Source organism: Massilia sp. CFBP9012 (assembly GCF_034045115.1).
In the GTDB taxonomy this organism is placed as follows: Bacteria; Pseudomonadota; Gammaproteobacteria; order Burkholderiales; family Burkholderiaceae_D; genus Telluria.
On sequence record NZ_JAXCWM010000010.1, the window covers coordinates 55,561 to 170,266 of the forward strand.

At 66.3% G+C, this 114,706-nt stretch carries 95 protein-coding genes (2 of these 95 running past the window's edge); 56 read left to right on the forward strand and 39 right to left on the reverse strand.

Translation table 11 applies throughout. The features are described from left to right. The 5 genes in view from SOM61_RS17400 to SOM61_RS17420 are tightly spaced (at most 27 nt apart) and all read right to left on the reverse strand, a layout consistent with a single transcriptional unit that may run on beyond the window. Positions 1-286: the beginning of a DUF2264 domain-containing protein gene (locus SOM61_RS17400; protein ID WP_320475245.1), read on the reverse strand. It extends 971 nt beyond the left edge of the window; only the first 286 of its 1,257 coding nucleotides appear in the window; it begins with the start codon at positions 284-286; its stop codon lies beyond the left edge, outside the window. Positions 287-313: 27 nt separating this feature from the next. Continuing rightward, positions 314-2,674: a beta-galactosidase gene (locus SOM61_RS17405; protein ID WP_320475246.1), complete on the reverse strand. Its 2,361-nt coding sequence runs from the start codon at positions 2,672-2,674 to the stop codon at positions 314-316. Continuing rightward, positions 2,671-3,828, reverse strand: a complete 1,158-nt coding sequence (locus tag SOM61_RS17410; protein WP_320475247.1) for a glycoside hydrolase family 88/105 protein — start codon at positions 3,826-3,828, stop codon at positions 2,671-2,673. Before SOM61_RS17410 ends, SOM61_RS17405 begins: the two co-directional genes overlap by 4 nt. 8 nt (positions 3,829-3,836) lie before the next feature. Then, on the reverse strand, positions 3,837-5,180 hold the full coding sequence (locus SOM61_RS17415; protein ID WP_320475248.1) for a BNR repeat-containing protein: 1,344 nt from the start codon (positions 5,178-5,180) through the stop codon (positions 3,837-3,839). Between the two features lie 5 nt (positions 5,181-5,185). Next, positions 5,186-8,098, reverse strand: coding sequence for a TonB-dependent receptor (locus SOM61_RS17420; protein WP_320475249.1), 2,913 nt, complete (start codon positions 8,096-8,098; stop codon positions 5,186-5,188). Between the two features lie 303 nt (positions 8,099-8,401). Here SOM61_RS17420 and SOM61_RS17425 point away from each other — a divergent pair, with 303 nt between their 5' ends. Together SOM61_RS17425 and SOM61_RS17430 are read left to right on the forward strand one after the other, a co-directional pair. Then, the gene (locus tag SOM61_RS17425) at positions 8,402-9,415 is read left to right on the forward strand and encodes a LacI family DNA-binding transcriptional regulator (protein WP_320475250.1); all 1,014 of its coding nucleotides are present in this window, start codon (positions 8,402-8,404) and stop codon (positions 9,413-9,415) included. A 7-nt stretch (positions 9,416-9,422) separates the two neighbouring features. After that, on the forward strand, positions 9,423-10,805 hold the full coding sequence (locus SOM61_RS17430; RefSeq protein WP_320475251.1) for an MFS transporter: 1,383 nt from the start codon (positions 9,423-9,425) through the stop codon (positions 10,803-10,805). On the opposite strand, the gene SOM61_RS17435 is transcribed toward SOM61_RS17430, so the two are convergent. Beyond that, complete coding sequence (locus SOM61_RS17435; RefSeq protein WP_320475252.1) at positions 10,806-14,000, reverse strand: patatin-like phospholipase family protein; 3,195 nt, start codon at positions 13,998-14,000, stop codon at positions 10,806-10,808. A gap of 105 nt (positions 14,001-14,105) precedes the next feature. Further along, on the reverse strand, positions 14,106-14,822 hold the full coding sequence (locus tag SOM61_RS17440) for a PhaM family polyhydroxyalkanoate granule multifunctional regulatory protein (protein ID WP_320475253.1): 717 nt from the start codon (positions 14,820-14,822) through the stop codon (positions 14,106-14,108). A gap of 212 nt (positions 14,823-15,034) precedes the next feature. Between SOM61_RS17440 and SOM61_RS17445 the strand changes: the two genes are divergently transcribed. Continuing rightward, positions 15,035-16,564 carry a GMC family oxidoreductase gene (locus SOM61_RS17445; RefSeq protein ID WP_320475254.1) on the forward strand — a complete coding sequence of 510 codons (1,530 nt, stop codon included), beginning with the start codon at positions 15,035-15,037 and terminating at the stop codon, positions 16,562-16,564. Between the two features lie 13 nt (positions 16,565-16,577). Here SOM61_RS17445 and SOM61_RS17450 read toward each other — a convergent pair whose 3' ends face one another. Continuing rightward, on the reverse strand, positions 16,578-17,237 hold the full coding sequence (locus tag SOM61_RS17450; protein ID WP_320475255.1) for a TetR/AcrR family transcriptional regulator: 660 nt from the start codon (positions 17,235-17,237) through the stop codon (positions 16,578-16,580). 157 nt (positions 17,238-17,394) lie between these two features. Here SOM61_RS17450 and SOM61_RS17455 point away from each other — a divergent pair, with 157 nt between their 5' ends. The 6 genes from SOM61_RS17455 (at position 17,395) to SOM61_RS17480 (ending at position 25,283) form a co-directional block, all read left to right on the forward strand. Next, positions 17,395-18,135, forward strand: coding sequence for an SDR family NAD(P)-dependent oxidoreductase (locus SOM61_RS17455; RefSeq protein WP_320475256.1), 741 nt, complete (start codon positions 17,395-17,397; stop codon positions 18,133-18,135). Positions 18,136-18,198: 63 nt separating this feature from the next. Further along, a complete protein-coding gene (locus SOM61_RS17460) occupies positions 18,199-19,332 on the forward strand; it encodes a DUF3108 domain-containing protein (RefSeq protein ID WP_320475257.1) in 1,134 nt (377 codons plus the stop codon). Position 19,333: 1 nt separating this feature from the next. Continuing rightward, positions 19,334-20,101 (forward strand): DUF3108 domain-containing protein, encoded by a 768-nt coding sequence (locus SOM61_RS17465; RefSeq protein ID WP_320475258.1) that lies wholly within the window; start codon positions 19,334-19,336, stop codon positions 20,099-20,101. Positions 20,102-20,347: 246 nt separating this feature from the next. Next, the gene (locus tag SOM61_RS17470) at positions 20,348-21,724 is read left to right on the forward strand and encodes a hypothetical protein (protein ID WP_320475259.1); all 1,377 of its coding nucleotides are present in this window, start codon (positions 20,348-20,350) and stop codon (positions 21,722-21,724) included. After that, positions 21,721-22,452, forward strand: a complete 732-nt coding sequence (locus SOM61_RS17475; RefSeq protein WP_320475260.1) for a hypothetical protein — start codon at positions 21,721-21,723, stop codon at positions 22,450-22,452. The genes SOM61_RS17470 and SOM61_RS17475 overlap by 4 nt, the downstream gene beginning before the upstream one ends. Positions 22,453-22,460: 8 nt before the next feature. Further along, positions 22,461-25,283 (forward strand): ATP-binding protein, encoded by a 2,823-nt coding sequence (locus tag SOM61_RS17480; RefSeq protein ID WP_320475261.1) that lies wholly within the window; start codon positions 22,461-22,463, stop codon positions 25,281-25,283. Between the two features lie 198 nt (positions 25,284-25,481). On the opposite strand, the gene SOM61_RS17485 is transcribed toward SOM61_RS17480, so the two are convergent. After that, entirely contained in the window at positions 25,482-26,036 is a 555-nt protein-coding gene (locus tag SOM61_RS17485) for a CcdC protein domain-containing protein (RefSeq protein WP_320475262.1), read from the reverse strand. An 83-nt stretch (positions 26,037-26,119) separates the two neighbouring features. Between SOM61_RS17485 and SOM61_RS17490 the strand changes: the two genes are divergently transcribed. Both SOM61_RS17490 and SOM61_RS17495 read left to right on the forward strand, forming a co-directional pair. After that, on the forward strand, positions 26,120-26,314 hold the full coding sequence (locus SOM61_RS17490; RefSeq protein WP_320475263.1) for a hypothetical protein: 195 nt from the start codon (positions 26,120-26,122) through the stop codon (positions 26,312-26,314). A 68-nt stretch (positions 26,315-26,382) separates the two neighbouring features. Beyond that, entirely contained in the window at positions 26,383-27,084 is a 702-nt protein-coding gene (locus tag SOM61_RS17495) for a YjjG family noncanonical pyrimidine nucleotidase (RefSeq protein WP_320475264.1), read from the forward strand. 5 nt (positions 27,085-27,089) lie between these two features. Here the strand turns inward: SOM61_RS17495 and SOM61_RS17500 are convergent, their stop codons facing one another. Continuing rightward, the gene (locus SOM61_RS17500) at positions 27,090-28,307 is read right to left on the reverse strand and encodes an MFS transporter (protein WP_320475265.1); all 1,218 of its coding nucleotides are present in this window, start codon (positions 28,305-28,307) and stop codon (positions 27,090-27,092) included. Positions 28,308-28,446: 139 nt separating this feature from the next. Between SOM61_RS17500 and SOM61_RS17505 the strand changes: the two genes are divergently transcribed. After that, positions 28,447-29,052, forward strand: a complete 606-nt coding sequence (locus tag SOM61_RS17505; RefSeq protein WP_320475266.1) for a TetR/AcrR family transcriptional regulator — start codon at positions 28,447-28,449, stop codon at positions 29,050-29,052. Positions 29,053-29,179: 127 nt separating this feature from the next. On the opposite strand, the gene SOM61_RS17510 is transcribed toward SOM61_RS17505, so the two are convergent. Then, positions 29,180-30,781 (reverse strand): GGDEF domain-containing protein, encoded by a 1,602-nt coding sequence (locus tag SOM61_RS17510; protein WP_320475267.1) that lies wholly within the window; start codon positions 30,779-30,781, stop codon positions 29,180-29,182. A 202-nt stretch (positions 30,782-30,983) separates the two neighbouring features. On the opposite strand from SOM61_RS17510, the gene SOM61_RS17515 reads away from it, so the two are divergent. Genes SOM61_RS17515 through SOM61_RS17525 form a run of 3 tightly spaced genes read left to right on the forward strand, consistent with a single transcriptional unit; the run spans position 30,984 to position 34,830 of the window. Next, positions 30,984-31,619, forward strand: coding sequence for a (2Fe-2S)-binding protein (locus SOM61_RS17515; protein WP_320475268.1), 636 nt, complete (start codon positions 30,984-30,986; stop codon positions 31,617-31,619). 3 nt (positions 31,620-31,622) lie between these two features. Continuing rightward, on the forward strand, positions 31,623-32,615 hold the full coding sequence (locus SOM61_RS17520; RefSeq protein ID WP_320475269.1) for an FAD binding domain-containing protein: 993 nt from the start codon (positions 31,623-31,625) through the stop codon (positions 32,613-32,615). A gap of 1 nt (position 32,616) precedes the next feature. Continuing rightward, on the forward strand, positions 32,617-34,830 hold the full coding sequence (locus tag SOM61_RS17525; RefSeq protein WP_320475270.1) for a xanthine dehydrogenase family protein molybdopterin-binding subunit: 2,214 nt from the start codon (positions 32,617-32,619) through the stop codon (positions 34,828-34,830). Here the strand turns inward: SOM61_RS17525 and SOM61_RS17530 are convergent. Next, positions 34,827-35,780, reverse strand: coding sequence for an AraC family transcriptional regulator (locus SOM61_RS17530; protein ID WP_320475271.1), 954 nt, complete (start codon positions 35,778-35,780; stop codon positions 34,827-34,829). The two genes, SOM61_RS17525 and SOM61_RS17530, sit on opposite strands and share 4 nt — an antisense overlap. A gap of 121 nt (positions 35,781-35,901) precedes the next feature. On the opposite strand from SOM61_RS17530, the gene SOM61_RS17535 reads away from it, so the two are divergent. The 8 genes from SOM61_RS17535 (at position 35,902) to paoC (ending at position 44,119) form a co-directional block, all read left to right on the forward strand. Then, the gene (locus tag SOM61_RS17535; protein WP_320475272.1) at positions 35,902-36,381 is read left to right on the forward strand and encodes a (R)-mandelonitrile lyase; all 480 of its coding nucleotides are present in this window, start codon (positions 35,902-35,904) and stop codon (positions 36,379-36,381) included. A 73-nt stretch (positions 36,382-36,454) separates the two neighbouring features. After that, the gene (locus SOM61_RS17540; RefSeq protein WP_320475273.1) at positions 36,455-37,183 is read left to right on the forward strand and encodes a carboxymuconolactone decarboxylase family protein; all 729 of its coding nucleotides are present in this window, start codon (positions 36,455-36,457) and stop codon (positions 37,181-37,183) included. A 34-nt stretch (positions 37,184-37,217) separates the two neighbouring features. Next, positions 37,218-37,643 carry a (R)-mandelonitrile lyase gene (locus tag SOM61_RS17545; protein WP_320475274.1) on the forward strand — a complete coding sequence of 142 codons (426 nt, stop codon included), beginning with the start codon at positions 37,218-37,220 and terminating at the stop codon, positions 37,641-37,643. A 208-nt stretch (positions 37,644-37,851) separates the two neighbouring features. Beyond that, positions 37,852-38,901 (forward strand): NAD(P)-dependent alcohol dehydrogenase, encoded by a 1,050-nt coding sequence (locus SOM61_RS17550; RefSeq protein WP_320475275.1) that lies wholly within the window; start codon positions 37,852-37,854, stop codon positions 38,899-38,901. 96 nt (positions 38,902-38,997) lie between these two features. Beyond that, entirely contained in the window at positions 38,998-40,197 is a 1,200-nt protein-coding gene (locus tag SOM61_RS17555) for an MFS transporter (protein ID WP_320475276.1), read from the forward strand. 102 nt (positions 40,198-40,299) lie between these two features. Then, positions 40,300-40,953, forward strand: a complete 654-nt coding sequence (paoA, locus tag SOM61_RS17560; protein WP_320475277.1) for an aldehyde dehydrogenase iron-sulfur subunit PaoA — start codon at positions 40,300-40,302, stop codon at positions 40,951-40,953. Then, a complete protein-coding gene (locus SOM61_RS17565) occupies positions 40,950-41,903 on the forward strand; it encodes an FAD binding domain-containing protein (RefSeq protein ID WP_320475278.1) in 954 nt (317 codons plus the stop codon). Before paoA ends, SOM61_RS17565 begins: the two co-directional genes overlap by 4 nt. A 17-nt stretch (positions 41,904-41,920) precedes the next feature. Next, positions 41,921-44,119, forward strand: a complete 2,199-nt coding sequence (gene paoC, locus SOM61_RS17570; protein ID WP_320475279.1) for an aldehyde oxidoreductase molybdenum-binding subunit PaoC — start codon at positions 41,921-41,923, stop codon at positions 44,117-44,119. 195 nt (positions 44,120-44,314) lie between these two features. Here the strand turns inward: paoC and SOM61_RS17575 are convergent, their stop codons facing one another. Next, positions 44,315-45,208, reverse strand: coding sequence for a LysR family transcriptional regulator (locus tag SOM61_RS17575; RefSeq protein ID WP_320475280.1), 894 nt, complete (start codon positions 45,206-45,208; stop codon positions 44,315-44,317). A 50-nt stretch (positions 45,209-45,258) separates the two neighbouring features. Then, a complete protein-coding gene (locus SOM61_RS17580; RefSeq protein ID WP_273028024.1) occupies positions 45,259-45,558 on the reverse strand; it encodes a hypothetical protein in 300 nt (99 codons plus the stop codon). Between the two features lie 144 nt (positions 45,559-45,702). On the opposite strand from SOM61_RS17580, the gene SOM61_RS17585 reads away from it, so the two are divergent. Beyond that, positions 45,703-46,218 carry a DUF6622 family protein gene (locus SOM61_RS17585; protein WP_320475281.1) on the forward strand — a complete coding sequence of 172 codons (516 nt, stop codon included), beginning with the start codon at positions 45,703-45,705 and terminating at the stop codon, positions 46,216-46,218. Here the strand turns inward: SOM61_RS17585 and SOM61_RS17590 are convergent. Genes SOM61_RS17590 through SOM61_RS17600 form a run of 3 tightly spaced genes read right to left on the reverse strand, consistent with a single transcriptional unit; the run spans position 46,193 to position 53,467 of the window. Beyond that, complete coding sequence (locus SOM61_RS17590; protein ID WP_320475282.1) at positions 46,193-47,209, reverse strand: RsiV family protein; 1,017 nt, start codon at positions 47,207-47,209, stop codon at positions 46,193-46,195. The genes SOM61_RS17585 and SOM61_RS17590 overlap by 26 nt on opposite strands. A 1-nt stretch (position 47,210) precedes the next feature. Beyond that, positions 47,211-51,680: a translocation/assembly module TamB domain-containing protein gene (locus SOM61_RS17595; protein WP_320475283.1), complete on the reverse strand. Its 4,470-nt coding sequence runs from the start codon at positions 51,678-51,680 to the stop codon at positions 47,211-47,213. Continuing rightward, entirely contained in the window at positions 51,680-53,467 is a 1,788-nt protein-coding gene (locus SOM61_RS17600) for an autotransporter assembly complex protein TamA (RefSeq protein ID WP_320475284.1), read from the reverse strand. The genes SOM61_RS17595 and SOM61_RS17600 overlap by 1 nt, the downstream gene beginning before the upstream one ends. Before the next feature lie 236 nt (positions 53,468-53,703). Here SOM61_RS17600 and queC point away from each other — a divergent pair, with 236 nt between their 5' ends. After that, on the forward strand, positions 53,704-54,420 hold the full coding sequence (gene queC / locus SOM61_RS17605) for a 7-cyano-7-deazaguanine synthase QueC (protein WP_320475285.1): 717 nt from the start codon (positions 53,704-53,706) through the stop codon (positions 54,418-54,420). A 46-nt stretch (positions 54,421-54,466) separates the two neighbouring features. Here queC and SOM61_RS17610 read toward each other — a convergent pair whose 3' ends face one another. Continuing rightward, the gene (locus SOM61_RS17610) at positions 54,467-54,838 is read right to left on the reverse strand and encodes a hypothetical protein (protein ID WP_320475286.1); all 372 of its coding nucleotides are present in this window, start codon (positions 54,836-54,838) and stop codon (positions 54,467-54,469) included. Between the two features lie 219 nt (positions 54,839-55,057). On the opposite strand from SOM61_RS17610, the gene SOM61_RS17615 reads away from it, so the two are divergent. The 3 genes from SOM61_RS17615 to SOM61_RS17625 all read left to right on the forward strand — a co-directional run bounded on the left by SOM61_RS17615 (position 55,058) and on the right by SOM61_RS17625 (position 57,960). Continuing rightward, positions 55,058-55,288, forward strand: coding sequence for a hypothetical protein (locus SOM61_RS17615; RefSeq protein WP_320475287.1), 231 nt, complete (start codon positions 55,058-55,060; stop codon positions 55,286-55,288). 112 nt (positions 55,289-55,400) lie between these two features. After that, on the forward strand, positions 55,401-55,904 hold the full coding sequence (locus SOM61_RS17620; protein WP_320475288.1) for a hypothetical protein: 504 nt from the start codon (positions 55,401-55,403) through the stop codon (positions 55,902-55,904). Positions 55,905-56,004: 100 nt separating this feature from the next. Continuing rightward, positions 56,005-57,960, forward strand: a complete 1,956-nt coding sequence (locus SOM61_RS17625) for a GAF domain-containing sensor histidine kinase (protein ID WP_320475289.1) — start codon at positions 56,005-56,007, stop codon at positions 57,958-57,960. Between the two features lie 418 nt (positions 57,961-58,378). Here the strand turns inward: SOM61_RS17625 and SOM61_RS17630 are convergent, their stop codons facing one another. Next, a complete protein-coding gene (locus SOM61_RS17630; RefSeq protein ID WP_320475290.1) occupies positions 58,379-59,884 on the reverse strand; it encodes a DUF3369 domain-containing protein in 1,506 nt (501 codons plus the stop codon). Positions 59,885-60,076: 192 nt separating this feature from the next. Continuing rightward, positions 60,077-60,814 (reverse strand): DNA-formamidopyrimidine glycosylase family protein, encoded by a 738-nt coding sequence (locus tag SOM61_RS17635; protein ID WP_320475291.1) that lies wholly within the window; start codon positions 60,812-60,814, stop codon positions 60,077-60,079. Positions 60,815-60,976: 162 nt separating this feature from the next. On the opposite strand from SOM61_RS17635, the gene SOM61_RS17640 reads away from it, so the two are divergent. After that, positions 60,977-61,471 carry a DUF3016 domain-containing protein gene (locus SOM61_RS17640; protein WP_320475292.1) on the forward strand — a complete coding sequence of 165 codons (495 nt, stop codon included), beginning with the start codon at positions 60,977-60,979 and terminating at the stop codon, positions 61,469-61,471. Between the two features lie 205 nt (positions 61,472-61,676). Here the strand turns inward: SOM61_RS17640 and SOM61_RS17645 are convergent, their stop codons facing one another. The 10 genes from SOM61_RS17645 to mepK form a co-directional block, all read right to left on the reverse strand. Further along, positions 61,677-62,804: a hypothetical protein gene (locus SOM61_RS17645; protein ID WP_320475293.1), complete on the reverse strand. Its 1,128-nt coding sequence runs from the start codon at positions 62,802-62,804 to the stop codon at positions 61,677-61,679. A 22-nt stretch (positions 62,805-62,826) separates the two neighbouring features. Further along, positions 62,827-63,318 carry a hypothetical protein gene (locus tag SOM61_RS17650; protein ID WP_320475294.1) on the reverse strand — a complete coding sequence of 164 codons (492 nt, stop codon included), beginning with the start codon at positions 63,316-63,318 and terminating at the stop codon, positions 62,827-62,829. A gap of 34 nt (positions 63,319-63,352) precedes the next feature. Then, complete coding sequence (locus tag SOM61_RS17655; protein ID WP_320475295.1) at positions 63,353-63,958, reverse strand: RNA polymerase sigma factor; 606 nt, start codon at positions 63,956-63,958, stop codon at positions 63,353-63,355. A gap of 117 nt (positions 63,959-64,075) precedes the next feature. Further along, positions 64,076-64,519 carry a thioesterase family protein gene (locus tag SOM61_RS17660; RefSeq protein WP_123068576.1) on the reverse strand — a complete coding sequence of 148 codons (444 nt, stop codon included), beginning with the start codon at positions 64,517-64,519 and terminating at the stop codon, positions 64,076-64,078. A gap of 15 nt (positions 64,520-64,534) precedes the next feature. Further along, on the reverse strand, positions 64,535-66,001 hold the full coding sequence (locus SOM61_RS17665; protein ID WP_320475296.1) for a PQQ-dependent sugar dehydrogenase: 1,467 nt from the start codon (positions 65,999-66,001) through the stop codon (positions 64,535-64,537). A gap of 16 nt (positions 66,002-66,017) precedes the next feature. Further along, positions 66,018-66,464, reverse strand: coding sequence for an SRPBCC family protein (locus SOM61_RS17670; protein WP_320475297.1), 447 nt, complete (start codon positions 66,462-66,464; stop codon positions 66,018-66,020). A gap of 169 nt (positions 66,465-66,633) precedes the next feature. Beyond that, entirely contained in the window at positions 66,634-67,146 is a 513-nt protein-coding gene (locus SOM61_RS17675; protein ID WP_320475298.1) for a ferritin-like domain-containing protein, read from the reverse strand. 119 nt (positions 67,147-67,265) lie between these two features. Then, positions 67,266-67,565 carry a hypothetical protein gene (locus SOM61_RS17680; protein ID WP_320475299.1) on the reverse strand — a complete coding sequence of 100 codons (300 nt, stop codon included), beginning with the start codon at positions 67,563-67,565 and terminating at the stop codon, positions 67,266-67,268. After that, positions 67,562-68,344: a hypothetical protein gene (locus SOM61_RS17685; protein WP_320475300.1), complete on the reverse strand. Its 783-nt coding sequence runs from the start codon at positions 68,342-68,344 to the stop codon at positions 67,562-67,564. The genes SOM61_RS17680 and SOM61_RS17685 overlap by 4 nt, the downstream gene beginning before the upstream one ends. 43 nt (positions 68,345-68,387) lie before the next feature. Next, on the reverse strand, positions 68,388-68,942 hold the full coding sequence (gene mepK / locus SOM61_RS17690; RefSeq protein ID WP_320475301.1) for a peptidoglycan L,D-endopeptidase MepK: 555 nt from the start codon (positions 68,940-68,942) through the stop codon (positions 68,388-68,390). Between the two features lie 159 nt (positions 68,943-69,101). On the opposite strand from mepK, the gene SOM61_RS17695 reads away from it, so the two are divergent. The 5 genes from SOM61_RS17695 (at position 69,102) to SOM61_RS17715 (ending at position 75,664) form a co-directional block, all read left to right on the forward strand. Further along, complete coding sequence (locus SOM61_RS17695; RefSeq protein WP_320475302.1) at positions 69,102-70,253, forward strand: PQQ-dependent sugar dehydrogenase; 1,152 nt, start codon at positions 69,102-69,104, stop codon at positions 70,251-70,253. A gap of 156 nt (positions 70,254-70,409) precedes the next feature. Next, positions 70,410-73,181, forward strand: coding sequence for a M16 family metallopeptidase (locus SOM61_RS17700; protein WP_320475303.1), 2,772 nt, complete (start codon positions 70,410-70,412; stop codon positions 73,179-73,181). Positions 73,182-73,269: 88 nt separating this feature from the next. Further along, entirely contained in the window at positions 73,270-73,704 is a 435-nt protein-coding gene (locus SOM61_RS17705; RefSeq protein ID WP_414675021.1) for an isochorismatase family protein, read from the forward strand. Between the two features lie 152 nt (positions 73,705-73,856). Then, positions 73,857-74,483 carry an IS607 family transposase gene (locus SOM61_RS17710; protein WP_320475390.1) on the forward strand — a complete coding sequence of 209 codons (627 nt, stop codon included), beginning with the start codon at positions 73,857-73,859 and terminating at the stop codon, positions 74,481-74,483. Continuing rightward, positions 74,474-75,664, forward strand: coding sequence for an RNA-guided endonuclease InsQ/TnpB family protein (locus SOM61_RS17715; protein ID WP_320475304.1), 1,191 nt, complete (start codon positions 74,474-74,476; stop codon positions 75,662-75,664). The genes SOM61_RS17710 and SOM61_RS17715 overlap by 10 nt, the downstream gene beginning before the upstream one ends. Positions 75,665-75,769: 105 nt before the next feature. Here SOM61_RS17715 and SOM61_RS17720 read toward each other — a convergent pair whose 3' ends face one another. After that, positions 75,770-76,756, reverse strand: coding sequence for an LLM class flavin-dependent oxidoreductase (locus SOM61_RS17720; RefSeq protein WP_320475305.1), 987 nt, complete (start codon positions 76,754-76,756; stop codon positions 75,770-75,772). Positions 76,757-76,914: 158 nt separating this feature from the next. Here SOM61_RS17720 and SOM61_RS17725 point away from each other — a divergent pair, with 158 nt between their 5' ends. Together SOM61_RS17725 and SOM61_RS17730 are read left to right on the forward strand one after the other, a co-directional pair. After that, positions 76,915-78,051, forward strand: a complete 1,137-nt coding sequence (locus SOM61_RS17725; protein WP_320475306.1) for a serine hydrolase domain-containing protein — start codon at positions 76,915-76,917, stop codon at positions 78,049-78,051. A 184-nt stretch (positions 78,052-78,235) separates the two neighbouring features. Continuing rightward, the gene (locus SOM61_RS17730; RefSeq protein WP_320475307.1) at positions 78,236-78,781 is read left to right on the forward strand and encodes a hypothetical protein; all 546 of its coding nucleotides are present in this window, start codon (positions 78,236-78,238) and stop codon (positions 78,779-78,781) included. Between the two features lie 103 nt (positions 78,782-78,884). Here SOM61_RS17730 and SOM61_RS17735 read toward each other — a convergent pair whose 3' ends face one another. Next, entirely contained in the window at positions 78,885-80,423 is a 1,539-nt protein-coding gene (locus tag SOM61_RS17735; protein ID WP_320475308.1) for an FAD-dependent oxidoreductase, read from the reverse strand. Between the two features lie 170 nt (positions 80,424-80,593). Between SOM61_RS17735 and SOM61_RS17740 the strand changes: the two genes are divergently transcribed. The 4 genes from SOM61_RS17740 (at position 80,594) to SOM61_RS17755 (ending at position 88,624) form a co-directional block, all read left to right on the forward strand. Beyond that, positions 80,594-81,973 carry an HD-GYP domain-containing protein gene (locus SOM61_RS17740; RefSeq protein WP_320475309.1) on the forward strand — a complete coding sequence of 460 codons (1,380 nt, stop codon included), beginning with the start codon at positions 80,594-80,596 and terminating at the stop codon, positions 81,971-81,973. A gap of 251 nt (positions 81,974-82,224) precedes the next feature. Beyond that, entirely contained in the window at positions 82,225-84,870 is a 2,646-nt protein-coding gene (locus tag SOM61_RS17745) for a TonB-dependent receptor (RefSeq protein WP_320475310.1), read from the forward strand. Between the two features lie 50 nt (positions 84,871-84,920). Then, positions 84,921-87,323, forward strand: a complete 2,403-nt coding sequence (locus SOM61_RS17750; RefSeq protein WP_320475311.1) for a family 20 glycosylhydrolase — start codon at positions 84,921-84,923, stop codon at positions 87,321-87,323. Continuing rightward, positions 87,320-88,624, forward strand: a complete 1,305-nt coding sequence (locus tag SOM61_RS17755; RefSeq protein ID WP_320475312.1) for an MFS transporter — start codon at positions 87,320-87,322, stop codon at positions 88,622-88,624. The genes SOM61_RS17750 and SOM61_RS17755 overlap by 4 nt, the downstream gene beginning before the upstream one ends. Here SOM61_RS17755 and SOM61_RS17760 read toward each other — a convergent pair. Next, a complete protein-coding gene (locus tag SOM61_RS17760; protein WP_320475313.1) occupies positions 88,611-89,567 on the reverse strand; it encodes a helix-turn-helix domain-containing protein in 957 nt (318 codons plus the stop codon). The genes SOM61_RS17755 and SOM61_RS17760 overlap by 14 nt on opposite strands. A 239-nt stretch (positions 89,568-89,806) precedes the next feature. On the opposite strand from SOM61_RS17760, the gene SOM61_RS17765 reads away from it, so the two are divergent. Further along, complete coding sequence (locus tag SOM61_RS17765; RefSeq protein WP_320475314.1) at positions 89,807-91,324, forward strand: BCCT family transporter; 1,518 nt, start codon at positions 89,807-89,809, stop codon at positions 91,322-91,324. 39 nt (positions 91,325-91,363) lie between these two features. Here SOM61_RS17765 and SOM61_RS17770 read toward each other — a convergent pair whose 3' ends face one another. Then, positions 91,364-92,608, reverse strand: coding sequence for a DUF819 family protein (locus SOM61_RS17770; RefSeq protein ID WP_320475315.1), 1,245 nt, complete (start codon positions 92,606-92,608; stop codon positions 91,364-91,366). Between the two features lie 215 nt (positions 92,609-92,823). Here SOM61_RS17770 and SOM61_RS17775 point away from each other — a divergent pair, with 215 nt between their 5' ends. From SOM61_RS17775 to SOM61_RS17795, 5 genes are all read left to right on the forward strand, one after another. After that, the gene (locus tag SOM61_RS17775) at positions 92,824-93,033 is read left to right on the forward strand and encodes a hypervirulence associated TUDOR domain-containing protein (RefSeq protein WP_320475316.1); all 210 of its coding nucleotides are present in this window, start codon (positions 92,824-92,826) and stop codon (positions 93,031-93,033) included. Positions 93,034-93,128: 95 nt separating this feature from the next. Continuing rightward, positions 93,129-93,794: a response regulator transcription factor gene (locus tag SOM61_RS17780; RefSeq protein ID WP_320475317.1), complete on the forward strand. Its 666-nt coding sequence runs from the start codon at positions 93,129-93,131 to the stop codon at positions 93,792-93,794. Further along, positions 93,784-95,145, forward strand: coding sequence for an ATP-binding protein (locus SOM61_RS17785; protein ID WP_320475318.1), 1,362 nt, complete (start codon positions 93,784-93,786; stop codon positions 95,143-95,145). Before SOM61_RS17780 ends, SOM61_RS17785 begins: the two co-directional genes overlap by 11 nt. A gap of 99 nt (positions 95,146-95,244) precedes the next feature. Then, positions 95,245-95,658, forward strand: a complete 414-nt coding sequence (locus tag SOM61_RS17790) for a YgiW/YdeI family stress tolerance OB fold protein (RefSeq protein ID WP_320475319.1) — start codon at positions 95,245-95,247, stop codon at positions 95,656-95,658. Between the two features lie 53 nt (positions 95,659-95,711). Further along, complete coding sequence (locus SOM61_RS17795) at positions 95,712-99,011, forward strand: DEAD/DEAH box helicase (RefSeq protein WP_320475320.1); 3,300 nt, start codon at positions 95,712-95,714, stop codon at positions 99,009-99,011. Positions 99,012-99,261: 250 nt separating this feature from the next. On the opposite strand, the gene SOM61_RS17800 is transcribed toward SOM61_RS17795, so the two are convergent. The 4 genes from SOM61_RS17800 to SOM61_RS17815 all read right to left on the reverse strand — a co-directional run bounded on the left by SOM61_RS17800 (position 99,262) and on the right by SOM61_RS17815 (position 101,652). Next, positions 99,262-99,804, reverse strand: coding sequence for a hypothetical protein (locus SOM61_RS17800; protein ID WP_320475321.1), 543 nt, complete (start codon positions 99,802-99,804; stop codon positions 99,262-99,264). Between the two features lie 77 nt (positions 99,805-99,881). Beyond that, complete coding sequence (locus tag SOM61_RS17805; protein WP_320475322.1) at positions 99,882-100,388, reverse strand: host attachment protein; 507 nt, start codon at positions 100,386-100,388, stop codon at positions 99,882-99,884. Between the two features lies 1 nt (position 100,389). After that, positions 100,390-100,752 carry a hypothetical protein gene (locus SOM61_RS17810; protein ID WP_320475323.1) on the reverse strand — a complete coding sequence of 121 codons (363 nt, stop codon included), beginning with the start codon at positions 100,750-100,752 and terminating at the stop codon, positions 100,390-100,392. A gap of 54 nt (positions 100,753-100,806) precedes the next feature. Continuing rightward, complete coding sequence (locus SOM61_RS17815) at positions 100,807-101,652, reverse strand: PEP-CTERM sorting domain-containing protein (protein ID WP_320475324.1); 846 nt, start codon at positions 101,650-101,652, stop codon at positions 100,807-100,809. A 181-nt stretch (positions 101,653-101,833) separates the two neighbouring features. Between SOM61_RS17815 and SOM61_RS17820 the strand changes: the two genes are divergently transcribed. The 10 genes from SOM61_RS17820 (at position 101,834) to SOM61_RS17865 (ending at position 114,235) form a co-directional block, all read left to right on the forward strand. After that, on the forward strand, positions 101,834-102,367 hold the full coding sequence (locus SOM61_RS17820; protein WP_320475325.1) for a hypothetical protein: 534 nt from the start codon (positions 101,834-101,836) through the stop codon (positions 102,365-102,367). A 157-nt stretch (positions 102,368-102,524) separates the two neighbouring features. Continuing rightward, on the forward strand, positions 102,525-104,777 hold the full coding sequence (locus tag SOM61_RS17825) for an alpha,alpha-trehalose-phosphate synthase (UDP-forming) (protein ID WP_320475326.1): 2,253 nt from the start codon (positions 102,525-102,527) through the stop codon (positions 104,775-104,777). Then, on the forward strand, positions 104,774-105,562 hold the full coding sequence (gene otsB, locus SOM61_RS17830; RefSeq protein ID WP_320475327.1) for a trehalose-phosphatase: 789 nt from the start codon (positions 104,774-104,776) through the stop codon (positions 105,560-105,562). Before SOM61_RS17825 ends, otsB begins: the two co-directional genes overlap by 4 nt. Further along, the gene (locus SOM61_RS17835) at positions 105,559-107,385 is read left to right on the forward strand and encodes a glycoside hydrolase family 15 protein (RefSeq protein WP_320475328.1); all 1,827 of its coding nucleotides are present in this window, start codon (positions 105,559-105,561) and stop codon (positions 107,383-107,385) included. The genes otsB and SOM61_RS17835 overlap by 4 nt, the downstream gene beginning before the upstream one ends. A 315-nt stretch (positions 107,386-107,700) precedes the next feature. Next, positions 107,701-108,837 (forward strand): non-hydrolyzing UDP-N-acetylglucosamine 2-epimerase, encoded by a 1,137-nt coding sequence (gene wecB / locus SOM61_RS17840; protein WP_320475329.1) that lies wholly within the window; start codon positions 107,701-107,703, stop codon positions 108,835-108,837. Continuing rightward, positions 108,821-110,101, forward strand: coding sequence for a UDP-N-acetyl-D-mannosamine dehydrogenase (gene wecC, locus SOM61_RS17845; protein ID WP_320475330.1), 1,281 nt, complete (start codon positions 108,821-108,823; stop codon positions 110,099-110,101). Before wecB ends, wecC begins: the two co-directional genes overlap by 17 nt. An 18-nt stretch (positions 110,102-110,119) precedes the next feature. After that, positions 110,120-111,331: a TIGR04063 family PEP-CTERM/XrtA system glycosyltransferase gene (locus tag SOM61_RS17850; RefSeq protein WP_320475331.1), complete on the forward strand. Its 1,212-nt coding sequence runs from the start codon at positions 110,120-110,122 to the stop codon at positions 111,329-111,331. Continuing rightward, complete coding sequence (locus SOM61_RS17855) at positions 111,331-112,503, forward strand: glycosyltransferase family 4 protein (protein WP_320475332.1); 1,173 nt, start codon at positions 111,331-111,333, stop codon at positions 112,501-112,503. The genes SOM61_RS17850 and SOM61_RS17855 overlap by 1 nt, the downstream gene beginning before the upstream one ends. Before the next feature lie 78 nt (positions 112,504-112,581). Beyond that, the gene (locus SOM61_RS17860; RefSeq protein WP_320475333.1) at positions 112,582-113,775 is read left to right on the forward strand and encodes an MGDG synthase family glycosyltransferase; all 1,194 of its coding nucleotides are present in this window, start codon (positions 112,582-112,584) and stop codon (positions 113,773-113,775) included. Beyond that, on the forward strand, positions 113,768-114,235 hold the full coding sequence (locus SOM61_RS17865) for a hypothetical protein (RefSeq protein WP_313165287.1): 468 nt from the start codon (positions 113,768-113,770) through the stop codon (positions 114,233-114,235). Before SOM61_RS17860 ends, SOM61_RS17865 begins: the two co-directional genes overlap by 8 nt. Here the strand turns inward: SOM61_RS17865 and SOM61_RS17870 are convergent. Further along, positions 114,184-114,706, reverse strand: the 3' portion of a protein-coding gene (locus tag SOM61_RS17870) for an HAD family hydrolase (RefSeq protein ID WP_147936826.1). 218 nt of this gene lie beyond the right edge of the window; the window shows 523 of its 741 coding nt (coding positions 219-741); its start codon lies off the right edge, out of view; the stop codon is at positions 114,184-114,186. The two genes, SOM61_RS17865 and SOM61_RS17870, sit on opposite strands and share 52 nt — an antisense overlap.

A 114,706-nucleotide genomic window follows, 5' to 3' on the forward strand; every position in this document is an offset into this window, starting at 1 on the left:
CCAGCCACGGCGCCGCGCCGGCGATCAGCCGGCCGAAGGCTTCCAGGTAGGCGACATTGTTGTCGCGTCCATCCGAACTCGGACTCACCTCGAGCTTGAAGTTCTTTTTCAGTTCGCCGCGCGCCATATTCGACAGCACCGGTTCGGCCATCTTCTGCAGCAGGCCAGCCATGTAGGCGCGGTCGCCGCCGGTCGCAGCGGATGGGGGCGCGGCCAGCGCGGGCGCAGCCAGGCCGCCCAGTGCGGCGCCTGCTGCCAGGCTGCCGATGAAATCTCGTCTCTGCATCGTGTCTCCTTGTCGTTATGTGAATAGTCAGGGCTCGCCGGCCAGCCGTTCACCGGCATAGGCGCGATAGCGGCGGATGCGGCCCGTAACGTCGTCCTTGCCCTGGCGCGGCACGTAGCGCAGGCCAGCCACCTCGACGTCCTTGCCCAGGTCGATCACCAGGCGGTGCGGGTGCGCCGTGCCGGCGCCCGGGCCGGTGTAGGCCGTGTGCCAGTAGTCGCTGTTCTGGCCATTGATCGCATTGAGCGCACCGCCATCTTCCTTGTGCGCTTCTTCGCTGTCGACCCAGGCGATGGTCCAGGCGGATTGCTCGATCGTCTTGCCGTTCTTGTCCAGCAATGCCAGCTCGGCCACCGCGGCGTAGGGCTTGCCGTCGAAGGCGTCGAGCGACTCGAGGCAGAACTGGCGCGCGCGCAGCGGCGCCGCGAAGCGCACGTCCTGGGTCGCGGAGCCGGGGGCGAACGCGCCTTCGTGCGCGGGCTTCACGCCATCGAGCTGCAGCCTGACGGTGCTGGGCGGGCGTTCGAGGTCGCGCTCGCGGTGCAGCTGGTCGAGGATCGGTTTGGAGAGACCCGCGATGCGCGCCTCGCGCGGCCCGGTCAGGTCGAGCACGACCACCTCGTTGCGGCCGCGCCTGATCCACGGCCCCGGCAGGTACATGGTCTGGGTCGGCCCGATGCTCCAGTAGCGGCCCAGGCAGCGGCCGTTGATCCAGACGATGCCCTGGCCCCAGCCCGACATGTCGAGGAAGGTGTCGTGGGTGGCGCTCGTGTCGAAGCTGCCGCGCCAGAAGGCCGCGTCCTTGCTGCGGCCGCGCTTGAACGCCAGCGGCGGCAGCACGCCTTCGGCGTCGAAATCGATGGCGCGGATCTCCCAGTTCTCCAGCGCCTGAGCCTCGCCGCCGTTCGGCGTGAAGGTGACCGGGCCATGCATGCCCTTGCGGTCGTGGATCTCGACCCCGAAGTTCACGCGCGCGATCGTGTACAGCAGGATCTCGACGGTCGCCGGCTTGCTGCGCGCGGGGATCGTCACCTTGAAGCGGCGGTGGCGCGTGTCCATCGTGCCCACCGGCTTGCCGTCGACCCGCACCCAGGCCAGGTCGCGCACCTTGGCGGCGGCCAGCACCCCGGCCGGGCCGGCCGGCAAGGTGACGCGGTAGGCGACAATGCCGCGGCTGATGTCGTATTCCTCGATCGGGCGCGGCGACACATCCCGGATCGTGCGCGCCGGCAGACTGGCGCTCATTGGCGCGGTCTCGTTCAGGGCGAAGGCGGGAATCGTCATCACCGGCATCGGCGCCGGCGGCTGCGGCAAGGTTTCACCTGGAGCCAGGAAGGGCGTCATCGCGGCGCGGTAGGCCTCGAACTTGTCGCCGATCCAGCCGGCCTCGCTGATCGGGGCGTCGTAGTCGTAGCTGGTGGTGTCGGGCCGGAACGGACGGTCGCAGCCGCCCCACAGGCCGAAGGTGGTGCCGCCGTGCGCCATATAGAGGCTGAACGAGCCGTTCGCCGCCAGCATCGTCTTGATGTCGGCCACGGCGTTCTCGACGCCGCCGCGGCGGTGCGGCGCGCCCCAGGTGTCGAACCAGCCGGAATAGTATTCGCCGCACATCAGCGGCCCTTGCTGCACCTCGGCCAGCGCCTTGAAGCCGGCTTCGGGATTGCTGCCGAAGTTCGCCACCGAATACAGCTCGGGGATGTGGGTCTTGGCCACCGCATTGGTCGGGTTGCACTGGAATAGCGGGACGTCGAAGCCGGCGTCCAGCACGGCCTGGCGCAGCGCGCGCATATAGTCCAGGTCTTCGCCGTAGAAACCGTATTCGTTCTCGACCTGCACCATCAGGATCGGGCCGCCCCGCGTCACCTGCTGCCCACCGAGCACGCGGCCGACCTCGCGCAGCCAGCGCCGCGACGGCGTCAGGAAGGCTTCGCTCGTGGAGCGCAGGAAGGCGTCGCCCTGCTGCTTGAGCAGCCACCATGGCAGGCCGCCCATTTCCCATTCGGCGCAGGCATATGGGCCTGGGCGCAGGATCACCCACAGGCCTTCCTGCTGCGCCAGCCGGCAGAATTCGGCGGCATCGCGCTGGCCGGCCCAGTCGAATTTTCCTTCACGCCACTCGTGGTAGTTCCAGAACAGGTAGGCGCAGACGCTGTTCAGGCCCATCGCCTTGATGGTCTTTAGGCGGTGCGTCCAGTACTCGCGCGGCACGCGCGAAAAATGCATCTCGCCGCAGCGGATCTGCAGCGGTTTGCCGTCCAGCAGAAAGTCTTCGCGGCCGATCGCGAAACGGGGCGAGGCAGCAGCCTGGATCTGAGCTGGCAAGAGCGCCAGCGCGGAACTGGCCGCGGCGCCCTGCAGCAGGCGCCGGCGCGGCAGTGTGCGCGTCATCGTGTGCCTCCCGCCTTATCGACCAGATTCGCCATCTCGCTCGCCGCCAGCAGGAAGGCGCCGACGCCGAAGGGCGCGGTCGAGTCCTGATTCACGACCTGGCCGGGGATCGCGCGCTCGCCGATCGGCTGCACGTAGCCGACTCGCCCATCGGCCTGCAGCGCGACCCGGCTGAGGAAATGCCAGCCGCGCAGGGCGGTCGGCGCATACGCAGCGCGGTCGAGGTAGCCGTTGTTGATGCCCCAGGCGTAGGCATAGGTGAAGAAGGCGGTGCCGCTGCTTTCCGGTCCCGGTGCATGGCCCGGGTCGAGCAGGCTGCGGGTCCAGTAGCCATCGTCCTGCTGCAGCGGCTTGAGGGCCGCCGCCATGCGGCGGAAGCGTTCGGTCAGCAGGGGCCGGCTCGGATTGTCCGGCGGCAGGTCGGCCAGCGTCTTGGCCAGGGCGGCGAACACCCAGCCATCGCCGCGCGCCCAGAAGTCCTTGCCGCCATTGGCCGACTTGTGCTTGGGGTAGATGTACTTGGCGTCGCGGTAGTACAGGCCGGCGTCCGGGTCGTACATCAGCTGGTCGGCATACGTGAAGTACTCGTGCAGCTTGTCGAGGTAGCGCTGCTCGCCCGTGGCCTTGTACAGTTTCGTCATCGCGGGCATCACCATATAGATGCCGTCAGCCCACCACCAGTAATCGCGATTGGAAGTGCTCATCTGGTATTCCATGACCTCGCGCGCACGGGCGATGCGGCGCGGGTCCTTGCGGCCATCGAGTTCGTACAGGTCGACATAGGTCTGGAAACAGGTCTGCCAGTCGCCGAACAGCACGTACTCCTGGGTCTCGCCATAGCTGTACTTCCACTCGGCCCGCTTGTCCGAGTCCGCGCCACGCCAGCGATTGTGCTCGGCCCAGGCGGTCGAGTAATCACGGTACGCCTCGTTGCGGGTGAGGGTATAGGCCGCGATATTGCCGGTGTGGTAGGCGGCAACGTCCCAGAACGCCCACTGTTGCGGGGCGTGATTGCGCTGCCAGTAGTCGTTGGCGCGGGTCAGGTCGGCCAGGACGTCGGCCCGTGTAGGCGCTTGACCACTGGTGCTGGCGCAGCCGCCGGCGAGGGTGACCAGCGTGGCCAGGGCAAGCTTGAGGTAGAGTCGTCTCGTCATGTCGTCTTTCATTGAATGTGAGTGTCGCTTGCGGGTCGCCACTGCAAGACCTGCACGGTGGATGGCGGCACGTCGGCCAGTCCTTCGCCATCGACTTGCCGCACCGCCTGCAGGTACAGGTGCAGTTCTCCCTGGCGCCGCCATAACTCGGTGTCGTAGCTGGGTTCCCAGGCGCCGACGGCGCTGTGCGTTAGGTCGTGCACCGACCAGCGCGGCGCATCGAAGCCGGGGATGCGCACCACCGACACGCGCTCGCCGCGTTCGCTGTCGCGAAACACGAGGAAGCCCGACGGCTCGTCCGCATGTCCGTCGATCAGCAATTGCGGGCGCGCGATCGGGATCGCCTTGGTGCCCATGCCGGCGAGCGAAAAGGCGGTCTTGCGAAAGTCCAGGTCGAGCCGGCGCCAGCCTTCGTCGCGCCGGTACAGCACACGGTACTGGGGCACGGCGCTGTCCTTTGTCCTCCAGTAGCTGGCGATATACGGCCGGCCCCGGGCGTCGAAGGCCATCGAGGTCTGGTTGATCAAGTCGCTGTTCTGTGGGATGCGCGCCGCATACTCGGCGCTGGCGGCGCTGATCGGCAGACGATAGGGCTTGCCGTTGCTGTCTTCCCAGCTCGCGCCGCCGTCGCGCGAGCGCGCATAAGCCATGTCGTGGTTGCTGGCGACGTCGGGCGATTCGCGCCAGACCCAGGACAGGTGGATGACGCCGAGGCCATCCACGCCAGCCTGCCAATAGGCGTTGCGCCGAGCTTCTCCGCTGATCAGATTGTCGGCCACGCGGCGCCAGCCGGTGGCCGGATCGTAGCGGTTGGCGACCAGGTTGCCGCGGCCCGAGCCGCCGTCGCGATACAGGAACAGCAGGCCGCCATCGGGCATGCGGAAGAACTCCGGATAGGACAGCGACGTTTCGTCGCGCCCCAGCATCGGCGCCGTCCGCAGTTCGAGGCTGCCGGGGGCGACCCCGCGCGCATAGTTCAGCGGGTTGTTGTGCTGGTCCCAGGCCATGTGCAGCACGCCTTCTCCATCGACCATGATGCTGATCGCATTGTGGGCGTCGCGCACATTGCCGCGCCAGGCGGTCTGGCGCAGTTCCCAGGCATCGCCGCCGAGGCGGCGCTTGCCCAGCACGACCTGGCCGGCGCCATCGTAGTAGGCGATGTACTGGTGCGCGCCGTCGCTGGCCAGGGCGTTCTTGCGAAACACCACGGCGTTGACCGAGTTGCCGGCCCAGCCGGGGCCGACCTGGCTCAAGGTTGGACCAACTGCGGGGCCAGCGGGACCGGCGGCGCAACCATGCAGCAGCGCCGCGCCGATGGCGAGTACGATCGCTCGTGCGAACAAGCCGGTCATCCGCATCACAGCTTGCCGCGGATGCCGATCTTGAACGTGCGCCCGTCGTACTTCGCGTAGTCCATCCGCGTATGCTTGCCGCTGCCGTACTGGCCGTTGGCGTCCTCGAAGTAGTCGTAGTTCAGGGTGTCGGTCAGGTTCAGCGCATCCAGGCGCAACTCCAGATTCTCGGACAGCTTGTAGCTGATGGTGCCGTCCAGGTAGCCGCGCGCGGCGCGCCAGCGTATCAGGTCGTCGCCGTTGTTCCGAGGGTTGTCGCCATGCAGCGAGCGGTCCTTGTAGTTGTAGGACAGGCGCATCGCCAGCGGGCCACGCTCGTAATAGGTGGTGACGCTGTAGGCGTATTTCGGCACCGAGTTGACCTCGATCTCCCTGCCCGCCTTGGTGATCCAGCGCATGCTGTTGAAGGGATCGATGTGGGTATAGCTGGCCAGCGCGCCGAAGCCCTTGAACGGATCGGGCAGGAAGGTGAAGTCCTGCTGGTAGGCCAGCTCGTAACCCTTGAGCGTCTGTTCGCCGGCGTTGCTGTAGGTGCGCAGCACCATCGGCAGGTTCGGGTCGACCCGGCCGCTCGGGTCCTGGAAGATCGCCCCGAGCGCGGTGTCGGGCAGGCCGAGCGCGCCGAAGGTGGTGTTGGTGGTGGTCGACACCGTGGCGTCGCTCAGCTTCTTCTTGAAGTAGGCCGCCGACAGCAGGCTGCCCGGCTTGAAATACCATTCCAGGCTGGTGTCGAAGTTCTTCGACTGCTGGGGCTTGAGGTTCGGGTTGCCGGCGGTCGCGGTATTGTCGAAGGCGTTCGGGATCACGGTCTGGGCCGCGATGATCGACAGCGAGGCGCGGCTGATGGTCTTGCCCCACGAGGTGCGGAAGATCAGCTCGTCGTTCAGGTCCCATGCCGCGCTGACGGCCGGCAGCACATTGGTGTACTTGCCCTGTTCGGAGTTCGGCTGGTAGGTGTTGCCGCTGCCGCTGCGCTTGAAGTTGTCGATGTCGAGCTTCGTCTGCGACCAGCGCACGCCGGCGTTCAGGCGCAGTTCGCGTCCCAGCACGTCGCCCTTGAAGTCGGACTGCACGAAGCCGGTGCTGACCTTCTCGGCGGCGCCGAAGCTCTGCGCCGGCGTGAACGCTTCGCTCGTATTGAAGGCGACCGGATCGTAGGTCGAGAAGGCATAATCGCGGGTGAAGGTGCCGAAGCGGTTCGGCCAGCCGGGGCCCATGTCCAGGTCGGGGATCGGCAAGACAGAGACCATATTGGCGCGCACGCTGGCGTCGCCCAGGCCGACCATCTTCGCCTTCATGGCGGCGCCGGCATTGCGTTTTTCGACGTCCTTGCTGGTGTCGACGTAGACCAGGCCGGTCTTGAGGCGCCCGGTCCAGCCGCCAAACAGGTCGTAGTCGTAGTCCACCACCAGGCGCGCCTGGCGGCCCTTGTCGCGCTCGCGTGTCCAACCGGTGGTGACGTCGAAGCCGCTGAAATTGGCCGGGTCGGTGTAGTCGATCGGCGAGGACATCGACGGGTAGACGTGGTCGGCGCCGTAGTCGATGGTCGTGTCGACGCCGAAGATCTGGCCCGACAGGGTGTCCGAATAGCTGGTGGCCTTGCTGTTGTTGGCGCTCACCTGGCCGGTCACCACCAGCCCCGGGCGCGCCTCCCAGCGGCCGTTGAGCGCCAGGTAGCCGAACTCGGTCTTGTCTTCGCCATAGGTCACGCCGCTGCTGTACGAGGTGTTGCCGAAGGTGCCGGTCAGGAGATTCGAGCCGGGATCGATTTTCACGTCGATCGGCACCAGGCCGTTGTGGCCATTCGTGCCCGGCGCCGCGTTGCGGTTGGTGGTGCGGGTGTTGCGGATCAGGAGGCCGTAGTACAGCTCGTCGCGGCTGTTCTCCAGGCGCGAGTACAGGCCGTCCAGGCTCAGGTTCAGGTTGCCCTGCTTGAACTGCAGGGAGCTCACCAGGCCATCGCGGCTGCGCCGGTTCTGCGAGCCGTAGTAGCGGTAGATGCGCGGCAGCAGGGCGTTGTCGATCTGTTCGCGCGAGTAGCCCGACAGGTTGGCGCGCGGATCGTCATAGTCGAGGGCGAGGGCGAAGTTGCCCAGCACCGGATTGCGGCTGCCGTTGGCCGAACTGTTGTAGCCGCCGGTGGCTTCGAAGCCGGAGCGGTTGTTGACCGCCTTCGAGTGGGCCACGCCGGCCAGGAAGCCCCACGCACCCCAGGTGTTCGAATACAGCGCGAAGCCGGTCGGATCGGCCTCCTTGGCGCTGGTGTTGTAGGCGCCCGAGACCGCGTAGCGGATGGTGCGCTTGGGGCTGTCGAACGGGCGCGGGGTCTGCAGGTCGACGATGCCGCCCATGCCGCCCTCGGTCAGTTCGGCCAATGGCGACTTGTAGAAGTCGACCCGGCCGAACAGTTCGGACGCGAACACGTCGTAGTTGAAGCCGCGCGCGGCGCTGCCGATGGTGCTGGTGGACGTGGTGTTGACCGGCGCGCCATTCAGGGTCGTCACCGAATACTCGGTGGGCAGGCCGCGGATCGAGATGCGCTGGCCCTCGCCCGAACTGTCGTCGCGGTTCAGGATCACGCCGGGCACGCGCTGCAGCGATTCGGCCACGTTCGCCTCGGGGAATTTGCCGATGTCCTCGGCGACGATCGAATCGCGCACGCCGATCGCCTGCTGCTTGAGGTTCAGCGCCTTCTGCAGGCTGGAACGGAAGCCCGTGACCACCACGGTGGTGGGCGCGGCCGTGCTGTCTGGCGGCGCGCTCGCGCTGCCGGCGGCCGGTGTGTCCACGGTATTTTCCGCGGTCGCGGCATCGGGTGGGGAGGGGGGAGCGGTGGGTGTCTGCTGGGCCAGCGCGGGTGTCATGTATGCGGCGGCCAAAGCCAGCGGCAGCGCCGCGGCCAAAATCTTCTTCTGCATAGTGTCTCCTGACCGCGAACTTCGAGGTTCGCTTGTAATGTCGGGCCGTCGTGCTCGGCACGTGCGGCTGAAGATGAAGCACCGGTCGCCGACCATCGCTGCTTATATGACAACCGTATGGTTACGTTACCATGTGCTTCGTCAATACTCAACAAGGATGGGTTAGGTGCCGTCCCTGGAGGATAAGCACCTGATTTTGCTGAAAAAACTCTGGAATCGGCCGAGCTCGACGTGGTATCGTAACCACAGGTTGGTGTTGAGTTACTGCAAACACTCAACAACATGATCGATTGAAGGAGACCCATGGCCAAAGCCAGCAAACTGAGCGAAGTCGCCCGCCTGGCCGGCGTCGCGCCGATCACCGCATCGCGCGCGATCCGCGGCACCGGCTATGTGTCGGACGCGGCGCGCGAGCGCATCATGGCGGCCGCGGCCCAGCTGAACTACACGCCGGACATGCTGGCGCGCCGCATGCGCGGCGACAAGAGCAAGCTGATCGGCGTGTTCATGAACAACTACGGCCCGGTGGTGCTGCACGAGCTGGTGCGCGCCATCGGCGAGCAGGCGAGAAAGCGCGACTACGACCTCCTGCTGTTCAACGCCGACCGCTTCGACAGCCCGGACCGGATGACCACCTGCGCCACGCTCAGCAAGCTGTGCGACGGCCTGCTGCTGCTGATGCCGACCGCCGACGACCGCTTCCTTGACGCGGTCGAGCGCCAGCAACTCAGTTGCGCGCTGGTATTCTTCGATGCGCGCCAGCTGGCGCTGCCCACCATCGTGCTGGAAAACCGCATCGGCGCCCGGCGCGCGGTCGAGCACCTGATCGGCCTGGGCCACCGCCGCATCGCTTTCATCGCCGGCACCAAGCGCACCGGCCAGAGCGCCGAGCGCGAACGCGGTTACGCCGAAGCGCTGGCGGCGGCCGGCATCGCCGTCGATCCGGCCCTGGTGGTGGACGGCGCCTTCAACCAGCCCGGCGGCTTCGCCGCCACCCGCCGCCTGCTCGAACTGGAAGCGCCGCCCACCGCCATCTTCGCCGCCAACGACGAGATGGCGTTCGGCGCCATCGACGCCGTCGCCAGCCGCGGCCTGAAGGTGCCGGCCGACGTCTCGGTGGTCGGCTTCGACGACATCTCGACCGCCAGCCACGTGTTCCCGCGCCTGACCACGATGCACCAGCCCTACGAGGCGCTGGCCGAACGCGCGGTGCAGGAAGTGGTCGAGATGATCGAAGGCCGCCCGCCAGCTGCCGCCCGCATCGCCTTTGCCACCGAGCTGGTGGTGCGCGACTCGACCGGCCCCGCGCCGACGTAGATCCGGGATGCGGCGCGCCGCCCTCGAGAACGCAAGCTGGCAGGCCGGCACGCTGCGCTATGGAACATTGGGCTTGTGCGTGCTGGTCGGCTGGCTGCTGGTCGGCGCCCTCGGGATCGCGGTGCGCGAGCGCTGGGCCGGCCCGATCGGGCTGCTCGTGCTGCGCAACCACGGCGCCTCGGACACTGCCGTCGCCATGCTGCTGTCGACCGTGCCGGCGCTCATCAGCCTGCTGGTGGTGCCGGTTATCGGGCTGAGGTCGGACCGCAGCCGCAGCCGCTGGGGACGGCGCCGTCCCTACCTGATGATCAGCGCGCCGCTGGCCGCCGCCGCCATGCTGTGCGTGGCCCTGACGCCGGCGTTCGCGGCCGGCGCGCATGCGCTGCTGGGCGCCTGGTCGCCGGGCCTGCGCCCGCTCGAACTGGGCTTGTTCTGCCTGTTCTGGACCGTGTTCGACGCCGCCGCCATGACCACCATGGCGCTGTTCGCCGGGCTGGTGGCCGACGTCATTCCGTTCGGGCTGGCCGGCCGCTTCTATGCCGCGGTGCGGGTCGTCGGCCTGGGCGTGGCGATCGGCTTCAACATGACCCTGTTCGCCCTGAGCGAAGCCTGGCTGGCCGAGATCCTGGTGGCCATCGCCCTGATCTTCGGCCTGACGATACCGCTGATGTGCCTGATGGTGCGCGAGGGAGACTACCCGCCGCCGGCGCCTGTCGCGCATGACGACGTTGCCGCTGCAGCGGCGGGCGGACGGCTGGCGCTGGCGCGCACCCAACTGCGCCTGTGCTGCGCCCAGCGCCGCTACCTGTGGATCTTCGGCGCCTTCATGCTGGCCGCCGTCACCTTCGTCCCGTTCAATACCTTTTCGCTGCATTATGCGCTCGACCTGGGCTTGTCGAAGGCGGAACTGGGCGAGCTGACCGCGCTGGCCTATGCGGTGTCGATCGCCAGCGCCTTCGTCATCGGCTGGCTGGTCGACCGGCGCGGCGCGGTGCGTGTGGCCGCCGCCATGATGGCGCTGTACTTCGCGATCGCGCTGGGCGGCTGGCTGCTGGTCGACGGCGCCGCCAGTTTCCGCCCGTTCTACGTCGCCCACGTGATCTGCTCGGGCGCCTATTTCACCGCGGCGGCGGCGATGCCGCTGGCGCTGTTCCCGCGCGAGGAGTTCGTGCGCTACAACGCGAGCAAGGACATCCTGGTCGCCTTCGCCAACATCCTGGTGGCCAGCTGCATCGGGCCCTTGCTCGACCACTCGGGCCACGATTACCGCCTGACCTTGGGCAGCGCGGCGCTGTTCTCGCTGCTGGCGCTGGCCTGCCTGGGGCGGCTGCTGGCGGCGCACACGGCGCCGGCACGCGCACCGCTGCAGGAACCAAAACCGGCCGGCTGACTATTCCGGGGCGCGGCCGCGCGCGCCCGGCCCATGCCGCTGCAGCAACTGCGCGCACAGCGCCCCGATATCCTGTTCGCCGTTCGCGCCCACGGTGGCGCGCGCCGCCTCGCGCAGTGCGCAGTCGACGATGTGGTCGCCCAGCGCGCGGTAGCTCTCGAACTGGGCTTCGTCGAACCACTGGTCGGCGATGCTTTCGTGCGGGTAGTCGGGATGGAGCTTGCGGTAGTTGAGCAGGTCGGCGTTCTCGCTGCCGACGATGGCCGGCTTGACGTACAGGAGCACGCCGTCGGCCGCACCGCGGTCGGCCAGGCTGTAGCGGATGCTGCCGGCCGCGCAGCTGGCGCCGCACAGGCCCTTGTCGCCGTCCGCCGCCAGGCGCGAGACGTCGAGGTCGATGCGCACGTGCAGGTCGGTGCCGCAGCGCCGGATCGCATTGCCCAGGTCTTCGAAGGCGAGATAGCGGTCGCTGCCGACATCGACCGCGATCACCAGCCGGCAGCGGCGCCGCACCAGCTCGTAGATGCCGAGGTTGTCGAAGTGGCCGCCGTCGGTCAGGTGGACGTAGGCGGCGTCGGCATCGAGCTGGCCGAACAGCTCGGACAAGAGGCTGAACAGGCCGATCGGCGGCGAGGCGCTGGTCCAGGCGCGGCGTGCGGGATTGGGGCACCAGCGTCCCAGGCGCACATTGAACATCGTCATCAGGAAGTTCAGCGGCGGCGACGAGTGCGCGCCCATATTCGGGCTGGCCGCGGCGCCGGACAAGGCCACCGCCATCCCGAGCCGCACGCCGGCGTCGTCGTCCAGGCCGACGCCGGAGCGCGAGGCATACCCGTCGGTCGGGCGGTAGCAGCCCGCTGGTGCGCCCGCATCGCCAGGCACCGCGCTGGCTTGCTCATAACCGCACCAGCGCGGCGTGAAGGCGAACGAGGCGGTGCGCCGCGTCTGCCAGGCCAGTTCGGCGCCGCTGACCAGGTTCAGCGCGGTGTTCACGATCGGGTAAGGCCGTCCGTAGCGCAGTTCGGCCAGCAGCATGTCGTCGTTGGGGTCGAAGCCGGTGAACGGATGCGGCTGGCGCGCGCGGTTGCCGGCGCCGAACCAGGCCCGCACCACCCGGTTACGGTACAGCATATAGAGGGAAAATTTGTTGATGTCGACCCGCCAGCCGAGCAGCAGGGCCGCGCCCAGGAAGGCGCCGAAGGCCAGCAGCAGGGTCGCGCCGTTGGTGGCCAGGGTGGCGTCGGCATGGGCGCGCAGCACGCAGGTCAGCTCGGACCTGGGGCAGCCGACCTTCGGCAGCGCCACCGTGGCCTGCACCAGGCTGCTCAAGAGGGCGAAGATCCCAACCGTGAACACATAGGGCGCCAGCCGCGCGACCAGTTCGAGCTTCGGGTCGGGGGCGCCGCGCGCGCCGGTCGACATGCTGCTGCCGGCCTTGAGTCCGAAGGCCGTCATCGCCAGCCAGCCGAGCAGGGTGCCCAGGTTCGACCAGGGCTCGTAGGTCAGCCAGGCCCAGTGCAGCAAGGGAGGAATGTAAAAGCAAGTGGCGTACACGGTCAACCACAGGAGGGCGAAGATCGCGGTCCAGGCGCCTTGCCGGCTCCACCATTCGCGGCTGGCGTCGCTGTACAGGCGGCCGACCAGGCCGATCATCAGGGTCATGGTGGCGGCGAACAGCACCATCATGAGCGGCATGCCGAAGGTGGCGAGGGCGATCGCGTCGTTCAGCACGCGCTGGCCGGCGGGATCGGGCAGCACCGCCATCCCGCCCAGCAGCAGCAGGGTGCCGAGGGTGAGCGCGCCCATCGCACACAGGAAGTGCGACAGGCCTTCTCCCAGTTCGGCGCGGGTGAGATCGCGCAGCGGCGGGTCGGCGTGCAGCCGCGTGTAGATGGCCAGCCAGCCGGCCAGCACCAGCAGCAGGCCGACCGTGGCGCACAGCAGCAGCGACAGCCGGGCGGCGTCGACCCGCAGCAGCGCCAGGATCCCGGGGGCGAAGGCGCGCCCGGCTTCCAGCAGCACCAGCAGCACGCTGGTGCTGCCTGCGGCGCACACGGTATAGCCGGTGCGGCGGTAGGGGCTGGAGCGGTCGTGGGCCAGGTACCAGCCGCAGGCCCAGACGATGAAATACACCAGGCCCGGGGCCAGCAGCCAGTGCCAGCGGCCTTCGAGCTGGGTGGGCAGGATGCTTGATGGCGCCGCGCCGCCGTGGCGCCACAGGCCCAGGCTGCCGAGAAAGCCCGCCAGCAGCAGGGGCAGGTTGATGCAGCACAGGACCGCGCCCTGCGACAGCGGAAAGCGGCGCATCCCGCGCGAGCTTTCGGGCTTGCTCGAGATCGACAGCGCGATGCAGAACACGGCGAACAGGAACAGCAGCACGCCGACGATCCAGGCGATGTCGGCCAGGTGCGTCCATGGCCCGCCCGGTGCGACCACGCGGTGCACGGCCCAGACGGCAAAGCGCGGCAGCAGCAGCAGGGCGCACATCCAGGCCACCAGCATGGCCAGGTTGAGGCCCGTGTTGCGCACATAGGTGCCGACCAGGGTCCAGGTGTCGGCGCTGAACATGCCGCCCTGCGGCGACAGGTAGTTGCTGTACTGGCGCAGGAAGCGCAGTTCCGGGGCTTCGCCGCTGCCGGCCTGCGGCGCCAGTATGGCTTCCACCTTGCCGATGTCGCCGCCGTTGGCATGCAGGCATTTCGACAGCCAGCCGCCGACGAAGCCGCCGCCGGACACGGTGGACAGGTAGTCGATGTGGCGCAGCAGGCCGCAGCGCGCCAACGCCTGCAGGGCGCCCAGGCTGAAGGTGGCGCTGCGCACGCCGCCGCCGGACAGGGCCAGGCCGGCCAGCATGCCGCCGTGGGCGCGTTGCAAGAGGCGCTCGCGGTCGGGCGGCAGGGCGGCGTCGAGCGCCGCGCCACGCTCTTCTGTGGTCTCTGGGCGCAGCATGTCGAGTTCGTCGCGCAGCACCTCGCCGAACAGGTGCCCGGCGGCGGCGTCGAGGCAGCGCAGCAGCTGTGCGTCGATCTTGTCCGACGGCGCCAGGCCGTGGCGCTTGCGCAGCAGGGTGAAGGCGTCCTGTAGTTCGGCCACGGTGCGCGCGCCGGGTGGCGGATCGCAGCCGGCGGCGGCGAGCTTGCGCCGCAGGTCGTCGACCTGCGAGGGCGTCAGGTGGGTCAGGTCGCTCGGCAACATGGCGCTCGCTCCGGCTGGACGGGGAAGCGGCCGGGCCGGGCAGGCCGGGCCGCCGGGTCAGTTCAGCACGGTTTGGATGCGAGCGCCACCGTTTGGATCAAGCGTTCAGGCCTTGTCGGTCTTGCCGCGCGTGCTACGCCGGCCGGGGGGCGGATTGCCGTTGGCGGATTGGCTTGCGGCGGACGGCTTGGCGGAAGCGGCGGCTTCGGCTGCGGGGTTGTCGCCGCCATCCGGCGGCGGGCCGCCGGCCTTGTCGGGATGGGCGCTGTCCGGCGGCATGGCGCTGGCCACGGCCTGGCGGAACTGGTCCTGCAAGAGATTCCACCAGGCGACGGCGGCCGGCATGGCCGCGCCCGATGCCTCGGCGCCTGGTGGTGGAACCGGGGTGTCGGGCGCCGCCGCGGATGGCGCCGGCGGCGGCGGCGCGGCGCTGTCCGCGGGCTTGGCGGCGGCTGGCGCGGCGGCCTGCGCCGCCTGGGTGAAGAATTGCGCGAACGGCGCCATGGCGGCGTCGCTCGCGGCGCCGGTCTGGCTCATGGCCTGGGCCATGCTGTCGCCCATCGCCTTGAGCGTGGCCAGGGTGCCGCGCTGGATTTCCAGCGCCTGGATCGAGCCGCGCAGCATGCCCAGGTTGAGGTTGAGCCAGGACTCGACCGCCTTCAGGTCGGCGATCTTCTTGTCCAGGTCTTCCACCGACAGGCTGGCGCCCGGCATCGGCATGCCGCCCATCCCGGGCATGGCGCCGGGGATGTTCATGCCGCCCCACAGGTTCTTGACGAATTCGAGCGTGTCGGTCATTCCAGGCATCGGCTGATTCAGCATGAGCGGTCTCCGTTGTTTGTGCGGCAAGCGTAGCAGATTACGCCTTTGCAGGCCATGCGGCGAATGGGACCGGGCAGAGTTTGCGCTGGCCCCAAGGCTGGGTCGGCTATCGAGAATATTGTCTATTGAGCAAATATCGTCTTTACGTTACGATGGAAAAGTTGCGCTGCACAAAATTGCATTTTGGTAAATAACCTTCCGTGGTGAATCCGATGCTCATCGATGGCAGGCAGTTAGCACCAGACACGACACTCCAGGCCGACATCTGCATCGTCGGCACCGGCATGGGGGCGATTTCCGCCGCCCATCCCCTGGTGCGCGCCGGCCGCGACGTGCTGTTCATCGAAACCGGGCCGATCACGGCGTCGCGCCGCGATGCGCCTTCGGTGGGCATCGAAAGCGTCGGCCGCCCTTTCGGCATCTCGACCAGCCGCGGGCTCGAAGTGGGCGGCGGCACCGCGTTCTGGCATGGTGTGTGTGCGCCGCTCGACGACGAGGATTTCCTTGAGCGCCCCTGGATTCCCCACAGCGGCTGGGCCATCACGCGCGGCGATCTCGATCCCTGGTATACGGTGGCGCTGGACTTCCTGTGCGGCGGCCAGGACATGCCGCAGGAATCGGCCGGCCACCATGACGGCATGGCGCTGGGCATGGCCAATATGCTCGCTTCCAAGGCGTACCGCTACCGGTCGCCGCCGTTCAGGGGCAAGCCGGTCTTGCGCGAGTGGTGCCGCAACGGCCTGGCGCGCTGCGTGTACAACAGCACCGCGCTGCAGCTGAAGCAAAGGCATGGACGCACCCATGCCCTGTCAGTGGGCAGCGGCGCGCGGCGTTTCGAAGTCAGGGCCAACCGCTTCGTGATCGCGGCGGGCGCGCTCGAGACGCCACGCCTCTTGCTCAATTCGCTCGGCCAGGATGGCATGGCGCAGCAGCCGTCCTGGTGGCTCGGGCGCAATCTGATCGACCATCCCGCCGGCTACCTGTCGCAAGTCACGTTCCGCCAGCCGCTTGCCGGCAAGCCGAAGGGGCGCGCCATGACGGGCAAGGAAGGAATCGAGGTCTTCCCGGGGCTCATGCTCAGCAGGGAATTCCAGCAGACGCACCGCCTGCCCAACCACGCCGTCTTCATCCGCAAGGGCATCAACCGGCGCCCGGTGCCGAACAAGGCGGTGATGTCCTTCCTTGGCGTGCGCGGGCCGCGCGACATCGGCCTGTCGCATGTGGCCTCGCTGGTGCGCCATCCCTACATCCTGTGGCGCATCGCGCACCAGAAGCTGCCGCTGGGACTGCGCTCGCACCACGGCGACCTGTTCTTCATGACCGAGCAACTGCCGAACCCGGACAGCCAGGTGAGCCTCTCCGAGCACGGGCGCGACCGCTACGGCATGCCGATCGCGCGCGTGCACTGGCAGCTCTCCAGGCAGGACATCGAGATGTTCACGCAGTACCACGAGCTGCTGATGGCCGGCTTTCGCGGGCATGGCGACGTGAGCGCTTGCCGGGCCGACCCGATGACGGGCTGGCGCGATACCTGTGCCTCGGCGGCCCACCACCTCGGCACGGCGCGCATGGCGAGGACGGCGCAACACGGTGTCGTCGACCCCGACCTGAAGGTATTCGGTCTCGAGAACGTGTGGGTGAGCGACGGTTCGGTGTTCCCGACCGCCGGCAGCGTCAATCCATCGCTGACCATCTGCGCGCTGGGCCACCGTCTTGGCAGCCATTTGACAGCATTGAGCTGAATCCCCGGCGCCGCTAGCCTGCGACCAGGGCGTCCCAGCTGCGCATGGCCACCTGGACCGCCGCCTCCAGTTCGGCGCGGCTGGCGCCGTCGCGCGCGTGGAGCGACATTCCGTTCTGGACAATGTGCACGAATCGGGCGAGTGCCTCCAGGTCGACCGAGGCCGGAATCTCGCCGTTCGCGGCGCCCTGCTCGAGGCGTTTCCTGACGACCGCCCGCGGCGCGGCGCGCGCAGTGCGCGTCTGCTCGCACAACTCCGGGTGGCCTGCGGCGCCGATCACCGACAGGGTCGACATGCACCCGAGTGGGACGTCTTCGATGCCGCCGGTCAGGAAGGCGGCGGAATCCATCAGCCATGCCTGGACCGCGTCGCGCGCGGTCGGGGCGTCGAGGAAGTTCTTCCAGCCCCAGGCATAGGTGGCGCCGTAATGGTTCAGGGCTTCGACAAACAACGCCTCCTTGGAACCGAAGGCCGCGTACAGGCTCGGCGAGGCAATGCCCATCGCGGCGGTGAGGTCGGTCAGCGATGTGGCTTCGTAACCCTTTTGCCAGAACAGGCGCATGGCCTTTGATAAGGCGGCCTCGCGGTCGAAGGCGCGTGGCCGGCCGCGGGCGCGTGTCGCCGGCGCTGGGGAGGCCGCTTCGTCGCGGAGAGGTTGGTCGGGCGTTTGCATCGCGCACAGTATATGTCCGGCTGCGGGTCGGGACAACGCCGCACGCCGTTTCGTTCGCCGTTTCATTATATATGTGTCGATCACTAAAAAATAAATTGACAGCACGCCGCCGGGCCATCTACTATTTCTGTATCGATCAACACATAAAGGAAATGTCATGAGTAGCTTGCAAGGAAAACGCGCCATCGTCACCGGCGCATCGCGCGGCATCGGCGCCGCGATCGCCCTCGAACTGGCGGAACAGGGCGCCGACGTGGCGATCACCTACGAGCGTTCGGCCGAGCGTGCCCAGGAAGTCGTGCGCACCATCGAAGGCCGTGGCCGCAAGGCGGTCGCGATCCAGGCCGACAGCGCCGACCCGGCCGCGATCAGGCGCGCGGTCGACGAAGCGGCGCGGGCGCTGGGTGGCCTGGACATCCTGGTCAATAACGCCGCTATCGCCCGCTATGCGCCGATCGCCGACATCGCCGTGGACGATATCGACGCCCTGCTGGACGTGAACGTGCGCGGTCCGATCCTGGCGGCGCAGGCGGCCATCCCGCACCTGGGCCAGGGCGGCCGCATCGTCAATATCGGCTCGGCCGGCGCCGACCGCATCGTCGGCGAGGGGGCCACCGTGTATTTCCTGACCAAGGCCGCGCTCAAGACCTTCACCAGCGGCCTGGCGCGCGAACTGGGCGCGCGCGACATCACCGTCAACCTGGTGCAGCCGGGCTCGACCGACACCGAGATGAACCCGGCCAATGGCGACTTCGCCGAGTTCCAGAAATCCCTGATCCCGCTGGGACGCTTCGGCGAGCCGCGCGACGTGGCGGCGGCGGTGGCCTTCCTGGCCAGTCCGGCGGCGCGCCAGATCACCGGCGCCGTCCTCACCGTCGACGGCGGGGCGATCACCTGAGTTTGCTGAAAGAGGATCCAGGCGCCGTGCAGCGCGGGCCTTGCTCGCGCTACACTAGCGGATATGCAATCCGCACCACTCTTACTTCCGCGTCGCCGCCGGCTGCTGCCGGTCGCGCTGGTCGTATTGCTGCACTGGATCGTGCTGAGCGTGCTGCTCGACGTTAACCTGGAGTTGCCGCGCCAGGGCCATGGCGAGGGCGGGGCGGCGACGATCCTGGCGCAAGTCTTGCCGGCCGCCGCGCCGCCGCCACCGCCGCCGCCCGCGCCGCTGCCGGTGCCGGATGCGGCGCCGCTGCCCTTGCCCGTGATTGCGCCGGTCGAATTCGGCATGCCGGCCCAGGCGGGCGGCTTCACCGTCGGGATGGAGCTTGGGGCGGCCGATGGCGTCCCCGGGGGAAGCGGCGTGGAGCCCGCTTCCACCGTACCGGCGCCACCACCCGCTGCGCCGGCGCCAACGCCAGCCCCGGAAGCGCCGGCGCCCGCCGAGCCGGCCGCCCCCGTCGTTCACGAGATGCGCCGCTACAAGGTCGACATGCCGCCCCCGGCCTCGATCACGCTGGACGTCGCCCGTACCGACAAGGACGGCGCCGAATGGTCGGGCGAGGCCTTGTTGGCCTGGCAACTGAACGACGATACCTACAAGATCCAGGTCGAGGCCGGCATCCGGGTGGTATTTACGCGGGTCAACCTGGTGGTCTTGCACAGCGAGGGCGCGGTGGCCGCCGCCGGCTTCGCGCCGATCAAGATGACGGAAAAGCGGCGCGGCCGTTCGCTCACGGCCACCCATTTCAACTGGGGCGAGAACAAAGTGACCTTCTCTGCGTCGCAGGCGGCCTATCCGCTGGTGCCCGGCGCCCAGGACAAGGCCAGCGTCCCGCTGCAGCTGTCTGCGATCGCGCGCGGCGACTCCAAGCAACTAAGCGGCGACATCGACATCTTTGTCGGCGAAGACCGCGACGCCGCCGTTTACCGGTTCAATGTGGTGGGGCAGGAAGAGATCGACACCAGGCTCGGCAAGCTGCAAACCTGGCGCCTGACGCGCCCGCCGCAGCCCGGCTCATACAAGTCGACACTCGACATCTGGCTGGCCCCGCAACACGGCTGGTACCCAGTGCGGATTCGCAATACTGAGGCCAATGGAGCAGTAACCACGCAAACAGTGAATAATATCGTCTTGAACCATTCAGGATTTTGATATGCTTCTAGACAACATTCGAAAAGCCGGCGTCGCATGCACGCTGGCACTCGCCCTGGGCAGCACCGCCGTCCAGGCCGCAAATCCTGCGCATCCATCCGTCAAGCGCGCCTTCGAATTGCCGCCATCGGCCGACCTGCAGTATGACCTGAGCGCGCGCCAGCGCGGCCTGTCGCTCAAGGGCGACGCCACCGTCGCCTGGCGCGCCGGCGACGGCAAATACGACCTGCAGGTCGAGTCGCGCGTGGCCATCCTCGGCACCCTGCTCGACAACCGCAGCCAGGGCGCCATCGACGAATTCGGCCTGGCGCCGGCGGAATTTTCCGAGAAGCGCATGCGCAAGGACCCGACCTCGATCACCTTCGACCGTGGCGAAAAAGTCATGAGTTTCTCGGAAGGCGACAAGACCTACCCGCTCAAGGGCGGGGAGCAGGACCGTGTGTCGATCACCTGGCAGCTGGCGGCCGTGGCGCGCGCCGCCGGGGACAAGTTCAAGCCGGGCTCGGAATGGCCGTTCTTCGTGGCCGGCCGCAGCAGCGCCGAAGCCTGGACCTTCAAGGTGGTCAAGCGCGAGAAGGTGAAGACCGGGCTGGGCCAGGTCGACGCCGTGCTGGTCAGCCGCGAAGCCCTGCCGGGCAGCCGCGACCAGAGCATCGAGGTGTGGCTGGCGCCGGAGCACGAATGGTATCCGGTCAAGATCCGTTTCACGGAAGGCGACAAGGAAACCATCGAGCAGACGCTCAAGAGTATTGCTAAGCCATCAAACTAAGCCTGCCACGTCGTTCCCGCGCAGGCGGGAACCTAATTTACAAGCGTTATCGAAATGCTAAAACTTAGGTTCCCGCCTGCGCGGGAACGACGTTTCGACTGTTGCCTCTGGGTCACCCGATCGGGGATTTCCAAATCTAAACTGTTATACTGACGCCCCCGCGACGCCGGTCGGGCCTGTACACGGTTGTAGAAACAATGACAATCCAGGCCCGTCTCGACCGCGCACGAGAGACTGGTAACAACGATGATCGATCCCCTTGCCGGCGCGGCCCTCGCTGCCGACTCCCCGGCCATAGCGCCGGAACTTGATCCGCTGCAAGCACACTTCCAGGAAGGCGTCGCTCCCGACGAAATCGAGCAGGTCTTCCACCTCAAGCGTGCCCAGCCGATGCTGTCGGCCTTCACGGCCCTGTTCCACGGCACCCAGGATGGGGTGCTGGTGCGCCTGCTCGTCTTGCGCGAACTGGCCGGCGACACCGCCAGCTCGGCGTTTTCGCGCGCCGACATCAACCAGAAGCTGGCCTACCTGATTCCGGAGAGCCTGGAGACGGTGCTCAACCGCCTGCGCGGCCACGGCCTGCTGGCCTGGGACGCCCCGGCCGCGGTGTACCGCATCACGCCTCTCGCACGCAACGTCCTGTCCGCGCTCGAGACCCTGCTGGCGCTGGGCAAGCCGGAAGACGACGACGCCGAGATGGGCTTCCTGCTGTCGCAGGTGGCCGGCGCCCAGGCGGTCGGCGGCGTGACCGTCGACCAGCTGAAGCACCTGCTGGGCCGCCTGATCGAGCTGACCGAGGAATTCCGCGATGCGATCGCCTCGGGCTCCGAGTTTCGCCTGCGCACCTCGCAGGCCAAGTGGCATATGGCGTGTGATTGGGTGGAGAAGGGCTCCGTCATCCTGCGCGCCATCACCTCGGACGAGCGGGCTGATTCCGCTACGCACCGCGCGGCCCAGGCCATCGGCCGGGCCCAGAGCGCGCTGCTCAATATGCAGGGCATGTTCTCGCGCGCGCTGAACCAGATCGAGCGCCAGCGCGTGCACCTTGGCCAGTCCGGCCTGTCGACCACCGACGTCAAGCGCTGGCTGCTGGCCCATGAAGACCTGGCCAGCCTGGCCTCGGGCGCGATCGATCGCCCGGTGACGCCGCTGTTCGGTACCCCGGCCGAGATGATCGACGTGGCCGAGACCGAGCTCCTGGCCGAACGCGTGATCTCGACCGGGCCGAAAGGCCTGCCGAGCGGCCAGGACGCGCCGCTGACGATCAACGACAACCCGGCCATGATGGTCGAGCTGAACGACTGGATCAACAAGCTGGCCGACTTCGCCAACCTGGGCAACTTCCCCGAGTTCTCGGAAGTCGGCCCGCGTCGGGTGCAGCTGCATGAATCGCTGCTGCCGGCCAGCTTCGCGCTGGCGTCCTACCGCGCCTCGCTGCTGCCGCTGCTGGGCGACGCGTCCGAGGCCAGCCTGCAGGGCGCGACCGCCGACCTGGCGCGCCTGCCGCTCTCCTTCGAGGCCCAGGACCAGTTGATCGAACTGGACGACCCCGAAGTGGCGGCCATGTCGATCGCGACCCTCTCCATCAATCCAGATATCCCTTCGGACGGCACGCCCACATGAATGACGATGCACAAATCCTGATCGCGCGCCTGCTGACGCACCAGACCCTGCGCCGCGACGACAAGATGGTCAAGCGCGCGCTGTCGGACGACCAGTTCCGCGCCGAAGTCGACAAGCGCCTGCTCGAATCCGGCCTCAAACTGCTCGACAACGTGTACGCCGACCACGTGACCGTGGCCCTGCACCGCAACGTCGAGCCGAAGATCTTCGGCGCCAAGGACATCTGGCAGAACAATAACTTCGGCCTGACCCGCGACGGCGTGGCCCTGCTGGTGGTGTTGTGGGCCCAGATCATCCTGCCCAAGCGCGAGCGCCAGGAAACCCACACCTCGGTGGACGACGACCAGAACGATATGTTTGAGAAGGACACGCCGATCCCGCGCGCCGAAGACGCCTCGATCGGCATCTCGTACACCGCGCTGCTGTCGGACTTCGGCGATAAGCTCGGCAAGAAGACCCGCATGGACATGAACCTGGGCGTGCTGTCCAAGCTGGGCTTCATCGAACGGCGCGGCGACGTGATCCTGGAAGGCCCGCTGCTGGACCTGATGATGGACACCGACGTGCTCAAGGAGCGCATCATCAACGGCGCGCTGTCCGAAGTCTTCAAGCGCGCGCCGCTGGCCGCCGCTCCGCGCAAGGTGGCCGTCGACGCAGAAGCCGCCAACGATGCGGTCGCGGTCGAGTCTCCCGATGCCGCCGACGATGCAACCGATACCCCGAACTGAGATAGCCGATGTTCCACATTAAATCACTCGAACTGGTCCACTGGGATTACTGGCAGCGGATCAAGAACATCCCGCTGGACGCCAAGATCATCACGATCGCCGGCCAGAACGGCTCGGGCAAGACCACGCTGCTCGACGCGATGCGCACCCTGTTCGGCCTCGATTGCTCGATGGGCCGCACGTATAAACACTATGCGCGCCACTCGGGCCAGCAAAGCGCCTGGCTGCGCGCCGTGGTCGACAACAAGCCGATCGGACGCCAGCTGTCGAACCGGCCGTTCCGCCACTCGGGCTTCTTCGCGGACGACGAGGTGACCCTGTTCTGCCAGGTGCAGAAGAACGGCGGCGACTGGAAGCGCCAGTACCTGATGCGTCCGGGGAATGTCGAGATCGAGGAAGTGACCGAAGCCACCGACTGGCTGGGCGTCGAGAATTACAGGAAACGACTAGCGTCAGCGGGCCTGTCGCCGGCGATGTCGAAGGTGCTGGCGCTGGAGCAGGGCGAGACCGATAAACTGTGCGAATACGCGCCGCGCCAGTTGCTGGACCTGGTGTTCCAGGTCTTCGGCGACAAGGAAGTGCTGGACGCCTACGACGAAGCCAAGCGCCACCAGCGCGACACAGAGGTCGAGCTGAAACGCTTCGAGACCGAACTCGAGACCTCGCGCACCAACCTCGAGGGCTTGCGCCTGCGCGTGGCCAACCACCACCAGTGGTCCGACCTGAACAAGGAAAGACGCGAGCTGCACGAAGAAGTGCTGCCGGCGCTGCAATACCACGAGGCGCGCGAAAAGGCCGCCAACAACAGCCGCATGCTGCGCGAGGCGAAGAAGCCGCTGGTGCAGGCCGACGGCCAGCTGGCCGAGAAACGCAGCCAGCTGGCGGCGCAGCAGCGCGCGCTCACCGACGCGCAGAAACAGGAAACCGAACTCGAAGCCGAGGGCGGCGAACTGGCCAAGCGCCTGTCCGAGGTGAACACGCGCCTGAAGCCCCTGGAAAGCCTGCTCGAGCAGCGCGACCGCCTGCAAAAGCTGTCGGCGGACGCCGGCGCCGACATCGCCGAAGTCGCCAAGCAGCTCGAGGAGAAAGAAGCCGAGCTGGCGCGCCAGAAGAGCGCGCGCGAAGCGGTGTCGAGCAAGATCGCGGGCGAGATGGCGACCATCTCCGCGCTGCAGGGCAAGACCTCGATGCCGGAGCCGGAAGCGCAGCGCCTGATGCGCCGCGCCTTGCGCGACGAGGGCATCGCCCACGCCATGCTGTCGGACATCGTCGAGGTGACCGATCCGAAGTGGCAGGGCGCGGTCGAGGGCGTGCTGGGCGGCTATGCCTCGGTGGTGCTGCTGGAGAATGCGAAAGATGCGCCGGCGGCTTACCGCCTGGCCGAGAAGGAACGCTATCGCCACTTCATCGTGCCGGATTGCGTCAACGCGCCGGTGGTCAAGGACGACAGCCTGCTGTCGGTGGTGCGCTTCTCGGGCAAGGCGCCGGGTTGGCTGATCGACCAGCTGGAACGCATCGAGCGCGTCGACTCGGTCGACGAAGGCTTCAAGAGCCGGTCGGACGAGTGGATCACGCCGGATGCCTACCACCGCGAACGCCGCGGCGGCCGCTCGTTGTTCGTCGAAGCCTCGCGTTACCGCTTCGGTGCGGCGGGCAAGACCCAGCGTCTGGAAGCAATCCAGAAGCTGATGCCGGCGCTGGAAAAGCGGGAAGACGAGCTGACCCTCGCGATCTCGAAGCTGGCCGCCGAAGTGGGCGGCCTGAAGGCGCGCATCGCCGGTGTCGACGCCGCCAAGGAATTGTCGGCGCGCCAGGAAGAATTCGAGGAAGCGCTGCGCACCATCGCGCCGCTCAAGGCCGAGCGCCTGGAGGTCGGCGCGCGCCTGGGCGAGCTGCAGACCCTGAGCAAGAACGCGACAGTGAACCGCACCCGTGCCGACACCGTATGGCAGAACGCGCGCATGGCCTTGTCGGAAGCCGAAGCCGGCATGCGCCTGAACCATCGCCGCCAGATCGAGCAGCGCAGCGAGCACGCCAAGGCTCTGCTGGAGATGCGCCGCGGCTGGCGCGCGGTGCCGGGCGCCTGGAAGAACCCCAACTGGCGCGGCGACCTGGTGGCCAAGCACCAGAATGCGCACCAGGTCAACCTGCGTCTCGGTTCGCTCGAGCATTCGCTGGCGCGCGAGGACTGGGAACTGGATCCGACCGTGATCGACCAGTACGCGCGCCTGCACGAGCAGCTCGAGGCACGCCAGAGCGAGACCGAGGAGCGCCGCTACCAGAACAACCGCGCGATCGAGGCGACCGGCAATGCGCGCGGGGCCTATATCGAGCGCCTGCGCTACACGATCAAGACCTATACCAAGAACATCCGCGAACTGGGTGCGCTGGCCGGCATCGACGTCCAGGCCGACCCGGTGCGGCTGGAGAACGACGACGTGCAGCTGTCCCAGGCGGGCCTCCACGTGCGCTTCAAGTTCGACGGCAAGGACCAGATCGGGATGAACGACGGCGAAGCCTCGGGCGGCCAGCAGGTGATGAAGTCGCTGGTCTTGCTGATCGGCCTGTTGAAATCGGAAGAAGGCTCGGGCGGCTTCGTGTTCATCGACGAACCGTTCGCCCACCTGGACATTCGCAACATCCAGCTGGTCGGCGAGTTCCTGAAGAACACCGACGCCCAGTACCTGATGACGACGCCGCTGACGCACAACACCGACGTCTACGATCCTTCGGAACTGACGCTCATCACGAGCAAGAAGAAGAAGGACATGCAGTGGGCGCAGCCGATCTTCGTGCTGCAGCGAAGGAAGGACGAGGCGAAGGCCGCGTAATGAAAAAGGGATCCTTGATGGATCCCTTTTTGCTTCAATGGTCGCGTTTGTGGTGGGCTACGGACTTGGGTTCCCGCCTTCGCGGGAACGACGTGTTTATGTATGTGTCCGAAATAGCCGCCGTGTCTGGCCCGCTAAGTAAAACAACGTCGTTCCCGCGAAGGCGGGAACCCAAGGTAGCCCGCATACCGCGCACGATCAAACCTGATCGATCGCCTTGCGCACCCGTCGCCGCCAGCGCAGCAGCGCCGCCGAGTAGTAGCCGAAGTAGCCCGCCGTGATCCCCACGCACAGCATGGTCAGCGGACTGTCGGTCAGCTGTTGCGTCGGAATGCCCTTGCCCTGGTTGGCATACACCTCGATGCCGATATACAGCAGGCGCGCCACCAGGATCATGGACATCACCAGCCCCAGGCGCGCGGGCGGCGTGAAGAAGTAGCCTTGCGGGGTTTCCTCGAACCGGGTCAGCTTGAGCCCCCAGACCGCATAGCCGATGCCGCCGCCGGCGCCGACCAGCAGCGCCGCCAGGTTATAAGGCGTGTCGAACAGCTGCGTTAGCGGCACCAGAATCATCGCGCCGAATACCAGCACGCCGGTGTAGTGGCGTGAGCCGATCGAGCGCTGGCGCTGCATCTGCTTCTTGATGCGGCTGTAGATGCGCCAGACCAGCAGTGGAGTCAGGACGAGCAGGGCCAGGGTCGTGATCGAGAATTCCATGTGCGGCGAGAAGGCTGTGTTCAGGAAAAACCGCATTGTAGCCCACTGCCGGCGCGCGCCGCGCCGCCGGGCCGCATGATAAGGTAACCCGAACCGCATTCCTGCAAGGAGACCGCATCATGCACGCCGCCCCTCATGCCGCCCATCGTATTACCCGGATGCCACCGCGCGTTCCGGTCCACGCTCATCGGGCGCCCGATCCGGCCCCGATCGAAGAACCCGTGCCCGAGCCCTTCGACACCCCGCACCCGCACCACCAGCCGGTGCACCTGCCGCACGACGAAGAACCGGTGCCCGATCCCAAGCCAAGTTGAGCCGACCGGAGCACGTCCGGGATGAGCGTGCTACCATGAAGTCATAGTTGTACTCTCATCCCGACGTAATGAAACACCGACTTTTCCTGTTCGACCTCGACGACACCCTGCTCGATTTCCGCGCCTCCGAACAGCGCTCATTCATGCGCACCATGGACCAGCTGGGCGTGCGCGAGCAGGTCGGCGCTTTGTTCCAGCAATACCAGGTGACCAATCTCGCGTTGTGGCGCCATTTTGAGCAAGGCACCGTCACCAAGGACTTCCTCAAGGTCGAGCGCTTCCGCAAGACCTTCGCGGACAACGGCATCGAGATCGATCCGCAGCGCGCCAGCGACCTGTACATCGAATCGCTGGCCGATACCGTGGTGCTGGTCGACGGCGCCGCCCAGCTGTGCGAAACCCTGGCCGGCATCGGCGAAGTGGGCATCATCACCAATGGCGCCCACCAGATCCAGCACCGCCGCATCGCCAGCTCGGGCCTGCAGGGCCACCTGTCCTTCGTCGCCACCTCCGAAGCCTGCGGCTTCGCCAAGCCCGACAGCCGCTTCTTCGAGTTCACCAGCAAGATGGCGCGCACTTTCGCCAAGCACGAGACCGTGATTGTCGGCGACCGCCTGGACGCCGACATCCTCGGCGCCAACCGCTTCGGCATCGAGAGCTGCTGGTTCAATCCCGATCGCCTGGCCAACGACTCGCAGGCGATCCCGAGCTGCGAGGTCGCCAGCCTGCACGATATCGTCGCCTCGTTGCGCGGCCTGGCCGCCACCTGATCGGCTCAGTGCCCGGCGACGGCCGGGCCGCTACGGGCGCCGGGCCGGAAGCCGTGCGTCCTGCTCGACCAGGCGATCGCGAAGCCGAGCGCCGCCAGCAGGGCGGTCGACCATGGGAAGGACGCCGCGCCCCACTGGTCGAGCAGGAAGCCGCCGAGCAGGCCGCCGCCCGCGATCGCGGCATTCCATGCCACCACGTTCATCGACAGCGCCACGTCGGCGCCATCGCCCGCGGCATCGGCCAGGGCCGTCTGCAGCAAGGTGGCCGCGCCGCCGAAGCTCAGGCCCCATGCGGCCACGCCTGCATACACGACCAGCGGCGCCGCCGAGAGCCAGGCGAACAGCAGGGACAGGATGGCGAAGCCGCCCAGGCTGGCCAGGACGGTGGCGCGCAGGTGGCTGTCCACCAGCCGGCCGGCGATCCAGATTCCGCCCAGCGCGGCGATGCCGAACACCAGCAGGACCACGTCCACGCGCCCGGCCAGCCCGGCCTGCGCCACGAACGGCGCGATATAGGTGTACAGGATGTTATGCGCCAGCATCCACGCGATCACGGTCGCCAGCACCGGACGCACGCCCGGCGTGGCAAGCACCTTGCGCAGCGGCAGGCGCTGCCGGTCCGACTGGCCGGGGTAGTCGGGCACCTTGGCCACTACCCACACCACCAGCACCACGCACAGCGCCGACATGAGACCGAACGCCGTGCGCCAGCCGACCGTGCCGCCGAGCCAGGCGCCGAGCGGCACGCCGAGCGATAGCGCGATCGGGGTGCCGACCATGGCGATGGCCATGGCTTGTCCCTGCTGGTGGACGGCGACCATCCGGCGCGCGTAGCCGGCCAGCAGGCTCCAGGCCAGACCGGCAGCCATCCCGGCGCAGAAGCGCGCCGCCAGGGTGAGCGTGAAATCGGACGACAGCGCGGTCAGCGTATTGAAGATCAGAAAACCGACGATGGTCAGCAACAGGACGCTGCGACGGCGCCAGCCGCGGGTGGCGATGGTGAGCGGAATGGCGGCCAGCACCGAGCCGAGGGCATAGGCGGTCACGGTCTGTCCGGCCATCGAACTGGTTACGCCGAGGCCGTCGGCGACCAGCGGCAACAGGCCGGCCGGCAGGGTTTCGGTGGCGATGCAGATGAATCCGGTCATGGCCAGGGCCAGCAGCGCCGCGATCGGCAGGCTGCCGGCGCGGGCGACCGGGCGGGGTGAATGTAGTGCTTCCATCAAGACTCCTGTCGAGAAACGCCGGCCGGAATGGCCGGTTACTTATGTACCAATCGGTATAAATGTAGCTGGATCAAGATTGGCTTGTCAATGATTTTTGTACCGATTAGTATTGAAGTCGAACGTAGAGGAGAGCAACATGGCGACAATGGGCCGTCCCCGGCAATTCGACCGCGATGCGGCGGTCACCACCGCGATGCACCTGTTCTGGGAACACGGATATGAATCGACTTCGCTGAGCCAGTTGAAGGCCGGCCTGGGCATTTCAGCGCCGAGCTTCTATGCCGCCTTCGCGTCGAAAGAGGCGCTGTTCCAGGAGGCGGTGACGTGCTACCTCGCGTCCCATGGACAGGTGACCGAATGCCTGTGGGATGCCCGCCTCGAGCCGCGCGCCGCCATCGAACTGGCGCTGAGGCGCTCGGCGGCGATGCAGTGCGAGGCGGGTCATCCGAAAGGATGCATGGTGTCGCTGGGCGTGATGAGCGCGAGCGGCGCCGGAAACGCCGGCGTGACGGCCGCGCTGGACGCATCGCGCGCACGCACCCGCGCCGGCATCCTGGCCTGCGTCGAGCGCGGCATTGCGAATGGGCAGCTTGCACGCGCGACCGACCCGCAGGCGCTGGCCACGGTGTTCGACAGCTTCCTGACCGGCTTGTCGACGCTGGCGCGCGACGGCGCGACGCATGAAAGCCTGGGCGCGGCCATCACGCAGGTGATGCGCTTGTGGGACGCGGCCTCGCGCTAGGGTCTGACTGAATGCGAAGTCACAGCGTCCATTTTTACTTCAGTCCCGCAGCCTGACCACGTCGTTCCCGCGCAGGCGGGAACCTAAGTCTTATGCTTCACCGCTGCGCTTCCACGGAGTGGCTGCCCTACGAACTTGGATTCCCGCCTGCGCGGGAATGACGTGCTGAGGTCGCAGGACCGGCGTCCACCCGGTTGCGGCCCGCGTGCTTCGCGTTGTAGAGGTGCCGGTCGGCCTGTGCGACGAGCTCCCCCGCATCCGTATCGCCGCCGGAAGCCCGGACCAGGACGGCCACGCCGATGCTGGCCGTGACGACGCCGAACGGCGATTCCTGGTGCGGCAGTTCGCGCGCCCCGATCTCATGGCGCAGCCGCTCCGCCACCGCCATCGCGCCGGCCAGTTCGGTATCCGGCAGGATCACCGCGAATTCCTCGCCGCCGTAGCGTGCCGGCAGGTCGCGGTTGCGGTTGACCTGGGCCGCCAGGATGCGGCCCACTTCCTGCAGGCAGGCGTCGCCGGCCGGATGGCCGTAGCAGTCATTGAATTTCTTGAAGTAGTCCACGTCCAGCAGCAGCAGGGCGGTCGGGGTGCCGGCGAGCCGCGCATGGCGCAGCTCGTGGGCCAGCACGTCGTCGAAGCGGCGCCGGTTGGCCAGCCGCGTCAGCGTATCGGTATGGGCCAGCTCCTGCAGCCCGAGGTTGTCGCGTTGCAGGTCGTGGGAATAGGCGCGCAGCTTCTGGTCGAGCCGGTCGCGGATGGCGAATTGCCGGATCAGCTTGCGGGCAAAGAGCGCGAACAGGGTGGCGATCGCCAGGACCGCCACTCCGATCAGGATGCTGAACCGTTTCCATGGAGCGAGCAGTTCTTCCTTGGTCTGGCCAACAGCGATAACGAAGGCGAAGTCATCGACCCGCCGGTAACTGTACAGGCGCTCGATGTTGTCGATTCTGGCCACCATGAAATCCGTGCCTACGGGGCGCTGTCTGATCGCCTGAAACACGGCGCCGTTCGACAGATTGGTGCCTATCAGCTTGTCGTCGAACGGCCTGCGGTAGACCACCGTGCCGTCTTCCAGGGCGAGCAGGACCGTGCCGGTCTTGCCAACGTCCAGCTCGTCGTAGATACGCTCGAAGAAATTGACTTTAAGGGTCACCAGCGCGACGCCAGCGAAGCTGCCGTCCGGATTGTCGATGCGACGCGAGATCGGCAGCACCCATACACCCGTGGAGCGACTGCGGACAGGGTGTCCCACGTAGATGTCGCGGCCGGGACGGTTGCGGTGGTGCTGGAAGTAGGCGCGGTCCGAATTATTTCCCTGCGGAGTGCCCGTGAGGGAGGTCGCCAGCCAGCGGCCGTCGGCGGCGTATACGAAGATGCCGTGCAGCTCGGGCGTCGTTCTGGTGAGGACGATCAGGTGGGCCTGGAGCCTTTTCAATGCCTCGTCGCCCGTGCCGTCGTGCTCGATCCGTTCGACAACGTTCGCCAACGCCATGGTGGTGGCCTTCATCGCGGTTTCCACCTGCACGCCGACCATGCGCGCCACGTTCGACGTTGCCACCTCGGTCTGCTTGATCTGGGTGTGCCGGACCGACCAGACGAACCAGGTGGTGAAGGCAACCAGCAGCAGGCAGCCCAGTGTTGTGATCCCCACCACCATGCGCACGACCGGGCGCCGCTTGCCGCTCAGGCGCTCGACGTGGTTGTCCAGTTTGTCGGTGGATGAATTCAATGCGCCTCGCCGAAACAGGGTTCCGATTCTTGTCCAAAAATTGTGCCACTAGAAAGGAAAACCTGTCGCCGGACTACGCCGGCGTGTCTGCGCTTGCCTGATCCTGCACAGTTGTTGCCTTTTCCATTCATGCGGCTCGTGTGTGCGAAAAGCCTGGTCTACATTCTCGGCATTACCCCATCCCAGACAGAAGGAGTTCGCCATGACCGGCCCCGATCCATCCAGCCAGCTTCCCCATGTGACACAGGTCAACCGGCGCGAGTTCGTGCTGTCGGTGCTGTCCGTGGCCGCGGCGAGCGGCGCCGTCGGTGCTGGCGAGGCCCAGGCCCAGCCCGTGGACGCCGCGCCCGAAGTCCACACCGGCGGCGTGCCGCTCAGCGTCGTGGTCAACGGCCAGCAGCGCGCGCTGACGGTCGATCCCAGGACGTCGGCGCTCGACCTGCTGCGCGAGCGTCTTGGCTTGAGCGGCGCCAAGAAGGGCTGCGACCATGGCCAGTGCGGCGCCTGCACCATCCACGTCGACGGCCGCCGCGTCGTATCGTGCCTGACGCCGGCGCTGCAGCTCGAGGGTCGCCGGGTCGACACCATCGAAGGCTTGCAGCGGCCCGACGGCAGCCTGCACCCGATGCAGCAGGCCTTCATCGACCACGACGCCCTGCAGTGCGGCTACTGCACGCCGGGCCAGATCATGGCGGCGATCGCCTGCGTGCGCGAGGGTAACGCGGGTTCGCCGGAACGGATCAAGGAGTACATGAGCGGCAATCTATGCCGCTGCGGCGCCTACAACGGCATCGTGGCTGCCATCGGCCAGGCCGCCGGCGACATGGGAAAGGCGTGAACCATGCGTGAATTCACCCTGATCCGTGCCCGTTCGCCCGAGCAGGCCGTGCAAGCCATGGCCACTTATCCGGAAGCGCGCCTGATGGCAGGCGGCACCACCCTGTACGACTTGATGAAGCTCGGCGTCGAGCGTCCATCGGCCATCGTCGACATCAACGCGATCGAACAATTGCGCGCCTTCGACACGTCCGGCGCGCGCGAGCTGGTATTCGGCAGCCTGGCGCGCATGAGCGACGTGGCGACCGACCCGCGCCTGGTCAAGGACTATCCGGCGCTGTCGGAATCGCTGTGGCGCGCGGCCTCTCAGCAGTTGCGTAATATGGCCAGCCTGGGCGGCAACGTGCTGCAGCGCACGCGCTGCGCGTATTTTCGCGGCGGCGAGCCGTTCGCCTGCAACAAGCGGCAGCCGGGCAGCGGCTGCGCGGCCCTGGACGGCATCGACCGCGGCCACGCCCTGCTGGGGACGAGCCCCAGTTGCATCGCCACCTATCCCGGCGACTTCGCGGTCGCCCTGGTCGCCTTCGACGCCGTGCTCGACGTGCTGGGGCCGAACGGGGTGCGCAGCATCCCGGTGGAGGCGCTGCACCGGCTGCCGGGCGACCGGCCCGACCTCGAGACCACGCTGGCGCCGGGCGAGATCATCACCCGCATCCGGGTGCCGGTCACGCCCCTCGGGCGTGCCTCGACCTACCACAAGATCCGCGACCGCGAATCGTATGCCTTTGCCCTCAGCTCGGCCGCCGTGGCCCTGACGATGAACGGCAAGCGGGTCGCGCAGGCGCGCATCGCGCTGGGCGGCGTCGCCACCAAGCCGTGGCGCGCGCGCCTGGCCGAGCAGGGGCTGGCTGGCCGCGAACTGACCATCGAGACCGCGCTGGCGGCCGGCTTCGCCGCCTTTGCGGATGCCAGGGCCGGACACCACAACGCCTTCCGTATCGAGCTCGGCGCCCGCACGGTGGCCGACGCCCTGATGATTGCCGCACAGAGGATTTGAGATGAGCATGAATGTGAATGAGTCAGCTTTCCCCAAACAGCCGCGCATCGACGCGCGCGACAAGGTCCGCGGCGCCGCGCTGTACGCGGCCGACCAGGCGCTGCCCGGCATGCTGCATGCGGCGCTGGCGGTGTCCACCATCAACCGCGGCGAGGTGCGGTCCATCGATACCCGGGCCGCGCGCGCGGTAGGGGGCGTGCGGCTGGTGCTGACCCACGCCGACATGGGCGAGTACAAGCCGGCCGGCCACGTGCTGGGCGGCGGCTTCGCCTTCCAGAGCATGCAGCCGATGCTGGAGTCAGGAATCGCGTATCGCGGCCAGCCGATCGCGCTGGTGGTGGCCGACACGCTGGAGGCGGCGCTCGAAGCGGCCTGCCTGATCCGGGCGAAGTATGAAGAACAGCCATTCCAGGTGACCCTGGACGCGCCGGCCAAGGACATCGTGCCGCAACAGGGCTCGCCCTTGCCGCAGCAGATGTTCGCCGACAAGGTGGCGGGCGACGCCGACGCCGCCTATGCCGGCGCGGCGCACAAGATCGATGCCGAGTACCTGCACCCGCCCCAGCACCAGAACCCGATCGAACTGGTGTCGACCGTGGCCGAGTGGCGCAAGGGAACCCTGGTGATCCACGAGGGCACGCAGAACAGCGGGGCGATCCGCCACGGCCTGGCGCGCCAGTTGAATCTCGACCCGGCGCGCATCGAAGTGATCTCGCCGCAGTGCGGCGGCGGCTTCGGCCTCAAGAACTCGCTGCAGATGCAGACCCTGTTCGCGGCGGTGGCGGCGCGCAAGCTCGGCCAGCCGGTCAAGCTGGTGGTGCCGCGCAGCCAGCTGTTCCACGATGCCAGCTTCCGTCCTGCCAGCCGTCACCACATCCAGCTGGGCGCCGACGCCTCCGGCAAGATTCTGGCCGCCATCCACGAAGCCGACCAGCAGACCTCGCGCCACGACCTGTTCCCGGCCTCGTACGCCGACATGAGCGCGCGCCTGTACGGCATCCCGAATTTCCGCGGGCGCGAGCGATTGGTGCGCACCGACGTGCAGACGCCGGGCTATATGCGCGCGCCGTTCGAGCACCCGGCGGCGTTCGCCTTCGAGTCGGCGATCGACGAACTGGCCCAGCAGCTGGCCATCGACCCGGTGGAACTCAGGCTGCGCAACGACACGCAGACCGACGCGCTCAGTGGCAAGCCGCTGTCCTCGCGCTTCATGGCCGAATGCCTGCGCGAGGGCGCGCGCCGCTTCGGCTGGAGCCGGCGCGATGCGCGGCCGGCCTCGATGAAGGCGGCGGACGGCGGCGCCATCGGCTGGGGCGTGGCCTGCGGCGCCTACAAGGCCGCGACCAGCCCGGCGATCGCGCGCATCGCCGCCACCCGCGACGGCCGCATCCTGTTCACGGTGGCCGGCCACGAAATGGGGCAGGGGATGCGCACCGCGATCGCCAATGTGCTGGTGCGCCGGCTGCGGGTCGATCCGCAGGCGCTGGTGATCCAGATCGGCGACACCCGCGGCGCGCCCCAGCACCTGACCGCCGGCTCCTGGGGCACGGCCAGCGTGGTGCCGGCGGCGGAAGAAGCCGCGCAGGCGCTGCTGGACGCACTGGCGCAGCTGGCGCCTGGCCATGATTCGGCTTTGAGACCGGCCGAGGTGCTGGCGCTGGCGCAGCGCGAGCGCATCGAGGCCGAGGTGCGGCGCAAGGCGCCGGGCCAGCCGGACGCCGTTTATGGCCGCCTGCAGGGCGGCATGCCGGCGCCGGCGGGCCCGGTGTACCCGGAATTCGTGTCGATGAGCTACGCGGTCCATTTCGTCGAGGTGAACGTGGAGCCGGTGACGCGCCGCGTCCGCGTGCCTCGCGTGGTGAGCATGATCGACTGTGGCCGCGTGGTGAGCCCGGTGACGGCCGACAGCCAGGTGCGCGGCGGCGTGGTATGGGGCATCGGCGCCGCCCTGCGCGAAATCAGCGAGGTCGACCCGCGCTACGGCGGTTTTTTGAATGCCGACCTGGCCGAATACGTGCTGCCGGTGCATGCCGACATCGGGCACATCGACGTCGGTTTCATCGACCGGCCCGACCCGCTGCTCAACGCCAGCGGCGTCAAGGGACTGGGCGAGGTGGCGATGGTGGGCGTGGCGGCGGCGATCGCCAATGCGGTGCATCATGCGACCGGCAAACGCATCCGCCGGCTGCCGATCCGGATCGAGGACGTTCTTTAAACGACGAGCTCCGGCGCCGCAACGGTGGCCGGACGCCGCGCATCGCGTCGCGGCGGCGCGCCAAAGAGGCGCGCATACTCGCGCGTAAACTGCGAGCTGCTTTCGTAGCCGACCTCGAACGCCGCCTTGTTGGCGGTGGCCCCCTCGTACAGCATCAGGCGCCGCGCCTCGATCAGGCGCAGGCGCTTCTGGTACTGCACCGGCGTGAGCGAGGTGTAGTCCTTGAAGTGTTTGTGGAAGGCCGACAGGCTCATCGACGCGGCCGCTGCCAGTTCCTCGACCCGCAGCTTCTGGTGGTAAGACAGGCGCAGCATCGCCACCGCGCGGTTCAGCCGCACCGGATGCGCCTCGGGTGCCATGGACCCGCGCAACTGTCGGCCATGCGCGCCGTTGAGCAGCCAGAAATGCAGTTCGCGCATCAGGCCGGGATGCAGGATCGCCACCGCCTCGGGGTGCGCGACCAGGTGCATCAGGCGGCGCGCGCAATCGAGGATCGCCGCGTCGACATCCTGGACCAGCAGTGTCGCCGCCGGGTCGGGCGGGCTTGGCCTGTTCTCGCGCAGCTGGTCGGCCAGTTCGGACAGCAGGGCCATGTCGAGTTCGATCGCCAGCGCGATATAGGGGCGCTCTGCCGACGCCGTCACCACCTGGCCCGTCACCGGCAGGTCGGCGCTGACGACGATCGCCTGGCCTTCGGCGCACAGCTTTTCCTGGCGCCCGGCCAGCAGGTGTTTTTCGCCTTGCAGCACCAGGCAAACCAGCGGCCGGTAGGTCGACTCGAGCTTGTCGCCCGGCTGGTCGAGACACATCATGCGCAGGCCCGGGATGGGCGTGAGCGCCAGGCCGTCGCGGTTGGCGTGGGCACGGGCGTAGGCGGCGACGGCGTCGAGTAATTCCTGGTTCATGGCCGATAGTGTGCCGCCGGTTGGCGCGGCTGTCCAGCGCAGCACGGATGGGTCCATTCATGACGCTGGCTCATATGGCCAATGAGCCGATCCAGTCTACCCGCACGGCTTGTCGAAAGTTATATTGGTTCTCCTTCCCATCACCGATGCACTCCAAGGAGAACCCATGAAACTGCTCGCCGCGACCGCGCTGTCGCTGATGTTTGTCGCCCCCGCATTTGCCCAAACCGGCAGGGATGAGGCTTCGGCCATGGTCATCGCGCGCGCTGGCAGCCAGCCGTCGAGCCAGGGCCCGGCACAGAATTTCACCGGCAGCGTGCGCGTGGATCCGCTGTTCCCGGCGCGCGCGCCGGCCGTCACCTCGGGCGCTCTCGTCACCTTCGAACCGGGCGCGCGCTCGGCCTGGCATACGCATCCGCACGGCCAGGTGCTGGTGGTGACGGCCGGCGCCGGCCGTATCCAGCAATGGGGCGGGAAAGTGGAGGACATCCGGCCGGGCGACGTGATCTGGACCCCGCCGGGCGTCAAGCACTGGCACGGCGCGGCGCCGACGACGTCGGTCAGCCATATGGCGATCCAGGAAGCCGTCAATGGCAAGAACGTCGAATGGCTGGAGAAGGTGAGTGATGCGCAATATGGAAAGTAAGACCATCTCCCGCCGCCTAGGCCCTCGCGCCGGTACGCTGGCTTGTGCATTGCTGGCTGCGTTTTCCGGCCCGGTGAACGCACAGCCGGCAAATCCGCCGGAATCGGACCAGGATGCTCTCACCATCGCGCCCGCACTCCAACGCTACTCGCAGGACCTGGTGTTGGGCGAGCTGTGGCGGCGCCCCGGCCTGTCGCCGCGCGATCGCAGCATCGTGACCGTCACGGCGCTAATCGCCAGGAACCAGCAGTCGGAACTCCCGTTCTACCTGAAGCGGGCGCTCGACAGCGGCGTCAAGCCGGGCGAGCTGTCGGAGATCATCATCCATCTCGCCTTCTATGCGGGATGGGGTAATGCGATGGCCGCCGCCGAGGCGGCGCAAGCCGTGTTCGCACAGCGCGGAATCGGCGCCGACCAGCTGCCGCCGGCCGAGGTCGCGCTGCTGCCGCTCGATAAGGAGGCGGAAGCCAGGCGCGCCGCCATGGTCGAGCGCGACTTCGGCGCCACCGCACCGGGAGTGGTGCACTACACGACCGAAGCGCTGTTTCGCGATCTGTGGCTGCGCCCCGGCCTCGCGCCACGCGACCGCAGCATGGTCACCGTCGGCGCATTGGTGGCCGCCGGCCAGGTGGCGCAGGTGACCTTTCACCTGAACCGCGCCATGGACAATGGCCTGAGCCGCGAGCAGGCCTCGGAAATGCTGACCCAGCTGGCATTCCACGCCGGCTGGCCAAACGTGTTTTCCGCGCTTCCGGTCTTCAAGGACGTGTTCGCCAAGCGTCCCGCCGGCGCCGCCAAATGAGGCACTAGCCTTGCAATGACATCAAAGGAACATCATGGAACTGAAACGTGCAGGATCGCAGCCATCGCTCAAGGGCCCAGAAGAGCACTTTACCGGCACCGTTCGGATCGATCCCCTGAACTCCGCCCATGAGCCATCGCGCGTGTCGGTGGCGAGCGTCACCTTCGAGCCGGGCGCGCGCTCGGCCTGGCATACCCATCCGCTCGGGCAGACGCTAGTCGTCACCGCGGGCTGCGGCTGGACGCAGTGCGAGGGGGAGCCGATCGTCGAGATTCGCGCCGGCGACGTGGTCTGGTGTCCGCCGGGCCACAAGCACTGGCACGGCGCGTCGGCGACCACCTCGATGACCCATATCGCGATCCAGGAAGCGCGGGACGGCATCAACGTCGTCTGGCTGGAAAAAGTCACGGACGAGGAATATTCGGCAGGCCCGGCACCGAGCGCCACGCACGGGCATTGAGGAAGGCGCTGCGCCAGGGCTGGCAGGTCGCGAAGATCCGCCATGCTCGCGCTGCCCATTCATGCGCCAGATTCATAAGCCCAGTCAAAATTGGACCCGTTTTGGACATGAGTTTGGGGCTACCATGCTTCCCTGACAAATCGCGCCACGTCCGCCGCCGGCGGCCGTGCGTTCGCCATAACGATTATTGAACGATACGGAAAATCTCATGACCATCAAAGCCTACGGCGCGCATGCAGCCGACAAACCCCTGGAGTCCCTGGACATCACCCGCCGCGCCCCCGGCGCCCACGACGTCCAGATCGACATCGACTTCTGCGGCGTCTGCCACTTCGACCTGCACACGGTGCGCGCCGAATGGGCCGGCACCCTGTACCCCTGCGTGCCGGGCCACGAGATCGTGGGCCGCGTGTCGGCGGTCGGCGCCCATGTCAAAGGCCACAAGGTCGGCGACCTGGTCGGCGTCGGCTGCATGGTCGACAGCTGCAAGGCGTGCGCGGATTGCGGCGAAGGCCTCGAGAACTATTGCGACAATATGGTTGGCACCTACAACGGCCCGACCCGGGACGCACCCGGCCACACGCTGGGCGGCTATTCGCAGCAGATCGTGGTCAACGAGCGCTTCGTGCTGCGCGTGACCCATCCGCAGGAGCAACTGGCCGCGGTGGCCCCGCTGCTGTGCGCCGGCATCACCACCTGGTCGCCGCTGCGCCACTGGAACGCCGGTCCCGGCAAGCGCGTGGGCATCGTCGGCATCGGCGGCCTGGGCCACATGGGCATCAAGCTGGCGCACGCCCTGGGCGCGCACGTGGTGGCCTTCACCACCTCGGAATCGAAGCGCCAGGATGCCCTGGACCTGGGCGCCGACGAAGTCGTGATCTCGAAGGATGCGGCCGCGATGGCGGCCCAGGCCCAGCGCCTGGACCTGATCGTCAACACGGTCGCCGCGCCGCACGACCTGGACGCCTTCCTCAACCTGCTCAAGCGCGACGGCACCATGGTGCTGGTCGGCGCGCCCGAGTCGCCGCATCCGTCGCCGCAGGTATTCAACCTGATCACGAAGCGCCGCGCGATCGCCGGCTCGATGATCGGCGGCATTCCGGAAACCCAGGAAATGCTCGACTTCTGCGCCGAACACGGCATCGTGGCCGACATCGAGATGATCCGCGCCGACGACATCAACGGCGCCTACGAGCGCATGCTCAAGGGCGACGTCAAGTACCGCTTCGTGATCGATAACGCCACCCTGGCCGCTTGATCCATCCCCCGGCCCGCAGCAGTGCGGGTCGCCCGGGCGGCGTCCGCGTCGCCCCGCATCGCTGCTGATTCAGCATCATCCTCTGTTCGCTAAACAATGAATCCAACCATTTCCGCCGCTTGCGACAGCAAGCCGGCCCAGCCTGCGGCATGGGGCGCCGTGATGGCGATGTCGCTCGCCGCATTCGCCCTGGTCGCCTCCGAATTCATGCCGGTCAGCCTGCTCACGCCGCTGGCGGCCGAGCTGCGCATCAGCGAAGGCCAGGCCGGCCAGTCGATCGCGATTTCCGGCCTCTTCGCGCTGCTTACCAGCCTGTTCCTCGGTTCGATCGTCGGACGGCTCGACCGCAAGATCCTGCTGCTGGGCCTGACCTGCCTGATGATCGTTTCCGGCACCGTGGCTGCGTTCGCGCCCAACTACTTCCTGTTCATGGTCGGCCGCGCGCTGATCGGCGTCGCCATCGGCGGTTTCTGGTCGATGTCGGCGGCGACCGTCATGCGCCTGGTGCCGGCGCGCGACGTGCCGCGCGCCCTGGCCCTGCTCAATGGCGGCAATGCGCTGGCGACCGTCATCGCGGCGCCGGCCGGCAGCTATCTCGGCGCCATCGTCGGCTGGCGCGGCGCTTTCTTTTGCCTGGTGCCGGTGGCGGCGATCGCGCTCGCCTGGCTGCTGTTCAGCCTTCCTTCGCTGCGCGCCAGCCAGGCCCCGGCAGCGGGCTGCATCCCGCGCCTGTTGCGGCGGCCGGCGGTCGTCCTCGGCATGGCGGCGGTGAGCCTGCTGTTCATGGGGCAGTTCGCGCTGTTTACCTACCTGCGCCCATTCCTGGAGGGCGTCACCGGCGTGAGCGCCGCAAGCCTGTCGCTGATGCTGCTGGTGCTGGGCGTGGCCGGCTTCGTCGGCACGACCCTGATCGGCGCGGTGCTCAAGGACCGATTGCACCGGGTGCTGGTGGCGATGCCGCTCGCGATGGCGCTGGTGGCCGGCGCGCTGGTCGCCTTCGGCCATTCGGCGGCGGCGGTGACCGTGCTGCTCGCGGTCTGGGGACTGGTCGGGACCTCGGCGCCGGTCGGCTGGTGGACCTGGCTGGCCCAGACCCTGCCGCAGGATGCGGAAGCGGGCGGCGGGCTGATGGTGGCCGTGGTCCAGCTTGCGATCATGCTCGGCGCGACCCTGGGCGGCCTGCTGTTCGACGCCAGCGGCTATCGCGCGACCTTTTACCTGAGCGCGGGCCTGCTGGTTGCCGCCGCCTTCGTTGCGCTGCTGGCGGCACGGTCGGCGCGTCATGCCGATTCATGAGCAGGGGACATAAGCCTATGCCGTGTCCTTCATGAATCGAAGTAAGGGCTTGCCGTAACATCAACCGGATTTTTTAACCGCTGACAGAAGGAAGCATACCTGATGGACGACTCCACCAACATCAACCAGACCCGGCGCGGTGTCCTGATCGGCGGCGCGCTCGGCGCGACGGCGGCGGCCCTGCCGCTGGCCGGCGCCCAGGCGGCGCAGGGCGCAGCCGGCGCGGCCCAGACGCCGGCGCCGGTGACCAGCAAGGTCACGCTGAGCGTGAACGGCCAGCCGCGCGAGCTGACGCTCGACACCCGCACCACGCTGCTCGATCTGCTCCGCGAACACCTGCACCTGACCGGCACCAAGAAGGGCTGCGACCAGGGCCAGTGCGGCGCCTGCACAGTACTGGTCGACGGCCGCCGCATCAATTCCTGCCTGAGCCTCGCAATCATGCACGACGGCGCCGAGATCACCACCATCGAAGGCATGGGCACGCCCGACAAGCTGCATCCGATGCAGGCGGCGTTCGTCAAGCACGACGGCTTCCAGTGCGGCTACTGTACCCCGGGGCAGATCTGTTCGGCCGTGGCGGTGATCGACGAGATCCGCCAGGGTATCCCGAGCCATGTGACCGGCGACCTGAACGCCAAACCGCTGCTGTCCGTCGACGAGATCCGCGAGCGCATGAGCGGCAATATCTGCCGCTGCGGCGCCTATTCGAACATCATCGATGCGATCAAGGAAGTCGGAGGAGTCAAGGCATGAAGGCATTCAGCTACCAGAAGGCCGCGACCCCGGCCGAGGCGGCGGCCGCCGCCGCCAAGACACCTAACGCGCGTTTCATCGCGGGCGGCACCAACCTGCTCGACCTGATGAAGCTCGAGATCGAAACCCCGGCCCACCTGATCGACGTGAACGGCCTGGCGCTCGACAAGATCGAGGCGACCAGGGAGGGCGGCCTGCGCATCGGCGCCCTGGTGCGCAACACCGACCTGGCGGCCGACGCGCGCGTGCGCAAGGATTACGCGGTGCTGTCGCGCGCGCTGCTGGCCGGCGCCTCGACCCAGTTGCGCAACAAGGCGACCACCGCCGGCAATCTGCTGCAGCGCACCCGCTGCCCCTACTTCTACGACACCAATATGCCGTGCAACAAGCGCGTGCCAGGCAGCGGCTGCTCGGCCATCGGCGGCCACACGCGCGGCCATGCGATCGTGGGCCAGAGCGATGCCTGCATCGCGACGCACCCGAGTGATATGGCGGTGGCCATGCAATTGCTGGATGCCGGCGTCGAGACCGTGCGGCCCGACGGCAGCGCGCGCACGATTCCGATCGCCGACTTCTATCGCCTGCCGGGCACGACGCCGCACATCGAGCACAGCCTGATGCCGGGTGAGCTGATCACGGCGGTGACCCTGCCCAAGCCGCTGGGCGGAAAGCATTACTACCGCAAGGTGCGCGACCGTGCCTCTTACGCTTTTGCCCTGATCTCGGTGGCGGCCGTGGTGCAGCCGGACGGCAGCGGCCGCGTGGCCGTGGGCGGCGTGGCGCACAAGCCGTGGCGCGTGCCGGCGGCGGAGAGCCAACTGCCGCGCGGCGGCAAGGCCACCACTGCGCAATTGTTGGCCGGCGCCCGCACGACCATTGATAACGCGTACAAGATCCTGCTCGTCGAGCGCACGCTCGATGCCATCCTGGCGCAAGCCCGCGCGAGCTGAATGAAAGGCTTGAGACCATGAAATTTACGAAACCCGAAACCACCAATCCGATCGACCAGATGAAGGTCGTCGGCAAGCCGCTGGATCGCATCGACGGCCCGCAGAAGACCACCGGCTCCGCCCCTTACGCCTACGAGCAGCATGCGGCAGCGCCGAATGCTGCCTACGGCTACGTCATCGGCGCGGCGATCGCCAAGGGCCGCATCGTGTCGATCGACACCGCCGCGGCGCGCCGCGCGCCGGGCGTGATCGCCGTCGTCACCCATGAGAACGCCGGCAAGCTGGGCAAGGGCAACTTCAACACCGCCCACCTGCTGGCCGGCCCCGAAGTGCAGCACTACCACCAGGCGGTCGGCGTCGTCGTGGCCGAGACCTTCGAGCAGGCGCGCGCGGCGTCGTCGCTGGTGAAGGTCGAGTACGCGAAGGCGAACGGCTCCTACGACCTGCTTGCTGCGATGAACGCGGCGGTCACGCCCAAGACCGGCGATGCGGAATCGAAGGTCGGCGATTTCGACGGCGCCTTCGCGGGCGCGCCGGTCAAGCTGGACGCCACCTACACCACGCCCGACCAGTCGCACGCGATGATGGAGCCGCATGCCTCGATCGCTTCGTGGGATGGCGACAAGGTGACCGTCTGGACCTCGAACCAGATGATCGACTGGGGCAAGCAAGACCTGGCCAAGACGCTCGGCGTCCCGCCCCGCAACGTGCGCCTGGTCTCGCCCTATATCGGCGGCGGCTTCGGCGGCAAGCTGTTCCTGCGCGCCGAGGCGGTGCTGGCGGCGCTCGGCGCCCGCGCTGCCAAGCGGCCGGTCAAGGTCGCGCTGCAACGCGCGCTGATGATCAACAACACCACCCACCGTCCGGCGACGATCCAGCGCATCCGCATCGGCGCCACGCGCGAAGGCCGCATCAACGCCATCGCCCACGAAAGCTGGTCGGGCGACTTGCCGGGCGGCGGACCGGAAACCGCGGTCCAGCAGACCCGCTTTCTGTACGCGGGCGCTAATCGCCTGACGCGCCTGCAACTGGCCACGCTCGACCTGCCCGAGGGGAATGCGATGCGCGCGCCGGGCGAGGCGCCGGGCATGATGGCGCTCGAGGTGGCGATGGACGAGATGGCCGAGAAGCTCAAGATGGACCCGGTCACCTTCCGCGTCGTCAACGACACCACGGTCGATCCTGAAAAACCGGGCCGCAAGTTCTCGCAGCGGCGCTATGTGCAGTGCCTGCGCCAGGGCGCCGAACGCTTCGGTTGGGATAAACGGCAGGCCAAGCCCGGCCAGGTGCGCGAGGGACAGTGGCTGGTCGGGATGGGCATGGCCTCGGCCTTCCGCAACAATATGAACCTGAAGTCCGCCGCGCGCGTGCGCCTGGAAAGCGACGGCAAGGTGACGGTCGAAACCGATATGACCGATATCGGCACCGGCAGCTACACCATCATCGCGCAGACCGCGGCCGAGATGCTCGGCCTGCCGGTCGAGCGCATCAACGTGCGCCTGGGCGACTCGGATTATCCGGTGTCGGCAGGTTCGGGCGGCCAGTGGGGCGCCAACAGCGCCACCGCCGGCGTCTACGCGGCCTGCGTCAAGCTGCGCGAGCAGATCGCACAGAAGGCGGGACTGGATGCGGCCAAGGCCGAATTCACCGATGGGGTCGTGCGCGTGGGCGCTCGTTCGGTGCCGTTGACCGAGGTGGCCAAGGGCGGGGTCATCGTGGCCGAGGACACGATGGAATACGGCGACCTGGAAAAGAAGATGCAGCAGTCGACCTTCGGCGCCCATTTCGTCGAGGTCGCGGTGGACGTCGCCACGGCCGAGGTGCGCGTGCGGCGCATGCTGTCGGTGTGCGCGGCGGGCCGCATCCTGAACCCCAAATCGGCGCGCAGCCAGGTGATCGGCGCGATGACGATGGGCGTGGGTGGCGCGCTGATGGAACACCTGGCCGTCGACAAGCGCCACGGCTTCTTCGTCAACCACGACCTGGCCAGCTACGAGGTGCCGGTGCACGCCGACATCCCGCACCAGGAGGTGATCTTCATCGACGAGACCGACCCGACGACGTCGCCGATGAAGGCCAAGGGCATCGGTGAACTGGGCCTGTGCGGCGTCGGCGCGGCGGTGGCGAACGCGATCTACAACGCCACCGGCGTGCGCGTGCGCGACTATCCGGTCACGCTCGACAAGATGCTGGAGAAGATGCCGTCACTGGCCTGATGCCGTTAAGTCAGGCAGAAGTCTTCTTGAGTTAGCATAAAAAAAGTTGTCCCCACGCAGGTGGGGACCCAATCTTGCAAGCGTTTCGACGACGTATGCAGAACTTGGGTCCCCACCTTCGTGGGGACGACGTATTTGGCGGCTAGCTCAGCTAGCTTAACTTACCGTCATTGGCCTGACGGCGCGCGATCGGCGCTACTCCTTGAAACGGATGGCGTCGATCACCAGCATCAGCGCGCGCGATGAATGGCGGCGGCTGGGGTAGAAGGCGTGCAGCGGTTCGAAGGGGACACACCAGTCGTCCATCACGCTGACCAGCCGCCCGGCCTGCAGGTGCGGGCCGACCAGACTTTCGGGCAGGAAGGCGATGCCGACGCCGTGCAATGCGGCGTCCAGCATGTGGTAGACGTTGGTGAACACCGACTGTCCGCGCACGCGCGCGTCCAGTGGCTGGCCTTCGTGCGCCAGTTCCCACGCATACAGCCCGCCGCTGCTGGGCAGGCGCAAGGTGATGCAGTTGTGCTTCATGAGCTCCTGCAGCGAAGTGGGCACCGGGTGCCGCGCGAAATAGGCGGGGGCGCCGACGATCCGCATCGGCACCTCCGCCGTCAGGCGTACGCCGATCATGTCCTTCTCGAGCTGGTCGCCATGGCGCACGCCGATGTCGTAGCGCTCGGCGGCGATGTCGATCAATCGATAGTCGGAGCTGATTTCGACGTGCAGGTCGGGGTATTGCGGCAGCAGCGGCGCGATGCGCGGCCACAGGATCGTGTCGATCACGTGGTCGATCGCGGTGATGCGGATCGTGCCGGCCGGCTTGTCGCCCAGGTCGCTGACGGCCGTGATCTCCGCCTCGATCTCTTCCAGCCGCGGGCCCACGTTCTGCAGCAGGCGCTCGCCGGCCTCGGTCGGCGACACGCTGCGCGTGGTGCGCGTGAGCAGGCGCACGCCCAGGCGCGCTTCCAGCGAGCGCACGATGTGGCTGAGCGCCGACTGGGTCATGCCGAGTTTCGCCGCGGCGCGCGTGAAGCTGCGCTCGCGGGCGACGGCGAGAAAGACGAGGATATCGTTGATGTTGTCACGGGCCATTGATTGATGATACAGGAACATCAAACAGGCGGTGCATCAATGATTATTTTTCATGGATTCGTGCTTTTGAGCCAGTCGCGGCCCTTCGCGTCCAGCGCCGCGTCAATGACGTCCTGCGGCAGGCTGTAGACCGTGGCCCAGGTGGCGCGGCCGTCGGCGGCGTTGGACGGGAAGCTCGTGGTGTCGATCGGCCAGTGGTATTTGCGCTTGAGCGCGCGGACGATGGCGGCCAGGGTCACGCGGCCGCGCAGCGGCTCGGCGCCGGCCTGGTCGGCGCCCGACAGCAGGACGGCCAGCACGGCGCCGCGTGCGGTGCGTGGGCCTGGGAAGATGGGAGTTTTGCGCGGCATGCGGGATTCTACCCGGCTGCGGCGAATTTCGCGCCGTGCACATGCGTTTCGCGCCGCGGCGGCGGCGCTTCGTCGCATCGTCCCACGCAGCAGGCGCAAGCTCGGGATACTGGCGTCACTTCCAACCACTTGCCGGAGCCCGCCATGCTGATCCAGATCCTGAGCCACACGCCTCTCTACGTCTGGGCCATCCTCGCCTTCCTCGTGTGGCGCGGCGTCGCCGAACTGCGCGAGCGTGAGATCGCCATGCCCAGGATGTTCGTGCTGCCGCTGGTGTTGCTCATCCTGTCCCTGCACGATATCGCGCGCAAGTTCGGATTCGACGCGACTGCGTTCATCGCATGGACGGCGGCTTTTGCCGCGGCGGCGCTGCTGGCCTGGCGCTTCGGCCGCGTGCGCGTGGCGCCCGGCAGTGCGCCGGGCCGGGTGCGCGTGGCCGGCAGCGTCGTCCCGCTGGTGCTGATGCTGTCGATCTTCACGCTCAAGTACGTGACGTCGGTGCTGCTGGCCGTGCGCCCGGACCTGGCAGGCCAGCCGATGGTGGTGGCCGGGGTATGCGCCATGTTCGGCGTCTTCAACGGCTACTTCCTGGGCCGCCTGCTGCGCGACGTCGGGTTCGACGCTCGCGCCTGCGTCAACCGCCGTGCGGCAGGTTCCTGACGCAGCCTTCCAGTTCAGCGCGAGTCAGGAACACGCTCGGGATGCCCTGGGCGAAGCTGCCCACTTCATACGGGTCCCAGTGGAATTCGATGCCGGAGGGCAGGGGGATGAACTTCGGTTCCTTGAACACGTCCAGCGCGCCTTGCTCGGCCCATGACAGCCCTTGCGCGGCCAGCCTGGCCACGAGCGCGGCGGAGACTTTTTCACGACAGGCCGTGCCCGCGTCGACGAAGCCCGTGAAACGGGTGTGCACGGCCTTGCCACCGCCAAGCGCATAGTGACGCATCGATGAACCGTAGTTGCCGTGGGCGGCGCCGAAGCCAAAGGTCCAGGCGCTGGCGTCGAGCGACAGCTGGCCCTTCGAATGCCATCGCACCAGGACCTTGTTGGTGCATTCGGTATCCGCATCGCAGCGGCCGGCCATGTCCCGCACCCAGGCGTCCAGAACCTTGTCCCCGAATACCGGAAACACGGCGGAAAACACGAATGGCTGGTCCGAACCCTCGGCCTGGGCCTGCGGCGACGGCCGGGTGACGGCGACCGCGCGGTATGCCACGATGCGCTTCAACGAAAATGGCAAGGTCTTGGCCGGCTCTTCCTGCGTCCAGCTGCCCTTGCCGGCGTGCCGGCCGGCGTCGAGGGCGATCGAGAACCGTTCGGGCGCCTGGGCGCCGGAGTCGAGCAGGGGCGCCAGGTGCGTCACGCCGGCCGGCGCCTCAAGCATTTCCAGGCTGCGGGCCTTGCCCGTGTAGTCGCGCGGGAACCAGTAGGCGTTGTCCATGATCTTCGCGGCGTCGCCCGGCAGGCTGCCAGGCGCCGGATAGGCCAGCGCGACCTGGAACGGCCTGCCGTCCGGGAAGCGGCCTTCATACAGGCCGCCGACCTCCCACTCGATGCGCTCGGGCGCCTGCAGCAGGTCGCCATGCTCTTGCGCCGTCGCCGGCCCGGCGAGCGTCAGCAGCGTGGGGACGAGGCAGGCGGCCGCTCTCAATTTAGTCGAAGGCCCAGGAGTACAGCACGTCGAGCGCACTATTGGTCCCGGTCTGGAACTGCAGCGCGATGCGCGGCGTGAGCTTGTAGCGCAGGCGCACCAGGCTCGAGGCGGTGCTGGTGCCCTGCTCGAAGCTCAGGTAGGCGCGCGACGAGATGCGCTTGCCGACCGTGACCACGGTGCTTTCCAGGCCCGACGAATCGCCGCCGCCCGCGCCCTGCTTGAGTCCCAGTTCATCCACGCCCAGCGAGTTGGCGATCTTGGACTGGATGCCGCCGGTGCCGCCGCTGCCGCCCAGCAGGGCGCTGGCGGCTGCCGTCAGCACGCCTTTCTGGTCGCCGCTGGCCGCTTCCATGCTGTGGCCCAGCACCAGCCAGGACAGCTTGTCGCTGTCCGACACATTCGGCGTCGACACCAGGCGCGCGGTAGGCGACTGCGCGGTGCCGCGCACCTGCACGCCCGCTTCGACATTGGTCTCCGAGAGCTGCTCGCCCTCGGGACGCTTGCGCACCGCCAGGATGTCGAGCGACGGGTTGTCGTAAGGGCCGCTGAAGGTCAGCACCGCGCGCTCGATCGACAGGTTCTGGCCATAGGCGGCGTAGGTGCCATTGACAGCCCGAATGGTTCCATTAATGCGCGGCTGGCCGGCGCCGGTCATGCGCACCCGCGCATTGCCGGCCAGGTAGGCGTCGATGCCCATGGCGCGCACGTGGAAATCGTCGCCCAGGTCGGCCGCGAGGTCGACCGTCAGTGGAACTTCCTTCTCTTGGGTGGTCGGCGTTTTTTTATCAACGCCGCGGCCCAGCACGATCACGTCGTCCGAAATGGTCGGCGTGCCTTGTGGCGCGAATTCGATCAGCGCGCGGTCGGCGCGGAATTTACCTTCCAGCGCGAAGCGGCTGGCGTCGCGCACCAGCGAAGCCTGGCCACTGAGGATCACGGTGCGGTCGGGGCGCGAGAGCGCTTCGAGCTTCTGCATGTTCAGGCGCAGGTCCATGGTCGGCGCGCCGTCGGCGAAGCGCACGAAGCCGCTGGCCGCGGCGCTGCCCTGGCGGCCCTGGAAGGTCAGGCGCTCTATCCGCAGCTGGTCGCCGCCGAGCTGGGCGCGCAACTCGCCGTTCTGCAGGCGCACGCCCTGTTCGGCCCAGCGCACCGCCAGCTTGTCGCCATCGAGGTTGCCGTTCAGACTCGGGCTGCCGATGGTGCCGCTGCCTGTCATGGCCAGGCGCAGCGCGCCGTCGAGTTCCAGTCCCGGCTGGCCGGCCAGCGAGGCAAGCCAGGCGATCGACGGGATGTCGGCATTGGCCGTCATGCGCAGCGGGCTGTCGCGCTCGAGGCGGCCGTTCAGCATCTGGGCGTTGGCCTCGACTTTCGCCACGCCGGTTCGGGCGCCGTCGAAGTCCAGGTTCACACGCAGGCCGCTGCCGACCACTTCGGCGGACGCTTCCAGCCGGCGCAGGCCGAGCGGCACCGGCGTGTCGCCGCCGACGATGGCGTCGCCGGCTTCGCGGAACACGCGTACGTTACCGGCCAGCGAAGGCGCGGCGCCGTTGGCAACGGGCGCGCGCATGTCGACCGACCAGGCGGCGCCCAGGGTCAGGTCGCCACGCGCGTTGTCGGCCAGGGCCGGCGAGAACTGGGCCAGGTAGGTGAGCGGCACCTTGTCGGCGTGGCCGCGGCTGCTCCAGCGCGGGCCATCCTTGGTGAGCGTGTCGACCGTGATGCTGCCGTTCGGCAGTGCGATCACGGCGCCGTTGAAGGCGATGCGTTCCGGGCTGGCCAGGCCGCCCAGGCCGGAGCCCGGCGCGCCGGCGATCGTGACCGGCACCGGATTCTGCAGGCGCATGGCGTAGCGGCCGCGGTTCTGCAGCGCGGCCAGGGTGCCGCTCCAGGTGTCGCGATTGAAGCCGCCGCGGATTTCGGTGTTGGCATCGAAGGCGTCGCCCAGGGCCGATAGTTTCACGGTGTGTTCGCCGCGCGTGCCCGAGGTCTGCAGGCGCACCGACGCCACGCGGGTCTCGCCGCTGGCGTAGTCGAGCACCTCCACGTTGCTGACCAGCGGATCGGCCGCGCCGCGACCGGAACCCAGGTTGGCGCTGGCGCGCAGCGAGCGCACATTGTGCGTGCCCAATGCCTTGAGGTTCTGGCCTTCGAGCGTGGCGGTCAGCGAAGGCGTGTCCATGGTGCCGGACAACACGCCCGAGCCGCGCAGCACGCCGCCGAACTCGGGGCCGAGCGCCGCCAGCTGCGGCGCGTCGATCTTCCAGTTGAGCGCATCGCGCGCCAGGCCAAAGGCGCCATTGGCGGCGATGATGTTCGGACCGATGCGCAGGTCGACGTCGGCATTGGACACGTGGCGGCGGTCGGCCGTCAGGCGCGCATGGCCGCGCAGCGGCGAGTTGGCCAGCGTCGAATCGTCGGCCAGCTTGAAGTCGAGCGCGCCGCGCCAGTCGGCGCCGGCGCGGCCGCTGCCGCTGAAGGTCGAATTGATGTTGCCGGCCAGCGGAGAGCCGAAGGCCGCCGGGTTGAAGCGCTGGGTGCTGCCGCTGGCCTTGACTTCCACCGCGCGCGCGCCCTCGGCGCCGCCGAGCCAGGCTTCGCCGCTGGCGCGCAGCACGCCGCTGCCGTTCTTGCGCTGGGCCGCGACCCAGCCCAGGTCTTGCGCGTTTATCTCGAAGGTCGTGCGCGGCGCTTCCATGGTGCCGCTGACGACGCCAGTGGCGATGACCGCGCCATACAGGTCGCTGCGCACCGCCGCCAGCTGGCGGCCATCCAGGCGCCAGTTGAGGCGGTCGCCGGCGCCGCCGAAGGCGCCCTTCAGATCGACCTTGTTCTGGCCCAGCGCCAGGTTGGCGTCGATGCCGCTGATGCGTTTCGCATCGGCGCTGAGCTTGCCGCTGCCGGATAGCGCCTGGTTCATCAGGCGGCTCTGGCGCACGGCGAAGTCGGCGTCGACCTTCCACTCGGGGCTCAAGGCGCCGGCGGCATTGATCGTGGCGTTGATGTCGGCCACCGGCAGGTCGCCGAAGGCCGACGGGTCGAAGCGGTTTGCACTGGCGGTGGCCTTGAAGGCCTTGTCGCCCTCGAGATTCATGCTGCCGCTGGCGGTGACGCTGCCGCGGCCCGCGTTCAGGCGCGCTTCGTTCAGCGTCGCCACATTGTTTTCCAGCGTGGCCAGGGCCGACAGGCGCAGGCCCGCATCGGCCAGGTTCGCTTCCAGGGTCTGGCGCGTGGCCTCGTTGGTGACGGCAATACTGCCTTTGATCGCGGTCGGCTTCATCGCCGAATGGACTTCGCGCAGGTTGAAGCGCTCGGTCTGCAGGGCGAAGCGCGCGGTGCCGATGCCTTCTTCGTCTTTCTCGCGCTGGACGCCGCCGGTGCCGGTGAACTTGCCGGCGGCGCCGAAGTCCAGCAGCACGTCGGAGATCCGCACCGCATCCAGGCTGCCGCCCAGCTGGCCGCGCGCGGCGCGCAGCGGCAGGCGTTGCTGGTCGATCGTCCCTTCCGGCCCGGTATTGACGATGTCGACGCTGCCGCTGATATTGCGGTTGGCGTCCAGCTTGCCGGCCACGGCCAGGGTCAGGTCGGCGGTCGGCAGGGCGGGGTTGAAGAAGCCCGGATCGAGGTTGCGGCCGTTGATGCGCAGCGCGCGCAGCGGAATATCAGCGTAGGGCGAGATGGTGAAATGGGCATCGCCGATGGCGCGCCCGGCCTGGCCGGTGGCGTCGATCTGGGTCGCATTCTCGATGTCGCCGCCCACCTTCAGCTGCAACTGGGCGGCGCGCGCGCCGGCGCTGGCCTGCGATTGCGTGAGGCTGCCCGAGGCGTCGATCTTGAACGGACGCTGGGCGCCGAGCGTGGCGTTGGCCGCCACCTGGCCCCAGGGCGTGCTGGCCGCGGCATCCTGCACCACCCAGCTGCGCTTGTCGCCCTTGGCGCGCACGCGGATATTGTCGATCGCGGTTTCGGCGCCGGCGATGTTCACCATCGTCAGGCGGTTCAGCCGTGCGTCGTCGGCTTCGATCCGGAACGGCGGCGCAAGGCTCGCCGGCAGCACCGACGGTTCGTCGGTTTCCTTGAGCGTCTGCATGCGCACGCTGGCGGCCCACAGCTTGTCGACCAGGATGCCGCCCGACAGGATCTGCGACGGCGACCAGTCGACGTCGATCTTGAGCGCCGTGACGATCTGTTCGTCGGTGCGCCACACGAGGCGCTCGATGTGCATGGCGCCGTAGATCGAACCGGTGACCCCTTGGACCGTAAGCTTGCCGCCGGTGGCGTCGGCCACGCGCTGGACGATCATTTGCAGCGTGGTCTCGCGGCCGAGATACCACAGCGTGCCGCCGACGATGACGCCGGTGGCGACGACGCCGATCGCGACACGGCGCGGCCAGCGGCGGGTTTTATGCGCCTGAGGCTGGTCAGGCGCTGGCGCCTGGTGGGTTACAGGCTTATCTTCAGGTGTATCCATCAGAACGTGAATCCGAGTGAGAAGTGCAGGCGCGCCTTGCGCACCGCGTGGCCATAGGCCAGGTCGACATTGATCGGGCCGACCGGGCTGCGCCAGCGCGCGCCGACGCCGTAGCCCGACTTGGGATTGAGGTCGCCGAACTTGTCGGCGGCGTTGCCGACGTCGTAGAACACGGCCACGCCCCAGGGCGGCTTGAACCAGTACTGGTATTCGGCGCTGGCGGTGGCCAGGTAGCGCCCGCCGACGGTGGCGCCGTTTTCTTGCACGCCCAGTTCCTGGTAGCCGTAGCCGCGCACCGACTGGTCGCCGCCGGCGCGGAACAGGAAGGTGCTCGGCACGCCCAGTTTTTCTTTCGAGGCCACGGCGCCGGTCTCGCCGCGCAGGATCAGGGAACCGGCGGCGCCGACCGGCTTGTAATAGATGCCGCGCAGATACAGGCGCAGGAACTTTTCGTCGGTCAGGACCGGCAGCACGGCGCCGCCGAACTGGGCGTTCCACACATAGCCGTTGGTCGGCTGGATCAGGCTGTCGAGCTTGCGCCGGGTGATGCTGTAGGTGAGCGGCAGGCTCTTGGTGCGGGTCGCTTCCAGGCCTTCGACTTCGCGCTTTTCGGTCAGCACCTCCAGCGTCAGGCTGCGCTCGAGCAGCGGTGAACCCCAGGTGCGGCGCGCGGCCACGCTGGCCAGGGTGGTGATTTCGCCGCGCAGGTCTTCGCGCTCGACCCCGGCGCTGACGCTGTCGTTATAGCCCTTGGCCGTGGTCGGCCAGAAGAATTCGCCCTTCGCGGTCTGGCGCTTCTGTTCGTAGATCAGGTCGCTCTTGAAACGCTTGCCGAACACGTTCAGGTCGTCGTAGCCCAGCGAGGCGCGGGCGCCGGTGTCGGTCGAGAAGCCGACGCCGGCCTCCACGAACTTCTGCTTGTTTTCGGTCACCCGTATCACGACCGGCAGGGTCGTTGGGCCGGTGGGACGCTCCGGCGTCGCCGGGTTGGCGTCGTCGTCGTCATCGTCCTTGATGTCGGCGATCTCGGCATTGAGCACGGCGCGCATGTCGGTGCTGACCTCGACGCTGCTGAAGTAGCCGGTGTCCTGCACCCGCGACTGCAGGGCCTGCAGCGCGGCTTCGCTGTATTCGTCGCCCGGATTGATCTTGTTGAGATTGGTGATGACCTCGCGCGGATAGCGCTTGAGGCCGCGGATGCGCAGCTCGCCGAAGCGCATTTCGGGGCCGGAGTCGATCACCACGCGCAGCAGGGCGCGGCGCGAGTCCGGGTCGACCGTGGCGCTGGTCTCGACCAGGCGCGCGCGCGGGAAGCGCGTCTGCGCCACGTCGCGCAGCAGGCCGCGCTTGGCGCCTTCCCAGTCGCCCTGGCGGAACTGGCTGCCGACCGGCAGGGTCCAGCGGTTGCGCAGGGCATTGGCGTCGACCGGCGCGCCGCCCTGTTCGAACGGGGCGAAGCCCTGCAGCACCAGGTCGACGTCGCCCACCAGCACCGGCTGGCCGGGATCGACGATCACGCGCGCCACTGGCCGCGCGCCGCTGGTATCCAGGCCGGCCGAGACCTTGGGCGAGTAATAACCTTCGGTGGCGATCAGGGTGCGCGCCTGTTCGGGCGCCTCCTTGACCAGGCGTTGCAATTGTTCGAGGTCGACCCGCGCGTTGCCGCGCCAGCGCATCAGGTCGAGGTTATCTTCGAGCAGTTCTTCGAGGGCGCGCGGGGCATCGATGCGGACCGTGTAATCGACTCCCTGCGCGTTTTGTGCGTATACGATGGTGGCGAACATCATTGCCCCGATACCCAGTAGCGCTTGGCGCATGAGTTGGGGAAGGGGACGCAGGCGGGGAATCGATCGAGGTAACAACTTGGCACTCCACTAAAGATACTCCTTTGCATCTTAACTGATTGGCAAAGTCGATGTCGGACGCGAAATGTTGCGCGTGCGCCTCTGGACAGCATCCGCACACGGTGCTTGGGATTTATGACAAAATTCGCCGTTTGTAGCGGCGAACCTTCTTTCACACCATGACTATTCAATCTCCTGACACCGCGCTCGTCCTGTTCAGCGGCGGCCAAGACTCCACCACCTGCCTCGCCTGGGCGCTGCAGCGCTATGCGCGGGTCGAGACGATCGGTTTCGATTATGGCCAGCGCCACGCGATCGAACTGGAGGTACGCCCAACCTTGTTGTCGAAGCTGCGCGCGCTCAATCCCGGCTGGGATGCGCGCCTGGGCGAGGACCACATGATCGACCTGTCCCTGATCTCGAAAATCTCTGACACGGCTTTGACCAGCAATGTTGAGATCGCCATGCAGGAAAACGGCTTGCCGAACACGTTCGTGCCTGGCCGCAACCTGATGTTCATGACGGTGGCGGCCACGGTGGCCTACCGGCGCGGCCTGAATGTGCTGGTGGGCGGCATGTGCGAAACCGACTTTTCGGGCTATCCGGACTGCCGCGACGACACCATGAAGGCGCTGCAGGTGGCGCTCAACCTGGGCATGGCGACGCGCCTGAAGGTCGAGACCCCGTTGATGTGGATCGACAAGGCGCAAACCTGGGAACTGGCGCAGCAGGAGGGTGGCGACACCCTGGTGGACCTGATCCGCTTCGACACCCACACCTGCTACCTGGGCGAGCGTGGCGACGCGCATCCCTGGGGCCATGGCTGCGGCACCTGCCCGGCCTGCGCCCTGCGCGCGCGCGGCTACGAGCAGTACGTGGCGCGCAAGCAGGCATAAAAAAGGCCGGGACAAGCCCGGCCAACAGAGGAAATCGTGACGGCGTTCAGGCGCTGGCGGTCTTTTCCAGGTTGACCTTGCGTGGACGGCTCACCAGGTACCAGACCAGGGCCACCGGAATCAGGAGCGGCAGCAGCAGCGGCGAGATCGCCAGGGCCAGGACGATGGCGCCGATGCCCAGCGAGCCCAGCAGCATCACGCCAACGCCGGCGAATATCACCGCCAGCAGCACGCCCACCATGATGGTGATGAACAGTGCCAGCAAGGCGCCGCCGCCCGCGAACAGGGTGGCCAGCATCCAGCCCAGCGGGCCGTCGATCTCGTCGCCGTCGAAGTTCACCGTCATGTCATTGCCCCAGCTGTTGAACAGCAGCGCGGCGAACAGGAACAGGATGATGTAGGGGGCATATTTTTTCATGGTGGTCCTCGCAGTTGGGGTAGTAGTCGGTTCAGCGTTTTGTTCTTGCATGCTTGAACTGTATGCCTCCATGCGCGGCGCGGCCACCGGTGTGCGACAGGCGGCATGTTTTGCGGGACGAAACGTGCATAGCCGGGGCCGGACAGAGCTGTTGGCAATTTTTGCTTGAAATGCCTGCCGGGTTTCCTATACTGGTTCTCTCTGTTACAGGGGGAGCCTATGTACGCTGTATTTCATGGAATCCGGGGCGGCCTTGCCCACGCCGGCGGCGGCGCCAAGAATCCGCCATCGGCGCCGCCCGCGATACCGCCGATCATCATCAACCCGTTCAACCGGCATACGCCTGCGCCAAACGGCGACCCGCGGCCTATTCCCGTGGGGCCGCCGATCGTGCCGCCGCCAGGTCCCGACTGGCGCTGTCCGCGCATCGTCGACGACTGTCCGGCCTGATATTGTCGAGTCAGTCCACAAAAGCCCGCGCTGCTTGCCTGTGCGGGCTTTTTCATGGGTCCCGTTTCATCTATGATCGAGGTTTTGGGCGCGAGCCCGCCGAAGGAAGCAGATGAACGACCAGACCCACGATCACGACGAAGAAGAGCAGGACACCGGTCCGGTGCAGGAACCCCGCCTGTGGCAGGGCAATGGCTGGACCGCGCGCGTGATCAAGAACGACGATGACGAAGGCTGGGCGGTGGCGATGTACAAGGACGGCGAGCCGGAACCGGCGCTGGTCGGCCCCTGGACCATGGGCCGCGACAAGAAGAACCCGAAGCCGCTCGACGTGAATGCCTTCAATACGCTGATCAAGACCGCGTCCGAGGTGATCCGCCGCCACGAGCAGCACATGCACGCGATCCTGCACAAGAACCTGTTCGTGTCGACCGGCGAGGGCGAGCTGAAAGTGACGCTCGATATCGTGCCGGACGACGACGACCCGTATGCCATGCTGGCCGCGACGGACGAGATGGGCGAGCAGGTGGCGAAGGTGCGGGTGGCCCCGACCTTCAAGCTGACCCAGGCCTCGGCCCTGGCCTGGATCGAGAACGATTTCCGCACCCCGCGCTGAAACACCACATTTAAACCACATTCACCCGCCGCGGACCGCTGCGGCAGGCGGCAAGCTGCTACTATTTCCTCTACGCATTTTCTGATTACGTGGGGGAAGCATGGAACGTCTTGACCGGCTGGAAGCGGTCCAGTCGATGCTGCTCGAGATCGGGCAATTATCGACCAGCTGCAGCGACATCACCGCCTTCATCGAGGCCGTGCACCGGGCGCTGGGCCGCATCATGTATGCGGCCAATTTCTACGTCGCACTGGCCGACCGCGAAGACGGTACGGTGCGCTTCCCTTATTTCGTCGACGAGGCCGACGGTACCCGCGATCCCAACGAACGGATTACACTCGCCTCGCCCGAGCAGTCGCCAACCGCCTGGGTGCTGCTCAACCGCCAGACCCTGGTGCTGACGGCGGCCGATTTCCACGAACGCCTGAAGAATAGCGGGCGCTGGGGCGATGGCAGCGTGCCGGAACATTTCGTCGCTTGCCCGCTGCTGGACCAGAATCACCAGGCGCTGGGGGCGATCGTCATCCAGAGCTATTCCCCCGAAGAGACCTACAGTGCGGAAGACCAGGCGCTGTTTGGATTGATCGCCAACCACGTGTCCAACGCGCTGCAGGGCCTGCAGAGCATGGACCGGCTGGAGCGCGCGGTGCAGGAGCGTACCGCGGCCCTCGCACACGAGGTCGCCGAGCGCGGCCGCGCCGAGAAGGTGCAGCACGCGCTGTACCAGATCGCCGACCTGTCGGCCCAGGCGCTCGACACCGACGCACTGAGCGCCAGCCTGCACGGGATCATCGGCGAGCTGATGGTGGCCGACAATTTTTTGATCGCGCTATACCACCCGGATACGCAAGAGATCAGCATCCCGTATTTCGTCGACCAGAAGGACAGCGCGCCTTCGCTGCAGCGCTTCCCGTTCGGCAAGGCCATGTGCTCCTACGTCTTGTCGAGCAAGCAGGCGCAGCTGCACGACCTGGGCAGCTTCCGCCAGCTGGTGGCCAACGGCGTCGTCACCGAGCCTCTCGGCAATACCGAGATCGCGAGCTGGATGGGGGCGCCGATGCTGGTCCACGAAAAGCCGTATGGCGTGCTGGTGGTGCAGAGCTACGACCCGGCGATCGTGTTCAGCAAGGCCGACCTGGATTTGCTGGCCTTCATGGCCAGCCACGTGGCGGTGGCGATCGCGCGCATGCAGGCCGACCGCAGGATCCGCAAGGCCAAGCAGGAACTCGAGCAGCAGAATGCGGCGCTCAACGACGCCCTGCACGCGCTGCAGGAAGCGCAGTCGGAACTGGTGCGCCAGGAGAAGCTGGCTTCGCTGGGACGGCTGGTGGCGGGCGTGGCGCATGAGATCAATACCCCGCTGGGTATTTGCGTGACCGCGACCAGCCACCTGGTGCAGGAGCTCAAGCTCACGCGCGAAGAACTGGCGGCGGGGGAGATGACGGAAGAAAGCCTGGCCACCTTCTTCGACGTGGTCGACCAGTCGCTGCGCATCATGACCACCAATACCCAGCGCGCCGCGGCGCTCGTGCGCAGTTTCAAGCAGGTGGCGGTGGACCAGTCGTCGGGCGATATTCGCAGCTTCAATCTCGATGCTTATTTGAGGGAAGTGCTGCTGTCATTGCAGCCGAAGCTGAAAGGGCGGCCGGTGAAGGTGGAGGTCGACTGTCCGAAGGACCTGGTGCTGGACAGCTATCCGGGGGCGGTGTCGCAGATCGTGACCAATATGGTGATGAACTCGCTGGTGCACGGGTTTGAGCGTGATCAGCCGGGCAATATCACGGTGCGGGCGGCGGTCGAAGAAGATGGCTGGGTGGTGCTCGACTATGCCGACGATGGGGCGGGGATGGACAAGGACACGCTGGACAAGCTGTTCGATCCGTTCTTTACCACCAAGCGGGGGACGGGGGGGAGCGGGTTGGGGGCGCATATCCTGTACAACCTGGTGACCGGGGCGCTGGGTGGGACGGTGAGGGTGGAGAGTGCGCCGGGGGAAGGACTGCGGTATCACTTGCGGTTTCCACAGTCGCTGCGCGCCGAAAAAGCCGCGGCGTGATTCCTTGCCCGCTACGTATCCTCGTCGTTACCTCCACTGGAGGTAACGACTTCCCGCGGAGGCGGGAACCTAAGTTCGTCTGCGGACAAATATAAACGTTGCGGCCAATCGAGCTGACTTGGGTTCCCGCCTGCGCGCACTAGCGTCCGGAATATTTATACGCAACGTATGGATCGTCATCCCCGCGGAGGCGGGGATCCAAGTGAAGTCACAGAATGTTCATGCTCTTGCGTGACCCGAACGTTCATCGGAGGTCGATTTTTAGGCCACTTGCCGTGCACACTTGGGTTCCCGCCAAGGCGCCCGGCGAGGGCGGGAACGACGTGGTTTTTCCTATACAGCGGCCTTTTTCAAGCGGCCGAAATTATTCCGGACACCAGTGCGCCTGCGCGGGAACGACGGGTGTGCGTGGGTCAGCTTAATCCGGCCACTTCTCGTTAATCGCCAACGCCTTATCCATATTCTTGATCAGCAGATCGACATACTGCGGATCCAGATGGTGCCCCGCCACCTCGCGCAGGTGTTCGGTCACCTTCGCCGGCGGCCACGCATCCTTGTAGCAGCGCTTGTGGCTCAGCGCGTCGAACACGTCGGCCACCGCTACAATGCGCGCATACGGGTGGATGGCCTCGCCGCGTAGCCCCTGCGGATAGCCGCTGCCGTCGAATTTCTCGTGGTGCTGGTGGGCGATCACCGCCGCCGCCTTCAGGATCGGGCGTTGCGAGCCGTCCAGGATCTGCAGCCCGATGGTCGGGTGCTGCTTCATGATTTCCCATTCTTCTTCGGTGAGCTTGCCCGGCTTGAGCAGCACAGCATCGGGCGTGGCGATCTTGCCCACGTCGTGCATCGGCGCGGCGTGCATCAGGACCGCCGTCTCGTCTTCCGGCATGCCCGAAGCCTGCGCCAGCATGTGGCAGACCTGGGACATGCGGCGCACGTGGTTGCCGGCCTCGTGCGAGCGCGATTCGACCACGTCGCCCAGGCGCAGGATCAGTTCGGCCTGGGTATCGGTGATTTCCTGATTGAGCAGGATGTTGTCGAAGGCGATCGCCACGCCCGAGCAGAACACCTCCAGCAGCTGGGCGTCGATGTCCGAGATCTCGTCCACGCCCTTGAGCACCAGCAGCGAGGCCTTGCCGCTATTGTTCGGGAAGTAGCCGACATAGGTGTCGCCGTGCAGGCGCGAGATGCGGTTGTGGCGCGCGTCGTCCAGTTGACTGAGCAACTCCGGGCCGATCTCTTCCTCGCCCATCTCGCCGATCTGGGCCAGCACCTCGTACTGGCTGGTGCCGGTGATCACGCTGGCCGCCTTCAGGCGCAGCAGCATGCTCTGTTCCAGGCGCAGCAAGGCCACCACCTGCTGCAGCAGGCCATTGGCGAAGTCCTTCAGGTTGCGTTGCTGGAAGATGTGGGCGGAGGCCGCGATCACCCGTTCCAGGCCTTCGCGGTAGGTCTGTTGCACGCGGCGCGCTTCCTCGACCTTCATGATGTCGCGGTAGGCGCGCAGCGCGGCGAAGGTGGTGGTGAACAGCTTGGTGCGGTCGAGCTCGGTCTTTTCCTTGTAGTCGTTGATGTCGTAGTCGACGATCACGCGTTCCTCGGGCGCCTGGCCCGGCTGGCCGGTGCGCAGCACGATGCGGGTAAATTGATTGTCGAGTTCCTGGCGCATCCAGCGCGCCACTTCCAGGCCGCTGTCCTCGCGCTCCATCACCACGTCCAGGAAGACCAGCGCGATGTCTTTTTCGCGCGCCAGCACTTCCTTCGCCTCGGCGCCGCTGTAGGCATGCACGAAGGAAAGCGCCCGGCCGTCGAGGCGAAAGCGCGCCAGGGTCAGCTTGGTAATGTCGTGGATGTCGGGTTCGTCATCGACCAGCAATACTTTCCAGGGTGCGAGCTTGGGCGCAGCGGAAGACAGGAAGGACATAGACGAATCCGATATCGTAGGGAAAAGTTGTCTGGACAGGCAATTTCTGAACGCAAATGTAGCCCAGAGTCAAGTCGATTGTAGTACGACACATGACCCTTAACAACAGGCAATATTGAAATTGTGCAGCGACAATGTAACAGCTACTCTGCCAAAAGTGGGAGGTCTGTTGCAGGCAGTAGACAGCATGCTTCAAGCATAGAGTTTTTGACAACGTTCGCAATAAAAGGCGCGCCGTTGTGTATTGCCGAGATTAGCTTTTTTAAAAGGAATATCGCAGCGGGGGCAGATCTTTTTGGCATGGGCCAGCCAGTGCTGCTTGAGCACGAACGCTTTTTTCCAGCCGAGGAAATCGAAGCTGTACTGGCGCGCCTCATCGACGAGGGCCCGCAGCTTGGGCGCCGGCAGCGCCCCCATGGTCGACAGCGGGTGTACGCGGATGCGAAACAGCACCTCGTTCTTGATGATGTTGCCGACCCCCGAAAAAATGTCCTGATCGAGCAGGGCGTCGCAGGCCAGCAGCTCGGGCTGCGCGCGCAGCTTCTTGCGCGCCTGTTTCGGATCCCAGCTGTCGGACATGACGTCGGCGCTGAAATCGTAGGCCTCGAAGGTCGCGCGGTCGATCTCGCGGACCGCGCAGGCATAGAAATTCATTTCGCCGCCGTCTTGCGTCTCGATCGACAATCTCGGTTCCTTGTCGCGCCGCTCGTCGATGCGATAGGTACCGAACAGCAAAAAATGGATGCGCAGGATGAGGTCGGGCGTCTCGATCAGGAAATGCTTGCCCCAGGTATGCAGGCCGACGATGCGCTGACCCACCAGCCGCCCCGGGTCGACGGTACGGACGTTGCCGCCAGCGCGGACGATGTCCTGGCCCACGAAGCGGGCCGATTGTTCCTTCAAGATGACGAGCGATGGACCTTCCGGCATGGCATTCTCCCTTGTGCCATTCTCATCCATCACCATCTATTGGGCATGTGCGAGGCCTAACATTTGGATACAAACTACGACGATTCGAGACGAGCACGGCTGTACGAAGCGGCGTATATTTCGATGCAAGACGAACGATAAAAGCAATCCGAGGAGCTAGCGATGAAATCATTACTGATGAAGACGGCCTTTGCAGGCCTGTTCGCGCTGACAGCCGGCGCCGCGTCGGCCGGCGTCACCGTGAATTACGTCGAGTCCGACAAGTTTGCCGACCTGCCTTTCGCGCCGTGGGAGCGCGAGCAGGTGCTCAAGGACTTGAGCGACTATTTCACCAAGCTGGGCGCCCAGCTGCCGGAAGGCCAGGACCTGACGATCGACGTCACCGACATCGACCTTGCAGGCCGCGAGTACCCGAACTTCCGCGGCGGCCGCGAGCTGCGCATCCTGAAGGGCACGGCGGACTGGCCGATCATCAACCTGCGTTATTCGTTGACCCAGAACGGGCAGGTGCTCAAGGGCGGCGATGCGCGTCTGGCCGACATGAACTATATGCAGCGCATCAACCGCATGTCTGATAACGACAGCCTGCGCGCCGAGAAGCGCATGATTGATGAGTGGTTCAACGAGACTATCCTGGCCAAGAAGCGGGGTAGTTGAGGGGTTAGTGCTCTGATAAACCGATAACGGCAAACATGCCGTTGTCCTCAGCACGTCGTCCCCGCGAAGGCGGGGACCCAATCTTGCAAGCGTTTCGACGGCGTTTGCAGCACTTGGGTCCCCGCCTGCGCGGGGAGTCGTTACTGCCAGTGGCAGTAACGACGTTTTGGGGCTGACGGAAAATGGTTGCTTGGCCGTCTGGCCGTTAATCGTCCTTGCCGCCCGTCCTGCTACTGCTCACCTTGAGCGGATCGCGCACCGTATAGTCCGATGGAACGCTGAACAACGCTGCAGGTGGTTCGCTGCGCTTGAGCTTATCGAGCCGGTAGACCACGTCGCCGCTGCGCGGATCGCTGCGCTTGTGGTACACGGTCACCTGCAGCTCGGGCGAGTACCAGGTTTCGCTGCTGACCTCGATCGGCGCGCGGTTGCCGATCTCGCCGGCCGGGATCGTGTAGCTGCGCTGGTTGCCTTCGGCGCGCACCCCCGAGAAATCGCGCCCGCCCAGTTCGCGCGTGACCGCCTTGGCCGACCATTTGCCGTCGTTGACGGCGCCGATGATCATCGGCGCGATCTGGGCCGACATTGCCCGCGCCGCCGGCATGGCCGCGACGGCCGGCTGGGCGACGCGCACGCGGACCTCGGTCGCGTCGAGGCCGCGCTGGACGTCCTTGACGATGACGTGCGTCCCCTCCGGCAGCTTGCCTTCCTTGCGCAGCTGGTCGATGCGCTCGCGCGTCTGGTCGGCCGCGCGCCGCTGCCGGTCGGCGATGGCGCGCGCGCCTTCGGCCTGGGCGCGGGCCTGGGCCGCGGCGATCCGGGCTTGCGTCGCCGCGGCGCGCGCCGCATCCGCTTCGGCCCGGGCCAGCTCGGACTTCATGTCGAGGCGCGTGGCGCTCTTGCGCTGCGGATTCAGGATCCAGCGCGCGCCTTCGACCGGGTCGCTGATGGTGACGGTGCGCACCTGGCCGTCGTCGCCGTGCACCTCGGTGCGGGTGCGGCCGGCGGCGTCGCGATACTGCATCGAGCGCGAGGTGTTGACGATCTGGTTGCCGTCCGCCAGCCGCTGCATGCTCTCGGACACCGCTTCGGCGCTGTAGGGCGCGTTCTTGACGATGCCGGAGCTCGAGATCCTGAGCATCGATGCGGCCAGGCTGGCGCTGTCGCCGGCCCGCTGCGCGGCCTGCTGGCCGGGCGGCAGGGTCACCGTGCCCTGGCGGATCACGATGCGGCGTTCGCCGTCGCTGCCCTGGTCGATCGTATAGTCCTCGGCCAATGCCGGAGCAAAGGCAGTTGCCAGCAGGGTGGCGATCAGGATGTTCCTGGTATTCATACAGTCCTCACAGTCAATCGTGTCAGTTGACGGCGCTCAGGCGCACCGCCAGGGGATGGCCGTCCTGCGCCACCAGCATTTCGGCGCGCACCGTCTCGCCCGCGGTCTGCGGATTGAGCGGCATGCCCAGCGGCGCCAGCGCGCTCTGCGGTAGCTCGGCTTCGACCACCCGGGTATAGGGTTCGCTCTCGATCCGTTCCAGCGATTCGAGGGCGATGAAGGCGGCTCCGTCGTCAAAGCCGATCACCGGCGCGCCGATCGTGACCGCCCGGTGCGGCGACAGCGCCAGCAGCAGCGCCACCCCACACATCGATGCCAGGGCGCCGGCCGTGCCCCATTGGGGCAGCGACAGCTTGCGGTACCAAGGCTGCTTTTTGGGGAACTGGCGGGCGAAGGCCTGCATCAATTCCTTTTCAACGCAGCGTGGCGCGTCGTGTCCGGCCAGCTCGGCGCGCAGCGCGGCGAAGCCGGCGGCGAGTAGCGGGTCGGGATTGTCGTTGTGGTCGTTCATCATTCTTCCTTCCAGCGTCATACGCTTGTCACCCGTCCTATGCGAGGTGCGCATCGTGCCGCGGTGCGCTCTGCAGTGCGTGCAGCCGCTTGGCCAGCGCCTGTCGTCCACGCGCCAGCCGCGAGCGCACGGTGCCGATGTCCACCTGGCAGACAGTGGCGATTTCCTGGTACGACAAGTCATGCAGCTCGTACAGGATCACCGGATCGCGGTAGTGCGGCGGCAGCAGCGACAGCGCGCGCCGCACTTCTTCCGCAGCCTCGTTGCCGAGCAGCCGCGCCAGCGGTCCGGCGGCGTCGCTGGCCAGGTCCAGCTCCAGGTCGCCGTCATCGTCCAACGGTTCGGGCAACTGCGGATGGCGCCGGCGCGCTTCGTCCAGCTTGAGCGCCAGGTTGCGCGCCACGCCGAACAGGAAGTGCTGCAGCTGGCCGCGCAGCGGGTCGTAGCCGAGTCGTCCCGTCAGCAGCCCCATAAAGGCTTCCTGCACGATGTCGGCCGCCGCTTCGCCCGAGCCGCAGCGCAGCAGCGCATAGCGGTACAAGGGCCCCTGGTGCCGCCGGTACAGCGCCGTGAATGCATCGGCCTGTCCGGCGTGGACCTGGCGCAGCAGTTCGGTGTCGGTTTGTTCTGTCGTCAAGGTCATGGCAGTCTTCTTTTCTTGTATTCCGCCGGGGCCTCAAAAAGTTCCAACTTTTTTTCAGATAAAAAAATGCCCCGTGCCGGAAACCGGGACGGGGCGTGCTCATGGGGTTTGGCCGACTCAGTCGATCCAGTTCACGCGTTCGAATTTATTGCGGAAGTCTTCCGGCATGTAGCAAACCTGGCTGGACTTGTAGTTGTAGAAGACGAAGCCGGACTTGGCCATGGCGATGAGGGTCTTGTCGCGCGGGCGGGTGATGCGGAAGATCAGGTCGCCGCCGTATTTATTGAAATCCATGACGCCGACTTCGAACAGCAACTGGTCGCGTCCATACGCTTCGGCGCGGTAGGTGGCGGCCAGATCGGTGACGATGATGCCATTGCCGTCGCGCTCGGTCTCTGCGACGCCAAATTCGAACAGGAAGCGCGCCCTGGCCTCGGAGATCATCGCGATCATCGATTCATTGCCCAGGTGGTTGGCGGCGTTAATGTCCGTGACCCTTACCGTCAGCTGCGTCGAATAGTAAAACTGGTCTTCGGGAAGATTGAGTTGTAAGCGTGCCATCTCTTTATTCTAAACTCATTGTGTGGCGCCGCGTCCAATTTTATGGATGGCCCCGCCACTCGTGAGTAAGTACAGCTCGCCTTCGGCATCCTGGCCGAAGGACACGACGGGGCCGATGTCGTCGATCTCCCAATCGCGTTGTTCGACGATGCTGGTGCCCGTGACAAGGAAACTTTTCAGGTAGCCGCCGCAGTAATCGGAATAAAAATAACGGCCCGCCAGCTCGGGCAGGGCGCGCCCGCGGTACACAAAACCGCCGGTGATCGAGCAGCCGTTGACGTCGTTCGCGCCGTGGTCGTATTCGAACACGGGCAGGGTGAGCCCGGCACGTTCGCAGGTCGCGGCGGCGTAGCACAGCGTTCCCTCCATGACGTTCCAGCCATAGTCCAGGCCGGCCTGACCCGTGCCGACGATATTGACTTCTTCGCGCAGGTCCTGGCCGACGTCGGTCAGGTAGAGCTGGCTGGCGTCAAAGCTGAAGCGCCACGGATTGCGTAGGCCAAAAGCCCAGATCTCGGGGCGGCGCCCGGCCGCGTCGCGATAGGGATTGCCGGCCGGGATCGCATAGGGCTGGGCGTTTGTTGCGGCCGCCACGTCGATGCGCAGCAGTTTACCGAGCAGGCTGGCCAGGTTGCGCGCATTGCCTTGCGGGTCGCCGCCACCGCCGCCGTCGCCGGTGCCCAGGTACAGGTAGCCGTCCGGGCCGAAGGCGAGCTGGCCACCGAAATGGTTCTGGTAAGTCGGATGCGGGATGCGCAGGATGACCAGGCCGGACGTGGGATTGGCGGCCGTCGCCGTGGCGCCGGCGTTGAAGCGCTCGATCACGATATTGCGCTGCAAGTCGGTGTAGTAGACGTAGAAATAACCGTTGCGCTCGAATTGCGGATCGAAGGCGAGCGACAGCAGCCCGCCTTCGCCTTCGGTGGACACGCGCGTGCCGATGTCGAGGTAGGGCTGGTCGCGCGTGATGCCGTTCTCGACGATGCGCACCCGGCCCGGCCGCTCGGTGACGAACAGGCGGCGCTCGCCAGGCGGTGCGGTCAGCCAGGTCGGGTAGTCGAGTCCGGCGACGACCCGGGTCGTGACGAGCGTCAGCGGGCCGCTGCCATAGCTCACCGTGGCGGCCGTGGTGGCGCCCGCGCTGATGGTCGCCGCTTGCGAGGCCGGCGCCGGCTGATAGGTAACGCCGCCGCTCGTGACCGGCGAGGCCGACACGTTATAGCTGCCGGGCGCCAGGTTGCCGAGGGTTTGGGACTGGGTCAGGTCTTGCAGGTAGTTGTTGGGGCCGGTGACGCGCAGGGCGGCATTGGCGCCGACCGGCAAGCCGCTGGCGCTGACGGCCAGCGAACCGGTGCTGGCCGGTGGCGGGACCGCGCCGGTGACGCCCGGGCTGCCGCCACCGCCGCCGCAGGCAAGCAGGGCCATGCCGATCAGCATGGCGCCGAACAGCAACAGCATGGTCCGCAGATGCTCGATGCGCATGGCTGCTTCCGCGCGCTCAGTCCCGGATCTCGGGTTCGACCAGCTTCGCCAGTTGTTCGAGCGACTCTTGCCAGCCCAGGTAGCATAGCTCGACCGGGATCTGCGATGGAATGCCTTCTTGCGTGATATGCACCTCGACCCCGCACAGTACGTCGCGCATCACGACCGTGGTCTGCATCTGGCCAGGCATGTGCGGGTCGTCGAACTCGGCCGTGTGGCGCACGCGCTTGCCGGGTTCCAGCTCCAGGTATTCGCCGCCGAAGGAATGGCTATGGCCGTTCGTGAGGTTGGTAAACGACATCTTGTAGCGGCCGCCGACCCGGCCATCCATCTCGTGGACGGTGCCGAAGAAGCCATAGGGCGGCAGCCATTTTGCATAGGCGCCTGGGGTGGTAAAGGCACGGAACAGGCGTTCCGGGGTCGATTTGAATACGCGGTGCAGCTCGACTGTACTAGTGGCCATGGCTGGTCTCCTTATGTGGCAGTAACAGAGGACATCCCTCTGAATACTACGACGAAGCAACACTCCAGAATTCGACACCGGCGCAAAAAAAAGGTTTGGAACAGCACGCACCGCACCATTCCAAACCATTATCTCTGCCCAATAGATGGGCAGCGTCAACTATGTGCGATTACTTCTTCGCTTCGACGCCCGGGGTGGCCGAGCGTGCCAGGAAGGCCTGGGTGATTTGCGGCAGGTGATCCAGCAGCCAGGCTGCCATCGCCTTTTCCTGTTCCAGGATCTGTTCCAGCTGGGCCTGGGTCGCGGCATCGCCTACCGATTTGGCCGCCGCGATCAGCGCGGTATAGCTCGCGATCTCGACGTTCTCGAACACATAACCGGCCATGGCGCCCTTGACGACTTCGTCGCTGGCCGCCATGCCGCCCACGGCCTGGCCGAAGGCCACCAGACGCGCGCCGATGTCCTTCAGGACCGAGTTGTCGGTGCCGCGGCGGGCCAGGATTTCGTCGAGCACGCTGTGCTGCCAGCGGGTCTCGTCGATGTGCTGGACGATGCGCGCGCGCAGCTCAGGATAATGTTCGAGGCGCTCGGCCTGCGCGGTCAGCATCTGCTCGGCCTGCTTTTCCATCGCGTGGGCATCGCGCAGCCAGTCGTTGAAATTGTCGTTTGCAGTCGTCGTCATGATTTCTCCGTGAATGTTGTGGACAGGTGGCCTTATCGCCCTGCCATCAGCTTCGCAGAGTCAGCGAATCATGTTTGTTAGGTGCTACACACTGTCGATGAATCCGGCGCACCGGCGGTTCATTGTGTTGATGGCGCGCGTGTGCGCGTCTTGCTGACGACGCCGGAGGGATCGACCAGGACAACGAATTCGGAAAATTGTCCACCGCCAGCAGGCGACTGGTAGACCCAGGCTTCATAGCCGCTGTCGAAGCGCACGCTTTTCGTCGGGCCGAAGGCGGCCAGCAGTTCCGCCTTCGTGGTGCGTCCCGCCACCACGCTCGCCGACAGCCGCTCGGCCGCGACGACGGAACCCGGCGGCGCCGGCTGCGTCGCGCAGCCCGCCAGCAGCGCCGCGCACAGGAGCAGGCGCAGCTTCATGGCGTTACTCCGCCTGGCGCGTCGACCATGTACTCGAACTCGACCAGCGTGTCGTCGGGCCAGCTCGCATCCCACAGCGGCACGTAATAAGTGCGGTCGAGCAGCACCTGGCAATCGCAGAACGGCAGCATATCGGGCGTCTGTTCGCCGCCGGCGTACAGCATATTGAAGGGCAGTGTTTCAACCCGTTCGCCGACGCGCAGCGTGACCGCGAAGATTGGCCGCTCGGCGAAGAACAGGTAATTGCCATCGGGGCTGGTGCACACACCCTCGGGCGTGTTCAGCGCATCCGAAATCCAGCCGAACAGCGGCGAGCTGTTCGAAACCAGGCCGGCTTCCTTGCCGACCCGGCACTCCAGCCGCAGGTCGCCCAGGCGCCGTGTGCCCGCAGGCAAGCCGGACGTCTCGATGCGCGCGCGCCAGGTCATGCTGGCGGTCTTGCGGCTGGCGAGCACGGCGGCGTCTTCCTGCAGGGCTTGCGCATGACGCGGCAGGACGAAGAAATTGTTCTCGTCGACAGGCACCGGCACCGACACGGTGTCGCCGGCGATGCGCAATGTAATGCCGCGCATGTCCGTCGATGGCAGGCGTGGCAGCAGCTGGAAGCGCAGGGTGGCATTGGGGGCGAAGGCGCGTTCGCGTTCGAAGCGTTCCATGCCGCGGATCATCTTGCGGTAGGACTTGTCGACCGGGTCGCGGGTGGACTTGACGGTGACGGTGTTCTGGCCCGCGGCCGAGACCGGCAGGCAGAAGAAAGCGGCCATGAGCACGGAGCCCATGGCAAGCGAAGCAACAACGCGGACGATCTGCCGCGTCAAGGTCTTACCAATACCGGACGCGGCCGGTATCCATGTGGACGAACTGCGAGCTGGCGTAGAAGCCCACGCCGCCGCCCTTGAGCGACATCGCCGCTTTCTGCAGGTTGCGCAGGTCGGTGCCCGGCAGGCGGATGTCGATCGCCTTGCCGTCCATGTGCAGGCTGCGCTTGGCGACACCGCCGCTGCCGTGGCTGCGCAGGAAGGCGTTCGATTCCGGCGCGCGGTAGCCCGAGATGATGTGCAGTTCCTTGCTGTTGTCAAGCTTGCCATTGAGCTGGCCGAGCAGCAGCAGCAGTTGCGGATCGATCTCGGCAATCTTGTTGCTGCGGTGGTCGCGAAGCACTTTATTGATGTCCTTCAGGGCACCCTGGTCGAACTCGCCTTCGGCCCAGAACGTGCTCGTCAGCTTCTCGCCGGTGTGCGTGTTATAGAAACGCAGACAGCACTCGCCGGACAGGATACTGCTGTCAGATGATGTATTCTTGGCAAGGGTTGGAAGGGCGAGGGAGGATGATGCGAGGAGGAGGGAGCTCTTGAGGAAGGAGCGTCGCTGGATCATTGAAGGGAGTCCTTACGCTGGTTCAGTGAACCATCAATGATACGCCGATTGCATCGATCGTGCAGATAAAATGCCGAAAATTGAGGCGAATCAGCTACGATGTCAACTGTTTAACGCTTTTTAAAAGAGGAAGTCATGCCGAGTATTGTCAGGAAGTTCTTGAGCAAAAAACTGGTTCTGGCCGCCACACTGGCAACGGTCGGTGTGGCCGCCGTGGCGCAAGAGGTGACGCCGGTCGACAAGCCGCCGCTCGCCAAGGGCTGGAAGCTCGAAACGGTCGCCACCGGCGCGCCGCAACCCTGGGGCATGGCGTGGCTGCCGGATGGCCGCATGCTGGTCACCGGCAAGCAGGGCACGCTGCATGTCTTGAACGGCAAGAGCTTCGAGCAAATTCCTCTCGACGGTTTGCCGAACCTGTACGCCAGCGGCCAGGGCGGCCTGCTCGACATCGCGGTCCATCCCGCCGATAAAACCAATCCGCGCGTCTACCTGACGATGTCCAGCGGCACCGACGACGAGAACCGGACCGTGCTGGTGCAGGGCGTGTTCGACGGCAAGCGCGTGACCGGCATCAAGCAACTGTTCGCGGTTAACCTCGCCAAGAACGGCGGCCAGCACTTCGGCTCGCGCCTGCTGTTCCTGCCCGATAACACCATCCTGATGAGCATTGGCGATGGCGGCAATACGCCTCAGCGCATCGGCAATATGCTGGCGCGCGACCAGGCCCAGAGCCTGGCTTCGCACACGGGCAAGATCCTGCACCTGACGGACGCCGGCCAGCCGGTCGGCAAGGGCGCATTCGCGGGCAAGGACAATGCCCGCCCCGAGATCTTCAGTTACGGCCACCGCAACGTGCAGGGCCTGGCGCGCGATCCGAAGAGCGGCCGCGTCTACGCCAACGAGCACGGCTCGCGCGGCGGCGACGAGATCAATGTGATCGAGGCCGGCAAGAACTACGGCTGGCCGCTGCAAAGCTATACGCTCGACTACGGCACGCGCGAGCCGATCGGCATGAAAGTGGTGCCGGGCACGGTGCAACCGATCGTCGTGTGGACGCCGTCGCCGGCGCCGTCGGGCCTGGCTTTCTATACGGGTAAAGCCTTCCCGCAATGGCAGGGCAGCCTGTTCAGCGGCAGCCTGGCCGGCCAGGACGTGCGCCGCGTGCAACTCGACGCCCAGGGCAAGGTGACGGCCCAAGAGCTACTGCCGGTTGGCAAGCGCGTGCGCGACGTGCGCCAGGGGCCGGACGGCGAGCTGTACGTACTGACCGATGAAGCCAAGGGCAGCCTGCTCCGCATTGTCCCCAAGTAATGCGCGGCGCATGAAGTGACTCCAGACTGGCGTATGCACACGTGTTTTTGTTTGTTGACAACGTGAAACCTGCCTAGAATGAATGTTTGCAAGGCGCGTCCCTGAGGCGCGCCTTGTGCGTTTCATTCCCGTCCCGACCCATTCAGGAGGCGCAGCATGGCAGTTTCCGTTCGTCGCACCATTGGCCTGGCGCTCGCGCTGGCGCTTGGCACGTCTTCACTCCAGGCCGCACCGGCAAAGCCGGCCGCCACGCCGGACATTCCGATCCCAGACATCAAGTACACCAAGTTCACGCTCAAGAACGGGCTGACGGTGCTGGTCCACGAAGACCGCAAGACGCCGGTGGTGGCGATCAATACCTGGTACCACGTCGGTTCGAAGAACGAGAAAGTCGGCAAGACCGGCTTCGCCCACCTGTTCGAACACCTGATGTTCAGCGGTAGCGACAACTTCAACCATACCTACCTGAACGCGATGGAGCGCATCGGCGCGACCGACCTCAACGGCACGACGAACCAGGACCGCACCAATTACTTCCAGAACGTGCCGACCTCGATGCTCGACTATGCGCTGTTCGCCGAGAGCGACCGCATGGGCCATCTGCTGGGCACGGTCGACAAGAAGAAGCTCGACATCCAGCGCGGCGTGGTGCAGAACGAGAAGCGCCAGTACGAGAACCAGCCCTACGGCATCGCCTGGGAACTCCTGACCACGAATACCTACCCGGCCGGCCACCCGTATTCCTGGACCGTGATCGGCAAGATGGAAGACCTCGACGCGGCCTCGATGACCGACGTGCAGGATTGGTTCAAGCAGAACTACGGCCCGAACAACACGGTGCTGGTGCTGTCGGGCGATATTTCGCCGGAAGAAGCGCGCGAGAAGGTCGAGCGCTTCTACGGCGCGATCCCGCCGGGTCCGCCGCTGGCCAAGCATGACGCCTGGATCGCCAAGCGCACCGGCACCCATCGTACGGTGGCGCAGGACCGCGTGCCGCAGTCGCGCATCTACCGCACCTGGAACGTGCCGGGCGCCCACACTCAAGAGGAAGCGCTGCTCGACCTGGCCGCGCGCGTGCTGGGTGGCGGCAAGACCTCGCGCCTCTATAAGCGCCTGGTGTACCAGGATCAGTTGGCCACCAGCGCTACCGCAAGCGACAGCTCGTCCGAGATCGGCGGCCAGTTCAGCATGACCCTCACCGCGCGTCCGGGCGGCGACGTCGGGAAGATGGAACGCGTCGCCGACGAAGAACTGCGCGCGCTGATGAAGAGCGGCCCCACGGACGCTGAACTGCGCCTGGCCAAGACCGCGACCCTGGCCCAGTACACGCGCATGATCGAGCGCGTCGGCGGCTTCGGCGGCAAGAGCGACCTGCTGGCCTCGTGCGAGACCTATACCGGCAATCCGGACTGCTACAAGGTCTACCTGCAGCGCATCAAGGACGCCACCCCGGCCATGGTGAAGAAGGCCATGAACGACTGGCTCAGCGACGGCGACTTCGTGCTGCAGATCGATCCGTTCCCGACCGGCCTGGCCGCCACTAATACCGGCCTGGACCGCAGCAAGGCGCCGGATACCGGCAAGGCGATGTCGCTCAAGCTGCCGCCGATGCAGCGCACCACCCTGTCGAACGGCCTGAAGGTCGTGCTGGCCGAACGCCATGAGGCGCCGATCGTCAACCTGCAGATGCTGGTCGATAGCGGCTACGCCTCGGACAGCGCCGACATGCCGGGCGTGGCCAGCCTGGCCCTGCGCATGCTCGAAGAAGGCACGGGCAGCCGCAAATCGCTGCAGATCGGCGAGGAGCTGGAAAACCTGGGCGCGAGCTTCGGCGCCGGCACCAACCTCGACGGCGCCTTCGTTTCCATGAACGCGCTCAAGGCCACCCTGCCGCAGGCGCTGAACCTGTATTCGGACCTGGTGCTCAACCCCGCCTTCCCGCAGAACGAGTTCACGCGCCTGCAGCAAGACCGCCTGGCCGCGATCGCGCGCGAAAAATCCGATCCGCAATCGATTGCGATGCGCGTCGCGCCGGCGCTGCTGTACGGCCAGGATCACGTGTACGCCAAGCCGGGCACCGGCACTGGCACCGAAGACGCCGTCAAGCGCATGACCCGCGCCGACCTGGCCAAGTACCACGCGACCTGGTTCAAGCCGAACAACGCCACCCTGCTGGTGGTGGGCGACACCACGCTGGCCGAGATCAAGCCGATGCTCGAGAAAGCGTTTGGCGCCTGGAAAGCCGGTGACGTGCCGAAGAAAGCGATTGCCGAAGTGGCGCCGCGCGCCGCGCCGGTGGTCTACCTGGTCGACCGTCCCGGCGCGCTGCAGAGCGTGATCCTGGGCGGCCAGCTGGCGCCGCCGCGCAACAGCCCCGAGGCGCTGCCGCTGGAACTCGTCAACGACGTGTTCGGCGGTACCTTCAGCTCGCGCATCAATATGAACCTGCGCGAGGACAAGCACTGGTCGTATGGCGTGCGCAGCCAGGTGTCGCCGGCGATCGGCCAGCGCCAGTTCGTGAGCATCTCGCCGGTGCAGACCGACAAGACCGGCGACGCGCTGAAGGAACTGGTGGGCGAATACCGCAACATCGCCGGCGCCAAGCCGATCGCAAACGAAGAGCTCAAGTTCGCACAGGACAATAAAACCCTGCGCCTGCCGGGCAGCTTCGAGACCGCGGGCCAGCTGGCCGGCGCCTACTCCACGATCCTGCAGTATGGCTTGCCCGAGGATTACTTCAACACCTATACCGAGAAGGCGCTGGCGCTCACGCCGCAGCAGGCCAATGCCCTGGCCGCGCGCAGCTTCGTGGCCGACCGGCTGGTGTGGGTGGTGGTGGGCGACATGGCCAAGGTCGAGAAGGACATCCGCGCCCTGAATTTGGGCGAGGTGCGCCGGATCGACGTGGACGGCAAGCCGCTGCCGTAATGTTGTCGTAGTACGTCCTGCGCGGCCCGGCCCTGCCTGTGCGCCGGGCACGCCGGGTTTCGGGGACACTATGGGCAGGAGGAAGCCCATGGACCAACAACTCACCCTGGCCCCGGCGCATACCGCGCTGGTCCTGATCGATCTTCAGAACAGCAACGTCAAGCACGCGCTCGCGCCGCATGGCGCCGAGGACGTGGTCGGCAACTGCGTGCTGCTGGCGCAAGAGATGCGCGAACGCGGCGGCCTGGTCATCTACGTGCACGTGTTGCTGAACGAATTGCCGCAAGTGCCGGCCGATTCTCCGCTACGTCCGCAGGGCGCGCCGGCGGCGCCGCCCGATGCCTCATGGCTGGCGCCGGAGGCCGGCGTCGAGGCGCAAGACCTCGTCATCGTCAAGCGCCAGTGGGGCGCCTTCTATGGCACCGAACTCGAGCAGCAGTTGCGGCGGCGCCGCATCGACACGCTTGTCATGGGCGGCATCGCCACCAATTTCGGCGTCGAATCGACCGCGCGCGGCCTATGACTTCGGCTTCAAGCTGGTGTTCGCCGAGGATGCGATGAGCGGCTTCGATGCGGATGCCCACCGTTTCGCATGCGAGAAAATTTTCCCGAAAATGGGAAGGGTTATTAACAGTTAGATGAGAACTTGTTTGAATTTATGCAGTCTTATGCATGATGAACAAGTTCGTTTCCATTAGCACGGCTGCACAAGCCTTGGGCGTCTCGACCAGTACCTTGCGTCGGTGGGAGGCCAGCGGTCGGCTCACTCCTTTGCGAACAGAAGGAGGACAGCGCCGGTATGACCTGGCCGCCTTGCGACCTGAAGCTCGCCGCGGTGCTCAGGCGGTGCGCAAGACTGTCGCCTATGCCCGGGTGTCCAGTCATGATCAAAAGACGGACCTGGAGCGACAAAAGCGGGTACTCGAATTGTACTGCGCGAGTCATGGATGGCCGTTCGATATGATTGCCGACCTTGGGTCGGGCATGAACTATCGCAAGAAAGGCTTGAAACGTTTGCTCGACGGGATTGTCGAAGATGAGGTTGGACGCCTGGTCTTGACGCACAAGGATCGACTGCTGCGTTTTGGCGCGGAGCTGATATTCGCCCTGTGCCAGACAAGACAGGTCGAAGTAGTCATCATCAACCAGGGCGAGGACACCAATTTCGAAGAAGAGCTAGCCAGCGATGTGCTCGAGATCATCACCGTCTTCTCGGCCCGTCTCTATGGTAGCCGCAGTCACCGCAACCAGAAGCTGATCGATGGCGTGCGTGCAGCAGTCAAGGAATCACAATGTACCTAGCCCATCGCATCCGACTCGATCCGAACAATGTCCAGGCGACGTATCTGGCGCGTGCCGCCGGTACTGCACGTTTCGCCTACAACTGGGCCTTGGTTGAGTGGAGGCGGCAGTACGAGGCAAGCAAGGTCGACCCTGCGGTGGACAAGCCAAATGAGGCGGCATTGCGGCGCCAGCTCAACGGGATCAAGCGCAAGCAATTCCCCTGGATGCTGGAAGTGACCAAGAACGCACCGCAGATGGCGATCATCCAGGTGGGGCAAGCCTTCGAGAATTTCTTCAAAGGTCGTGCCCGCTATCCCACCTTTCGCCGCAAGGGCCGTGACGATCGATTTGCATTAAGCAATGACCAGTTCCGTGTCGAGAACAAGTGCATCCGCATTCCGAAACTGGGATGGGTCCGCATGCACGAATCTCTGCGTTTCTCCGGGCGCATCGTCTCGGCCTCGATCAGCCGGATTGCCGATCACTGGTACGCGAGTATCACCGTTGACATCAAAGATCAACTTCAACCGCCAGCCGAAAACCAAGGCGCGGTGGGAGTCGACCTCGGTGTCTCGGCGCTGGCCACGCTGTCGACCGGTGAAGTATTTAAAGGGCCGAAAGCGTTGGGCACACTGCTCGCCCGTCTGCAACGCCTATCGCGCGAGCTCTCACGCAAAGTCAAAGGGTCGCGCAATCGGACGAAGGCAAAAGCCAGGCTTGCCCGGCTATACGCCCGGATCGCCGATCTGAGGCGTAACGGCCTGCATCAGTTGAGCACCTATATCACTCGCCATTTCCACACCATCGGTATCGAAGACCTGAACGTGAAGGGCATGCTCGGAAATCGTTGTCTGGCACGGGCGATCGCCGACATGGGATTTGGTGAGCTGCGCCGCCAGCTGCAATACAAGGCGGAGCGGCGCGGTGGTCAGATTGTCGTGGTGGATCGGTGGTACCCGAGCAGCAAGACATGCTCGTGCTGTAGCTACCGGATGGATGTGCTCCCACTGACAGTGCGCCATTGGCGTTGTCCCGGCTGTGGCGCACTGCACGACCGGGATGTCAACGCGGCAATCAACCTGAGGAACATGGCGGTGAGTTCCACCGCATCGGCCTGTGGAGGGGCAGGCGCTGGCCTCGCGCGTCAAGTGCGAGGTGAAACCAGCCCCGGTGAAGCAGGAATTCAACAGCAAAGTTAACTATGGATAGCTTCGCGTAAGTTTGAAGGAACGGTGCGCTCGACGCGCACCCTGATCGACGTGCTGCAGGCCGGGACCGGCGCAGCGTGACGCCGGCCGAGGGCATCAACCCGCGCGCTGGATATCCGCCGTGATCTCGTAGGCGCGCAGGCGCGCCGCGTGGTCGTAGATCTGCGAGGTGATCATCAGCTCGTCCGGCTTGGTCTTCTCGATGAAGGCGCGCAGCTGGTGGGCCACCGTTACGCGCGAGCCGATCGCCGAGCACGACAGCACGCTGTCGAGCATCATGCGCTCGGGCAGGTCGAGCGCTTCCAGGTAGCCGCTCACCGGCGGCTTGAGCTTGCTCGGGCGGCCGGTGCGCAGGTTCACGAAGGCTTGCTGCATCGAGGTCGCCAGGAAGTGCGCTTCTGCGTCGGTGTCGGCGGCGAACACATTAAAGCCCAGCATGATGTAGGGTTTGTCGAGCTGTTCCGATGGGCGGAAGTTGCTGCGGTACATATCGATGGCCTGCATCATCATCTGCGGCGCGAAGTGCGAGGCGAACGCATACGGCAGGCCGAGATGGGCCGCCAGCTGGGCGCCGAACAGGCTGGAGCCGAGGATCCACACCGGCACGTCCAGGCCGGCGCCGGGCACGGCCTGCACCGGGCGGCGAGTGGAACCCGCGAAATAATCCATCAGCTCCACGACGTCCTGCGGGAATTCGTCGGCGTCCGACGCCAGGTTGCGGCGCAGGGCGCGCGCCGTGGTCTGGTCGGAGCCTGGCGCGCGGCCCAGGCCGAGGTCGATCCGGCCCGGATGCAGTGCCTCGAGCGTGCCGAATTGTTCGGCGATCACCAGCGGCGAATGGTTGGGCAGCATGATGCCGCCGGCGCCCACGCGGATGCGCGAGGTGCCGGCCGCCACGTGGCCGATCAGCACCGCGGTGGCGGCGCTGGCAATGCCCGGCATGCCGTGGTGTTCGGCCAGCCAGAAGCGGTTGTAACCCCAGCGTTCGCCATGTTGTGCGAGGTCGAGCGAGCGCTGGAACGAGGTGGCTGCATCGCTGCCTTCAGCGATCGGCGAGAGGTCGAGTATCGAGAAAGGAATCATGGATCCATGATACGCCGATGGAAAAAATCGCGTGCGCGGCCACCCAAAAACGCCGGGTCCGCCGCTTGGGTTAGTATTTCTTCATGATGTCAAACCACTTTTCACGCCTACTTCCCGCCGTCATGCTGCTCGTCGGCTGCGTCCATCAGCCGATTGCCATGACCGTCGAGCACCGATTCAATCCTGAACACGTGACCGCGATCGATCACGCCGTCGATGCCGCGATCGCCGACCGCAAGTTGCCGGGCGCGGTGTACCGCCTCGAGCGCGGCGCCGCCAGTGTCGAGCGCGGCTACGGCCGGCTCAGCTATGAAGAGGTCGCCGCCGCCGTCACGCCCGCGACCGTCTTCGACGTGGCCTCGCTGAGCAAGGTGCTGGTGACTGCGCCGGCGGTATTGATGCTGGCCGAGGAGGGCAAGATCGACCTCGAGGCGCCGCTGATACGCTATTTTCCGGAATGTGCAGGCGGGGGCAAGGAAGCGATCACGATCCGGCACTTGCTGACGCATGTGTCGGGCCTGAAGTCCGGCCTTCCGGCAAAGCCGGCGTGGCAGGGCCAGACGGCGGCGCTGTCCCTGGCCTGTGGGCAGTCGGTAACCCATCCGCCGGGCAGTTTCTTCCGTTACTCGGACATCAATTACATCCTGCTGGGCCTGCTCGTCGAGCGCACGGCGGACATGCCGCTCGACCGCTTCGCCCAGCAGCGCATTTTTTCCCCACTGGGCATGCGTGACACCGGCTACCGCCCGCTGGAACGCATGCCGGCGGCACGCATCGCGCCGACCCAGCGCGCCAGCGAGACGGCGCAGCTGCCGACGGCCCACGGCGACCTGGCGCCGGGCGCACCGCTGCAGGGCGTGGTGCACGATCCGACCGTGCGCCGCATGGGCGGTGTGGCGGGCTCGGCCGGCGTGTTCTCGACCATGGGCGACGTCGCCCGTTTTGGCCGCATGCTGCTGGGGAGTGGTGCGCTCGATGGTGTGCGGATATTGAAGCCGGAAAGCGTGCGCCTGCTGACGACGGTGCAGACGCCGCCCGGCATGGCGGAGCTGCGGGGCATGGGCATGGACATCGACTCGCCGTACGCCAAGCGTCCGCGCGGCAATCTCTATCCGGTCGGCAGCTACGGCCATACCGGGTTCACCGGCTGCATCCTGTGGGTCGATCCGCAGTCACAAAGTTTTTATGTCTTCCTGTCGAACCGGGTCTATCCGGACGACCGCAGCGTGGTGCTGCCCCTCTATGCACAGCTTGGCACGCTGTCTGCGCAAGCCGCACTGGGAGCTCTTCAGTAAATGAAAGATAAGCCCAAGATAAAAGAAATTAAAAGACGATGATGTATTTCCGCGCGGCTACCGTGCGCTCCCATCCGTAGCTTGTCCGTAAGCTGGACTCCTGACTCGACGCAACAGGCCACCAACCCTGGCAGCTGCGCCGGGTACCGCCCCCCCACAGATTAGTTACATTCAGGAGAACACCATGAAAATGAATACGCTACTCAAAGGAATGCTCAGCGCTTCGGTTGCCGCCGCCATGTTCGGCGCCACTGCGGTCCACGCCCAGACCAGCACCACCGGCACCACCGGCACGTCGGCGACCAGCCCGATCGGCACCGTCCAGACCGACCCCATGCGTGACCGCACCGGCACCATGAGCGACCAGACCAGCGGCAGCTCGTCGACCAGCGCGACCGGCAGCATGCAGAGCACCGATCCGCAAACCCAGCGTGAACGCGACCGCCGCAGCAAAACCGGCACCAGCAGCGGCACTTCGGGCACCTCGGGCATGACCGGCACCACGGGTACGACCGGCACCACGGGCACCACGGGTACGACCGGCGCCACGGGTACGACCGGCACCACCAGCGGTTCGAGCGGTTCGATGGGTACCGGCGCCAGCGGTTCCACCGGCACCATGGATGCCACCGGCCGCACCGGCACCTCGACCGGCACCACGGGTACGACCGGCACGACGGGCGCTACCGGCACGACGGGCGCTACCGGCACCACCGGCCGCGGCTACTGATCCAGCCGATAGCGCTTCATGCAGTCATGGCGGCATCCCCGGCCGCCATCCCGAACACCGGCTCGCGCCGGTGTTCGCGTTTTTGCTTCGCGAGTCGCTTCGCTCAGCGCATGCCGGGCGCCGGCGAGATCTTTTCCAGCGACGTCGGCGCCGGGCCGTGCAGCACATTGCCCTCGATATCGAAGCGCGAGGCGTGACAGGGGCAGTCCCAGGACTTTTCGGCGCCATTCCAGTGCACCGCGCAACCGAGATGGGTGCACCTGGCCGACAACGCATGCAGTCCGCCCTCGGGATCGCGATAGACCGCCACGCGGCGCAAGCCCTCGCGCAGCACCGCGCCTTCGCCCGGCGCGATCGCCTGCACCGAATCGACTTCGCCGCTGCGCAGCCAGTCGCCGTAGCGCGCCGCCACATGCGCCTGTGCGCTGGCGAATTCCCCGAACCCGTGCACAGGCTTGCGCGCCGGGTCGTACAGAGCAGTCCAGGGATTTGGCCGCTCCATGATCAGGTCGGTCACCAGCATCGCGCCGATAGTGCAGTGGGTCATGCCGTTGCCGGAGTCGCCCGTGATCAGGTAGACGTTGTCGTCGTCCATCGGGTTGCGGCCCAGGAAGGCCAGGCCGTCGCTCGGTTCCATTACTTCGCCCGACCAGCGCCAGGCCAGCTCGCGCGCCATCGGAAAGCGCTCGCGGGCCCAGCGTTCGAGCTCGTCGTAGCGGTGGCCGGGATGCGCGTCCTGGCCCGTCTTGTGGTCGGCTCCGCCCACCACCAGCACCTCGTCGCCTTCGATGCCGGACGCCAGCCGCACATAGTGATAGGGGCTTCCCAGATCCCATAGCAGCAGGTGCGGCAGTGCGCCATGCGGCACGCGCAGGCCGATCACATAGCTGCGGTAGCCGGCCTGTTTGGTGTGCATCACGACGCGGTCGTTGAACGGCGTGTGCGTGGCCACCACCACGTCCCGGGCCCGGATCTCGCCATGGTCGAGGGACACCACCTGGCGCCGGTGGTCGCCACGGATACGGTGGGCATGGCTGGCGCCATGGATGCGGCCGCCGCGCCGGATGAAGGCGCGCGCCAGGCCGTCGAGGTATTTGAGCGGATGGAACTGGACCTGGCCCGGATAGCGCACGGCGGTGCCGCTCTCGAAACCGAGGTCCGGCACGCCGGCGACCATCTCGGCCTGCACACCGGCGCGAACTGCGGCGTCGCATTCGCGTTCGAGCCGCGCTCCGTCGCCCGCATCCCGGGCCACCAGGTAGCCGTCCAGGTGCTCGAGCTCGCAGGCGATGCCTTCGGTGCGCACGATGGATTCGACCATCTGCAGGGCATGGGCATAGCTGCCCGCCACCAAGCGCGCCTGGGCGCGGCCGAAGCGGCGCTCGATGCCGTGGTACCACTCGTCGGGCGGGAAGAAATGGGCGGCGGTGCGGCCGGTTTCGCCGGCGCCGACGCCGAGCGCGTCGATGACGATCACGTCCTTGTCTTCGCGCGCCAGCAGGTAGGCGGCGGTGAGCCCGGCGATGCCGGCGCCGATCACGCATACCTGGGCTTCCTGCGCCCCCACGAGGGCAGGGAAGACAGGCACCGTGGCGGTGTCCATCCAGAGCGAAGTCGAGCTGCCGTTCGTTGCGCCGCGCATGACCAAATCCACCGATTTTCGTCAATTGTCAAAGACAGTCTAGCGCGCCGACACGAAGCCGGGTGCACGATGTGGCGTCCTTGCCGCATAGCAGGGTATTTCTGGCGGCGGGCGTGCGCAAGCCGACTTTTATGGCTTAGTATCCACTCTTATTGCATACCGGAATCAAAATGAAGCCGCTCGCCGTGCCCTCGGAAACCCTGCTGCCAAGCGCCATGAAACTCTCCGAACTGATCGGGGCGTTGAGCTATGCGCTCGACATCACCGAGGGCCAGCCGGCGGGACATTGCGTGCGTTGTTGCTGGATCGGCATGCACGTCGGCCGCGCCGCCGGCCTTTCCGAGCCGCAGTTGTGGGAGCTGTATTACGCGCTGTTGCTGAAGGATCTGGGCTGCAGCAGCAACGCGGCCCGCATCTGCGAGCTCTATCTCACCGACGACCTGGACTTCAAGCGCGATTTCAAGACCGTGGGCGACAGCCTGCCGCAGGTGCTGGGCTTCGTGCTCAAGCACACCGGGCTGAAGGCCGGGCTGACGGAACGCTTTCGCAGTGTGATGACGATTCTGCGCGACGGTCCCGAGATCGCACAGGGCCTGATCGCCACGCGCTGCCAGCGTGGCGCGGACATCGCGCGCCTGCTGCGTTTTCCCGAAGGCGTGGCGCAAGGCATCTATTCGCTCGACGAACATTTCAACGGCAAGGGCAAGCCGGCCCAGCTCGCTGGCGAATCCATCCCGGTCATTGCGCGCATCGCCCTGCTGGCTCAGGTGATCGACGTGTTCCATACCGCCGGCGGGCGCGCGGCGGCGCTGCGCGAAGCCGGCGCGCGGGCCGGCACCTGGTTCGATCCGCGCCTGGTGGCGGCGTTCGAAGCCTGTGCCAAGGACGATGCGTTCTGGCAGGTCCTGGCCAGCCCCGATATCGACCGCGCCATCCTGGCGCTGGAGCCTGCCGGCCACGAGGTCGCACTCGACGAGGACTACCTGGACGATATCGCCGCCGCCTTCGGCCAGGTGGTCGATGCCAAGAGTCCCTATACCAGCGGCCACAGCACCAGGGTGGCGCTGTATACCGACATGATCGGCGAAGCGCTCGGCCTGTCGCCGCAGCGGCGCCGCTGGCTCAAGCGTGGTGCGCTGCTGCACGACGTCGGCAAGCTCGGCGTCAGTAACAGCGTGCTCGACAAGGCAGGCTCGCTCGACCGCACCGAATGGGACGCAGTGCGTCAGCATGCCGAGTTCACCGAGACCATCCTCGGCCGCATCGCGGCGTTTTCCGAGCTGGCCGCGATCGCCGGCGCCCATCACGAGCGGCTCGATGGCGGCGGCTATCCGCGCGGCCTGGCAGCCGAAGAAATTCGCCTGGAAACCCGCATCATCACCACCGCCGATATTTTCGACGCCATCACCGCCGAGCGTCCCTACCGCGGCGCCATCCCGATTCCCCAGGCGCTGGAGATGATGGAAAAGACGGTCGGGACCGCGCTCGACCCGGCCTGCTTCGACGCGCTCAAGCGCGCCATGGCCAAGGTGCCGTTTCCCGCAGCCTGATCTTCATTCACGCCATATTTCCTACTGCCCGTCCCGCTTGCCGGTGCGGGCAGGCAGGGGTGTGCGCGTCTCCAGCTTGCCATATGCAGATGTCATCCCGATGAAAAATCGCTGATTGGATAGCAAGATTTGACAAACATGGCGTCCATGATGCCTCCAGAATGCGATGCATAAACAGAGACGCCCGAACGTCCAGAAGCATCGCGACCGCAAGGGTGTGTAGAACGACCAACCTGGTTTTGGAGAGGCACATGAACGATTTTGTGGCACGGCAGTATCAGCGCACCGCGATTGCGGCGGCGGTGGCAGGGGTGGCGATGTCGATGGCGCAGGCGCAGGCGCTGGCACAAGAGGCGCCCATCGCCGGACCGCAGACGGTGGTGGTAACCGGCGTGCGCGCCGCCCTCGAACAGTCGCTGCGTCAGAAGCGCAACGCCGACGCCGTGGTCGAGGTCGTGACCGCCGAAGACATCGGCAAGATGCCCGATAAAAACGTGGCCGATGCGATCCAGCGCCTGCCGGGCGTGAACACGCAATCGTCCGCCGGCGGCGAGGGCGGCTTCGGCGAGAACGACCGCGTCAGCCTGCGCGGCACCAGCCCCAGCCTGCAGCAGACGCTGTTCAACGGCCATGCGATCAGCACCGGCGACTGGTTCGTGCTGAACCAGATCGGCGGCAACGTCGGCCGCTCCAGCAGTTTCTCGCTGCTGCCATCCGAGCTGGTGAGCTCGATCGTGGTCCAGAAAAGCCCCACCGCCGACCTGGTCGAAGGCGGCGTCTCGGGCGCCATCAACGTCATCACGCGCCGTCCGCTCGACTTCAAGCAGCAGCTGACAGTCGAGGGCTCGGTGCAGGCCAACTACAACGATTTGTCCGGCAAGACCGAACCGCACCTGTCGGGCCTGGTGAGCTGGAAGAACGCCAGCAATACCGCCGGCATCCTGATCCAGGGCTTCTCCGAGAAGGCCAGCGTGCGCCGCGACGGCCAGGAAATCCTGGGCTATACCCCGATCAGCGCGACCAGCGCGGCGGCCATCGCCAACCCGGCGCTGGCCGGCGTGGTGGTGCCGACCTTCATCGGCGCGGCCCTGTTCGAGCAGACCAAGAAGCGCGAAGGCGGCGCCTTCGACATCGAGGTGCGGCCGAACCGCGACCTCACCCTGGACCTGAACGGCTTCTATTCGAAACTGGAAGCGCCGCACCAGAACACCAACTCGCTGGCGGCGCCGGCCAACTCGATCAACAGCCTGGGCCTGATTCCGATCAATCCGGTGGTGCGCAACGGCACCCTGGTGGGCGCCGAATTCACCCGCAATGCGGGCGAGGTCGACAATATTTACCGTCCGGATGCGGGCGGCGAATCGTGGTACCTCGACTTCAACGGCAAGTGGCGCGTCAGCGAGCGTTTCAGCCTGTCGGGCAAGGTCGGCAAGACCCACGGCGTAGGCTGGGACCGTGACGACGTCTATTACCAGAACAACGTCGATGGCGGCATGGCTTACGCCCTGAACGGCCTGTCCCCCGCTTCGGTCAGCTACCCCGGCGGCAACACCGCCGTGCCCGGCTCGACCGCCTGGGCCGGCGGCGGCGAATCGCAGTCGGTGGACAAGGAAGAATACGCCCAGCTCGACGGCGAGCTGCGCCTGGATAATCCGACCTTCCAGTCGCTGCGCTTCGGGGCGCGCTGGACCGACCACAAGCGCACCGCCGAGCATCCGCTCGAGACCCGTCCCGGCCCGGTCGGCTTCACCAATCCGCAGCCGGCCTGGAGCGGCCAGATGTACCCGGGCGACTTCGGCAGCGACATCGGCGGCTACAGCGGGCTCCCTTACTTCAAGTACGACGGCGCGGCGCTCGGCGCCTGGGGCGCGATCCCCGGCAATCGCCTGCTGGACTACGTGCTGCGCCATAACTGGATGAACGAGTTCGAGGTGGCCGAGAAGACCACGGCGCTGTACGGCATGGTCGACTTCGGCGGCGATGGCTGGAGCGGCAATATCGGCCTGCGCGCGATCGAGACGCGCCAGCGCACGATCGTCAACCTGCCGGGCGGCCCGACGCCGATCACCGGCTCGGCCTTCGGTCCCTACACCCCGACCACCTTCGAGCGCACCTACCGCGACTACCTGCCGAGCGCCAACCTGAAGTACAACGTGACGCCCGACCTGACCCTGCGCACCGCGCTGGCCAAGACCATCGCGCGGCCCGACTACAGCGCGCTGGGCGGCTCGGTCTCGCTCAACGACGACGCGCTGAGCGGCAGCGGCGGCAACGTGAACCTCGACCCGGTGCGCTCGACCAACTTCGACATCGGCGCCGAGTGGTATTACGCACCGAAGGCGCTGCTGTCGGCCGGCCTGTTCTACATGGACCTGCGCTCGATCGTAGCCCAGGGCACGGCGACCGGCAACTACTACAACAACAAGCGCGAGACCTTTACCGACTACCTGATCACGTCGCCCTACAACACCAGCGGCAAGAACAAGGGCGTGGAGCTGAGCTGGCAGCAGCCGTTCCTGGACAACTTCGGCATGCTGGTCAACTACACCTATGCCGACGGTGAGCTGGACGATGGCGGCGAGCTGCTCAACTCCTCGAAGAACACCTATAACGTGACCGGTTACTTCGAGAACGAGCGCTTCTCGGCGCGCCTGGCCTACAACTGGCGTTCCAAGTACAAGGCCGGCGTGGACCGCGGCGCCAGCCAGCACGTGGACGACATGCCGTCGCTGGCGGCCTCGGTCAACGTCAAGCTGACGGACAAACTGACGCTGACCTTCGATGCGCTGAACCTCACCAACGAGACCATCAAGATGTACGCCGAAAACGAGGACCGGCCGCGCGCCTTCTACTCGAACGGCCGCACCTTCTACCTCGGCCTGCGCGGCAAGCTGTAAGTCACCAAGGGGAGGCGCCGCGTGCGCCTCCCCAACCTGGAATACATCCCATGACGTACCGACCAGACGGCGGCCCGGCGATCGCGATCGCCTGGGAATGCCTCTCCAACTTCACGCGCGACGACGCGTTCACGGCGCGGCTCACGCTGCGCAACGACGGCCGCGACGCGATCGCGTCAGGCTGGACCCTGTGCTTCAACACCTGCCGCAAGATCTTGCCCGAGACGGTCAGCGCCGGCTTCCAGGCCACGCATCTGAACGGCGATCTGTTCAGCCTGCGCATGCCGCGCGGCGACGCCTGGCTGCCCGGGCAGACCCACACGATCGACTACGAATCGCTGCACTGGGCGATCAGCATCACCGACGCGCCTCTGGGCTTCTATCTGCTGGATGCGGCGGGGAGGGCGTTCGACCTGGGTGACCCCGAGATCGCGCCCTTCGTGCTGCCCGAGCAGCGCCACCGCATGCGCGGCGACTTGCTGCCGACGGCCGATGCGGCCTGGCGATTCGAACAGAACGCGGTGCTGTCGCTACTGGGCAACGACGCCGTCGGCCGCATCACGCCGCGTCCGCGCATGGCGCGCTTTGACTCGCGCAGCTGTGTGCTCCGACGCTCGACCCCTTTCCACTGCGGCGCGCATCTCGACAACGAGTCGGCATTCCTGCGCTCGCTCCTGGCCACGCTGCCCGAGGCAGAAGGCGGAGCGTCCATCGCGCTCGAGACCGATCCCGCGATGGAAGCCGAAGCCTATCTACTGGAGATCGCACCCGAGCGCGTCCTGGTGCGCGGCGCCGGCGCGCACGGCGTGTTCAATGGCCTGCAAAGCCTGGCCCAGCTCCTGGCGCCAGACGGCACGCTGCCTTGCGGCAGGGTAGTGGACACACCGCGCTTCGCCTACCGCGGCATGATGCTCGACGTGGCGCGCCACTTTTCCAGCCTCGACACCGTGCTGCGCCTGCTCGACTGCATGGCGAGCTATAAACTCAACCGCTTCCACTTCCACCTGACCGACGACGAAGGCTGGCGCCTGGCGATCGCCGCGCTGCCCGAGCTGACCGAGGTCGGCGCCCGGCGCGGCGTGTCCGAGCCGGGCGAGCCGCCCTGCCTGCCACCATCGTTCGGGTCCGGCGCCGACACGCTTGCGCACGGCGGCAGCGGCTTTTATACGGCAGACGAATTCGTGGCCATCCTGCGCCACGCGCAGCGCCTGCACATCGAGGTGATCCCCGAATTCAATATGCCGGGCCACGCGCGCGCGGCGGTCGAGGCGATGCGGGTGCGCCATGCGCGATTGAGCGCGGCGGGCGACGTCGCCGGCGCCGGGGAATTCCTGCTGAGCGATCCGGATGATGCTTCGGTCTACGAATCGGTGCAGCTGTGGCACGACAATGTGATGTGCATCGCGCTGCCGTCGGTCGACCGCTTCATCGACACCGTGGTCGCCGAGGTCGCGGCGCTGTATCGGCAGGCCGGCGCGCCCTTGCACGTGCTGCACACCGGCGGCGACGAAGTACCGCTCGGCGCCTGGCTCGGCTCGCCGGCCTGCCAGGCGCGCATGCGCGCACACGGCTGGCTGGAGGCGCGCGAGTTGCGCGATGACTTCCAGGCGCGCTGCCGCGCGATCCTGGCGCGCCACGGCATCGCCTTCAGCGGCTGGGAAGAGACCGCGCTGACCTCGAACGGCACAGGGCAGGAGTCAGACGTCTACGTCTGGAACAACGGCTGGGGTTCGGGCCAGGAAGACTGCGCCAACCGCCTGGCCAATGCCGGCCACGAAGTGGTGCTGTCCAGCGCCGCCAGCCTGTACTTCGACTTCGCCTACGCCAAGCATCCGCAGGAACCGGGCTATTACTGGGCCGGCTTCGTCGATACCCGTGAACCCTTCGGCATGGTTCCCCTCGATACGCCGCTGCTGCCTCAGCATGACGCAATGGGCCGTGCGCCGACCCTTGCGCAAATAGCGGCGCTGGCCCCGCTCGACGCCGGCGGACGCCAACGCGTCAAGGGTCTGCAAGGGCAGTTGTGGGGCGAGAATGCGCGTTCGCGCGAGCGGGTCGAGTACCTGGCGCTGCCGCGCCTGATCGGCCTGGCCGAACGGGCCTGGAGCGCGGATCCGGGCTGGAAGCATCCCGAGGAACTGGCCGCCGACTGGAACGAATTCGCCAACCGCCTCGGCCAGCGCGAGCTGCCGCGCCTGGACCGCCAGCCGCAGCCCTGGGCCTACCGCCTGCCGCCGCCCGGCGCGGTGATCGAGGAGGGCCGGCTGCATGCGAATATCGCCCTGCCGGGCCTGGCCGTGCATTACACTCTGGATGGCAGCGAGCCCGGCGCCCACAGCCCACGCTACACGGCGCCGGTGCCGCTCGCCGGCAGCCGCAGCGTGAAGCTGGCCAGCGTCGACACCCGTGGCCGCGCCAGCCGCATCGTCACCCTGAACCTGGAATTGCCATGACCGCGATGAACGACGCTCCTGTCGCCAAGATCGAACGCCGCCATCCGCTGTCCTGGGTCCCGACCCTGTACCTGGCCCAGGGCTTGCCGTTCTACGCGGTGGCGCTGGTGGCGGGCCAGATGCTCAAGAGTATGGGCGTGCCGAATGACCAGATCGCGCGCTGGACCGGTTTATTGGGCCTGGCCTGGGCCTTCAAGGCGCTATGGAGCCCGTTCATGGAGCTCGCGCCCAGCCGGCGCCTGGCGGTGGTCGCCTGCCAGCTGATCGGCGGCGCCTGCCTGGCGCTGGTGGCGCTGGCGCTGCAGCTGCCCATGTGGTTCGCGCTGTGCATCGCGCTGCTGGCGATCGTCTCGCTGGCCTCGAGCACCCACGACATCGTCGCCGACGGCATCTATATCGCCAGCCTCGATGCGCGCGAACAGGCCGCCTATGCCGGCTGGCAGGGCGCCTTCTTCAATGCCGCCAAGTTCATCTCGCTGGGCGGTCTCCTGATCCTGGCCGGGGCGCTGGAACAGCGCTTCGGCATCGAGGCCGCCTGGACCACGGTATTCCTGCTGCTGGGCGGCCTGATGGCGCTGCTCGGGCTGTACCATGTGCGCGCCCTGCCGGCCACGCCCAAGGTGCGCGGCGCGGCGCGCAGCCTGGGCGCCATCGGGGCCACGCTGGTCGACGTGATCAGGACCTTCTTCGCCAAGCCCGGCATCTGGCTGGCGATCCTGTTCATCATCCTGTTCCGCGCCGGCGAAGGGCAGATCCAGTCGATCGGCCCGCTCTTCCTGCGCGATGCGCGCGAGGTCGGCGGCCTGGGGCTCACCACGGCCGAAGTAGGCTGGGCCTACGGCACGGTCGGCACCGCCGCCTTTTTGGTGGGCAGCATCGCCGGCGGCTATTTCACGGCCTGGTTGAGCCTCAAGCGCGCGCTGCCTATCCTGATCCTGGCGATGAACCTGCCGAACGCCGCCTTCTGGTACCTGAGCCATGCCCAGCCCGAGTCGATGCCGTTGATCGTCGGCCTGCTGGGCATCGAGATGTTCGGCTACGGCTTCGGCTTCGTCGGCGTGATCCTGTTCATCATGCAGGTGGTGGCCAGCGGCCGCTACCAGGCGGCCCACTATGCGCTGGGCACCGGCTTCATGCAGCTGGGCTTTGTATTGTTTCGCACGATCAGCGGCGACATCCAGCAGGCGCTGGGCTACCGCGACTTCTTCCTGTGGGTGCTGCTGGCCAGCGTGCCGGTGCTGGTGCTGAGCCGCTTCATGAAGCTGCAGCCCGCGCCGACATCCGCGCCTAGCGCTTCTTGACGGGCAGGGCCAGCCAGCCGCGCCAGCCGCCGGCGCCGTCGCGCTCGACCTTCTGGATGTGCGGGCGGGTGGCGTCCAGCCGCCATACGGCCTGGCGCTCGAGCCAGTCCTCGTACATCGCACGGAAGCGCGGCCAGTCGCCGTCGAAATCGAGGCAGGCGTAGCTGCCGGCCGGCAGCACGCGCAGGCCGAGCGTTGGATCGTCGTCCGGCGCCTCGGCGCCCAAGCCGAAGTCGTAGCAGTATTCGCGTTCGCCCGTGAAGCCGGGATCCTCGTCGAACACCCCATACCAGGATGCGCCGTGCGCGAGGCCCGTGCGTTCGCGCTCGCAGATGAAGGCATTGCAGGCCAGCGACAGGGCGGCGCCCGACTGGCCGAAGAAGCGCTGGTAGCGCAGGTTCACGGCGGGCAGGCTGCGCACCGTGACGCGGCCCGCGACGCTGCCCGGTTCGGGCGGACAGTAGGGCGCCTGCAATGCTGCCAGGTTGCTCGGTTCGGCCACAAAGAAACTGACGTCGCTCTCGCGCCCGACTTGGGCGTCCATATAGGCGCGCCAGCCGCCGTCGCGCCATTCCTTGGCCGACATCGCGAACTGCTGGCGGAAGGCCTTGGAGAAGGCCGCATTGGACGGAAAGCCGCAATCCTGGGCGATGCGCCCGACCGGCACGTCCGGCTCGTGGCGCAGCAGGTGGGCGGCGCGGCGCAGGCGGCGCTTGCGCTGGTACTCGACCGCCGAGAAGCCGGTGAGTTCGCGGAAGATGCGGTCGAAGTGGTAGCTCGAATAGCTTGCCGAGGCGGCCAGGCTGCCCAGGGCCAGCGGGTCGCCGACCGAATCGAGCATCAGGTCCATCACCTCGTACAGGCGCGAATCGCGCGCGATGGCGCGCGATACAACCCGCGGGGGCGCCACGGCATGGGAAATGGGGCTGGATTGACGAACCATCGCATAATGTGTTTACAAATTTGAATCGATTATGCGTCCAAACCTGTCCGCGTGGGGCGCTATGTGTTGCGGGAGCAACAGTCAAGACAGCTCGGGTAAGCGTCTCGCACGACATGGATGGACCTGTCGCGCACGAGAGACGTCTGCAGCGCTGCGACATTGTAATAAGTCACTTACAATGATGAATTGACAACATCTGACCGTGGACGCGATAGCGCGTTACTGTTTACGGAGAAATTATGCAGACGGTACTCTCGGCGGGATTCATCCTTGCCATCGTTTTGTGGGGTGTGATCGCCCCTGACAGCATGGGTGCGGTGTTCGACACCGTCCTCGCATCCGTCACGCGCAATCTCGGCTGGTTCTACCTCTGGGTCGTGCTGGGCCTGGTCGTATTCGCCCTGTTCATGGCGTTCAGCCGTTACGGCAACCTCAAGCTGGGCGACGAGGACGACGAACCCGAGTTCTCGATCGGCAGCTGGTTCTCGATGCTGTTCGCCGCCGGCATGGGCATCGGCCTCGTGTTCTTCGGCGTGGCCGAACCGATCTCGCACTATATCGATGCGCCGCCCGGCACCGTGTCTTCCACCCCGGAAGCGGCGGGCGTGGCGATGCGCTACACCTTCTTCCACTGGGGCATCCATCCATGGGCCGTCTACAGCGCAGTGGCGCTGGCGATCGCCTTCTTCCAGTACCGGCGCGGCGGCGATGCCCTGGTCAGCACCGCGACCGGGGCCTTGCCCTGGCCGATCATCAAGCGCCTGGGCGGCCTGTTCAACGGCCTGGCGGTGGTGGCCACCGCCTTCGGCGTGGCCGCTTCGCTCGGCCTTGGCGCCATGCAGATCAACAGCGGCATGAACAAGGTGTTCGGGCTCGCGATCGGCGAGGCCTCGCAGATCGGCATCATCCTGGTCGCCACCGCCCTGTTCCTGGGCTCGGCGATCAGCGGCGTGACACGCGGCGTCAAGATCCTCTCGAACATCAACATGACCATGGCCGGTGTACTGGCGCTGGTGGTGTTCCTGGTCGGCCCGACGGTGGCGATCATCGACACCTTCACCAGCACCCTGGGCAGCTACGTGACCGAGTTCGTGCGCATGAGCCTGCGCGCTACCCCTTTCCGCGACAGCAACTGGGTCGGCAGCTGGACCATCTTCTACTGGGCCTGGTGGATCTCGTGGTCGCCGTTCGTGGGCCTGTTCATCGCGCGCGTTTCGCGCGGCCGCACGATCCGCGAATTCATTATCGGCACCATGCTGGCGCCGACCCTGGCCGCCTTCCTGTGGTTCTCGATCTTCGGCGGCACCGCGCTGCACATGGAGATCTGGCAGCAGGTCCCGATCTCGGACGCGGTGCGCGCCGACACCTCGACCGCGCTGTTCGCGCTGTTCGACGCCCTGCCGCTGGGCCTGGTCATGTCGGCCGTGGCCACGGTGCTGGTGCTGGTGTTCTTCGTCACCTCGGGCGACTCGGCGGTGCTGGTGCTGGGCATGATGAGCAGCGGCGGCAACCCGAACCCGTCCACGAAGTCCAAGCTGATGTGGGGCGGCCTGATCGCCGGCATGGCGATCAGCCTGCTGTTGGCGGGCGGCCTGAAGGCGCTGCAGACGGCCACCATCGTGTTCGCGGTGCCGTTCTCGCTGGTGATCATCCTGATGATGGTCGCGCTCTACCGCGGCGTCTGCGAGGACTGGGCGGCGCACGAGAAGCGCGAGCGCGAACTGCGCCGCCGCATGCGCCAGATGGTCGAGAAGTAAGTGAAGTGAAGCGCGCCCCTGGACGGGGCGCGCGAGAACTCAGGAGGCCAGCGCGCGCAGCAGCAGGCCGGTGATGTAGGCGCAGTAGGTGCCCAGCGCGTAGCCGATCACCGCCAGCAGTACCCCGACCGGCGCCAGCGCCGGATGGAAGGCGCTGGCGATCACGGGCGCCGAGGCGGCGCCGCCGATATTGGCCTGCGAGCCCACTGCCATGAAGAACAGGGGGGCGCGGATCAGCTTGGCCACCAGCAGCATCAGGCCGCCGTGCACCGCGATCCAGATCAGGCCCAGCAGGAACAGCCATGGGCGGTCGAGCAGGGCGTTCAGGTCCATGTGCATGCCGATGGTCGCCACCAGGATGTACAGCATGGCCGAGCCGATCGTCGAGGCGCCCGCGCCTTCCAGCTTGCGCGCCCGCGTAAAACTGAGCAACAGGCCGAAGGTCGTGGCATACACCACGATCCAGAAGAAGCTCGAGGTCAGGCTGTAGTCCTGCAAGCGCCATTCGGCCGGCAGGCTGGCGATCCAGGCGACTGTGGGGCCGGTCAGCGCATGCGACAGGCCGGTCGCGCCCAGGCCCACGGCCAGCACCACCATCACGTCGGTCAACGTCGGAATGCGCGCATGCTCGGCCTGGTAATGCTCGATCTTTTCCTTGAGCGCGTTGATGGCCGAAACGTCGGCGCCGGTCCAGCGGTCGAACGCCTGGGCGCGGCTGGCCAGGAACAGCAGCACCGCCATCCAGACGTTGGCGACCAGCACGTCGACCGCGACGAACTGGCCGAACAGGGTGGCTTCGACCTCGAACACCTCCTTCATCGCCGCCTGGTTGGCGCCGCCGCCGATCCAGGAACCGGCCACGGTGGTCATGCCGCGCCAGGTGTCGCCGGCCACGGTCTCGGGATGGATGAAGCCCATCGCGACGAAGGACACGATGGCGCCGAGCATCACGCCGGCGGTCCCGGTGAGGAACATGATGACGGCCTTGGGACCGAGCCGCAGCACGGCGCCGAAGTCGATCGCCACGCACAGCAGCACCAGCGCGGTCGGCAGCAGGTAGTCGCGCGCCACCGGATACAGGGAGGAGGCGTTGCCATCGATGATGCCGGCCGTGTTGAGCAGCGCCGGGATCAGGTAGCACAGCAGCAGGGCCGGCACATAGGTATAGAACTTGTGCCAGAAACCGGATTTGCGGGAAGCGCTCCAGAAGACGGCGCCGAGGATGACGGCCAGCATGCCGAGGACGACGGCATCGTTGGTGACCAGCGGGGAAGCATTCTGCATTCGTGGGTCCAGGTGAAGGAGGAAGATGGCTGTCCCGTCTCGACGGGGGCGGACGGCGCATTCTACATTTTTTGTCTTGAAAATCATGTCTTTACCGCATCAAAATATCTTGCCCGCTTCGCCGGGCCTGTCGCCGGTTTGTCCCGCTGACGTCGCGTGCGGGCTTTGGATGTATGGTGAAATGCCGCTTCATCCAGTCACTTCGGAGGTGCGGCATGACGCAAGCATTCAAGGCAGGCGACAAGGTGCAGTGGAAGTCGTCGCAAGGCACGGTCACGGGCAAGGTCAGGAAAAAGCTGACCGCGCCCACCGACATCAAGAGCCATCACGTGGCGGCATCGAAGGACAACCCGGAATACCTGGTGACCAGCGACAAGACCGGCGCCGAGGCGGCGCACAAGCCAGGATCGCTGAAGAAGGCTTGATGGACTACGCTTAAGATTCGCTTCACCTTCGCGCGGCATGCTCGGCGGCGGGTTGTTTACGCCATACTGGCGTTCCCCTGTTGCCGGACTTCCGCATGCGCATCCTGTTGGTCGAAGACGATATCTCCCTGGGCGAAACCATCCAGGCCTGGCTGCGCCTTGACCAGCACGCGGTGGACTGGGTCCAGCGCGGCGATTCCGCCGACACCGCCCTCAAGACCCACCATTACGACTGCGTGCTGCTCGACCGCGGGCTGCCCGGCCTGTCCGGCGACGACCTGCTGGCCCGGCTGCGCAAGGCCGGCAACGGCGTGCCGGTGATCCTGATCACCGCCTTCAATGCGCTGGCCGACCGGGTCGAGGGACTGGACCTGGGCGCCGACGACTACCTGGTCAAGCCCTTCGAGCTCGAAGAGATGTCGGCCCGCATCCGCGCCGCCGTGCGGCGCGGCGCCAACCAGGTGAGCAATGAGCTGCGCCACGCCGACATCGCCCTGAACCTCGACACCAAGGTGGCGACCCTGGCCGGCCAGCCGGTCGCGCTGACCGCGCGCGAGTACAACGTGCTGTACGCGCTGCTGCTCCGGAAGAACTCCATCGTCACCCGCGCCCAGATCGAGGAAGCCCTGTATGGCTGGGGCGACGAGGTGGAAAGCAATGCCATCGAGGTGTACATCCACAACCTGCGCAAGAAGCTCGGCGGCGACAGCATCGTGACAGTGCGCGGCTTGGGCTATCGGCTGAAGAACGATGGCGAGTAAAACAAACGACAAGGAAGCGCCATGGTCGCTGCGGCGCCGCCTGCTGGCCGTCATCGTTTCCGCCAGCACCGTGCTGTGGCTGGCGAGCCTGGGCATCGTCACCGTCATCGCCTGGCAGGAAACCAATGAGGTGTTCGACGACGCGCTGGAGGAGTCGGGCTATATGATCATGGCGGCGACGACCGACTGGAACGAACGCGGCCTGCTGCCGCAGGCGGGGGCGAGTGGTGAACATGGCCGCAAGGTCGACATGCAATACCAGATCGTGGTCGACGGCCGCGTGATCCAGCGTACCGGCGACGCGCCGCTGCGGCCCTATGTGTCCAACTTCAACGACGACCACGGTTTCGCCGAGGCGCTGGCGAATGGCGAGCGCTGGCGCGTTTTCGTGGTGCGCGACGAGGCCCGCAACTTCGAGGTGCAGGTCGGCCAGCAGGTCGATAAGCGGTACGACATCCTGGAAGAGCTGGCCGATTCGCTGTGGCTGCCCGTGCTGGGCTTCCTGCTGCTGCTGGCGCTGGTGTGCTGGGTCCTGACCGGCCGTGTCTTGAAGCCTTTGCGCCGCACCGCCGCCAGCATCGCGGCCAAGACGCCCGACGACCTGGCCCAGGTGCCGACCGCGGGCCAGGCGCGCGAGGTGCTGCCGATCGTGCAGGCATTGAATGGCGTGCTGGGACGGCTGGACGCTGCCCTGCAGGCCGAGCGCCGCTTCACCGCCGACGCCGCCCACGAGCTGCGCACGCCGCTGGCGGGCCTGCATATGCACGTGCAGCTGCTGCAGCGCCAGCATCCCGAGCTGGCCGCGCCATTCCAGAAGCTGCGCCAGGACATCGCGCGCCTGACGGCGCTGGTCGACAGCCTCTTGACGCTGGCGCGCCTGGATCCGCTGGCGCGCGAGCAGCTGGTGCGCCAGCCGGCCCTGCTACCGCCGCTGTTCGAGCGCGTGGCCGCCATGCATGCGCAGGAGGCGGCCGCGCGCGGCATCGCGCTGGCGCTGCGCTGTGAGCTGCACGAGGTGCAGGCCGACCCGCAGATGCTCGAGATCGTGCTGCGCAACCTGGTCGACAATGCGCTGCGCTATTGCCCGGACGGCAGCCGGATCGAGATCGCGGCCGTGCGGCAGGCCGGTCATGCACGCATCGTCGTGCGCGACGACGGCCCCGGTGTCGATGCCGAGAGCCGCCAGCGCCTGACCGAGCGTTTCTTTCGGGTGCTGGGGCAGGGGCAGCAGGGCAGCGGGCTTGGGCTGTCGATCGTCAAGCGCATCGCTGATCTGCATGGCATTGCGCTGGCGTTCGGGCCAGGGATCGATGGGCGTGGGCTGGGGGTGACGCTGGACCTTCCCGCCTGATGGTGTCTTAAGATCGGTTTAATGTCCGGCCGGTGTAATGCGCCTGTGCCTGCCAACAAGTGCAGGCAAATCCCGACAGACCAAGACAAAGGACCGACCATGAAACGTATTTTCCAGATCTCCTGCATCGCCGCACTGCTCGCCGGTTCGGCCGTCGCCGTTGCACAGAATATCGCCGATGCGCCGCCCGGCGCGGCTGTCGACATCAAGCCGGTCTCGGGCTACGCCGGCCCGTCCGGCGCCCCGCTGATGACGGCGAAAGACCTGCTGGCCAAGGGCAAGGACGACCAGTACGTGCGCCTGAAAGGCAAGCTGACCAGCCACAAGGGCGACGAGGACTACGAGTTCACCGACGCCAGCGGCAAGATCACCGTCGAGATCGACGCCGACCGCTTCCCGCAGGGCATGAAGGTCGACCACAACACCACGGTCGAGCTGACCGGCGAGTTCGACAAGGAGATGTTCGGCGAATCGAAGGTGGACGTCGAGCAGATCAAGGTCGTGAGCAATTAAGAAGCGGGCGGCATGGGCGATAATGGCAGTTTGACCGCCATGCCACGCCGCCCATGTACTACGACCACGCCGACCTGAAACACGGCTTCGATGCCGGCACCCTGCAGCGCGGGGAAGACTACGCGCGCAAAGGCATGGTGCGGGCGGCGCGCCGCGACGGCGACCGCCTCGTTGGCGAAGTCAGCGGCAGTGGCAGCGAGCTGTACCGCCAGACCATCCGTTTCCGCGCCGAGCGTGGCGGTATCGGCTTCCAAGGCAGTTGCAGCTGTCCCATGAGCTATAACTGCAAGCATGTGGTTGCCGTGCTGCTGGCAGACCTGGATGCGGTGGCGGCTGCCAGGTCGCCGCAAGCGGTAGCCGCGCTGTCCGAGCGCTGGCTGCAGCAGCTGGCGAGCTTGCCGGCCGCTGTGGGCGCATCTTCCTGCGGCGCCTCCGAGTCGAACCTGGCCTGGGTGCTGGCGCCCGACCCGGCCACGGGCGCCCCGCGTCTGCACGTGCGCCTCGCGCGCCGGCGCAAGAACGGCGATATTTCCACCACCCTACCGATCAACGATATTCATGCAATGATCGGCTCCCCGGCATTGCCTGGCGAAGAGGAATTCCTGCGGCTATTCGTGGCGTTGAAGGCGGGCCGGGTGGTCGCCAGCGGCGCCGCACTATCGGGGCCGATCGGCGCGCAGTTACTCGGACGCTTGTGTAGCGAGGGAAGGCTGCTGTTTGGCTGGTCGGACGACGACATGCGGCGGGGAAAGGTCTATCTCATGCGGCCCGGGCCGCGGCGCCAGGCGAGCCTGTGCTGGCGCTCCGCCGAACAATTCGGCGACGCCGTGACATTGGGCTGGCAGTTCGACGATGCCGGCGCGCCAGATGCGGTGCTGCCGACCGACCCTCCGTACTACCTCGAGGATGACATGCTCGGCGAGCTGGCCTTGCCGCCGTCGCTCGCGGCATTTCCTCCGGCCTTGTTGGTGAGCGTGGCGGCCGAGTCGCCCGCGCTGCACTCCGAGCAACGCGCCGGCATGGCCTTGCGCCTTGCCGATCTTGGGCTGGACCGTTTCGTGCCGCTGCCACAGGCAATCGAGACGCGGCGCCGCAGCGACATCGCCCCCACCCCCTGCCTGCTCCTGGACAGCGTATATACCGACCGCGGCCGGGACCTGGCCTGGCATGACTACGCGATTCCTCACTTCGAGTACGACGGCTGCAGCACGGACCGTGTGAACGAGCCGGTCCTGCGCACGGTGGAGGATGGCGTCGTCCAGCTCATCGAGCGCGATTTCGCCGCCGAAGCCGCAGCCGCCGCCGTGCTGGCCGATCTCGGTTTCCGCGCGCCGCCTGCTGACTCCCCTCTCGGCGACTTGCCCGATGCGCTGCAACTGAACGACGAGGCCGCCTGGGTCGCCTTCACGCGTCGTGACATCCCACGCCTGCGTGCGTCCGGATGGGAGATCGATTTCGATGGCAACTACCGCTACGACCTGGCCGAAGTCGACGACTGGTACGCCGAACTCGACGAAGAAGGCGAGGGCGGCAACGCCTGGTTCTCGCTGGAGCTCGGCATCGTCGTCGGCGGTGAGCGCCATGCGCTATTGCCGCTGCTGGTGCAGATGGTGCGCGCCGCGCCGCGCGATTTCGCCGCGCCCGCGCTGGCCGCGCGCGCTGAAGAGGACGCGCTGATCGTCGAGCTGGATACCTATGAGCGCGTCGCCCTGCCCTGGGGCCGCGTCAAGCCGATCCTGGCCACGCTGGGCGAGCTGTATTTCGGCGAGCGCCTGGGCAAAGGGGTGCGCCTGCCGGCCATGGATGCCGCGCGCCTGGCCGAACTGGAGCGCGCCGCGCGGCTGCGCTGGATCGGCGGCGAGCGCCTGCGCGAACTGGGCCGCAAGCTCGACAGCTTCGGCGGCATCCAGGCCGTCGCGCCGCCGGCGGGATTGCAGGCATCCTTGCGGCCCTACCAGCTGGGCGGCCTGGCCTGGTTGCAGTTCCTGCGCGAATACGGCTTCGGCGGCATCCTGGCCGACGACATGGGACTGGGAAAAACCGTCCAGACCCTGGCCCACATCCTGTTCGAGAAAGAGGCGGGGCGGCTCGACGCGCCGGCCCTGGTCGTGGCGCCGACCAGCCTGATGCCGAACTGGCAGGCCGAAGCCGCGCGCTTCGCGCCCGGCCTGCGCGTGCTGCTCCTGCACGGCAAGGAGCGCGCCGCGCAGTTCGACGCCATCGGCGAGCACGACCTGGTGCTGACCACCTATGCCTTGCTGGGCCGCGACGAAGACGCGCTGCGCCTGCACCGCTACCACCTGCTGATCCTGGATGAGGCGCAGTACATCAAGAACAGCCGTACCAAGGCCGCGCAGACCGCGCGCCTGCTCGATGCCCGTCATCGCCTGTGCCTGACAGGCACGCCGGTGCAGAACCACCTGGGCGAACTTTGGTCGCAGTTCAACTTCCTGATGCCGGGCCTGCTGGGCGACGAAAAATCCTTCAAGGCCGATTACCGCAAGCCGATCGAGCTGGGGGGCGACGTGCAGCGCAAGGACTTCCTGGCGCGCCGCGTCAAACCCTTCATGCTGCGGCGGACCAAGGACAAGGTGGCGACCGAACTGCCGCCCAAGACCGAGATCGTGCTGCCGGTCGAGTTGGGCAGCGCGCAGCGCGACCTGTACGAGACGGTGCGGGTGGCGATGGACCGCAAGGTGCGGGCCGAGATCGACCGCAAGGGCCTGGCGCGCAGCCACATCGTGATCCTCGAGGCCCTGCTCAAGCTGCGCCAGGTGTGCTGCGATCCACGCCTGATCGAGCCATCGAGCGCGACCGGCTCGGCCAAGCTCGATACGCTGATGGAGTTGCTCGACACCCTGACCAGCGAAGGCCGCAAGGTGCTGGTGTTCTCGCAGTTCACCAGCATGCTGGCGCTGGTCGGCGCGGCATTGCGCGAACGCGGCACCGATTTCGTCGAGCTCACCGGCAGCACCCTCGATCGCGCCGCCCCGGTCGCCGCCTTCCAGCAGGGGCAGGTGGGGGTATTCCTGATCAGCCTGAAGGCAGGCGGCGTGGGACTCAACCTGACGGCGGCCGACACCGTCATCCATTACGATCCCTGGTGGAACCCGGCCAGCGAAAACCAGGCCACCGACCGCGCCTGGCGCATCGGCCAGCAGCAGCCGGTGTTCGTCTACAAGCTGATCGCGCGCGGCACGCTGGAAGAAAAAATCCAGGAGATGCAGCGCCGCAAGGGCGAGCTGGCGAATGCGGTGCTGGTCAACGAAGGAGAAACCGAGCTGGCGCCGGGACTGCAGGCGGATGACTTGCGCGCCATCTTTTCGCTGGCGCCACCGGCAAAGGACGCCTAGGGTCTGACTGAATCTGGCGTCATAGCGTCCGTTTGTACATCAGTCCCGCAGCCTCAGCCCGTCATTCTTGCCACTGGCAAAAATGACTTCCCGCGCAGGCGAGAATCCAAGTTCGTAGCGCAGCCACTCCGTGGAAGGGCGGCAGTGAAGCATGAGACTGAGATTCCCGTCTTCGCAGAATGACGTGGTGAGGTCGCGGTACTAACGTGAAAAACACTTTGCTGATCCTGCACCCTCAATAAAATAAACCCTAGTCCTGCACCACGCTGACGCGCGCGAAGCGCAGGTTCTCGAACACCTTGATGCGGCCCGTCAGCGGCCACCAGTCGTACAGGAAGATCTGGGCCGGCCGCCACATCGCCACCCAGCCGATGATGGTCAGGCTTTCACGCGCGATCCTGGCGAAGTGGCCGCTGGAAAACGTCTCGATGGCTGCCGCCAGCAACAGGCAGCTGACGACGAAAGCCACGCCGATCGCCAGGCTGATCCGGCCCTGGCGCAGCAGCTGCGTCAGTTCGCCGCGCACCAGTTCCACCTTGTAGCCATAGTAGTTGTGGATCGCGTCGGCGACCATGTCGCCGGCCTGTCCTGCCGGTGGCAGCTGCGCGACGTGGATGTTCAGGTGCAGGAGGCTGGCCGGCGGCAGCGACAGCGCCCAATTCTCGATATACGCCTCGCAGGCGTGGTCGAGGTCCTTGTTCAGGAAAGGCGCCGGGTCGAGCGAGTTGAACAGCTGCTGCAGTTCGCGCACGCGTAGTTCGAGGGTGTGGGTGGGTTGTTCGCTAATGTGCATGCGGCAAGCGTACCGCAGGTAATGATGGCGGGCAACCAGGCCAGGCCCGCCGGTGGACAGGCCTGGCGGTAAAGGATTTACGCTGACTTATCCTGGTGCGCATCCAGTTGCGCACGCAGTTCCTGGCCGTTCGAATGCGTGTAGTCCTTGTTGACTTCGCGCTTGATCAGCGATTTGAGTTGCGGGTCGATTTGCGTGCGCAGAACGCCCAGGAACTCGGGCGAGGCCGAGATCACCAGCTGCTGGAAGCGGCCGGCCTGGTGTGCCTGCTGCAGGTAGTTCGACACATCTTTGGCGAATTTCTGGGTCTCGTGTTCGATCGGCGTGACGGCCGGCTGGTAATCGCTGCCCTGTGCGCCGGCAGGCGCGGCATGCTGGAATCCGCCACCTTGTCCGCCGCCGATATTGTGGCCGCTATTCTGCGCGGAATGCGGGCTCATCTTGTCAGTGACGATGTCCAGCACGCGCTGTTGTGCGGACGGATTGACCAGGTCTTCGACCTCTTTCAAGGATGCCGCGTTATCGGCGTTGGAAAAGATGCGTGCACGGCCGGCATTGGCTGCGATCGTCCAGGTTGTTGGCATATTACCCCCTGTAAAAATGGTGTGATGAAATCGCCCGCAACATCGTCCCGATAATGTTGAGCCAGGACTTCTGCATGGCGACAAGTGATGATTCAGTATAGCCCTGCATGAAAATGCCCGGCGCACCGCCGTCTCTGGCGTGCGCGTCTTGCGCATTTGAAACAAGGGCGAAATCAATTTCCTTTGGATGTGCAGTACCTAACTGACCATGCTGCTCGTGCCCGGCATCATGAACCCATCGACAATAAGCATCTGAGAGGAGTTCATCATGGGTAAGTATTTCATTGGCTGGCTGCTGGGTATTCCTGCTGTCGTGCTCGTTATTCTGTATTTCATCTTCGGCTAACGCATGTTGGTCCCGCAAAAGAAAACGCCACCGTCAAGGTGGCGTTTTCTTTTTGTGCCTGGGTTACCCGCGTCAGGGCAAGGCCGGTTCGAGGACTTTTTCAGAAGCCAGCTGTTTTGCAGCGATGCCCTGCAGGGCGGCGGCGGTCCGCGCGTCGATGCCGATCTCGCGTGCGATCGCATCGCCGGCGCCGAGCGAGCGCGGATCGCGTCCGGTCACGCTGCCGAAGATGGTCAGCGCCTCCAGATAATAGCCATACACGCTGCCATGATACGCGTCATCTCCCCATAGATTGACCTGACCGGCCGGTATGCCGTGATAGGGATTGGCGGCGGCCACGCCGCTGGCGATCGCGCGGTTCCATGCTTCGCCAACCGGAATCACGCCGTTGATAAGGTGGGAAGCGGCATGGGCCGCGTCATGGCCGCGCCGCACGTCCAGTGCCATCTGCCGGATCGGCTTGCCGTACCAGGCGCCGCTTGCCAGCCAGGTCTGGTCGGCGCGCGACCAGGTCGCGCTCAGGCGGACGTCGACCTGCGGATTCTGCTTGTGGAATGCCTGGGCCAGCAGGCCGCTGTAATGGATCAGCTTGGCCGGATCGCCGGGAACATCCTGATCCAGCGTGCTATAGCCTTGCAGCAGCACGATATCCCATGGTTTCACGATGGTGGCGTGGCGGTGCTTGTAGTGGAAGTCGAGGCCGGCGCCGCCTTCCGTCTCCAGGCTGACCTCGTAGTCCAGTCCCGCCTGCTCCGTCATCGCCTTGAACAGCGCCGGCACGCCGCCGATCTTCGTGCCGTTGAGGTCAGTGACCGTGTGCGGACGGAAGTCATGCACCGTCGGGGCGCCGGCGCCATAGGTGAAGCTGTTGCCGACGAAAAGGATGGTGGTGGCGCTGGACGATGTGGATAGGCTCATTGCGGAGATGGCGAAGAGAAGGGCGCTCATGAAGCGCGGGAGAACGGAAAAGGGCATGTGCAGGCCTATCTTGAATGCAGGAGTGCAAGTGTGCAAAGAATATAAGCGAGAAAGCAAGAGCGATTTGCGCAGATGCCGGCATGCTACTCTTGCTATTCGTCCAATAACAACCTGGAACCCCATGAAAGCTATCCTGCCGATCCTTGCCGTGACCACCCTGATTGCCGGCTGCGCCGCTACCCCGTCGCCAGCCGACCCGCGCGACGCGTTCATGACCACCTTGCAAGGCATGTGCGGCCAGCGCTTCGAAGGCGCGCAATCGTACGCGGTCGACCCGAACAATGAATTCGCCGGCAAGAAGATCTCGACCCAGGTCAATTGCAGCGCGGCGGACGTCCGCATGCCGGTGCAGGTCGGCGAAGACCGTTCGCGCACCTGGATCTTCACCCGGCCGCAAGCCGGGCTGGAACTGCGCCACGATCACCGCTACCCCGACGGCAAGCCACACAAGGTCACGATGTACGGCGGCATGGCGAAGGAGGGCGGCAGCGCGCGCTCCCAGGCTTTCCTGGCCGACAAGTACACCGCCGACCTCGTGCCGGGCGCGGAAACGAATGTCTGGACCGTCACCCTGAGCGAGGATGGCAAGACCCTGACCTATCGCCTGGAGCGTCACGCCAAGCCGCGTGCCGAATTCGTCCTGAACCGCGTATAGGGATAACGAACAGGGATAAACTTCCGGGGCGCTACTGCCGCCCGGATCAAATGTGCCGCTCTGGCCGCATGTTGCAGTGCGCAACGTTGCGACGTAATAATTTGCAAATAGCTATACTCAAATGGTCGGCGACATCGTCCCATGTTGAAGGAGCTTCATGCGGTTCAGATCGGTACAACTATCCATGCGCTTTATCGTCCCGCTGGCCCTGGTGCTGGCGCTGTTCGGTTATTTCGCGATCCCATGGATGGAAAATCTCACCGTACGCTGGTTCGTACGGGATCTCGATACGCGTTCCCAGCTGGTCTCGAGTACCTTGCAACAACCGTTGCTCAACTACCTCGAGGACAATGACTCGGCACGTATCAATGATGCGTTCAGCCGTGCGATCCAGGACGAGCGCCTGTATGCGCTCGCTTTCTGCGATCCCGGCGGAACCTTGCGCTACAAGACCGATACCTACCCGGAATCGCTCGGCTGCCGCCAGGACGCGAACGGCGAGGACGCCAATCCCGTCGTGCAACTGCCGCGCGGGCCGGTCCACGTCTCGAGCCGCGAGCTGACCCAGGACAGCATCTCCGCCGGCCGCCTGATCCTGGTGCAGGACATGAGCTTCATCGAGCGGCGCAGCGAAGACACCAAGAAATACATCATCGGCCTGTTCGTCCTGCTGGCTGGCGCCATTTCCCTGATCACCGTGCTGATCGCCCACCTGAGCTGGCACGGCTGGCTCAACGGCGTGCGTGAGATGCTGCGCGGCGAGTTGTCGCCCCGTCCACCAGGGCCGATGTCGCCGGAAATCGCGCCGCTGGCGAGCGAACTGCGCGCCCTGCTCAACGAATACAACCGCGACCTTCAGGGCAGCGGCGTCGAATCCCAGACCTGGGGTGCCGACACCCTCAAGACCTTGCTGAATCAGGACCTGGCGGGCGACGAGATCCTGGTGGTCTCGAACCGCGAGCCCTACATCCACGTGAACACGCCCAATGGCGTCAAGGTGCAGCGCCCGGCCAGCGGCCTGGTGACGGCGGTCGAAGCCGTGATGCGCGCCTGCTCCGGCACCTGGATCGCGCACGGCGCCGGCTCGGCCGACCGCGCCACGGTCGACGCCAACGACCATGTGCGCGTGCCGCCCGAGAACCCGAGCTACACGCTGCGCCGGGTCTGGCTGTCGAAGGAAGAAGAGCAGGGCTATTACTACGGTTTCGCCAACGAGGGCTTGTGGCCGCTGTGCCATATCGCCCACGTGCGGCCGGTGTTCCGCTCGACCGACTGGGCCGAATACGTCAGGGTCAACCAGCGCTTCGCCGACGCCGTGATCGCCGAGGCGCGCTCCGACAACCCGGTGGTGCTGGTGCAGGATTACCACTTCGCGCTGCTGCCGCGCATGGTGCGCGCGGTGCTGCCGAAGGCCACCATCATCACTTTCTGGCACATCCCCTGGCCGAATCCGGAATCGTTCGGCATCTGCCCGTGGCGCGAAGAAATCCTCGACGGCATGCTGGGCAGCACGATCCTCGGCTTCCATACGCCGTTCCACCGCAAGAACTTCCTCGATACCGTGGACCGCTACCTCGAGACCCGCATCGAGAACGAGGCCTCGACCGTCAGCTACGGCAACGAGCTGACCCAGGTGAAGCCGTACCCGATCTCGATCGCCTGGCCCGAGCCGGCGCCGGGCGAGTGCGACGTGGCGGCCTGCCGCGCCGAGATCCGCCAGGCGCTCTCGCTGCCGGCCGACCAGCTGCTGGGCATCGGCGTCGACCGCCTCGATTACACCAAGGGCATCGTCGAGCGCTTCCAGGCGGTCGAGCGCATGCTCGAGCTGCATCCGGACATGGTCGGCAAGTTCACCTTCGTGCAGATCGCGGCGCCCACCCGGTCCTCGCTCGACGAGTACCAGAACTTCGAAGCGCGGGTGCGCGCGCTGGCCCAGCGCATCAACCAGCGCTTTTCCAGCGGCAGTTACCTGCCCATCATCCTCAAGACCGAACACCATGAACAAGCACAATTGCGCACGTACTTCCGCGCTTCCGAGGTGTGCAGCGTGACCAGCCTGCACGATGGCATGAACCTGGTGGCCAAGGAATTCATCGCCTCGCGTGACGACGAGCAGGGCGTGCTGATCCTGAGCCAGTTCACCGGCGCCGCGCGCGAGCTGCACGAGGCGCTGATCGTCAACCCGTATCACATCGAAGAGGGCGCCGAGGCGCTCTACCGCGCACTGCGCATGCCGCAGGACGAGCAGCGCGAACGCATGCGCACCATGCGCCTGCGGGTGCGCGACTTCAACGTCTACCGCTGGGCCGGCCGCATGCTGCAGGACGCGGCCCGCCTGCGCCAGCGCGAGCGCGTGCGCTCCAGGATCAATTCGCTCAGCCAGAACCGGGTACGCAAGGGGGATGCATGACTGGACATATGAATGCGACCATCATCAATAATGAACAGGCGGCGCTGGACCTGCTGGCCGCACCCGATTGCGCACTCTTCCTCGATTTCGACGGCACGCTGGTGGACATCGCACCGCGCCCGGACCAGGTGGTCGTGACGCCTGAACTGTTGACATCGCTCGCGACCTTGCAGGCGCGGCTGGACGGCCGGCTGGCCATCGTCTCGGGCCGCCCGGTCGCCGAACTCGACCGGCTGCTGGCGCCGCTGGTCTTGCCGGCCGCGGGCGTGCACGGCATGGAGCGGCGCGGCTTCGACGGCGTGCTGCGCCAGCTGCCGGCGCCCGACTTCACGGCGGTGCGCACCCAGGCCCATGCGCTGGCGGCGCGCCATCCCGGCCTGTGGGTCGAGGAAAAGCATGGCGCGCTGGCGCTGCACTATCGCCAGGCGCCGGAACTGCAGGCGCTGTGCGTCGAGACCATGGCGGACGCGGTGCGCAGCAGCCTGGGCCTGCTGCTGATGGAAGGCAAGATGATCGTCGAGATCAAGGCCACCGGCGTCAGCAAGGGCACGGCGGTCCGCGACTTCCTGGCCGAGGCGCCGTTCCTTGGCCATCGCGCGCTGTTCATCGGCGACGACACCACCGACGAAGCCGGTTTCGATCACGTGGAGCGCGTCGGCGGTATCGGCCTCAAGGTCGGGCCCGGGCCGACGGTGGCCAGCTGCCGCATCGCATCGAGCCAGGCGGTGCGCGATGCGCTGGCGCAAGCCGCCGCCACGTCAACCATAGGAAAGGATTCAGCATGAATGATATTTCCCCAGAGTGCACATCGACCGCAGTGCACGACGCGCCGGGTTCCCTCGATTGCGGCGTGGTCGGCAATTGCGCCTTCAGCGCCATGATCGACCGCATGGGTCGCGTGGTGTGGTCCTGCCTGCCGCGTTTCGACGGCGATCCGGTGTTCAACGCCCTGGTCGACCCGAGCGAGAACGGCAGCCTGTGGAGCATCGAGCTCGAGGACGTCGTGCGCAGCGAGCAAGCCTATGAGCCCAACACGGCGGTGCTGCGCACGCGCCTGTACGACGCGGCCGGCAACGGCATCGAGATCACCGATTTCGCGCCGCGCTTCCTGAGCCGCGACCGCATGTTCCGGCCCCTGATGCTGATCCGTCGCGTGAAACCGCTCGGCGCCGGCGTGCGCGTGCGCATCAAGCTGCGGCCGCGCTTCGAATATGGCGCGAAGAAGCCCGGGATTACCCAGGGCAGCCACCATATCCGCTACGTCGGACCGGACCAGACGCTGCGCCTGAACACCGACGCCTCGCTCAGCTATGTGCTGTCCGAGTCGTTCTTCTTGCTCGACCGGCAGATGAACTTCATGCTGGGACCGGACGAGACGCTGGCCGACGGCATCAAGGACACCGCCCATCGCTTCGAGAAGGAGACGATCGGTTACTGGCGCACCTGGACCCGCCGCCTGGCGCTGCCGCTGGAGTGGCAGGACGTCGTGATCCGCGCCGCGATCACGCTCAAGCTGTCGCTGTTCGAAGACACCGGCGCCATCATCGCCGCCATGACCACCAGCATCCCGGAAGCCCCGGGCAGCGAACGCAACTGGGATTACCGCTTCTGCTGGCTGCGCGACGCCTTCTTCGTGATCCGGGCCCTGAACAGCCTGTCCGAGGTTGGGACCATGGAAGACTACCTGCGCTGGCTGGGCAATGTGGTGGCGCGCGCCAAGGGCGGGCACATCCAGCCGCTGTACGGCATCGGGCTCGAGGAGCACTTGCCCGAGTCGATCGTCGAGCACCTGCCCGGCTACCGCAACCACCGTCCGGTGCGCATCGGCAACCAGGCGCAAGAACACTTCCAGCACGATGTGTACGGCAATATCGTGCTCGGAGCGGCCCAGGCCTTCTTCGACCACCGCCTGTTCCGCCGCGCCGGCCACCCCGAATTCCGCCTGCTGGAGGAGGTGGGCGAGCAAGCCTTCCGCGTATGGGCCGAGCCGGACGCCGGCATGTGGGAGCTGCGCACCCGGGCCCGCGTGCATACCTCGTCGGTGCTGATGAACTGGGCCGCCTGCGACCGCCTGGCCAAGATCGCCGACGTGCTGGAGTTGCCGGACCGCGCCGCCTACTGGGGCGAGCGCGCCGAACTGATCCGTAACCGCCTGCTGGCCGAAGCCTGGAGCGAAGAACGCCAGGCCTTCGCCGAAAGCCTGGGCGGACGCGACCTGGACGCCAGCGTGCTCCTGATGGCCGAGATCAATTTCATCGACCCGAAAGATCCGCGCTTCGTCGCCACCGTCGACGCGCTGGAAAAATCGCTGTGCGACGGCCCCTATATGCGCCGTTACGAAGCGCCGGACGATTTCGGCGTGCCCGAGACCGCCTTCAATATCTGCACCTTCTGGCGCATCGACGCGCTGGCGCGGATCGGGCGGACGAAGGAAGCGCGCGAGGTGTTCGAGGCCATGCTGGCGGCGCGCAACCACCTGGGGCTGCTGTCGGAAGACACGCACCCGGTCACCGGTGAGATGTGGGGCAACTTCCCGCAGACGTATTCGATGGTTGGCCTGATCAACTGCGCCATGCGCCTGTCGAAATCGTGGAATAGTGTCGTGTAGCAGGACGTGGTCAAGTTATCAATGGCGCAACCAGGGTGAGGTTGTGCTATTGATCACAAAAATCGATTATTTTATTTTTAACGGATGCGGTAGTATCGCAGGTGTCTTTACGCCTTGAGGCCGCATCCGGCGGGGCTGGGAGGGGGTATTGGGCTTTCCGGTAGGAACGCACGATTGAAATTCGCATCAGATTGCTTGATGTATAATTTCCTGGTCAAAAAATTATCCATCAGGAAACATAGCGCCGTTGACATCCTATCAGAATGCGCACGGGCGTTTGCCGCCTCCGATCGTCTCACGACAGCAATCAATTAGATGACTATTAAAGTTCTCACCGTTTTCGGGACGCGACCGGAAGCAATCAAAATGGCTTCCGTGGTGCGTGTACTGTCCGAATCGCCCGACGTCGATGTCAAGGTCTGCGTGACCGCCCAGCATCGTCAAATGCTGGACCAGGTATTGAGCCTGTTTTCGCTCACCCCCGATTTCGACCTGAACCTGATGACCCCGGGTCAGGATCTTTCCGATATCACTTCGAAGGTGCTCACGGGTATGCGCAGCGTGCTGCGCGAGTGGCGTCCGGATGTTGTTTTTGTTCACGGCGATACTACCACGACTTTTGCGACCAGCCTCGCCGCGTATTACGAGCGGATACCGGTCGGCCACGTGGAAGCAGGCCTGCGTACCGGAAACATCTACTCGCCATGGCCAGAAGAAGTGAATCGCTGCCTGACCGGCGTGATCGCCAGCCTGCATTTCGCCCCGACCGAGCACGCCCGGCAGAATCTGCTGAACGAAGGCGTGCCGGCCGCGAATATCTGCGTCACCGGCAATACCGTGGTGGATTCCTTGCTGGACGTCGTCAAGCGGCTGGACACCGATACCGGGCTCAAGCGCGACATGGAAGCCCAGTTCGACTTCCTCGACAGCAAGAAGAAACTGATCCTGGTGACCGGCCACCGGCGCGAGAATTTCGGCGACGGCTTCGAGAACATCTGCCGCGCCCTGGATGAAGTCAGCCGCATGCCCGATGTCGAAGTACTGTATCCGGTGCACCTGAATCCGAACGTGCAGGAACCGGTGCAACGTATCCTCAAGGGCAACCCGAACGTGCACCTGATCGATCCGGTCAGCTACCTGCCTTTCGTCTACCTGATGAACCGCGCGGCGATCCTGCTGACCGATTCCGGCGGCATCCAGGAAGAAGCGCCATCGCTCGGCAAGCCGGTGCTCGTCATGCGCGACACCACCGAGCGTCCAGAAGCCGTGGCGGCCGGCACCGTGCGCCTGGTCGGCACCGGCATCGATTCGATCGTCGGCGGCATCCGCACGCTGCTCACCGACCCGGCCGAATACGAACGCATGAGTTCGGCCACCAATCCCTACGGCGACGGCACCGCCGCGACCCGCATCCTTAACTTTTTAAGAGAAAAACATGAGCAGCACCTTTGATACTATCTCGATGATCGGTCTGGGTTACATTGGTCTCCCAACCGCTGCAATGTTTGCATCCCGCAAGAAAAACGTCATCGGCGTCGATATCAACCAGGATGCGGTCGACACCATCAACAGCGGCCAGACCCACATCGTCGAACCCGACCTGGACATGATCGTCGCCGCGGCCGTCAACCAGGGCTACCTGAAGGCGTCCACCACGGTGCAGCCGGCCGACGCCTTCCTGATCGCCGTGCCGACGCCGTTCCGCGGCAACCACGAACCCGACGTCAGCTACGTCGAAGCGGCGGCGCGCTCGATCGCGCCGGTGCTCAAGAAAGGCGACCTGGTCATCCTCGAATCGACCTCGCCGGTGGGCACCACCGAAAGTCTGGCCAAATGGCTGGCCGAAGAGCGCCCTGACCTGAAAATCCCGCTGGGCCCGGACGACGAAGCCGACATCAACCTGGCCTACTGCCCTGAGCGCGTGTTGCCGGGCAAGGTGATCCACGAGCTGGTGTCGAACGACCGTATCATCGGCGGCATCACCAAGGCCTGCTCCGAGCGCGCCATCGCGCTGTACCAGACCTTCGTGCAGGGCGAGTGCATCGAGACCAATTCGCGCACGGCCGAGATGTGCAAGCTCACCGAGAATTCCTTCCGCGACGTGAACATTGCCTTCGCCAACGAACTGTCCGTCATCTGCGGCAAGCTCGACATCGATGTGTGGGAACTGATCGCGCTGGCCAACCGCCATCCGCGCGTCAACGTGCTGCGCCCGGGCCCGGGCGTGGGCGGCCACTGCATCGCGGTCGACCCATGGTTCATCGTGCACAGCGCGCCGGAGCAGTCGAAGCTGATCAAGGCCGCGCGCGAAGTCAACGACTACAAGCCGCACTGGGTGCTGGAAAAGGTGAGGGAAGAAGTCGAGAAATACCTGGCCGCCAACCCCGAGCGCAAGGAATCGGACGTGACGATCGCCTGCTTCGGCCTGGCCTTCAAACCGGACATCGACGACCTGCGCGAAAGCCCGGCGCTGGACATCGCCGCCGAGATCGCGAAAACGCACAGCAGCCGCGTGATCGTGGTCGAGCCGAACATCTCGGCGCTGCCGGCCAGCCTGGACAAGGGCGAGCTGCGCACGCCGCAGGATGCGCTGGCGCGTTCGCAGATCGTCGTCATGCTGGTCAATCACAAGCCGTTCCTGTCGCTCAAGGAGTCGCTGTTCGCCGACAAGGTGATCATCGACACCTGCGGCTACCTCAGCACCACCGGCCGCTAAGGCCCGAAGGAAGACGATATGCGTGTTCTCCACGTCCTGGATCATTCGATTCCGCTGCACAGCGGCTACACCTTCCGCACCCGATCGATCCTGCGCGAACAGCGCGCGCTGGGCTGGGAGACCTTCCATGTGACGGGCTCCAAGCAGAACTCGGGAGACATGCGCGAAGAAACGGTGGACGGCCTGCATTTCTACCGCACGGCGGTCGCGGACAGCCCGCTGGCCAAGCTGCCGGTGCTGAACCAGAAGCAGGTGATCGACGGCCTGGTGCGCCGCCTGTCCGAGATCATCCCGCAGATCAAGCCGGACGTGCTGCACGCCCACTCGCCGTCGCTCAACGCGATCGCGGCCCTGCGCGCCGGTAAAAAATTCGGCATCCCGGTGGTGTACGAGGTGCGCGCGTTCTGGGAAGACGCCGCGGTCGACCACGGCACCTCGAGCGAGGGCGGCCTGCGCTACCGCCTGACCCGCGCGCTGGAAACCCATGCGCTCAAGCAGGCCGACGCCGTCACCACCATCTGCGAAGGCCTGCGCCGCGACATCGTGGCGCGCGGCATCCCGGCCGACAAGATCACGGTCATCCCCAACGCGGTCGACATCGACAAGTTCGCCGTCGGCGGCGTGGCCGACCAGGACCTCAAGACCAAGCTCGGCCTGCAGGGCGCGCGCCTGATCGGCTTCATCGGCTCGTTCTATGCCTACGAGGGCCTGGACATCCTGCTGCGCGCGGTGCCGGCACTGGCCGCGGAGCGTCCCGACCTGCGCGTGCTGCTGGTCGGCGGCGGCCCCGAAGACGCGCGCCTGCGCCAGCTGGCCAAGGACCTGGACATCGTCGACAAGGTGGTGTTCACGGGCCGGGTGCCGCACGAGCAGGTGCAGATGTATTACGACCTGCTCGACGTGCTGGTCTACCCGCGCCTGTCGATGCGCCTGACCGACCTCGTCACGCCGCTCAAGCCGCTCGAGGCGATGGCCCAGGGCCGGGTGCTGGCGGCGTCGGACGTGGGCGGCCACAAGGAACTGATTGTCGACGGCAAGACCGGCGTGCTGTTCAAGGCCGACGATCCTCAGGCGCTGGCCGTCAAGGTCGGCGCCCTGATCGACGCCCAGGCCGAATGGCCGGCGCTGCGCGCGGCCGGCCGCGAGTTCGTGGAGAGCGAGCGGAACTGGAAAGCCAGCGTGGGCCGCTACAAGAGCATCTACGGCCGCCTGACCGGAGCCGCGGCCTGATGAAGATCCTGACGTTCAGCACGCTGTTCCCCAACAGCGAAAAGCCGGGCCACGGCATTTTTGTGGAAACGCGCTTGCGCCACCTGGTCGCCAGCGGCCAGGTCGAGGCGCGCGTGGTGGCGCCGGCGCCGTGGTTCCCGTCGCAGAATCCGCGCTTCGGCCAGTATGCGCGCCAGGCCAGGGTGCCGCGCCGCGAGGTGCGTCACGGCATCCAGGTCGAGCATCCGCCCTACCTGGTGGTGCCGAAGATCGGCATGAACGTGGCGCCGGCGCTGCTGTTCCAGTCGGCCAAGGGCACGATCGCGCGCATGATCGACGAGGGCTATGATTTCGACCTGATCGATGCGCACTATTTTTATCCGGACGGCGTCGCGGCGGCCATGCTGGCGCGCTACTTCAACAAGCCTTTCGTGATCACGGCGCGCGGCTCGGACATCACGCTCTTCCCCAAATTCGCGTTGCCGCGCAAGATGATCCACTGGGCCGCCAGCCGCGCCGACGGCATCATCACGGTGGCCAATGCGCTGCGCGATGAAGTGGTCAAGCTGGGCATCGATCCGGCGCGGGTCGTCGCGCTGCGCAACGGCGTCGACCTGCAGCTGTTCCGCCCGCCGGAGCAGCGTGAAGAGCGGCCGTTCACCCTGATCACGGTCGGCCACCTGGTGCCGGTCAAGGCCCAGGAACTGACCATCGGCGCCTTGCCCCAGTTGCCGGGCGTGCGTCTGGTGATCGCCGGCGAAGGCCCGAACCGGGGCATGCTCGAAAATCTCGTGCGCGAGCTGAAGCTGGAAGACCGCGTCACCTTTTTGGGCGCCGTCTCGCAGCAGGAGTTGCGCGTCCAGTATGGCAAGGCCGACGCGATGGTGCTGTCGTCCAGCCGCGAAGGCTGGGCCAATGTGCTGCTCGAATCGATGGCCTGCGGCACCCCCGTGGTGGCCAGCCGCGTGTACGGTACGCCCGAAGTCGTGGCGGCGCCGGAGGCGGGTGTGCTGATGAACGAGCGTACCTCCGACGGCGTGGCCGAAGGCGTCAACCGCCTGCGTGCGAACTACCCGGACCGCGCCGCCGTGCGCCGCTACGCCGAAGGTTTCAGCTGGGACGACACCACGGCCGGCCAGCTGCGCCTGTTCCGCTCCATCCTCAAGCAGGGCGAGTCGCTGGCCCTGGCGTAGTTGTCCACCCCGCCGTCACGGGCGGGTCATATTTCGCGATTACATTCGCCTGCATACCGTGACCCGAGGGGCGTGTGCATGAGGCAGGGCGACTTTCAACAAGGCATTGCTGGGAAAAAGATTCTCTTGCTCAGCATTCCTGCCGGCGCCGGCCATACCCGGGTTGCCGAGGCCATTCGTTCGCGCGCCGCCGCCGACTACGGCGACGTCAAGGTGATCCACCTGGATGCGATGGCCTTCGCCGCGCCGCGCCTGCGCAAGGTCTACACCGACTTCTATCTGCTCCTGATCGGCCGCGCGCCCGGCCTGTGGCGCCACGTGTACCGGCTGACCGACGAAGCCAATCCGGATGGCTGGTTCAACCGCCTGCGACGCTGGGTCGAGCGGCGCGATTGCCGCCTGCTGGCCGACGAGATCGCCACGCTTGGGCCGGACGCCGTCATTTGTACCCACTTCCAGCCGGCCGAGATCCTGTCGGAGAGAATCGCGGCCGGCAAACTCGCTTGCCCGGTCTGGGTGCAGGTGACCGACTTCGACCTGCACCGCATGTGGATCCACCCGCACGTCGCCGGCTATTTCGCCGCCAACGACGAGGTGGCGTTCCGGATGCGCGAGCAGGGCATCCCGGCGCAGGCGGTCCATGTGGCAGGGATACCCACCATGCCGGCGTTCTCGCAGGCGCACGACCGTGAAGAATGCGCCCGCGAGCTCGGCCTCGACCCCGCGCTGACGACCTTGCTGCTGATGGGCGGCGGCGCCGGGCTGGGCGGCTTGAGCCGGGTGGCGGAAAAACTCCTGAGCATCGCCGGCGACTTCCAGCTGATCGCCCTGGCCGGCAAGAACGCGGCCGAGCTGGCGGCCCTGCAGCGGCTGGCGGTGCGCTATCCGGGCCGGCTGGCGCCGCAGGGTTTTACCGACCGTGTCGAGCGCCTGATGGCCTGCGCCGACCTGGTGGTGACCAAGCCGGGTGGCGCCACCAGCGCCGAATGCCTGGCGATGGGGTTGCCGATGATCGTGAATGCGCCGATCCCGGGACAGGAAGAACACAACGCGAACTACCTGCTCGAGCAGGGGGCGGCGCTCAAGGCATCCGACCTGTCCACCCTCGAATACCGGGTCCGCCACCTGCTGGCGCATCCCGAACAGTTGCAGGCCATGGCCGTCCGTGCGCGGGCACTGGGCCGGCCGCACGCCGCCATGCAGGTGCTGGAAACCGTGCTGGGCCAGCTGGAACCGCAGTGTGAACATCTACGTGAAGAGGCTTATGGTTGAATTGTCGGATGGTGGCAGGGTCGTATCGATGGTGGGTGCGGTACTGGTGGCGGCCTACCTGTTCGCGCGGGTCGAAGTGGAAATCGAGGGCGAAGCCGGGTGGGCGGCGAACCTGCCGACCTGGCGCATCGAACAGCATCCGCTGCTCGACATCTTCATGGGTGGGCGCGCGCTGACCGGCTACCACCTGTGGATGTTCGCCTTCATCGGCCTGATCTTCCACTTCCCGCTGTTCTTCATGGGGCAGTGGTCATGGAAGCTCGAGGCCAGCGTGGCGGCCTCGATCATGCTGTTCTGGATCGTCGAGGACTACCTGTGGTTCGTCATCAACCCGGCATTCGGCTGGCGCCGCTTCAAGCAGGAGCTCGTGCCCTGGCATAAGCACTGGGCGTTCGGGGCGCCGGTCGACTACTGGATATTCGGCGCCATCAGCCTGCTGCTGTTCTGGTACGGCGCCTGAGCCAGCACGCCCAGGTCGAGCGCGTGCCGGATCCGGCAGCACAGCTCGGCCGAGCTGCGTGAAATCAGTTCGTGCGGGATCTCGAACTTGGTCGTCAGCCGGTCGTGGCATTCGAAGCCGTAGGAGACCATGAACGGGTGCATGCCGGTGCTGACCGCCGCCATGAAGTCCTTGTGTTCGTCGCCGCAGATGAAAGCGCGCGCCGGGTTGACGCCGAACTGTTCGCGCGTGGCGCGGAACTGGGCGGTCTTGGTCTCCTTGAGGGGAATATGGACCAGGAAGTCGAGTTCGGCGATGTCGATGTCGTGGCGAAGGAATAGCTGGCGCAGGGTTTCCAGTGGCTCGATCGTGACGTTGCGCGTGACGATACCAACCGTGATGTCGGGTGCGGCGATCAGCTCGCGGATCAGGTCGGCGATGCCGTCGTAGAGCCGGGCTTCCTGCCGGTAGATGCCGGTGAGGGTGTCGATC

What these genes read in the sequence shown, in the direction of transcription:
- SOM61_RS17545 (WP_320475274.1), top strand. Translation starts at nt 37,218, where the DNA reads ATGGAACTGAAACGTGCAGGATCGCAGCCATCGCTCAAGGGCCCAGAA.
- SOM61_RS17675 (WP_320475298.1), bottom strand. Translation starts at nt 67,146, where the DNA reads ATGACGACGACTGCAAACGACAATTTCAACGACTGGCTGCGCGATGCC.
- SOM61_RS17645 (WP_320475293.1), bottom strand. Translation starts at nt 62,804, where the DNA reads ATGAATACCAGGAACATCCTGATCGCCACCCTGCTGGCAACTGCCTTT.
- SOM61_RS17480 (WP_320475261.1), top strand. Translation starts at nt 22,461, where the DNA reads ATGTTCCACATTAAATCACTCGAACTGGTCCACTGGGATTACTGGCAG.
- SOM61_RS17415 (WP_320475248.1), bottom strand. Translation starts at nt 5,180, where the DNA reads ATGACCGGCTTGTTCGCACGAGCGATCGTACTCGCCATCGGCGCGGCG.
- SOM61_RS17455 (WP_320475256.1), top strand. Translation starts at nt 17,395, where the DNA reads ATGAGTAGCTTGCAAGGAAAACGCGCCATCGTCACCGGCGCATCGCGC.
- SOM61_RS17715 (WP_320475304.1), top strand. Translation starts at nt 74,474, where the DNA reads ATGTACCTAGCCCATCGCATCCGACTCGATCCGAACAATGTCCAGGCG.
- SOM61_RS17485 (WP_320475262.1), bottom strand. Translation starts at nt 26,036, where the DNA reads ATGCGGTTTTTCCTGAACACAGCCTTCTCGCCGCACATGGAATTCTCG.
- SOM61_RS17680 (WP_320475299.1), bottom strand. Translation starts at nt 67,565, where the DNA reads ATGAAGCTGCGCCTGCTCCTGTGCGCGGCGCTGCTGGCGGGCTGCGCG.
- SOM61_RS17850 (WP_320475331.1), top strand. Translation starts at nt 110,120, where the DNA reads ATGCGTGTTCTCCACGTCCTGGATCATTCGATTCCGCTGCACAGCGGC.
- SOM61_RS17450 (WP_320475255.1), bottom strand. Translation starts at nt 17,237, where the DNA reads ATGCAAACGCCCGACCAACCTCTCCGCGACGAAGCGGCCTCCCCAGCG.
- SOM61_RS17435 (WP_320475252.1), bottom strand. Translation starts at nt 14,000, where the DNA reads ATGTTGCCGAGCGACCTGACCCACCTGACGCCCTCGCAGGTCGACGAC.
- SOM61_RS17585 (WP_320475281.1), top strand. Translation starts at nt 45,703, where the DNA reads ATGCTGATCCAGATCCTGAGCCACACGCCTCTCTACGTCTGGGCCATC.
- SOM61_RS17685 (WP_320475300.1), bottom strand. Translation starts at nt 68,344, where the DNA reads ATGGGCTCCGTGCTCATGGCCGCTTTCTTCTGCCTGCCGGTCTCGGCC.
- SOM61_RS17780 (WP_320475317.1), top strand. Translation starts at nt 93,129, where the DNA reads ATGCGCATCCTGTTGGTCGAAGACGATATCTCCCTGGGCGAAACCATC.
- otsB (WP_320475327.1), top strand. Translation starts at nt 104,774, where the DNA reads ATGACTGGACATATGAATGCGACCATCATCAATAATGAACAGGCGGCG.
- SOM61_RS17460 (WP_320475257.1), top strand. Translation starts at nt 18,199, where the DNA reads ATGCAATCCGCACCACTCTTACTTCCGCGTCGCCGCCGGCTGCTGCCG.
- SOM61_RS17615 (WP_320475287.1), top strand. Translation starts at nt 55,058, where the DNA reads ATGTACGCTGTATTTCATGGAATCCGGGGCGGCCTTGCCCACGCCGGC.
- SOM61_RS17630 (WP_320475290.1), bottom strand. Translation starts at nt 59,884, where the DNA reads ATGTCCTTCCTGTCTTCCGCTGCGCCCAAGCTCGCACCCTGGAAAGTA.
- SOM61_RS17420 (WP_320475249.1), bottom strand. Translation starts at nt 8,098, where the DNA reads ATGCAGAAGAAGATTTTGGCCGCGGCGCTGCCGCTGGCTTTGGCCGCC.
- SOM61_RS17775 (WP_320475316.1), top strand. Translation starts at nt 92,824, where the DNA reads ATGACGCAAGCATTCAAGGCAGGCGACAAGGTGCAGTGGAAGTCGTCG.
- SOM61_RS17865 (WP_313165287.1), top strand. Translation starts at nt 113,768, where the DNA reads ATGGTTGAATTGTCGGATGGTGGCAGGGTCGTATCGATGGTGGGTGCG.
- SOM61_RS17640 (WP_320475292.1), top strand. Translation starts at nt 60,977, where the DNA reads ATGAAATCATTACTGATGAAGACGGCCTTTGCAGGCCTGTTCGCGCTG.
- SOM61_RS17445 (WP_320475254.1), top strand. Translation starts at nt 15,035, where the DNA reads ATGCTCATCGATGGCAGGCAGTTAGCACCAGACACGACACTCCAGGCC.
- SOM61_RS17795 (WP_320475320.1), top strand. Translation starts at nt 95,712, where the DNA reads ATGTACTACGACCACGCCGACCTGAAACACGGCTTCGATGCCGGCACC.
- SOM61_RS17725 (WP_320475306.1), top strand. Translation starts at nt 76,915, where the DNA reads ATGACCGTCGAGCACCGATTCAATCCTGAACACGTGACCGCGATCGAT.
- SOM61_RS17765 (WP_320475314.1), top strand. Translation starts at nt 89,807, where the DNA reads ATGCAGACGGTACTCTCGGCGGGATTCATCCTTGCCATCGTTTTGTGG.
- SOM61_RS17505 (WP_320475266.1), top strand. Translation starts at nt 28,447, where the DNA reads ATGGCGACAATGGGCCGTCCCCGGCAATTCGACCGCGATGCGGCGGTC.
- SOM61_RS17760 (WP_320475313.1), bottom strand. Translation starts at nt 89,567, where the DNA reads ATGGTTCGTCAATCCAGCCCCATTTCCCATGCCGTGGCGCCCCCGCGG.
- SOM61_RS17565 (WP_320475278.1), top strand. Translation starts at nt 40,950, where the DNA reads ATGAAGGCATTCAGCTACCAGAAGGCCGCGACCCCGGCCGAGGCGGCG.
- SOM61_RS17610 (WP_320475286.1), bottom strand. Translation starts at nt 54,838, where the DNA reads ATGAAAAAATATGCCCCCTACATCATCCTGTTCCTGTTCGCCGCGCTG.
- SOM61_RS17635 (WP_320475291.1), bottom strand. Translation starts at nt 60,814, where the DNA reads ATGCCGGAAGGTCCATCGCTCGTCATCTTGAAGGAACAATCGGCCCGC.
- SOM61_RS17855 (WP_320475332.1), top strand. Translation starts at nt 111,331, where the DNA reads ATGAAGATCCTGACGTTCAGCACGCTGTTCCCCAACAGCGAAAAGCCG.
- SOM61_RS17665 (WP_320475296.1), bottom strand. Translation starts at nt 66,001, where the DNA reads ATGCGCATCGAGCATCTGCGGACCATGCTGTTGCTGTTCGGCGCCATG.
- SOM61_RS17790 (WP_320475319.1), top strand. Translation starts at nt 95,245, where the DNA reads ATGAAACGTATTTTCCAGATCTCCTGCATCGCCGCACTGCTCGCCGGT.
- SOM61_RS17820 (WP_320475325.1), top strand. Translation starts at nt 101,834, where the DNA reads ATGAAAGCTATCCTGCCGATCCTTGCCGTGACCACCCTGATTGCCGGC.
- SOM61_RS17730 (WP_320475307.1), top strand. Translation starts at nt 78,236, where the DNA reads ATGAAAATGAATACGCTACTCAAAGGAATGCTCAGCGCTTCGGTTGCC.
- SOM61_RS17595 (WP_320475283.1), bottom strand. Translation starts at nt 51,680, where the DNA reads ATGGATACACCTGAAGATAAGCCTGTAACCCACCAGGCGCCAGCGCCT.
- SOM61_RS17550 (WP_320475275.1), top strand. Translation starts at nt 37,852, where the DNA reads ATGACCATCAAAGCCTACGGCGCGCATGCAGCCGACAAACCCCTGGAG.
- SOM61_RS17815 (WP_320475324.1), bottom strand. Translation starts at nt 101,652, where the DNA reads ATGAGCCTATCCACATCGTCCAGCGCCACCACCATCCTTTTCGTCGGC.
- SOM61_RS17405 (WP_320475246.1), bottom strand. Translation starts at nt 2,674, where the DNA reads ATGACGCGCACACTGCCGCGCCGGCGCCTGCTGCAGGGCGCCGCGGCC.
- SOM61_RS17580 (WP_273028024.1), bottom strand. Translation starts at nt 45,558, where the DNA reads ATGCCGCGCAAAACTCCCATCTTCCCAGGCCCACGCACCGCACGCGGC.
- SOM61_RS17735 (WP_320475308.1), bottom strand. Translation starts at nt 80,423, where the DNA reads ATGCGCGGCGCAACGAACGGCAGCTCGACTTCGCTCTGGATGGACACC.
- SOM61_RS17535 (WP_320475272.1), top strand. Translation starts at nt 35,902, where the DNA reads ATGAAACTGCTCGCCGCGACCGCGCTGTCGCTGATGTTTGTCGCCCCC.
- SOM61_RS17625 (WP_320475289.1), top strand. Translation starts at nt 56,005, where the DNA reads ATGGAACGTCTTGACCGGCTGGAAGCGGTCCAGTCGATGCTGCTCGAG.
- SOM61_RS17650 (WP_320475294.1), bottom strand. Translation starts at nt 63,318, where the DNA reads ATGATGAACGACCACAACGACAATCCCGACCCGCTACTCGCCGCCGGC.
- SOM61_RS17425 (WP_320475250.1), top strand. Translation starts at nt 8,402, where the DNA reads ATGGCCAAAGCCAGCAAACTGAGCGAAGTCGCCCGCCTGGCCGGCGTC.
- SOM61_RS17805 (WP_320475322.1), bottom strand. Translation starts at nt 100,388, where the DNA reads ATGCCAACAACCTGGACGATCGCAGCCAATGCCGGCCGTGCACGCATC.
- SOM61_RS17700 (WP_320475303.1), top strand. Translation starts at nt 70,410, where the DNA reads ATGGCAGTTTCCGTTCGTCGCACCATTGGCCTGGCGCTCGCGCTGGCG.
- SOM61_RS17475 (WP_320475260.1), top strand. Translation starts at nt 21,721, where the DNA reads ATGAATGACGATGCACAAATCCTGATCGCGCGCCTGCTGACGCACCAG.
- SOM61_RS17500 (WP_320475265.1), bottom strand. Translation starts at nt 28,307, where the DNA reads ATGGAAGCACTACATTCACCCCGCCCGGTCGCCCGCGCCGGCAGCCTG.
- SOM61_RS17770 (WP_320475315.1), bottom strand. Translation starts at nt 92,608, where the DNA reads ATGCAGAATGCTTCCCCGCTGGTCACCAACGATGCCGTCGTCCTCGGC.
- SOM61_RS17755 (WP_320475312.1), top strand. Translation starts at nt 87,320, where the DNA reads ATGACCGCGATGAACGACGCTCCTGTCGCCAAGATCGAACGCCGCCAT.
- SOM61_RS17490 (WP_320475263.1), top strand. Translation starts at nt 26,120, where the DNA reads ATGCACGCCGCCCCTCATGCCGCCCATCGTATTACCCGGATGCCACCG.
- SOM61_RS17710 (WP_320475390.1), top strand. Translation starts at nt 73,857, where the DNA reads ATGAACAAGTTCGTTTCCATTAGCACGGCTGCACAAGCCTTGGGCGTC.
- mepK (WP_320475301.1), bottom strand. Translation starts at nt 68,942, where the DNA reads ATGATCCAGCGACGCTCCTTCCTCAAGAGCTCCCTCCTCCTCGCATCA.
- SOM61_RS17745 (WP_320475310.1), top strand. Translation starts at nt 82,225, where the DNA reads ATGAACGATTTTGTGGCACGGCAGTATCAGCGCACCGCGATTGCGGCG.
- SOM61_RS17655 (WP_320475295.1), bottom strand. Translation starts at nt 63,958, where the DNA reads ATGACCTTGACGACAGAACAAACCGACACCGAACTGCTGCGCCAGGTC.
- SOM61_RS17515 (WP_320475268.1), top strand. Translation starts at nt 30,984, where the DNA reads ATGACCGGCCCCGATCCATCCAGCCAGCTTCCCCATGTGACACAGGTC.
- queC (WP_320475285.1), top strand. Translation starts at nt 53,704, where the DNA reads ATGACTATTCAATCTCCTGACACCGCGCTCGTCCTGTTCAGCGGCGGC.
- SOM61_RS17620 (WP_320475288.1), top strand. Translation starts at nt 55,401, where the DNA reads ATGAACGACCAGACCCACGATCACGACGAAGAAGAGCAGGACACCGGT.
- SOM61_RS17670 (WP_320475297.1), bottom strand. Translation starts at nt 66,464, where the DNA reads ATGGCCACTAGTACAGTCGAGCTGCACCGCGTATTCAAATCGACCCCG.
- SOM61_RS17785 (WP_320475318.1), top strand. Translation starts at nt 93,784, where the DNA reads ATGGCGAGTAAAACAAACGACAAGGAAGCGCCATGGTCGCTGCGGCGC.
- SOM61_RS17430 (WP_320475251.1), top strand. Translation starts at nt 9,423, where the DNA reads ATGCGGCGCGCCGCCCTCGAGAACGCAAGCTGGCAGGCCGGCACGCTG.
- SOM61_RS17600 (WP_320475284.1), bottom strand. Translation starts at nt 53,467, where the DNA reads ATGATGTTCGCCACCATCGTATACGCACAAAACGCGCAGGGAGTCGAT.
- SOM61_RS17860 (WP_320475333.1), top strand. Translation starts at nt 112,582, where the DNA reads ATGAGGCAGGGCGACTTTCAACAAGGCATTGCTGGGAAAAAGATTCTC.
- SOM61_RS17825 (WP_320475326.1), top strand. Translation starts at nt 102,525, where the DNA reads ATGCGGTTCAGATCGGTACAACTATCCATGCGCTTTATCGTCCCGCTG.
- SOM61_RS17520 (WP_320475269.1), top strand. Translation starts at nt 31,623, where the DNA reads ATGCGTGAATTCACCCTGATCCGTGCCCGTTCGCCCGAGCAGGCCGTG.
- SOM61_RS17410 (WP_320475247.1), bottom strand. Translation starts at nt 3,828, where the DNA reads ATGACGAGACGACTCTACCTCAAGCTTGCCCTGGCCACGCTGGTCACC.
- SOM61_RS17525 (WP_320475270.1), top strand. Translation starts at nt 32,617, where the DNA reads ATGAGCATGAATGTGAATGAGTCAGCTTTCCCCAAACAGCCGCGCATC.
- paoA (WP_320475277.1), top strand. Translation starts at nt 40,300, where the DNA reads ATGGACGACTCCACCAACATCAACCAGACCCGGCGCGGTGTCCTGATC.
- SOM61_RS17835 (WP_320475328.1), top strand. Translation starts at nt 105,559, where the DNA reads ATGAATGATATTTCCCCAGAGTGCACATCGACCGCAGTGCACGACGCG.
- SOM61_RS17465 (WP_320475258.1), top strand. Translation starts at nt 19,334, where the DNA reads ATGCTTCTAGACAACATTCGAAAAGCCGGCGTCGCATGCACGCTGGCA.
- SOM61_RS17495 (WP_320475264.1), top strand. Translation starts at nt 26,383, where the DNA reads ATGAAACACCGACTTTTCCTGTTCGACCTCGACGACACCCTGCTCGAT.
- SOM61_RS17440 (WP_320475253.1), bottom strand. Translation starts at nt 14,822, where the DNA reads ATGCTGAATCAGCCGATGCCTGGAATGACCGACACGCTCGAATTCGTC.
- SOM61_RS17470 (WP_320475259.1), top strand. Translation starts at nt 20,348, where the DNA reads ATGATCGATCCCCTTGCCGGCGCGGCCCTCGCTGCCGACTCCCCGGCC.
- wecB (WP_320475329.1), top strand. Translation starts at nt 107,701, where the DNA reads ATGACTATTAAAGTTCTCACCGTTTTCGGGACGCGACCGGAAGCAATC.
- wecC (WP_320475330.1), top strand. Translation starts at nt 108,821, where the DNA reads ATGAGCAGCACCTTTGATACTATCTCGATGATCGGTCTGGGTTACATT.
- SOM61_RS17740 (WP_320475309.1), top strand. Translation starts at nt 80,594, where the DNA reads ATGAAGCCGCTCGCCGTGCCCTCGGAAACCCTGCTGCCAAGCGCCATG.
- SOM61_RS17720 (WP_320475305.1), bottom strand. Translation starts at nt 76,756, where the DNA reads ATGATTCCTTTCTCGATACTCGACCTCTCGCCGATCGCTGAAGGCAGC.
- SOM61_RS17660 (WP_123068576.1), bottom strand. Translation starts at nt 64,519, where the DNA reads ATGGCACGCTTACAACTCAATCTTCCCGAAGACCAGTTTTACTATTCG.
- paoC (WP_320475279.1), top strand. Translation starts at nt 41,921, where the DNA reads ATGAAATTTACGAAACCCGAAACCACCAATCCGATCGACCAGATGAAG.
- SOM61_RS17575 (WP_320475280.1), bottom strand. Translation starts at nt 45,208, where the DNA reads ATGGCCCGTGACAACATCAACGATATCCTCGTCTTTCTCGCCGTCGCC.
- SOM61_RS17750 (WP_320475311.1), top strand. Translation starts at nt 84,921, where the DNA reads ATGACGTACCGACCAGACGGCGGCCCGGCGATCGCGATCGCCTGGGAA.
- SOM61_RS17555 (WP_320475276.1), top strand. Translation starts at nt 38,998, where the DNA reads ATGAATCCAACCATTTCCGCCGCTTGCGACAGCAAGCCGGCCCAGCCT.
- SOM61_RS17705 (WP_414675021.1), top strand. Translation starts at nt 73,270, where the DNA reads ATGGACCAACAACTCACCCTGGCCCCGGCGCATACCGCGCTGGTCCTG.
- SOM61_RS17800 (WP_320475321.1), bottom strand. Translation starts at nt 99,804, where the DNA reads ATGCACATTAGCGAACAACCCACCCACACCCTCGAACTACGCGTGCGC.